We start from the raw sequence: 115,343 nt of genomic DNA on the forward strand, positions 1-115,343 counted from the left end.
CCACCGGGTCGTGAACAGCGCCGTCAGGTCGTTCACGAATCCCGGCAGCGGGACACGTTCCAGGCTGGGTGCGGGCAGCTTGGCGAGCGCCCGGTAGCTCTCGCCGAAACGGTGCAGGCTCGCGGCACGGCGCGCGACCGTCTCGATCGCATCGCGCACCTGCGGCAGGGCAGGGTCCGGATCGTCGAGCATCGCCACCGCGGTCTCGGCGAGCGACGCGATCGGCGTGAGCGCGTTGACGATCTCGTGGCTCAGCACCTGGACGAGATCGCGCAAGGCGGCGGCCTCGGCAGCCTTCAGTTCGGCATCGATGTCGATCAGTGCACCGATCCGCGTCATCCGGCCGGCCAGGGCGAGGTCGCCGGTCGCCAGCGCGAAGCTTCGGACGTCGGTTTCGTGGCCGATGTCTATCGTGGCGGTGCGACCGGGACGGGTATCGGCGAGCGCCGCAACGAGCCCGTCGGGCGGATCGGATACGAGATCGCTTACTCCGAGCAAACGCCGCGCGGCGCGGTTGACGACCCGCAGGCGGCCGTCGTCGAGCGCGACCAGCGGCGCGGGCGACAGATCGAGATACGCGTTCAGGCGGCGGCGTTCCTCCTCTCCGGCAGGGACAGGCGCGGGTGGCGGCGGCAATGGCGGGCGCTGGCCGGGATCGACCAGGTTGACCGCGGCGATCCAGACGACGAGCAGCGCGGCGAGAACTGCGGAGGCGTACAGGCCGCGCGTTGCGGCGACCGCGCCGGCGGCGCCGGCCGCGGCGATCACCAGCGCGCGCAGCATCGCGCGAACCCGGTCAGAGGCCATAGCGCGCCATCCGCCGATACAGCGCCGCGCGGGTCAGCCCGAGCTGGGCGGCAGCGCGGCTGACGTTGAAGGCGTGGCGTTCGAGGGCTGCGGTGATCAGCGCTTCCTCGTTGCGCGCCAGCGACAGGTCGGGCGCCAGCGCTTGCGGCTCGGTCGTCTCGGAGGACAGCCTGAAGTCGCCGACCGTGTAGGCGTCGCCGCTACCGAGCAATACCGCGCGCTCCATCGTCTGGCGCAGGCCGCGGACGTTGTCGGGCCAGCGTTCCGTCGCGATGGCATGTGCGGCATCGTCGCCCAGCGGCCGACCCGGTTTGCCATGGCGGTAGGCGAACAGCGCGAGGAAATGGCGAGCGAGCAGCAGCGCGTCGCCCGTCCGGTCCAGGAGCGGCGGGAGGGCAATCTCGATCGTGCCGACCCGGTCGAGCAGGTCTTCGCCGATCGCCGTGCGAATGCTGGCGCGATCCAGTCGGGTCGTCGCGACGATCCGTATGCCATCGAGCGCGGACAGGAGAACGCCGTGGAGCGCGCGGGGCAGGCGGTCGATATGATCGATCACGAGCATGCCACCGGCGGCGGCCGTCGTTCGCGCGGCGATGACGGCCGCGTCGGCAGCCTCGGCGTCCAGCGTGACGAGCGATAGATGGGCGTGGGGCGAGGCCTGATGGATCAGCCGCGCGACCAGCGTCTTGCCGGTGCCCGCCGCGCCGTGAACGAGGATCGGTGCCGCGGTCGGCGCGATGCGCGCGATCAGGTCGCGCGCGCGCGCGACGCCGGCGCTTTCCCCGAGCAGGATGCCGTCGGCGACGGGCGGTGTCGCGGCCGTCTCCAGCTTGGCACGACGCAGCGCCAGACCGCGTTCGACGGTGGTCAGCAGGCGTTCGTTGTTCCAGGGCTTGATGACGAAATCGGCCGCGCCGCTGCGCATTGCGCGGACCGCGACCGCGATCCCGCTATGCCCGGTGACGACGATGACCACCGCGCGCGGATCCGCCGCGATCAGCCGGTCGAGCATCGCGAAGCCCTCCTCGCCGGTGGTTCGCCCGCGTGCGAAGTTGAGGTCGAGCAGGATGACGTCGATCGGCTCGCCCGCCAGCAACACCCACGCCGCCTCCGGACTGGCCGCGGTCGACACGCGCAGGCCGTGCCGCTCCAGCAACAAGCGCGCAGCCTTGGCGATGTCGGGATCGTCGTCGATCACCAGGATATGCGATTCGGTTGACATGGCCCACATAGTGTCCGGAAACGGACAGTTGGTACAGTATGAGCGCCGACCCGAGCGTACGATTACCAATATGATGATATACTACAGTGACTTAGGTCGTTTGTGCGGCATCCCGTACACTGTCCGCATGACGCAAACGACCCTGCCCGGAACGGGCGCCGCGATGGACCGGCGTATCGAGCGGCCGCACGCCCGACGGCGCAAGCTGATCGCGCGCGGTGCGATCGCGCTCGTGGTCGTGGCGTCAGCGGTTGCAGTGTGGCTGCTGATGCCCGGCGCGAACGCGCTGACGGTCGATGCCGCCGCAATCCGGACCGGCGCCGTCATCCGCGCACCGTTCCGTGATTTCGTACCGCTGCGCGCCGAGGTTGCGCCGCTCCGTACCGTGTTCGTCACCGCGATCTCGGGCGGGCAGGTCGCGGAACTGGCGGCAAGCGACGGCGCGATGGTCGTCGCCGGTACCCCGCTCGCGCGTCTGTCCAATCCATCCCTCGCGCTCGATGTCGCCAGCCGCTCCGCCGAGATCGTGGGGCAACTCAGCGCCATCAGCGGCCAGCGGCTGTCGGTGCAGAGCACGCGTCAGGACGGCGCGCGCGATCTGGCCGAGGCGCGCAACGCGCTGTCCAAGGCGCGTACGCTGCTCGCGCAGAAGCAGGTGCTGTTCGACAAGGGCATCATCACCCGCGCCGCGATCGATCCGGTGCGCGAGGATGTCGGTTATCAGCAGGCGCGCGTCACGGCACTGGATCGCGGCACGGCGGAAGCGGGCGCGACGCTGGCGGACCAGTCCTCCGGCATCGCCGCGACCGCGCGTCAGTTGCGCGAGAGCCTGGCGATGGTGCGCGCCAGCCTGTCCGCACTGGTGCTGCGCGCGCCCGTCGCGGGACGGCTTACCGCCTTCACGCTGCAACCCGGGCAGACGCTCAAGGCGGGTGATCCGGTCGGGCAGATCGATTCCGAGGGCCAGTGGAAGCTCACCGCCGATGTCGACCAATTCTATCTCGGCCGCGTCCGGGCGGGGCTTGGCGCGGCGGCGGATATCGACGGACGCAGCTATCCGATGGCGGTCATCAAGATCCTGCCGCAGGTCACCGAGGGGCGATTCCGCATCGAACTGGGCTTTCGCGGCGCGGTACCGGCGGGACTGAACCGCGGCCAGACGCTCGACGTGCGGCTCGTGCTCGGCGCGGATCGACCTGCGGTGGTCGCGCCCTCGGGCGGCTGGCTGGATGCGGGCGGGACCACCGCGTTCGTGCTGGACGGGAACGCAAAGGCCGTCAGGCGCGCGATCGTCAGCGGCCGACGCAATCCCGACCAGGTCGAGATCGTCTCCGGCCTCGCCCCTGGCGAGCGGATCGTGACCACCGCACTCACCACCTACACCCCCTTCCAGACTCTTCTCATCCGATAGGATTCGATCATGATCCAGCTCCAGGACCTCAGCCGCACCTATGCCTCCGACGAAATCGAGACAACCGCGCTCGGCGGCATCGACCTCACCGTCGAAGCGGGCGAATTCGTCGCGATCATGGGGCCGTCTGGTTGCGGCAAGTCGACGTTGCTCAACATCATCGGCACGATCGATCGACCGACCGGCGGGCACTATCTGTTCGAAGGCGGCGACATCGCCCATGCGCCGGAAGCGCAGCTCGCCCGGCTTCGCCGCGACCGGCTGGGGTTCGTGTTCCAGAGCTTCAACCTGATCGACGAACTGACGATCGCCGAGAACGTCGCGCTGGGCCTCGCCTATCGCACCATGCCGGCGCGGGAAAAGAAGGAGCGCGTGGCGGCGGCGATGGACCGTGTCGGCATCGCGCACCGCCAGCGCCATCACCCGCATCAATTGTCGGGCGGCCAGCAACAGCGCGCCGCGATCGCCCGCGCCATCGTCGGCGAGCCGCAGCTGATCCTGGCGGACGAGCCGACGGGCAACCTGGATACCGAGAACGGTGCGCAGGTGATGGACATCCTCGGCCAGTTGAACGCGGAGGGCGCGACGATCGTCATGGTCACGCACAGCCCGTCGCATGCCGATATCGCCAAGCGGACGGTCCACATGCTCGACGGTCGCATCCTGTCGTCGGCACGGCGGGCGGCATGATGCGCCGATCGCTCCAGACTCTCGTCCTGCTGCTCCTGGTGGTCGTGCTGGTTCGCCATCTCGCGGCGACCAAGCCCGCCCGCGACGCCTGAAGGAACCGCGATGTCCACGCTCACCAGCCTTTATCGGTCGCTGACCCGCCACCGATTGTTCGCGCTTCTCAACATCGGCGGCCTCGCGCTCGGGATTGCCGTGTTCCTCGTCTTGTTCCTCTTCGTCCGGTTCGAGACCGGGTATGACCGCGTGCTGCCGCTACAGGATCAACTGTGGGTGATCGAGGAGCGCTATGTGATGCCGGGCTATCCGCCCGACACCAGCCCGAACACGATGGGGAACGAACTGAAGATATTGCAGGCCGATTACCCGCAACTCGTCGGCACGCGCTACTCGAATAGCGCGGCAACGGTGCGGCAGGGTGGGCAGGCGACGGCCGAGGATCTGGGAACAGTCGATCCGAACTTCTTCGATCTCATGCGGTTTCCCGCGGTCGAGGGAAACCCTGCGGCGACGCTCGCTGATCCGAACGGCCTGATCGTCACGCAGAAAACCGCGCAAAAATATTTCGGGAGCCAGTCGGCAATCGGGCGGACGTTGCAGCTGTCGATCGACGGGACGACCTATCCCTACCGGGTCGGTGCCGTGCTGCGCGACATGCCCGAAAACGTGACGTTCAAGAGCGAGATGTTCGCGCAACTCGTGCCCACGCGGTTCGGCAACGAATGGTGGGATCATTGGGGCAGCGCGTCCCTTACTACGCTGCTGCGGTTTCCGGACCCGGCGGCGGCGAGGGCGTTCGAGGCGCAACTACCGGCCTTTCTCGACCGTCATGCCTATGCGGGCGATAATCTGAAGAAGGGCGAGTATTTCCAGTCCTTACGCCCACTGGGCGCGATGCATCTCTATAGTCCCGGGGACCGCGCAATCGTCACGACGCTGGGCGCGGTCGGGCTGTTGACGCTGCTGATCGCGATCGTGAACTACGTCAATCTGGCCACCGCGCGTGCCGGGTTGCGCGCGCGCGAAGTGGCGATGCGCAAGGTGCTGGGCGGGACGCGAGCCTCGCTCGTTCGTCAGTTCATGGGCGAGGCGCTGGCGACCGTGGCGGTGGCGGCGCTGATCGGACTCGCGTTTGCCGAGATCGCGCTGCCGTTCGTCAACGCACTCGGCGGAACGTCTCTGGCGATCCGCTATGTCGGATGGGACGGCGTCGTCCTGCCGCTGATCCTGCTCGTCTTGGGCGTTGCGTTCATCGCGGGGGTGCATCCCGCGTTCGTGCTGTCGGGGTTTCGGCCCGCCGCAGTGCTCGCCTCGACGCGCGCGCCCGGCGGTGGGCGGAGTGGCACTAGGCTGCGGAGTGCGCTGGTCGTCGTCCAGTTCGCGATTGCCATCGCCTTTGCGATAGCGACCGGCGTCATGCTCAGTCAGACCGCGCATATGCGCGATGCCGACCTCGGTTTTCGCCGCGATGGACTTATGATCGTGCGCTCGCTGATGACCGGCGGGATCGATTCTGCGCAGCGCGCGGCTATCCTGCGTAGTCTCGCGGCGGCTCCCGGCGTAACCGGCGTCACGGTCGCCAACAACGCGCCTGGCGACCAGAGTACGACGAATTTCTCGAGTTATAGTCGTGTAGGGGCACCCGGCAGCAAGGTGTCGGTGATGGATGTCGGCACCGGTCGCGATTATTTTCGCGTATACGGCGCTCGTCTCGCCGCCGGTCGTCTGTTCGATGCCGCGCATGCGGATGACCGCGGCTTGTTGACGCCTGCCGAACGTCAGCGGTCAGGACCCAACGTGGTGATCAACCGGACCGCGGCGACCGCACTCGGCTTTGCGTCGCCGACGGCGGCACTCGGGCAGACGATCAATGACGGAGAGCGAAGCGCGACGATCATTGGCGTAGTCGACGACCTGCGCTTCAGAAGTCCGCGCGATCGGGTCGATCCGGTTGCCTATACCTACAACACGGTCGACGTGATCTCGCCGTTCGCGGCGGTACGCTATGCCGGCCGCGACGCGAAGACCATGATGGCGGCGCTCGAGGCGGCGTGGAAGCGCGTTGTGCCGGGTGTCCCGTTCGAGGCGCGCTCGGTCGAGGACAATCTGTACCAGCGGTATTACAAGGCCGACGCACAGCGATCGCGGCTGTTCACGATTGGGGCGGCGCTGGCCATCCTGATCGGCTGCATCGGGCTATACGGGCTCGCTGCGTTCGACACGTCGCGGCGCGTGAAGGAGATCGGTATCCGCAAGACGCTCGGCGCCTCGACCGCCGAAGTGTTGCGGCTGTTGATCGGGCAGTTCCTGCGACCGGTGGTCCTCGCGAACCTCGTCGCGTGGCCGCTTGCCTATGTGGCGATGCAGCGGTGGCTCGGCGGGTTCGACGATCGCATTGCGTTGTCGCCGCTATACTTCGCCGCCGCCACCTTGGCTGCGATCGGCATCGCGAGTGCCACCGTCTTCGGTCAGGCCTGGCGCGTCGCCCGCGCGGAGCCCGCCCGCGCGCTGCGTCACGAATAGGGAGGGCGACCGATGACTTCCGCCCTCCTGACCCTGTACCGCTCGTTTACCCGGCATCGCCTGTACGCGATCCTCAACATCGGCGGGCTCGCGCTCGGCATCGCGGTGTTCCTGGTGCTGTTCCTCTTCGTGAGGTTCGAGACCAGTTACGACCGTGTGCTGCCGGGATGGGAGCGGGCCTGGACGATCGAGCGCACGCTTCAGTTTCCGGGAAACCCGGAAGTGCAGATCCCGTCCTCGCCCACGCTCGCCGCGCAATTGGCAGACGCATTCCCCGACCTCGTTGCGGCGCGCATGACGCCCTACGATACCGCGACCGTGTTGACCGGAAACACCAGCACCGCGCGCAAGCTGGCATTGGTCGACCCTGCGTATTTCCGGATTTTCCCGTTCCCCGTCGTCGAAGGCGATATCGCGACGACGATCGCGCGGCCGGATGGGCTCATTGTCACGCACAGTGTCGCGGAGAGCTATTTCGGCAAGACGAGCGCACTGGGCCGGACACTCACCGTCGCGATCGACGGCAAGCCCAAAATCTACCGGGTGGGGGCGGTGATCGCCGACCTGCCGAAGAACCAGACCTATGCCAGCGACCTGTTCGCGGCGATCCCGGCCGAACCCGCGGACGACACGCTTTCCGCCAGCTACGGCGTCGCGACCTTCCTGAGGGTTGCCGATGCCGCGACCGCGGACCGGGTCGGCGCCTTCCTACGGCGCCATCCCGATCCCCAGTTCAATGCCGAGGCGCGTCAGTTCCTGAAAGAAGGACTGAAGCCGGTTGCCAGCCTCCACCTCGCCGACAAGGGCGTCAGCACGGTCGTCGCCGTGCTGGGGACGGTGGGGATCGTCGCGCTGCTCCTGGCGGTGGTCAACTACATCAACCTTGCGACGGCGCGCGCCGGTCTTCGCGCGCGCGAGATCGCGATACGCAAGGTCGTTGGTGCAACCCGGCGCACCCTGGTCGGGCAGTTGCTCGGGGAAGCGCTGATCGCCGTGACGCTCGCGGCATTGATCGGGCTCGCGCTCGCCGAAATCGCGCTTCCCTTCGTCAACACGATCGGAGGCATCGACCTGTCGATCGCCTATCGGGGGACCTGGTCGATCCTGCCGCCGCTATTGGTCATGATCGCAATGGTGGCATTGCTCGCGGGGTTTTACCCGGCCTTCGTCATCGCAAGCTTCCAGCCCGCGGGCGTGCTTGCCGCAGCACGCACCCCGGGCGGCGATCGAGCAGGCGCGCGGCTGCGCAAGGCGCTGGTCGTGATCCAGTTCGGGATCGCCATCGCGCTGATGATCGGTACGGCCATATTGTACGCCCAGACCCGGCACGTCCGGCAGGCCGACATAGGCTTTGGTCGCGACGGTCTCATCCTGGTGACCGGTTACGGGGATCGCGCGCTCGATACGGAACAGCGTGCCCGGTTGATCGCCGCGATCCGGGAAATCCGCGGCGTCACGGGCATCACGACGAGCGGTGCCGTGCCCGGTGGAGGTACGTTCGCGATCGCCAAGATGAAGCGCGCAGGCGCAACTGGCGAACCGCCGATGATCGTGCAGTCCACGGTCGGCGATCGCTTCTTCGAGGTCTACCGCGCCCGGTTGCTCGCGGGTCGCGTCTTCGAACCGAAACGTTTTGCGCTCGATGTCGATAAGGATGGCGCTGGCGAAACCGACCGCAAGGACAGGCGGAGGATGACGAACATCATCGTCAACCGCACCGCCGCCCAGCGCCTGGGCTTCGCCCGTGTCGCCGATGCGGTCGGCCAGATCGTTTCGCGCGACGACGACGTGGTCAGGATCGTCGGGGTCATCGCCGATATGCGCTTCGGCACGCCGCGTCAGCCGGTCGAGGCGTTCGCCTATCGCTATCAAACCGGGGGCGGGACCCGCTCCCTGCTGGTGGTCCGCACGTCGGAGGATCCCGGACTCGTCCTGGCGCGCCTCGAAGGCACGTGGCACCGAGTGGCACCGGCGGTGCCGCCGGTCGCGACGACGGTCGACCAGACGCTGTACGAATCCTATTATCGCCAGGACGTCCAGCGGTCGCGGTTGTTCACGGCCGGCGCGGTCCTCGCGGCGTTGATCGGGTGTATCGGGCTCTACGGCCTTGCCGCGTTCGACACCTCGCGGCGGATCAAGGAGATCGGTATCCGCAAGGTGCTCGGTGCCTCGACTGCCGACGTGATGCGGCTGCTTCTCGGCCAGTTCCTGAAACCGGTCGTTGTTGCGAACATGATCGCGTGGCCGATCGCGTGGGTCGCGATGGCGGACTGGTTGAACGGATTCGACGATAGAATTGCCTTGTCGCCATTCTATTTTCTCGCCGCGAGCGTGCTTGCGCTGATCATCGCAACGGGAACGGTGGCCAGCCACGCATGGCGCGTCGCGCGCGCCGAACCAGCACGCGCTCTGCGGCAATCTTAGCGCGGTGGAGCCGGCGCATGGTTGAGCCCATGACCGCTGCCGTCTCTTGGATCATCATCCGGTCGCGCCCAGGCGCGCGCAGGCTGCTGCGAGTTCACGCGCCATAGTACCGCGGTCGCCTATGACGACCTCAGCGAGCCCCAACCAGGTCGCCATCAATCGAAGCTCGTGCGCAAGCCGGTCGACGGTTTGGTCGGGCGTGTCGTTCTCACGGTGCGCATTGAGAACGAGCAGGCGCGCGTCTCGGCGATCGGCCTTGAGGTCGACGCGAGCCACGATCTGGTCGCCAACAAGGAAGGGTAGAACGTAATAGCCGTGCACCCGCTTTTCGATCGGCGTGTAGATTTCGAGACGATAGCGGATCCCGAACAGCCGCTCGGTGCGGGCGCGTTCCCAGATCAAGGGGTCGAATGGCGCAAGCAGTGCCTGTCCGGCAATACGGCGGGGGAGGCGCGCTTTATGATGGCGATATGCCTGCTGGCCCCAACCCGCGACCCGCACGGGCAGCAGGATTCCGTCCTCGACCAGTTCGACGATCCGCCCCTCGATATCCGCCGGTTTCAGCCGAAAATACGCGCGCAGGTCGGCGGCGGTGGCGATGCCGAGGGCGGCAGCCGAACGCTCGATCAGCATGCGATGCGCGTCCGGCGCTTCTGGTGTCGGCAGCGCCAGTACCGATTCCGGCAATACGCGTTCGGGAATATCATACACGCGCTCAAAGTTGCCGCGCCGGGTCGCTGTGGTGATCCGTCCTGCCCAGAACAGCCATTCGAGAGCGCACTTGGTGTCGCTCCAGCCCCACCAGCCGCCTGTGCCCCGACTTCCTGCGATATCGGAGGCGGCTAACGACCCCTCGGTTTCGATCCGCCTGAGCAGGGCTTCGGCTTCGTGACGCTTTTCGTGCGCGAAAGGTTCGAGGCCCTTCCAGATCCGTTCGCCTCGCTCGGCCTGCGCCATTCGCCAGCGTAGGAGCGGATGCAGGTCAAGCGGTAGCAACGATGCCTCGTGCGCCCAATACTCGAACAGCTTGCGCGGTTTACCCCAGGCATTCCGGTCGAGCAGTTCGCGCGGATAGGTGCCGAGCCGGGAAAAGATCGGCAGATAATGTGCCCGGGCAAGTATATTGACGCTGTCGATCTGATGAAGCTGAACGCGTGAGATCACCCGGTCCAGATGCGAGGCTCGGATCTCGACCGCAGGCCGCTCGCTACCCAGACCTTGGGCCGCGAGCGCTATACGACGCGCCTCGGCGACCGAAAGGGTCTCTTTGATCGGCATAGTGCTCGATATCCAAAAACGTGCTCGATATCCAAAACGGATTTTTGCGCTCGGCATGTTGCAGTTCGGAGGAGTTGTCTTTCGATCGGGGCAAGTTACGTGAGGCTAAATCGAGCTCATTCGATAAACCAATTTAGGCGCAAACACAAAATTATCAGTGAGATGGTGTGGTTGTTCCGCGGTAGTAATCGAAATCAGGAAATATCGAAAACGGACATATTAATTAGTATATGCGATCGAAATGGATAATTTTGACATGCAAAACTTCTTTACCGTAGGGCGAATGCTAGAGTAGGTTGGGCAATATTCAATATTGGACTTGGTGGTTTGAGTGGGTAGCAAAGCCCATTTAACGCTTTGGGTGTTGTCATTGAAATACTGATTTTGCGTGTGGTCGTTGTCCGGATGTGACGATCGAACTCAAGGGAGGGAGCGATGGCCGCGATTCAATTGCTGGGGCAATGCGCGGTCGGTGGTATGAGCCAGGACGGCGCGCCGCTCCGGATTGAGCGACAGGAGCAGGCCCTGCTGACCTATTTGCTGCTCCATGAAAAAGCGCCGGTACACCGCGAACGCCTGATCGAAACCCTTTGGCCGGAGCGTCCGCCCGAAAATGGCTGCCGTTGCCTCAGTACGGCAATCTGGCGTCTCCACAAAACCATGACGCCCGACGCGGGCATCCGGATCGAAACCTCGCGCGCGGGATGGCTGAGGCTGCGGATCGAGGACAGCGTGACGGTCGATCTGTGGGAGTTCCGACGATGTTCCGCCGAGGCCTTGCATGCTCAACCCACGCTTGGAATGCGTGCCGTCGGCTTGTGCGCGCGGCTCGAGCGGGCGGTCGAACTCTATCATGGCGCGCTCTGCCCGCATCTCGATCATTCGTGGCTTGTCGAGGCGCGGCTGGCGCTCGAGGAACAATATCTCGACTGCCTTGCGGTGCTTGCGGGCATTCACGACGAAGTGGGCGATCACAACCGGGCGCTGGTTGGGTATCGGCAGATGCTTGCGGTCAATCGCGCCCGCGAAGATGCCCACACCAGGATGATGGAGATTTACTGGAAACTGGGATGGCGCGAGCGCGCTATCCGGCAATATGAACAGTGCGCGGCCGCGCTTCTCGCCGATCTCGACGTCACCCCCATGCCCGAGACGGAAGCGCTCTTCCGCACGATCCTCGACGGCTCTCGACGCTCCGAGTGCAAGGCGCAGGCACGGTGGGATGCTCGGGTCGACCGCCCCGCGCTGCTTGCCCGGATTGTCGCCATCCAGGCACGCATGGAACATGCTCAGACGGATCTCGTGCAGTTGTTGCAATTCGTGCATACGTGCGACGAGCCCCCGCTGCTCCCGTTCATGAGTGGACCAGATGCAGACGAGCGAGGCCTCGATTGTTGAAATGCTCCCGCCAGCGATACCCGTCGCTACCGAGCCTGAAGGTCGGCATGGCCCGGAGCACGGCATGGACGGCGGTGGCTATTTCCAACCGTGCAAGCCTGCTGCCAAGACAGGAATGGATGCCGTGTCCGAACGCGACATGGTGGTTGTCGCGCCGATCGAGGACCAGCCGGTCGGGGGCGTGAAAGCGAGCCGGATCGCGGTTGGCTGCCCCTAGCACGAGGACGACCCGGTCGCCGCGCCGGATGTTACGACCGCGCAGTTCGAAATCGGCAGCGGCTACGCGGTCCTGGCGCATGAACGGCCCATCGTACCGCAGGAACTCCTCTACCGCCGGCTTCATGAGTTCGGGAGCTTCGCGCAACCGCTGCGCCTCGCGCGGCTCCAGCGCGAGCGCGAGGAGCGCGTTGCCGATCATCGCACGACTGGATTCGTGTCCGCTGAACAAGAGCAATAGCAGGGTCGAACGGACGCCGCGGGCATCAAGTCCGGCGACCTTTTGCGCAGCGAGTGCGCTGACGATGTCTTCTCTTGGCTGGCGCACGCGGAGGTCGAGCAGTCGCTTTGCCCAATCGTCGAACTGGGCGATCGCCTCCGCTGCGTTCCCGATCGCGTCGGTACTGGCGGTGCCGCGCTCGAAGAACGCCGAGAGTCGCGCGAACCAGTCGAGCAGCAGCGCATGATCCTCGCGGGGAACGCCAACGATCTCGGCGATGATGCGGACCGGGAAGGGGTGGGCAAAGTCGCCGATCAGGTCGCCACCGCCGCCCGCCGCGAAGGTTTCGGCAAGCGATGTGGCGAGCGTTTCGATTCCGGCGGCGTGTCGGCGGACTAGCGCAGGAGTAAACCACTGGTTCAGCGCATGACGTACCGCCGTATGGGCCGGCGGATCGAGGTCGAGAGACCACGCGCATAGATAGGCGTCGATCGGTTGCAGGGCGTCGCGCAGCGCTGTGTCCAGTCGCGCGCGCGCAGCAGGACGCCGGGCGGCAGAGGACAGCAGGTCGGGTCGGTTGAGCAGCGCGTGAACCTCCTTGTACCCGGTCAGCAGCCAGCTTTTGGTAGGGTCGTGCCAGTGTATCGGGTCGGCGTATCGAAGCAGATGATAGGTTTCGTGCGGCGCGTGAAAAATGCTCGACTGCAACAGGCCGAACACGTCCGGCTCGATCGGGCCGGTCGACCCGGCGTGCTGCGGCCGCGTCACAAATACCCCAGCTTGTGCATGCGCTGCATGGCGATTGCGGCGAGGTCCGGCGAGTCCGCGGTGCAGACGCCAGGTGTGTAGGTCAACGTCGCCAGGGCCTCCGGTGAAACGCCTTCGAGCAGAAGCGACCATTCGGCAGCTACCTCGGGCTCGACATCGGCGCGTGTGGCCGTGACGAGGCGCGCGATGCCGGCGATCGAGCATTGTTCGCGGAGCGTCGCACCGCCCGGATCGAGCAGCGTAACCTCGGTGCGTCCGCGCAGCCACGCGAGATCGGGATCTAGGGTTCCTTGGCGGGGCACGAGCACGGATAGCGCCGTGCCGGGCCGCCATGCCCGGGCAAGGACCGCAGCGAAGGCCGGTGCGCAACTCGTGGTCGGCCAGTAGACGACGGTTTGCTTGAGCGTCTCGTCTTTGGCGAGAAGGACCGCGCGCGCGATCTCTTGTCGTTGCGATTCTTCCACGTCATCACCTCACCCTGGGTTCAAACCTTCTACGAGAAACACTTCGAGGACTTTGGGATGGACGACCGGGCCGTGGCCGAGCCAGCCGTCCTCGCCGAAGAGTTCGCCGTGATCGGAGGTAACGATCACCCACGTATCGCGCGGGATCCGCGTCAGCGCCTCGCCGAGCCGCGCGTCGACATTCTCGATGCAGCGCACTTGCTTGTGCCACAACGGGCGTAGCAATTTTGGATCAAGCGGAGGCTCGGCAGCGTGGCCGCCGCTGTGGAACAGGTCCATCGTTCGCCAGACGCCATGTACGCCGGGAATCAGCGGCAGGTCGTCGTCGGTCTCTCCGGGCAGGAGGTACGGGTAGTGGGTTTCGCCGGTATTGATGAAATGGAAGACCGGACGGTCGTCGAAGTGCAAGGCGTCGAGCGCCGCGCCAATGTCGTTATGCGCGGGCAGGAGCTCGTAATGGTCGAACCCCGACGCGAGCAATGTCGCGGGGTTGAGGACCGGCATCGAGACCCGCGCTTCGCAGCGATAGCCCTTGCGCGCGAGAAATCCCGGAAGCGACAAGGAGGGGGCAAAGCAGGAAAACCCGCCGCTATCGTCCATCGCCAGTCGCTCGGGCCATTTGGCGAATTCCTGCCGATACTCGATCGAAGCGGCTGCGCCCGGTTGGCCGCGATGCGGCAAGAGGCCCATGAAGAAGCTGAGATGGCTCGGCGCCGTCCAACTCGCATAACTCCAACGGCGTTCCATCTGGCCGATCCGGTCCATATTGGGCGTCGCGGCGGTGATCGCGGCATCCCAGCGCGCGCTGTCGAGGACGATCCACAACAGGTTACGCATGACAGGCCTCCGCCGCATAGGCAGCCGTCAGCGCCGGCAGTTCGTCGAGCACGGCAGCGCCCGCGCGGATTTCGTCGCGGGCGTATCGCTCGATATACGGGGATGGCCGGACGCACTGCTTGACCAGCAGGTCGCGGGCATGGCCGATCCGGTCGATCGCAATGGTATAGCGCGCCGCATAGTCGGCGAGGAGCGGATCGGCCAGGAAGCGCGCGGCGGAGCGGAGCAATATGCTGGTGTAGACGCGGGGCGAAAGCTCTGCGCGCAATACGAGGCTTGCCCACCGACAGGCATCCGGCCCGGCGGCCGCGCTGTCCGCCAACGCGGCGATGGCCGCCGCGCTGCCCCCTTCGGTCCGCTCGTCGCGGTGCAGCCAGGCTAATGCCGCCCGGACCCATGCCCGGTCGGTCGCGGGAGGCGCGGCGGAGAGCGACCACCAGCGCATGTCGAGCGGAACACCGGCGAACACGGGCTCGAGGCGCGGTACCAACGGCACCGTCGAACGCCGTGCCTGGCCGAGCTGTTCGATGTCCAGGCTCCCCTCCCAGGCAGGCGGCCAGCAATCGGTCACTGCGACCTTGCAGGGATCGTCGGTGGCGCGCGCGATGAGCGTTCGGCCGCTGTGCACGCGGTTGTAGGCGGGCCGATACGGAAGATAGAAGCTGTCGACTGCGACAATTGCGCTGCCGCCGCGGTGGAACGCGGCCCGCAGACCCAGCTGCGCCGGTTCGTCGTCATGCTCGACCAGATCAATAGCGGACCGTTCGAAGAGGCGCCTGGCGACATGGGGTGACGGCAGCGCGAATTCGGCGATGGGCCCGGGATAATATCGTCCGGCGCCTCCACAGACGCCGAGCAGTACCGCGATAGGTGCCGCCGGAAACTGCCGCCGCAGCAGCATCTCGATGTTGAACCACAAGCTGTTTACGCCGGGCATCGTATCGTCACGCATCCTCGATCTCCCGCAACATCGAGATGGCGAGGATGTGCACCAGCGGGCTACCGGATATGTACAGCTGTCGTGCCCGGATCGGTGCCACATGGCGGGCGATGGCCCAGGCGGTGGGCAGCAACTGCCTCAATTCGTAGCCGGCCGGGTCGTCGCCGGGATAATGGAGGTGCGTCGCCACAAAACGCCGTTCCTCGGGGAGCGCCTGACCCGCGATCATCCATCCCGGCGCGATAAGATCCAGCGTGCGGGTCTCGCCGTCTCCATCGATGCGAACGGTGAAGCGCCGCGGACCCATTTCCGCGAAGCACAGCAAGGCGATCCCGGTCGCGGTCATGTGAGGCAATCGAAGCGACTGGTCGCGCAGCTCGACATGGTCGATGCCCGCTGCGTCGGGTTGGGCGATCTCGAAACGAAGGTCTCCGACCCACAGCGGACGGCCATAGGGCATGTCCTCGGCGGGGAAGCTGTTGCCCCAGGCGTTCACCGCTCCCGCTGCTCGTTCGAAATCCCATGTCGCCGCACGCGCATTGCGGATCGGCCGCAAGTCTATCGGCGCGAAACGGGTCATCTCAGGTCTCCAAGCCGGACGACCGTGCGAAGCGGTGGGGCCCAGCCCCAGCAGGCGCCTTGGATAGGGTCGGCCGAATGCGCGGCCTGCGGCTCGGCGACCGCGATGGAGCGGTGCAGCAGTCGTTTGACGTCGATCGTGGCGCGGGCCGGCTGGGCGCCCGCGCTAAGGGTTTCATCGTCGCCCAGCAAAGACCATTCGAAACGGCAGGACGGACATTGCGCACCCGGCGGCGCGCCGATTTCGATGGATTCGATCAGCATCGCGGGGGACTTGCGGAAACTGCCGACGCTGCGGGTCGCCACATGTAGATTGCCGGCCAGATCGGTAAAGCTGTCGATCGGCGGCGTCGCAAACTGATCGAGGCGCGAGAGAAAGTGGCCCATTTCCTCGACATCGTCGGCGCGGGCCGAAAACAGGGCGAGGTCGCGCATTGGATGAGGGGATGCGGCGGTATGCCGGATTTGCAGCCCTGACCCGTCGAGCAGGGCCCGCCCATGATCGGGTCCTCCAGCCAGATAGAGTGCGAGGTCGTGCACCGCGGACGGCGCGAGGAGGATGCGAAGATCGCGCAAATGCGCCGGCATCTGGTCCCAGTCTGCTTCGCCCGTCCAGGTTGCACGCGGCCAGCGCAGCGGGCTTCCCGTGCAGTGGATCGCGCCACCACCGGCGATGACGGTGAGGATGGGCCGACGAACATCCGGAGCCGTTTCGATGACCCCGTAATCCAGTTCCAATGTGCGCGCCCGCGCTGCCGGGAGCCGGCGCCGGAGTCGTCGTGCGAGGGCAACAGCGCGCTCGGTCAATCTTGGCGGAGCGCGGTTCCAGCGCGAAACCTCTATGTCCGTGCCCGACCAGCCGGCCTGCAGCGTCAGCGATTCCGATTCACCCGACGCGTGTATCCGCGCAAGGGCGATGCGGCGCGTCATCGCGGTCACGCGACAAGCTCGAGCGAGGATAGTGCGATTTCCGGCGCGGTGGTCCCGACATCGAACAGGATCTGACCCGCCTTGCCGCACAGTCCGTTCGGATTGGTCTCGGCGCGGTCGCCGAAGCCGATCGCTCTCGTGAACACGTCGTTGCACGTCCTTACGCGCAGTCCCGTCACGTAGCGGCCGGTGCGGCGCCCGCATTCGATATGCTCGGCCAGCAAGACGTGGGCGCTGACATCCCGCCCGATGCCGTGGCCGTAGGAGAGGTGATGGACGAGCAGGCCGCGCCAAAGTCTGTCGGCCAGGACCGCGGACGAGTCCTTGCCTGCCGCGCAGACGAGATTGGACATGCGGGGCAGGGGGCGACACCAGAGTGCAGCGCGGGCATTGGCGGTCGGAAGGGTCCGCGCCTCGCTTGCCGAAGCGCGCGAATGAAGCTGTGCGATCAACACTCCGTCGCGCACGAGGTCGGTCGCGCCAATCGCATCGACGGCCTCGTCGTCGGTGGCGTACCGGGCGCATCCCGTCTCGCCGCCGGGATCGTCGGTCACCGTCAGCATGTCGCTGCCAAGCCGCGCGCCGAGCCGATGCGAGAGTCCGCCGGGTATGTCGGCCGAGGCTTCGGCGAAATGCCCGACCGCCTCATGCAGCAGCACTGCCGCAGCCTGGGTCGAAAGCAGCACCGGCGGAGCGCCAGGCGTCGCGGGTTCCGCACGCGCAAGTGCGTCCGCCAACCTTGCGATGCGACCGTGAAACAGCTCGGACTCGAGCGGATCTGGTCCACGTCCGCTCCAGCCGATCGGCAGTTCGCGACCATTTTCGGTCGTTATGCTGCCGGTCAACGCCCAGACATCGGTCTCGCCGTGCCGTGGCGGTTCGCCATCGTATGATGTCGTTCGGCTATAACGCAGTCGCTCGTAACGCAGCGCGATCCGGTTATCGTGCGCGTGTCCTAGACGGTCCAGCGCGGCCAGCGTGCGCCGTTCGGCCGCGGCATCCGCTGTCGCACCGCGGAACGGGATCCCGCCGCGCCGATCGAGGTGGCCCGAGGTTCGAACGAGCTCGAGCGAGAAGGAGCAGGTAAATGCGGAATGGTTTGCGCCGTGCCGCGCAATCACGGTCCGCTGTCCGCGATCCCTGATTTCGAGCCCAGCGTTCATGGCGGTTCAGGAAACCAGCCGCAACGGAACGCCCGCGCGGACCAGTGCCAGTTCGCTGTGAACCCCGCTCCATAGATCGAGCCGTGCGGCGAGCGCATCGCGGGCGGCCGTCGATGCCTCATGCCAGCGCGTGTCCTCGTCGCCGCACAGGTTCACCACCATGCGCACCGCGAGGGGCGTATGGTGATCCTCGTCGAGAGCGATGTGGCGTTCGAGATAAAGTCGCAGCAACTGCGTCTCGTCGGCGCAATCGGTGTTCAGCGCTGCCAGGATGCGGCGAAACATGTGCGGGATCGGATCTTCGCGGCCGAAGGCGAAGGCGGCGGCGATCCCGTGAACGTCGGATGCTTCGAGCAGCCGGAAGGTGCTGCCGACGAACACCTGGGCGGAAAGCGGTGCGCCGGCTAAGACGAGCGCGGATTCAACCGGTTCGCCCGTGGCGATCAGCGCCAGGAACGAGTCGATTGCCGTGCAATCGGCGCCCGTCTGCACCATCGCCCGGCGATAGAGTTCAAAATGGCTGAGATAGCCGAGTTCGCCGCAATCGTCGCTCTCCTCCTCGAGCACGATCTCGTTGATGAGGCGTGCGGCATTGGCGTCGGCCGCCGGTAGCCACGGCGTCTCGACGCATGTGATCGATCGTTGCAGCTGCTTGAGAAGGCTCATGAAATCCCAGACCGCGAAGACGTGGCTTTCCATGAACTGGCGTAGGTCGTCGATGCTGCCGACCTGGGCATAGAGCGGGTGGTTGGCGAGCTCGCGTCGCGCCGGCTCGATCGCCTGGAGCAGTGCATGCATTCCCATCGCGCCTGACATGATGACTTCCTTTATGATGCCGAAAGCACGGCGGTGGCGTCGTTTGGCAATTGAGCGGCCGCAACGAGGGCGGCATCGAGCACGATCTCGACCGGGCGATCCTTCCCGAGGAACTCGGTCAGCATCGAACGACCATAGGCGCCTGCATTGTGGAACACGACCAGGTCGCCTTCGACCGGTGCCGGGCTCCGGCAGGCGCGGGCCAGAAAATCACGCGAGTATGTGGAGTTGCCGCAGAGCCAGACCGGCTGGGCATGGGGCGGATCGCGTTCCCGGCCGACGATGTGCCACGGGTGCTGGGCGGTATCGGGGTGCAACAGCAGGCGTGGCAACTGGACGGCAGACGCCGACAACCCCACCATAAGCCGGTCGGCGCGCGGCTTCGCACCGATCGCGCGTGCGAAAAACCAGCCGCAGGGGGCGGAGACATAGCGGCCCGGCTCCAGATAAAGGACGAGCGAGCGGCCGAGCGCGCGTTCGGCGTCGCCAAGGATCGCGGCAGCGCCCTCGCCATAGGCTGCCAAGTCGAATTCCTCGCCGTCGAGCGTGTCGGGGATGCCGAAGCCGCCGCCGCCATCGACATATTCGATGTCGGGTAGCGCCGCCCCCGCCGCCAGCAGCCGCCGCAACCCTTCCAGCAGGATGTCGGGGTCGCGTATGTCGGTCCCGAAATAGGAATGGACCCCCACGAGGCGCAGCCCGGAGGCGGCCGCAGTGGCGACGGCCTCGCCCAGTTCGGCGGGCAGGAGCCCGAAGCGATAATCGGGGTCGTCGCGAAGCGCTTTCCCATCAAGCGCGCTGCCGACATTGACGCGTATGCCGGCTCTCGTGCCGTCCGGCGCGCGTGCGGCGAAGTGGGCGACCTGATCGAGCGAGTCCAGCACCACATGGACGCCGAGCTGCAGGCATTCGTCCATTTCCGTAACGCTCATGTAGCTGGCGGCATAGATGAGGTCGGCCGGCGCGAAGCCGAGGTTGATCGCCAGGCGCAGATGGCGCGGAGAGTTGATGAACACGCCGGCGCCCTGGCGGCGAACCTCGCCCAGGAATGCCGGGTGATCATTGGCCATGGTCGCGAAGAAGATGCGTTTCGCGCACGGCACTAGCTGCTCGACCCGCGCGAGCCGTTCGCGGAGCACGGCAAGGTCGTAGATATAGGTCGGGGGCTCGCCGATGGTCTGCGCGATATCCGCGACATGCTTGGGTAGCATCAGGTGGTCCTCACGATAGCCAACAGGTTGTGCTTGAGCAGGCCCTGCGCGGTACGCAGGCATTCCTCGCGATCGAAATCGTCGGCCGCCGGTCGCCTCAGCAGCGCCGCCTCGATCAATGCGCCGATCGCGCTGGGCTTTGCCGCCAGCTCGATCAGCCGGCGACCCGTGCCGGTGACGCGGATCGTGTTGAGATCACCTTCGGGGGACTTGGCGAAAACGACCCAATAGGGATGTGTGAGCGAGGGAGGGCCTGCCGCACCGGCGTCTGCGACGAGATGGCGTGGATCGTGGCGGAAGGCGGCCACCAGGAGCTTGCCGCTGCGCGCGACGATATCCCCGAACTCGAGCGCGGCGTGTGACTCGGGATGGTTGTCGGGCGTGTCCAGCGCAGCGGCGGCGCCGTATTTGATCGTCTCGTATCGAATGGCGCTCGCCAGTGCACTGCCGCGCAGTCGCAACCGCACGACCTCCTCGCCGATGAACCCCAGCAGGTCGTTGATGTCGCCGTTATGCTGCAGGCGCGACGTCGCACGGGTGACCCGATTGGTGTCGCCGATCCACGCGACCCAGCGCTCGTACATGTCGAGCGGCGACGTGTAATGCGGCAGCAGCATTGGCCAGATGCGCCGAAGCAGCACCAGATGCGCCGAGATCTCCTCCGAGGCATTGATCCAGGCGGCGGGCACGTCGGGAGTGGCGAAGCGGAACTGGCTTGAGAACATCGCGTGGTCCGAGCGCAACCGTGCTCGCGCAGCCTCGCCCGCCTCGCCCGCCAGCGGTAGATCGTGATACTCCGCCTCACGCTCCAGCGTGTCGGCATGACTGTCGAACATCGGCGCCTGGGGGAAGGGGCACAGGGTAAACAAGTGCGCGCGGTAGCCGCCGTCCTGAAGCAGGTCGAAAAACAACCGCATCGTTCGTCCGATCGTCTCGCGTGTCTCGAACGGATAGCCGATGATCAGTCCTGTGACCGGGCGGATTCCCACGTCGCGCGTCGCCGCGACGATCCGCCGACATTGGTCGAGGTCGAGATTCTTATCGATCCGGTGCTGGATCTCGGGTGCGCCGCTTTCGATGCCATAGTAGATTTCGTCGCAGCCCGCCGATGCCATGCGTTCCAGCAGCTTTGGGCTGATCGTGTCGGTGCGACTGCTGCAACTCCAGGTCATGCCGAGTTGCGCTGCTTCGAGCGCGTCGCAGAACTGTGCGGTGAGTTTCTGGTTCGCGGTAAACAGATCATGCGAGAAATTGACGTGATCGCGCCCGTATCGATCCCGCAGCAGCCGCATTTCGGCTATGATCCGCTCGCTGCTCTTCATCCGGAATTGACGGTTCCAGAAGGGCGCGGTCGAGCAGAAGCTGCACTTGAACGGGCAGCCCCGGCCGACATCGAGGTAGAGCGCGGCGCTGCCCGTCTCGGCATAGGCGTCGAAGGACGGGATCGGGATATCGTCCAGGTCATCGATCAGCGGGCGGTCGCGATTGTGATGGACGTCCGTGGGACCACGCCAGGTCAGCCCGGCGACTGCCTGCAAGTCCCCGTCGGTGGCGAGCGCCCCGGCCAGCTCGGTGAAGGTTCGCTCGCCTTCGCCGCGCACGACGAAATCGAAGGTGTCGAACCGTTCGAGGAATCGCTTCGCCACCGGCGAGGTGGTTGGTCCTCCGGCGCAGATCAGTAGCTTGGGCGCGCGGGCGCGCAGTGCGTCGGCGATCAAGGTCGTATGATGGAGTGAGTCCGCATCGGTCATCAGTCCGACGAAATCGGGACTGTCGGCCAGTAAGCGGGCGGCGATGCGATCGTGAAAGCCGGCGTCATTGGCGATCTCGCCGCGCGCGATCGCGGTGTTGAGTTCGTCGACGCGGATCGAGACCGCGTTGCCCAATGCCTGGTCGGCGGCTGCCTTCAGCGAGAGCAAACCGACCGGGACGAAGCACTGCACCGGGATCGCCATCCCCTCGGGCGCGCCGGGCGGCATGCCGCCATGGTCGAGATGAAGGCTGGAGGCGAGCGTCAGCTTCATGACGCGGTCTCCGTGGCGGTGACGGCAGCCTCGTGTTCGGGGCGTATATAGACTGCGGGGTTTGCCATGACCCGCTCTCGGAACAATTCCTCCCGGCGCAGGGTGCTGCGCTTCTGGAATTCGGTGGCGCCGCAACCGTCGAGCTTGCGGTTGAGGATGCTGGAACTGCCGGGACAGCGCGATGTGCAGAAGTATTTATCGGCGTTGAGCGAGCATCCCTGGCAGGCGGTGCGGAAATTGTCCCACGTGATGTCGCGGATATCCCACGCGCCGTTCCATATCTCGGCGAACGACGACATGTGCAGGTTCCCTGCGCAGAGCACCTTGTTTCCCGCGCACGTGCTGCAGGGAAAAACGTCGCCGTTCGAGGTGACGTAGGTAAGCCCGCGGCCACTCATGCAGCGGCGGGTGGCGTAGACCATGGTGAGAAGGAAATTGAACGCACGGCTGGCCGAAAGCCCGAGCACGGAGTCATGCTCGCGCTCCCATAATTCCTCCTCGATCCAGAAGCTGGCGGCCAACTCCACGTCCTCGGTCCGAGCGGCGAGATCGACGTTGTTGGCGCCGCGCCCCATCTCGACGAAGGGGACGCTGCGCAGCGCAACGCCGTTCTCGCGCGCCCAGGCGATGATACGATGCTGCTCGCTCACATTGCCGTGATGCGTGGTGGTCATGATGCTGGTGTTGAACCCTGCCTCCTGGATTTCGCGGATCCGCCGGGTCGCGAAGTCGAAGTCGGACATGCCCCGCGCCGCGCCCTGGCCGTGCAGGCCGTCGATGCTGACGCTGATCACCATGTCGGTGCGCGGTAGCCGGTCGAGCAACTTGCGGGTCAGCGGCATGGCGTTGGTCGCCACCCCGACCACGAAACCGAGCGCATGTGCGTGATTGACGATCCGGACGAAGTCGCGGTGGATGCTCGGCTCGCCCCCGGTAATGATCACGGAGAAGACGCCCATGTCCGCCCACCCGTCGAGCAGGGCCAGGATTTCGGCGGTGGAAAGCTCGCCGTTGCGCGCGACGCCGCCTTCGACGAAGCAGTGGGGGCAGCGCAGGTTGCAGCGTCGCGTGATCTCGAGCCACGCCATCACCGGCGCCGCGAAATGGAAGTCGGTGGTTACGTCGATCCGGTCGAGCAGATAGGGCGTGACCGCGGCGAACGGGGCACCCTGGGCGAGCAGCGGGCCCGCCTCGTCCCGAAACAGCGCGATCCGACCGTCGGGATAAGCCGCCAGCCAGCCAAAGGCTTCGCGCCGGTAGCGCAGGATCCGGCGGCTGCGCACCGGGATTTCCGGAAAGGCTTCGGGCTGGATGGGTACCTGGTGCCGCACCATCGTCATCGCTCCCCTATTAGTTCGGACACGCGAACCGCGATATCCTCGGCGCTGAGCTCTGCGACCCGCGCCTGCCATGCCGGCGAGCCCGCCGGCAGAAAGCGATCGGGCAGCGCGAGCCGGCCTATCCGTATGCCGAGAGGACCGAGCGCATCCGCGACGATACTGCCGAAGCCGCTGCTGGCGACGTGGTTTTCGATCACGGCGACCACCCCGGTGCGGCGCGCGGAGTCGATCAACGCATCGGCGTCGAGCGGTTTGAGCACTGCGACATGCAGCAGGTCGCTCGCTATCCCGTGATCGTCGAGCATGACTGCCGCCTCGATCGCTGTCTCCAGCATCGTTCCGCACGCGATCAGCGACACGGCCGGCATGTCGCCCCGGCGAATCCACCGCGTGCCTTCAGCGGGATCCGATTGCGGCGCGAGGTCCGGTGCCGCCCCAAACCGCCGCAGCCTGAAATAGGCGGGCCCGGGAGCGGCGAGCATGGCGCGGAATAACGCCGCCGCCTGGCACGCGTCGCTGGGTTCGATCACCGTCATGTTGGGCAGCGACGCCATCGCGCCGAGATCGTCGATTGCCATGTGCGACGGGCCGTTGCGCCCGTCGAAGAGTCCGCAGGAACCGCCTACGAGCTTCACGTTGCACCCCGGCCATGCGACCGAAATGGCGATCTGGTCGTGGGCGCGGCGCGCGAGGAAGTTCGAGAAGCTGTGCACGACCGGGATCATGCCTGCCCGCGCCAATCCGGAGGCCAAGCCCACGGCGTGCTGCTCGGCGATCCCGATGTTGAAATACCGATCGGGGAAACGCGCGGCGAACACCTCGGTCTGCATCGAGGTGGCGAGACCGGCATCGATCACGACCAACTCCGGCGTGGCCTCGCCGGCCTCGCCAAGGAGGCGGGCATAGGGTGCCGCCAGGCCGTGCTTCAGGCTCTGCGGGGTCATGCCAGGGTTTCCAGCAGCCCGGCGCCGATTGGTATATGGCCGGCGAGCGCGATGTCGTCGACGGACACGGGATCCGGAAAGTGGCTCTCGGCTTTTCCTTCCAGATGCGCGACGCCCGCCCCCTTCACCGTCCGGGCGACGAGCAGCTTCGGGCGATCGTCACCGGGCGCCATGAGCAGGTTCATCTGCTCCACCAGGGCCGTCACATCGTGTCCGTCGCACTGTGCGGTCTTCCAGCCAAAGGCACCCCATGTGACCGCCAGGTCGGGGCAGGGGAGGATGTCGCGCATCGCCCCGTCCTGTTGCATGTCGTTGCGGTCGACGACGACCAGCAGCGTTCCGAGCCGCAACTGCGCGGCGGACATCGCCGCTTCCCAGATTTGACCTTCGTTCACCTCGCCATCGCCGATGATCACGGCAGTGCGCGCGGCGCTACCGCGCATCCTGGCGGCAAGCGCAAAGCCACAGCCGATCGACAGGCCCTGACCCAGCGATCCCGAGCAGGCGCCGACACCGGGCACGAGCCGCTCGTTCGGATGGGGTTCCAGATCGGCGCCGTCGGTGGCGAAGTTGGCCAAGCTCGCAAGGGGGACGCGGTCCTCGAGCGCCAGCTGGCAATAGAAAGCGAGTGCGGCATGCCCCTTCGACAGGATCAGGTGATGGCCGGTCGCACCGTCATTGTAGCGGCCATGGCCCAGCCGGTCGGCCAATACGGTCAGGATCTCGACGATCGACAGCGATGCGCCGAGATGGCCGCCGCGGCGATGGTGCGTTTCCAGGATCAGCCGGCGCAGCGCGCGCGCCCGGCAGCCGAGGAGCTTGGCGGGGGTGACGCGGACCATCAGAACAGGCGCGCCGGCTCGGCCCAGGGCGGGGCGGCGACGAGGCCGGCGGCGAAGCGCTCGAAACCGCGGCGATCGGCCTCCATTTTGGCGAAGACGCGGTCATACGCGTCCACCGCTTCGGGGTTGGCAAGCGCCCCCTGCGAGGGATAGCCGACGATCAGCGAGCGGCGGATCGCCGTGAGTGCGCCGGGGTACTCCGCGATATCGTAGCGCATCTCGCTGCGGCCATGGCAGGTCCAGGGGCAGCCGCGCCCGTAACCCAGGCGCCGCTGGAGCAGATCGTGCCCCGCCAACGGCTGGTTCTGGAACTCCACCAGCGGCAGGCCCTCCTCCCAAAAGGCCTTTTTCAGCCCCTCGCGCATCTGGTCGAGGCTGATCCGGAGCCCGGCCTCCTCCGGGTCGAAGCTGAAGCGGTACATATGGTAGCAGCTCGAGCTATCCGCAGGCGCCAGCGGGGGATGGAAGCCGGGAAGGCGGGCAAGACGCGCATCGAGTTGAGCCGCGCCCGCGCGCCGCGCCTCGGTGAATTCATCGAGCCGAAAGAGCTGCTGGCTCACCAGCGCAGCCGAGAGAAGGTTTATGCGGTAGTTATAGCCGAGCGTACCGTGCTGGAGGGTATAGCCGCCCTGCGGATCCAGCAGTTCGCCGAAGCATTTCACCTGCGAGGCTCGGTTCCGGACGGCGAGATCGTTGGTCACGAGGATTCCGGCCTCACCCGCGGAGGCGAGGTTCTTGCCCGCCATCAGGCTGGCGACGCCGACCGTGCCGAGGCCGCCGGCTGGACGATCCCGGTAGGAAGCCCCGACCGCCTGCGAGAAATCCTCGATCACGGGCACCCCGTGGCGCTCGGCGAGCGCCATGATGTCGGCCATGTCCGCCGGGAGCCCGTGGAGGTGGACGACGATGATCGCCCGGGTTTTGGCGGTCATCGCACGCTCGATCGTCTCGGCGGTCACATTGTAGGTCGCCGGATCGATGTCGGCGAGGACCGGGATTGCGTTCTGATGGATGACCGCGGCGGCGCATGCGATGTACGTGAGGGCGGGCAGGACAACGTCGTCCCCCGCCTCGACGCCGACGCCCGCCAGCGCGCAATGCAGCGCGGCGGTTCCGCTGTTGAACGCGACGGCGTAGCGGGTGTGGGTGAAAATGGCGAGTTCGCTCTCGAACTCGTGCAGCTGCGCGCGACAGGACATTTCAGTCAGCAGGCCGGACCGCAGCTGCGCCACCATCCGGTCGACATCCTCGGCGCCGATCCGGGGCCAGCGAGACATCAGCGTATAGCCGGCGGGGATCACCGGCGTGCCGCCATTGACGGCAAGCCGGTCTTCCGGCCGCGTGCGCGTAAGCGGCCTGGCTAGAGACATGCGACCTCCTCTGGGTGCGACGTCCGGTCATCCGCCGGATGCGACGCGGCAAGGATCGCCTCGATCGGTTTGCCCTCGCATTCGAAGGCCGGCTCGATCCCGAGCACCGTGCACAGCGTCGGATTGACGTCGATGATGCTATGGCGATCGCCAAGCGCCCCGCGCGCGAAGTGCGGGCCGGCGGCGTACATGCGCGTTTCGATCCGCGGATCGCGCGGATGGAAATGATCGTGCCCGCTGGTGAACTCGCGGCCGGGTACGGTAAGCTGAAAGAGCGCACCCCGGTCGTTCCGCGCCTGGTATCCGCTGGCGAGACAGAAGATTATATCGCCGCTGGTGTCACCGCCCACGCCAAGACTTGCGAAGTCGTGACGGGGCCCGACGACCAGGGCGGGGGCGTCTCCGGTGCGGGGATCGCGCAGGTCGCGAAGGACCTGGCAGACGTCCTTTGAGAAGGCGTCGCACGCTTCGGGCGGAAGGATGCCGGCCGGATCGCGCCCGACGACGTTGAGATACAGATAGTTGCCGGCTGCATGGACGCGGGTTCTGTCCCAATCGATTACGGTGTCCGCGTCGTTGCTCCAGGCGAGCCAGCCGTGCTCGGCGAACAGCTCGTTCAGGCGAATGGTGGTATGATGGAGGTCTTGGCCGTGATCGCCGAGCACCACGACGTCGTCGGTCGGTTCAAGTCGATCCGTGACCGCGCCCACCAGGTCGTCGGCGAGCGTGTAGTGCGCCCGAAGCCGTGCGATCGCGGCGTCTCGTTCTTCGGGGACATGAAGCGGATGTCGCGGATCCACCGCGCCGTGCAGGACGTGATGGCCCCAGTCGACGATGTGGACGTGAACCATCAGCAGGTCCCACGCGTCGTCGTCCAGGATGCTTACGCAGATCCGCTCCAGCCATTTCGTGTTCAATTCGCAGCGTTCGAGATAGGTGTCGAAGTCGATCACCCCCTCGAGCAGCAGGTCTGGTTCTGTCTCTTCCTCGATCGGACCGGCGCGCGACAAATGGTGTTGCGCCAGCGCTTCGGGATGGGAATGAGCTTCCATCTCGTGCACCGGGGAATGGAACAGTCGCACCCTTGGTGCATCCGGGCCGGGGGTGCATTCGATAAGCTTGAATCGAACGGCGCAACGCTGTTCGCCGATACGCGCACACGCCAGCAGTTCTACCGGTTCGCTCCATTCGCCTGGGTTGAGCCGGATTGGATCCGGCACGCCGGGAAGCGCGATCTCGACCAGCTGCGTGTCGGGATGCAGGGTGCATGCGAGGCGCACCGGCGCTCCCCCCCATAAGGTCGCGATTTCAAGCTGGGCGCGCCAGATTTTTCCGTCCTGGTCCCGAGCGAGATCGGTGAAACAGCTCGTCGCGCCGGGATCGCATCGGGCGGTATCGGCCACGCCGCTCGCGCACGCCTGATGGAGGCAGATGATGCCGCCCCATCCCGCAGCGCCGTCGATCCGCAGCGTCGCGACATCGGACGGGTAGGCGAGGGGGAATTTTACGACATAGGCCCGCTTGCCCCAAAGTGCCGCGGTTTCCCACAACGGCTCTCGTCGGCATCGCGTGGCGTAGGTGCCGCTGACCCGGCTGTCGAAAGACTGTCCCGGGACGTGGAGCAGGAAGCCGTCTATGCCATGGCTGGACGGGTGGCAGCCGGTGGCGATCGTTGCCCAGGCGACCGGCGTCGTTGCCGGCAGGCTGGATACGAGCGGCACCACGCCGCCCGTGCGCCGGATCCGGTCGAGGTTCGGCATCGCACCCTCGGCGAGGAATCGCTCGATCCATTCCGGCGCGAAACCGTCTATGCCGATCATTGCAATGCGTGGGCGACCGGATCCGGACAGCATGGGCATTGTGTGCCTCCCTCCAGAGCGGTTATTTGGGTGTACCGACCGCAGCCGCGGCGGTGGCGACCCGTTCTTCGAGCAGGGATACGCTCTCGCTCCCCACGCCACTCGGAGCGACTCTTGCGACCGCGCTCAAAGGGGACTGGTGGAGATGGACGATTTTCAGATCGCCGCCCGAGTCGCCCGACAGGACGAGCGTGGTGCGTAGATTGCTGACATGCCCATCGATGCTGACGCGATTGTGGAAGGTCGCGACCGCGGTGGAGCCCTCGATGCGAATCTCGGGAGACAGTATCTGCGAGCGACGATTGCCCTTGCCGAAATGGTCTTCGAAGCCGCGTTTATATTCTTCGAGACCATCGATGCGCGTCGGTGCCGAGACCGAAAACACACTCGTATCCTTGGCAAAGGCATTGAAGAAGGTTTCGTCGCCCGCATCATAGGCGCGCGCCCATTTCGTCAGGAAGCCCTTTACGTCTTCAGTCGACAAATTGCTGGTAGCCATCGCCATTCTCCTCAAGACGACCGCTGCGGACGAGCGGTATGCGTCGCCGACGAATCGGTCGAGAAGGACGCTAGAGTGGCGAGCTCACGCGGGGATCACGCAGGCATCACCATCCGGTCACGAAAGGGCACCTGACGACCGTGAGTGAGACATCGTGCCGGGGCACGCTGGGCGATCCTCGGCGCTCGCCGACGTGACAGGGCGCGCCAGCGGGCGAACCGCCGGTCAGCCGACCGTCGCTGCGTCTATCGCTTAATTACAGCTTGGAAAAATGGTGGACGCACTTGGGCTCGAACCAAGGACCCGCTGATTAAGAGTCAGCTGCTCTACCAACTGAGCTATGCGTCCATTCCGGAGCGGTTTTGAGTGGCGCCCTGGTGTGGCGCCCCGCTGCTGGAGGCGCGCTGTTAGCAGACTCGTCGGGGGCCGCAACCCCCTTTCGTCGATCCGAGTCCCTTTTCGCGAAATACGGCGTCTTTTTGCCGTTTATCCCGATTTTCGCTTCACCAGCCGACCGTCTTGCGGTTCTGGCGATCGATCGACATCAGGATGCCGAGGCACAGCAGCACCGTCATCTGCGCCGAACTGCCGAAGCTCACCAGCGGCAGCGGGATGCCGACGACCGGCGCTAGGCCCATCACCATCATCAGGTTGATCGCGACGTAGAAGAAGATCGTCGTCGCGAGGCCCGCCGCGGTCAGCCTGGCGAAGCGGCTGTTGGCGCGCTGCCCGACCTCGATCCCCCAGCGGATCACCAGCAGGAAGGCGAGGATCAGCAGGCAGCCACCGACCAGCCCCCATTCCTCCGCCATCGTCGCGAAGACGAAGTCGGTATGGCCTTCGGGGAGGTAGTCGAGATGGCTCTGCGTGCCCTGGAGGAATCCCTTGCCCCAGATCCCGCCCGAGCCGATCGCGATCTTCGACTGGCTGATGTGATAGCCGGTGCCGAGCGGGTCGCTCTCGGGATCGAGGAAGATCAGGATGCGGTTGCGCTGATAGTCGTGGAGCGCGAAGTTGATCGCCAGCGGGATCGCCACCGCGGCCGCGATCGCGCCGCCGACGAACAGCCGCAGGGGCACGCCCGCGAGGAACATGACCGTCGCGCCGCCCGAGGAGATCATCAGCGCGGTGCCGAGATCGGGCTGTTTCATCACGATCGCCGCGGGGATGGCGATCAGCAGCGCGGCGGGCCAGACGCCGCCGAACCGGCGTGTCTCACCGGGCGGGAGCATGTCGTAGAATTTCGCGACGGCCAGCACGATCGCGGGCTTCATGAACTCCGACGGCTGGAGGCGGATGAAACCGAAGTCGAGCCAGCGCTGCGATCCGCCCGAGACCTTGCCGAGGATCTCGACCGCGATCAGCGACAGCACGATCAGCGCATAGGCGGGCAGGGCGACCGCCTTCCAGGTGCGCTCGGGGATGTAGGACAGCCCCATCGCGCCTGCGAGCAGCACGAAGAAGCGGATACCCTGCGACAGCGCCCATGGCCGGAGCGATCCGCCCGCCGCCGAATACAGCACGATCTGCCCGAAACAGCCGATCGCGATCACCAGGATGATCACCAGCCAGGGAAGCTTGGCGAGCGGTTCGGGGACGATACGGTTCATCGTGGGCGCCTGTTGGGGGTCATTGCTGGCGGTCCCGCGTATCGTCCTCGGCGACCGTGCTGCCGGGCGTGGTGAGCGCTTCCTGCGTCGCGTTGGCCATGTCGGTGGCGTTGACGACCGCAGGGGCGTCGCTGGGCACGATCGCGTCGGTCTTGGTGGCGATCGCCGCGGGGGGGGCGGACTGCGCCTTGCGGTACGCCTCCGCGGTCGCCGCCATGCGGGTGCGGATGTCGCCGCCCCAGGTCGGTTCCACCTCGGCGAGCGATTTCAGCGCGCGCTCGCGGTCGAGCATATAGGTCATGATGTCGCGGCCGATCATCGGCGTGTCCAGGTTGCGCACGGTGTGGCCGTTATGCTCCAGTACGACCGCCAGCGCATAGCGCGGATTGTCGGCGGGCGCGAAACCGATGAACAGCGCATGGTCGCGCATCTTGAACGGGAGCTGGCCGTTCTTGAGCACGCCCGAGCGGCGCTCCGCCATCGTGATGCGGCGAACCTGCGCGGTGCCGGTCTTGCCCGCGATCGCGACGCCGGGGATGAGCAATTTGGCCGCGCCGCCAGTGCCGCCCTGGTTGATTACGCCGAACATCGCATCGCGAACGCGCGCGAGATGTTCGGAATCGATCGCGAGGGCAGGGGAGTCGCGGTGGACGTGGCTCGCCAATATGCTCGGCTGCAACGCTCGGCCCGACGCGAGCCGCGCCGCCATCACCGCGAGCTGCAACGGGTTGGCGAGCACATAGCCCTGGCCGATCGACGCGTTGAGCGAATCCGCGACGGTCCAGTCATGCTTGTATTTCTTCAGCTTCCACGCCGGATCGGGCACCGTGCCGTAACGCTGCGTCGAGAAGGGCAGGTCGAACTTCTGGCCGAGCCCCAGCACGCGCGCGACCGGCGCGATCGCGTTGTAGCCGACCCGGCGCGCCATCTCGTAGAAATAGATGTCGCAGCTCTGCATGATCGCGTTCTTGAGATCGAGCGGGCCATGGCCGCTCTTCTTGTGGCAATGGAACACGCTGGTCCCGAGCCGCATCGCGCCCGAGCAATTCACGCGGGTCGACGGATCGACGCCGGCGTTCATCAGCGCGAGGCCGTTCATCGGCTTGACGGTCGAGCCCGGCGGATACAGCCCCTGCGTCACCTTGTTCATCAGCGGCACGTGATCGTCGTCGCTCAGCATCTGCCACTCGAGATGGCTGATTCCGTCCGAAAAGCTGTTCGGATCGTACGCGGGCATCGAAACCATCGCGAGCATCTCGCCGGTGCGACAGTCGATGACGACGACCGACCCGGAGTTGGTGCCGAGGCGGCGCGCGGCATATTCCTGCAAGCCCACGTCGATCGTCAGCCGCGCGGTCTTGCCGGGCACGTCGGGTTTGGTGGCGAGTTCGGCGACCAGCTTGCCGCGCGCGGTCACCTCGACGCGCTTGGCCCCGGCGACACCGCGCAGTTCGTCCTCCAGCATCTTTTCCAGCCCGTCCTTGCCGAGCTTGAACCCGGGCGTCACGAGCAGCGGGTCGCGCGTCTTCTTGTACTGCTCGGCATTGGGCACGCCGACATAGCCGGTCAGATGCGCGACCGCGGCGCCCGCCGGATAGCTGCGCGCGAACCCGCGGGTGGGTGCGACGCCGGGCAGTTCGGGCAGGCGGACGCTGACCGCGGCGAACCGCTCCCAGTCGAGATTCTCCGCCACCTGGACCGGCTGGAACCCTGCGGCGTGCTCCAGGTCGATCGCGATCCGCTCGACTTCCTCGGGCGGCAGCTGGAGGATGCGGCCGAGCAAAGGCAGCACGCGCTCCTTGTCGCGAAGGCGATCGGGAATGATGTCGACGCGGAAATCGGTGCGGTTGTTGGCGATCGGCACGCCGTGGCGGTCGACGATCCAGCCGCGCCGCGGGGGCAGCAGCGTCATGTTCACGCGGTTGCTCTCGGACAGCATCGTGTAGCGCTCGTTCTGCGCGACCGACAGCCACGCCATCCGCCCGGCGAGCATGAGCCCGACCGCGCCTTGCGCGGCACCCAGCATCCAGGCGCGCCGCGAGAAGGTGTACGCCTGCGACATTTCGGTGACGATCCGCGGGGTATTCCTCACTCGGCGCCCCGCTTGTTCTGGATGAACGCGACGATCCGCGCGGCGAGCGGGAAGCACAGCATCGTCACGACGATCTGCGCGATCAGCACGGTATCGACATGCGCGCCGACCGGCACCGCGATGAACCGGCCGCCCAGGATGCACGCCGCGATCAGGCCGCTCGCGATCAGCCAGTCCTGCCAATAATCGCGGAACGCCAGCCGCTGTTCGAGCATGTCGATCCCGACGAACGCGAGCGACCACATCAGCACCGCGCTGCCGAGCGGCTGGCCGCTGACCAGATCGTCGAAGAAGCCGAGCGGTGCCGCCGCCCAGGGTCGGAACGCGAACCGCGCCAGCAGCCGCCACGCCAGTAGCATGACGAACCCGAACGGCGGCAGCAGCGGGATCGTCGCGACCACCGGGACGATCGTGACCAGCGACCCGGCCATGACGGTCGCCCAGGGGATCGCGCGGGCGCGACTGGCCGGGAGCTTGGTCTCGAACGGCTTGTAGTCGACGCTGTCGACGACGCGGGGGCGGCTCATCGCGGCACGCTCACTGCGGGGCGATCGGGCGCGGCGGCGGGACCGGCATGAACACCTTCTCGACCAGCGCGAAATCGAGCGTGTCGGGATCGGCGAAGGTGCGCGCCATCACCGAATCCGAGCCGGCCTTGGTGACGCGCGCGACCGGCACGCCGGGGCCGTAGATGCCGCCGGTGCCGGTCGTCACGAAGATGTCGCCCGCGTTGAAGCGGACGTTGGTCGCGTTGACCGAGCGGATGTCGACCATCCCGTCGCCGCGACCCGCCGCGATCGCGGGCAGGCCGTCGCGGGTACGGCGAACCGGCACGATGCTGTCGCCGTCGCTGAGCAACAGCACGCGCGCCGCGTTCGGCCCGGTCTCGACCACGCGCCCGATAAGGCCGTCTGGGCCGCGCACCGGCATGCCGGGTTTCACGCCACTCCACCGGCCGGCGTTGAGCAGGGCATAGCGCCGCCCGCTCGACGCGCTCGAACTCACCAGGCGCGCGGTGACCACCGGCTCCGGCGAACGTTCGCGGATTGCCAGCAACGATCGTAGCCGCCGGTTGTCATAGGCGATCGTACGCGCCCGCATCAGCAGCGCCCGTGTCCGCTCGCGATCCGCCCTGAGCGCGACGTTCTCCTGCTTCACGAAGAAGTAATTGCCGATCGCGTCGGGAATGCCCGAGATCGACGACCCGACCGCAGCGAAGCCCGTCGAGACCGGCGTGGTCACGCCTGCAATGCCCATCCGGAGTGCCGAAAACGCAGGTGGATTGAACGTGGACGCGACGAGCAGCACCAGGCCCACCACCGCTCCGGCGACGGCAAGCACATAGCCCAGGAACACACTATATTGCCGACGCCGGGAAAACCCCGTGCGCCGGTCGCGGGCTGGCGCCATGCGCCTGTCCCCCTGTCCTCTGGCGTCGCCGAGGCGTGGGGGGCGGTCCCCACGACTCGAACGGCGCGATTTCGTGTCCGCGTCTCTTACAACAAAACCAATCGGTTAGCCGCTCATCAGGACACCGCGGAACAGCGGGTCCTCCAACGCACGGCCGGTACCAAGCGCAACACAGGTCAGCGGGTCCTCGGCGACCGTCACCGGCAGGCCGGTCTCGTCGCGCAGCACCTCGTCGAGTCCCTGCAGCAGCGCGCCGCCACCCGTCAGCACAATGCCCTGATCGACGATATCGGCGGCGAGCTCGGGCGCGGTGTTCTCGAGCGCGACGCGGACACCCTCGACGATCGTCGCGACCGGCTCGCTGAGCGCTTCGGCGATCTGGCCCTGATTGATCTGGATCTCTTTCGGCACGCCGTTGACGAGGTCGCGGCCCTTGATCTGGATCATCATGCCGATGCCATCGGCGGGCGGCTTGGCGATGCCGACTTCCTTCTTGATCCGCTCCGCCGTCGCTTCGCCGATCAGCAGATTATGGTTGCGACGGACGTACGAGACGATCGCCTCGTCCATCTTGTCGCCGCCGACGCGCACCGACGTCGTGTAGGCGAGACCGCGCAGCGACAGCACCGCGACTTCGGTCGTGCCGCCGCCGATGTCGACGACCATCGACCCGATCGGCTCGGTGACGGGCATGTCCGCGCCGATCGCCGCCGCCATCGGCTCCTCGATCAGCCACACCTGCGATGCGCCCGCGTTCGACGCGGCATCGCGGATCGCGCGGCGCTCGACCTTGGTGGAGCCCGACGGCACGCAGATCACGATCTCGGGCCAGCGCGCGAACTTGCGGGGCCCATGCACTTTCTGGATGAAATATTTGATCATCTGCTCGGCGACGTCGATGTCCGCGATCACGCCGTCGCGAAGCGGGCGGATCGCCTCGATGTTGCCCGGCGTCTTGCCCATCATCATCTTGGCGTCGTCGCCGACCGCCTTGACGCGCTTGATGCCGTTGATCGTCTCGACCGCGACCACCGACGGCTCGTTCAAAACGATGCCGCGGCCACGGACGTAGACGACGGTGTTCGCGGTGCCGAGGTCGATCGCCATGTCGTGCGACATGAACTTGAAGAAACGCGAGTAGAAGGCCATTCAATCAGGGTCCCGTAATCCTGGCCGCCGGACAGGCGAACCACCACCAAAAGCACGTGCACACACACATCATCTCGCGTGACCCGCCGGTGATGTCGAACACCGGGTGCCTGTATTACGTGGCGTTTGCGGGTCGCGGGATGCCGTCGCTTGGTCTAGACGCAAACCCATGTCAATACGGCGTCTCCCCGAGCATCTCGTCAATCGCATCGCCGCCGGTGAAGTGGTGGAAAGACCCGCCAGCGCGTTGAAGGAGTTAGTCGAAAACGCGATCGACGCCGGCGCCGGACGCGTCGCGATTCTCCTTGTCGAAGGAGGCACTTTGCGGATCGAGGTGGCCGATGACGGCTGCGGGATGACCCCTGCCGACATGGCGCTGGCGCTCGAACGCCACGCGACCTCCAAGCTGCCCGACGAGTATATCGAATCGGTCGTGACGCTCGGTTTTCGCGGCGAGGCGTTGCCCTCGATCGCAAGCGTCGCGCGGCTCACGATCGAGAGCCGGATTCGCGGGAGCGAAGGCTGGGCGCGCACCGTCGACAATGGCCGCGTCGAGCGCGAAGGCCCCGCGGCCCTCCCGCCCGGCACGCGCGTGGTGGTCGAGGATCTGTTCGCCCGCGTTCCCGCCCGCCGCAAGTTCCTCCGCTCCCCCCGCGCGGAATACGCCGCCTGCCTAGACGTCGTCCGCCGCCTGGCGATGGCGCGACCGGACATCGGCTTCACGCTGGAGCATGACGGCCGCCGCGCGCTATCGGCGACGCAGGTCGAGGACCGGCCGGGCAGGGTGGCCACGCTCACCGACCGCGCGCTCGCCGACAATTCGGTGGCGATCGACCTGGAGCGCGAAGGTCTCGTGCTCGGCGGTGTCGCCAGCCTGCCGACCTATAATCGCGGCATCGCCGACCACCAGTATCTCTTCGTCAACGGACGGCCCGTGAAGGATCGCCTGCTGATGGGCGCGATCCGCGGCGCCTATGCCGAGATGCTCCCGCGCGACCGCCACGCGGTGGTGGCGCTCTTCCTCGACATCCCCACCGACCAGGTCGACGTCAACGTCCACCCCGCCAAGACCGAAGTCCGCTTCCGCGACCCTGCGATGGTAAGAGGCCTCATAGTCTCCGGCCTCCGCCGCGCGCTCGACGCGGCCGGCCACCGCAGCCAACGCGCCTCCGACTCCGCCCTATCGATGTGGCAACCAGAGCAAATCTCCTCTCCCCTCGGGGGAGAGGAAGGGGCCGGTCCGCAAAGCGGATGGGAAGGTGAGGGCACGCCCCAAAGACTAGCGTTGGAAGCGCGAAGCTACGGCTCGGTAAACGACGCGCGCCCAACCTTCTTCGCTGCCCCCCCACAGGCGCGCGCAGAACCCGCCTGGGCGCCCCCACCGCAAACCTCGGCCTTCCCGATGGGCGTAGCCCGAGGCCAGGTCGCAAAAACCTACATCGTCGCCGAAGCCGAAGACGGCCTGGTCCTCGTCGACCAGCACGCCGCGCACGAACGCCTGGTCCTCGAACGCATGCGCGCGGCCTTGAACGGCGGTACGGTCGCGAGCCAGGCGCTCCTGATCCCAGAAGTCGTCGAACTCGACGAATCCGCCTGCGACCGCCTCGAAGCCCGCGCCGAGGAATTGTCGGAATTCGGCCTCGACCTCGAACGCTTCGGCCCCCACGCGATGCTCGTCCGCGCCACCCCCGCGCTGCTCGGCCAAAGCGACCCCAAAGGCCTCGTCACCGACCTCGCCGACGAACTCGCCGCCTTCGACGAAGCGCTGTCGCTGAAAGAACGTCTAGACGCAGTCGCCGGCACGATGGCCTGCCACGGCTCCGTCCGCGCCGGCCGCATCCTGTCGGTCCCCGAGATGAACGCGCTCCTCCGCGAAATGGAAGTCACCCCCCATTCCGGCCAATGCAACCACGGCCGCCCGACCTGGGTAAAGCTCGCACACGGCGACATCGAGAAGCTTTTCGGGCGGAAGTAGCCGATGAAAATAGCGCCTATGGTTTGCGCCGAGCGCGAACGAGCGACGGCTTACGCCCAGTTGCGGGCGGACGCTGCGGTGCTAACATCCAGGAATGGACGATGTCGCTTCCTCGCGTTTCGCCAGCCTTCATTTCAGCGTCGGCGGGGCGAAATCGAGTATTGTGCGCGTGTATGTTTCGACCACTTCGCTGAATGGCGTTCCCGTCGGCGTTACGAGTAGCGCGCGGTTCTCTATGACGTGTTCAGGGATCTCCAGCGTCGGAGTCGCGCCCACGATCGGCGTGCCGTGATCCCAGCCGATCGGCAGGGGCGACCACAATAGCCGCGCCGACAGCGTCTGGCGGCGAAAGTGCAGCGGCTGCACGACGCGTCCGAAGGCGATGTCGCTATGGTCGAGCGCGGCGTTCATTGCCGGGGTCAGCCGCGACGGCACGTACCAATTGTCGGCTTCCGACAGGATATGGCTGCCGCATCGCAGGCGGACCCGCCGATACCGGATCGGCTCCCGGTCGCTCACGCGCAATTGTCGTCGCTGATCGGCGGTCGGGGCCTTGGTGACCGAAGAGTCGCGATCGGCGACGATCTTGCTCCCCTGCGCATCGATCCGGTGGGCCGCGCACCAGTCGTCGAGCGCCAGCGTGGCGCTGTCGCGGGTGAGCAAGTCGATCTCGAGGGCTTGGAGCGCTGCAAGGCTTTCGACCCGTCCGAGGGCGTCGCCCGGCCATGCGTGGCGCAGCGCGGGGATGGCTGAGGGCGGGGTAGCGGAGGGCGGGGTAGCGGAGGGCGGGGTCGCGGTGGAAGGCGCCGCGGACAGCAAGGCGGCGAGGATGCCGAAGCGGACGATCATGCATACTCCGATGTCTGTTAGGAGTCCCGATCGGACCGCCCGTCGGGACCGGACGCGCGTACGGCCCCGAACGTTGGTAGCGCTTGGTAGCTGCCCCCGCCAGACGGTGCCGGAAACGCGTGCGCTCTTACGAGCCCTTTGGCCGATCATCTGTTTTCGACTGCTGTGGGCACCATGATCCTTGCCCCATGATGCTGGCGTTTGTGCGCGAAGATTACGGTGCCGGGGTAGCGCCTTCGCGACGCGCAGGGCATGGCCTCCCTATGGACTCCCTATCCCTATTCGGCCTGGCCGCGGTCTCCTTTACGCTGCTATGCTATGCCAAGGAAGCTGGCTCCCATTGGTGGACGCTCGGTTTCGCGTTCGGGTGCGTGCTCGGCTCGATCTACGGGTTCCTCCAGGGGGCGTGGCCGTTCGGGGTGGTCGAGGTGATCTGGACCATCGTGTCGTTCCGGCGTTGGCTGAAGATGCGCCACACGCCTGCCTCCGGAGCGGAACCGCTCGCTTGACAGCGCGTTGGCGCGGGCTTATTCGAACTCTCCCCGACACGACGGTTCCGGCGGCGCTTGTTTGCGTTCGTCGCTATCGTGCGTTTCGGTTCATCGCTAAGAGATGGGGTCTGTGCAGCCATGCCGGACCTCGTGGAGCAGGAGAACCAAGTTCATGGCACGTATCGCGGGTGTTAATATCCCGACCAACAAGCGCGTGGTGATCGCGCTGACGTATATCCACGGCATCGGTTCGACCAAGGCCAAGCAGATCGTCACGAAGCTCGGCATCGCCGACACGGCTCGCGTCCAGGACCTGACCGACCAGGAAGTCCTGCACATTCGCGAGACGATCGACGCCGATCATACCGTCGAGGGCGATCTGCGCCGCCAGACCTCGATGAACATCAAGCGCCTGATGGATCTCGCCTGCTATCGCGGCCTGCGTCATCGCAAGGGCCTCCCGGTCCGCGGCCAGCGCACGCATACCAATGCGCGCACCCGCAAGGGCAAGGCCAAGCCGATCGCCGGCAAGAAGAAGTAATCCGCTTTTTAAACGGATTACTCCGCCGGCGCTGGTCCCAACGGACCGCCCGGCGTCACGCAGATACAGGTCAGGAAATACACCATGGCACGCGAACCTCAGCGCATTAAGCGGCGCGAGCGCAAGAACATCACCTCTGGCGTCGCTCACGTGAATGCCAGCTTCAACAACACGATGATCACGATCACCGATGCCCAGGGCAACGCGATCTCGTGGTCGTCGGCCGGCGCAATGGGCTTCAAGGGCTCGCGCAAGTCGACTCCGTATGCGGCCCAGGTCGCAGCGGAAGATGCCGGCAAGAAGGCCGCCGAGCACGGCGTCCGCACGATCGAAGTCGAGGTCAAGGGCCCCGGCTCGGGTCGCGAATCGGCATTGCGGGCACTTCAGGCAGTCGGTTTCCAGATCACGTCGATCCGCGACGTGACCTCGATCCCGCACAACGGCGTGCGCCCTTCGAAGCGTCGTCGCGTCTGATTCTCCGCCTCCCGTGCGCGGTTGATCGCGCCGCACGGGTGTATTTTATTGGTCGGCGGACACACCCGTTCGCCGGCCCCCAAATTAGGGGAAGCATGTGTCTGTCAACGCAAAGAACTGGCAGGAACTCAAGAAGCCCAGCGGCCTGGAGAAAAAGGCCGGTGGCGACACCAAGCGCAAGGCGACCTTCATCGCCGAGCCGCTCGAGCGGGGCTTCGGCCTGACGCTCGGCAACGCGCTGCGTCGCGTGTTGCTGTCGTCGCTGCAGGGTGCCGCCGTCACCTCGATCAAGATCGAGAACGTGCTGCATGAGTTCTCGAGCCTGGCCGGCGTCCGCGAGGACGTGACCGACATCGTCCTCAACGTGAAGCAGATCGCGATCCGCATGCAGGGCGAGGGGCCCAAGCGCCTCCAGCTTTCGGCAACGGGTCCGGGTGAAGTCAAGGCCGGCGACATCGCCGTCTCGGGCGACATCGAGATCATGAACAAGGATCTCGTGATCTGCCACCTCGATGAGGGTGCGACGCTCAACATGGAGCTGACCGCCGACATCGGTAAGGGTTATGTGCCCGCGACTGCAAACCGCCCGGCCGACGCGCCGATCGGTCTGATCCCGGTCGATGCGCTGTACTCGCCGGTACGGCAGGTTTCGTACAAGGTCGACCCGACTCGCGTTGGGCAGGACCTGGATTACGACAAGCTGACGCTGACGATCGAAACCGACGGCACGATCACCCCGGAAGACGCAGTCGGCTATGCCGGTCGCATCCTCCAGGACCAGCTCGCGCTGTTCGTCCACTTCGACGATTCGTCGGTCACCCGTTCGTCCGCGCCGATCGGCCACGCAGCACCCGCTGCCGGTGGTGCGGAGCCCGCAGGCGACACGCAGCAGATCAACCGTTACCTTCTCAAGAAGGTCGACGAGTTGGAGCTGTCGGTGCGTTCGGCGAACTGCCTCAAGAACGACAACATCATCTATATCGGCGATCTGGTCGGCAAGACCGAAGCCGAGATGCTGCGTACGCCTAACTTCGGCCGTAAGTCCTTGAACGAGATCAAGGAAGTGCTGTCGTCGATGGGTCTTCGCCTGGGGATGGAAATCCCCGGCTGGCCGCCTGAGAACATCGAAGAGATGGCCAAGAAGCTCGAGCAGGAAATCATGGGGTAAGCGACATCGGGCCCATGCCGTCGCTCCAGCGAAAGCTGGGGTCTCGCGGTACGGGTCCGGTCCGCCCTCATGGAGATCCCAGCGTTCGCTGGGATGACGGATATTCGGGTGGGCCGCCGTCCCCACCAGCTCCCGGGTACCTCATACGGCCCCTGAACGAACCAGAAGGTATTAAACATGCGCCATCGCGTAGGCGGCCGTAAGCTTCAGCGGACCTCGGCCCACCGTCTTGCTCTGTTCCGCAACATGAGCGCCGCGCTCATCAAGCACGAGCAGATCACCACCACCGTCGCCAAGGCAAAGGAACTGCGTCCCTACGTCGAAAAGCTGATCACGCTCGCGAAGAAGGGTGGCCTGTCCAACCGTCGTCTCGCGCACGGCAAGCTGCTCGACGATGCGCAGCTGATCAAGCTGTTCGACACGCTCGCGACCCGCTATGCGGACCGCAACGGTGGCTACACCCGCGTCATCAAGGCCGGTATCCGCATGTCGGACGCCTCGCCGATGGCCGTCATCGAGTTCGTCGACCGCGACGTCTCGGCAAAGGGCCAGGATTCGGGTCCGGTGATGTCGGACGAGGATTACAACGAAGCGGCATAATCCCCGCCTTCGTCTGATCGATTTGAGGCCGCGTTTCCCATCCGGGAGGCGCGGCCTCTTTCGTTCAGGCCTCCATCCGGCTATGCGCCCGACATGGAGCACCCAGACAGCATTCTCATCGTCGATTTCGGCAGCCAGGTAACCCAGCTGATCGCGCGCCGCGTCCGCGAGGCTGGCGTCTATAGCGAGATCGCCCCCTTCCAGTTGGCCGAAGCCGCGTTCGACCGGATGCAGCCCAAGGGCATCATCCTCTCCGGCGGCCCCGCCTCGGTCACCACCGAGAACTCTCCGCGCGTGCCCCAGCACTTCTTCGAGGCCGGTATCCCGATCCTCGGCATCTGCTACGGCCAACAGGTCATGTCCGCGCAGCTCGGCGGCAACGTGATCGTCTCCGGCGATGGCGGCGAGTTCGGCAGCGCGTTCATCGAGGTGAAGAGCGCGTGTTCGCTGTTCGACGGCCTGTGGGCCGAAGGCGAGCGCCATCAGGTCTGGATGAGCCACGGCGACAAGGTCGATGCGATCCCGCCCGGCTTCACCCCCGTCGCGGTCTCGACCGGCGCGCCCTATGCGATCGTCGCCGACGAGGCGCGGCGTTTCTACGGCGTTCAGTTCCATCCCGAGGTCGTCCACACGCCCGATGGCGGCAAGCTGATCGCCAACTTCGCGCGCCACGTCTGCGGGCTCAGCGGCGACTGGACGATGGCCGAGTTCCGCGACAACAAGATCGCGGAGATCCGCGCCCAGGTCGGCAAGGGCCGCGTCATCTGCGGCCTGTCGGGCGGCGTCGACTCCGCGGTCGCAGCCGTGCTGATCCACGAGGCGATCGGCGAGCAGCTCACCTGCGTCTATGTCGACCACGGCCTGATGCGCGCGGGCGAGAGCGAGCAGGTCGTCAGCCTGTTCCGCGGCGCGTACAACATCCCGCTGATCCATGTGAACGTCGAGGAGCTGTTCCTCAGCGGCCTCGCGGGGATCACCGATCCCGAGCTGAAGCGCAAGTTCATCGGCAAGACCTTCATCGACGTGTTCGATACCGAGGCGAAGAAGCTCGGCGGCGCTGAGTTTCTCGCGCAGGGGACGCTGTATCCCGACGTGATCGAGAGCGTCAGCTTTACCGGCGGCCCGTCGGTGACGATCAAGAGCCATCACAATGTCGGCGGCCTGCCCGAGCGCATGAACATGAAGCTGGTCGAGCCGTTGCGCGAGCTGTTCAAGGACGAGGTCCGCGTGCTCGGGCGCGAGCTCGGCCTGCCCGAGATCTTCGTCGGTCGTCATCCGTTCCCCGGGCCCGGCCTCGCGATCCGCATTCCCGGCGAAGTCACCAAGGAACGCTGCGACATCCTGCGCAAGGCCGACGCGATCTATCTCGAGGAAATCCGCGCGGCGGGGCTCTACGACACGATCTGGCAGGCGTTTGCGGTGCTGTTGCCGGTCCGCAGCGTCGGCGTGATGGGCGACGGCCGCACCTACGACAACGTGCTTGCCCTGCGTGCGGTCACCTCGACCGACGGCATGACCGCGCAGGCGTTCCAGTTCCCCGGTGACTTCCTGCCTCGCGTCGCGACCCGGATCATCAACGAGGTCAAGGGCATCAACCGCGTGACCTACGATTATACGAGCAAGCCGCCCGGCACGATCGAGTGGGAATAAGCTAGACGCATATTTGCAATCCTCCGCCGCAAGGAGGAGGTGGCTGGCACTTGCCAGACGGAGGGGGAGGACACGAAACAGATGGCATCGCGTACCGCCCCCTCCGTCAGGCTATACCTGCCACCTCCCCCTGGCGGGGGAGGATCGCTGGGTTTTCGCACCAGATCACTGGTCGGCGCACTTGCAATCGTCGCGGGCGCGCCGTTGCTAATCGGCGCGGCTGATCCGCCTGCGTGGACGCGGCCACAGGCGCCGTTCCCGATCGCCGGCCCGATTACCTATGTGGGTAGCGAAGGCATTGCCGCGTACCTGATCAGGACCAGCGCTGGCGCGATCCTGATCGACGGTACGCTTGCCGAAAATGCCGAGATGGTCGAGCGCAACATCGTCGCTGCGGGCGTGCCGCTCCGCGACGTCAAGCTGATCCTCGTCACCCACGCGCACTTCGATCATGCCGCCGGTATCTCCGCGATCAGGCGCGCAACTGGCGCGCGCGTCGTCGGTGGCGCCCGCGATGTCCGCGCGCTCGAGACCGGCGTGCCACCGGGCGAGACCAACTACGGCGTGATCCGCTTTCCCGCGGTCGACGTCGATCGCGGTGTTCGTGATCGCCAGACGGTTACCTTAGGCAACGTCGCGCTGACGGCGCGCGCGACACCGGGGCACACCCCCGGCTGCACCACTTGGACGATGCGGATCCCCGCCAAGCCGCGCCCGCTTGACGTCGTTTTCCCTTGCAGCGTCAGCGTCGCGGGCAATCGCCTGATCGGCAACCGGGCCTATCCCGGCATCGTCGCCGATTACCGTCGCAGCATCGCCATGCTTGGCACGTTGCACGCCGATATAGTCCTGCCGTCGCACCCCGAACTCGCGGACGTGCTCGCCCGCGGTAAACGGCGCAAGGCGGGCGACAAGACCGCGTTCGTCGATCCGACGCTGCTGCCAAGGATCGTCACAAAGGCCAAGGCGGCGTTCGACGCGGACCTCGCGAAGCAGGCACGATAGACGGCGTGTTGGTCCTGTGTGGCATCGCGGTGATCGTCGCCGGCTTCCTGCTCCGGTTCAATCCGCTGCTGGTCGTCGCCGTCTCGGCGCTCGTCACCGGCCTCGCTGCGGGCATCGCCCCGCTCGCGATCCTCGCCGCGTTCGGCAAGGCGTTCAACGAGAACCGCTACGTCACGGTGATCTACATCGTCCTGCCGGTGATCGGCCTGCTCGAACGCCACGGCCTCCAGGAGCGCGCGCGGCTCGCCATCGCCAAGCTGAGAGGCGCGACCGTTGGGCGCCTGCTGATCGGTTATCTGCTGTTTCGGCAGCTTACTGCAGCGCTCGGCCTGACGTCGATCGCCGGCCCGGCGCAGAGCGTCCGCCCGCTGGTCGCGCCGATGGCCGAAGCCGCTGCCGAAGCGCAAGGGTTGCCGCCCGGCGGCGACCGCATCCCGGCGATGGCCGCCGCGACCGACAACATCGGACTGTTCTTCGGCGAGGATATCTTCATCGCGATCGGATCGATCCTGCTGATGAAGGGCGTGCTGGAGGGATACGGCATCGTCATCCAGCCGCTCCACCTGTCGATGTGGGCGATCCCGACCGCGATCGCCGCGTTCGTGATCCACGGTTTCCGCCTGTGGCTGCTCGATCGTCGACTGGCGCGGGCACGGTGGTCGACCAAGTGATCGGCACGGGCTTCATCTACGGCGTCGCGGGCGCAATGTTCGCGGCCTTTGCGATCCTGAGCGCGATTGACCGCACCAACCCGAAGCGCTTGGGCAACGCGGCGTTCTACGCGGTGCTGGCGATCAGCTTTCTGCTCGGCGGGCGGCTGGGCGATATCGGCAACGGCGTGCTGGTCCTGGCGCTCGTCGCAATCGCCGGATCGGGCGCAATGGGGCGGGGCGGGCGTGCGACTACCTCGCTTGACGAACGACGCGCCGAAGCCGCGCGGCTCGGCAACCGGATATTCCTGCCTGCGCTGATCATCCCCGCCGCAGCACTCGGCGGCACCGTTCTCTTCCGCGCGGTCCCAAGCCTCGTCGATCCGAAACAGGCAACGCTCGTTGCGCTCACCTGTGGCGTGCTCATCGCACTGGTCGCCATGCACCTCTGGTTCCGACCCCGCCCGACGACGCCGCTTGCGGAAGGCGTGAGGCTGATGGACGCGATAGGTTGGGCAGCAGTGCTCCCGCAAATGCTGGCGAGCCTCGGCGCGGTCTTCGCGCTCGCCGGTGTCGGCGACGTGGTGGGTGGTCTGGCCGGGCATGCGATTCCGGAGGGCAGCCTGATCGGCGCAGTGCTCGCCTACACGCTCGGCATGGCGTTGTTCACGATGGTGATGGGTAACGCGTTCGCGGCGTTCCCGGTGATGGCCGCGGCGATCGGCATCCCGCTGCTCGTGCGGCAGTACGGTGGCGACCCCGCCGTCGTCGCGGCGATCGGTATGCTCAGCGGGTTCTGCGGCACGCTGATGACGCCGATGGCCGCGAACTTCAATCTCGTCCCCGCCGCGCTGCTGGAGTTGAAGGACAAGAACGCCGTCATCCGCGCGCAGGTGCCGACCGCGCTGCCGCTGCTCGCGGTCAACATAGGCCTGCTCTACTGGTTGGGTTTCCGCTGACCTGACGTCCTGATCTTGGTTCCGAGCATGACCAGATGACCGTCGATGCCGAACCAGTGCGGCACCCCCGCCGGGATCAGGAACACGTCGCCGACCGCGAGCTTGCGCGTCGTCCCCCCTTCGATCCGGTCGCCTTCGACAAGCCCGGGAAAGCGCAGCTTCGGCGCGACCAGCGTGCCGCCCGACACCAGCGTCCCAGACCCTGCCATTACGGTCGCATATTCGGCTTCGTCCGGGTGCACCGCAGGCTTGCCCGGCGCCTTCCAATATTCGAGCGCTGCAGTCGTCCCGCCCGCCAGCACCAGCGGCGCGTAGGCGAATCCTTGCCCCGGCTTCATCGTCTTCTCCAACGCAACGATCCCCGCGCGAACGTCGGCCGATGCAGCGAAGCTCGTCGGATCACGTGTGGTCTGGGCGGGCAGCGCGGAGGTCGCGACGAGCGCGACGGCGGCGGCGAGCAGCGGCCGCATCACAGCTTCACCGTCCGGCCTTCGCGTGCGGAGCGATAGATCGCCTCGACGATCCGGATGTCGCGCAGGCCTTCCTCGCCGGAGACGATCGGCTCGCGCCCGTCGAGGATGCATTCTGCGAGATGATCGAGCTGCCCCGCGAACTGCGTCTTGCCGGGGCCGGGCGGGGGGCTGGTGATCGCGCGCTCGCGACCGTCGCGGCCGGTCCATAACTGATTGCCGTCATAGCGTGTCGCCGGTTCCAGCTCGACGCGGCCCTTGTCGCCCATCAGCAGGATGTGGTTCTGGTTGGCGCTGTACATCGACTGGCAGCCGGCAATCGCGCCGGAGGGAAATTCCAGCGTCCATTCGATCATGTCCTCGACCTCGCGGAAACGCGGATCGCGACGGTCGGTGGATTCGCGCGCGGTCACCGCGATCGGCTCCTCGCCCGTCATGTAGCGCGCGGCCTGGAGGCTGTAGATGCCCATGTCCATCAGCGAACCGCCGCCCGCCATCGCGCGCTTCAATCGCCATTTGCTCGGATCGCCCTGGACGAAGCCGTGCTCGGAACGGACGTAGCGGATCTTGCCCGCCGCGCCGGACTTCGCCAGCCGCATCGCCTCCAGGTTGAACGGCTCGAAGTGGCAGCGATAGCCGATCATGAGCTTCTTGCCGGCCGTCTTGCACGCGCGGATCATCGCCTCGCACTCTGCGACCGAGATCGCCATCGGCTTCTCGCACATCACGTGCTTGCCGGCCTTGGCGGCGCGCATGGTGTATTCGGCGTGCATCGAGTTCGGCAGGCAGACATAGACGATGTCGACGTCTGGATTGTCACGGATGCGATCGAAGTCGACGTAGGAGTAGATCGACCGCTCGGGAACGTCGTATTTGGTTGCGGTCGCGAGCGCCTTGGTTCGGTCTCCGCTGACCAGCGCGGTTACGCGCGAATGCTCGCAATTGACGAACTGCGGCAGGATCGTCTCGAGCCCGTAATAGCCGAGCCCGACGATCGCATAGCCGAGCTTGCGCGGTGGCGTCGCGCAGCCAGCGCTCGACGTCGCTGCAAGCGTGGCGGCGGCAACGAGCAGATCACGTCTTCCGAGTTCCATTACACAGCCCTCCCGAGGCGTTCTTGGTCGTGAACCGGTTTCTCGCGCAGGATCCAATCGAGCGCGACATCGCAGGCACGATCGGGCGACAGCCCGGCGGAGAGGGTGAGGGCGCGCTCGTCGGGCTGGGGCTTTTCCAGCGTGTCGAGTTGGCTCGTGATGAGGCTGGTCGGCATGTAGTGGCCCGAACGATGAGCCAGCCGCCGTGACAGTTCATGCTGGTCGGTCGTGTCGAGGAACACGAATAGCAGCGGAATGCCGGCCATCCGGGACAGCCGTTCGCGGTAGATACGCTTCAACGCCGAGCAGGCGGCGATCGCGACGCCCTCGGTCCCGGACGCATCGCGCAGGCTGGCGGCGACGCGGTCGAGCCACGGCCAGCGATCCTGATCGTCGAGCGGCTGGCCCGCCCGCATCTTCGCAACGCTGTGCGGCGTATGGAAAGCGTCTCCCTCGAGGAATTGGCAGCCGAGGCGGGAGGCCAGCGCCGCGCCGATGGTCGATTTGCCACTGCCGCTCACCCCCATGACGACGATCGCATAGCGGGCGGCAGCGGGTGGCATTTGTACGCGTTGGTCGGGGGAAGACACGGGTTCTCCATGGCAGGACGGGATCGGTCGTATCATCAGGCGCGAGCCGCGGGTCCCTCTATCCGGGAAATGCGGTGCGGCGCCTATTACGACCTTGGTCGTGATCGTCCGCGGTAGACGGATGCACTATTCGAAACGACCGATGCAGGAGTCCGTTTCATGATCCACGCCCCGCGAGCGAATACGTGCGGTTTCGCGGTCCTTGCCGCCGCTCTCGCGATGACATGGGCGCCGGCGTCTGCCGCATCGCGCTCGGCGTTCCTGAGCGCCCCCGCCGACCGCCGCGCGGTGACGGTGCGTGGGCAAGGCGACGGGGTGGCAGACGATACCGTGGCGCTTCAGCTTGCGATCGATACCGCGGCGAGGGCGACGGGCGGCGAGGGCATCGTCTTCCTGCCCGCAGGCCGCTACCGCATTTCGAGGACGGTCTTTATCTGGCCGGGCGTCCGCCTGTTCGGGATCGGCAAGACCCGGCCGGTGATCATGCTCGGGGCGGCGACCCCCGGTTTCCAGACCGGCGTGGCGACCATGCTGTTCTTCACCGGCTCGCGTGCCGATAGTCGCGCTGCGCCGCCGAAGGTCCCGGTACCGCCGCCCACCAGCGTGCCGTTCGACCCGACGATCGGCGATGCGAATTCCGGCACTTTCTATTCGGCGATGAGCAACGTCGATTTCGAGATCGGCGACGGCAATCCCGCCGCGACCGCGGTGCGCTTCCACCTGGCGCAGCACGCGTATCTCAGCCATATCGACTTCCATATCGGATCGGGGCTCGCCGGCATCTATCAGGTCGGCAATATCGGCCAGGACCTGCGATTTTTCGGCGGTCGCTACGGGATACTCACCGAGAAGACGTCGCCCGCGTGGCAATATACTTTGCTCGATTCGACGTTCGAGGGGCAGCGCGACGCGGCGATCCGCGAGCATGAGGCCGGGCTGACGCTGGTCAACACCAGCATCCGCAACGTGCCGGTCGGGATCGAGATCGACCGCGGCTATGGCGACTGGCTGTGGGGCAGGGACGTGCGGTTCGAGAACGTCTCCGACGCGGCGGTCGTGATCAGCAACGAAGACAATGTCTACACGCAGATCGGCTTCGAGAATGCGACCGCCAGCGGCGTACCCGTGTTCGCCCGCTTCCGCGACAGCGGGAAGACGGTGGCGGGGCGGGGCGCGAGATACCGGGTCAAGGCGTTCTCCTACGGTCTGACGCTGCCTGGGCTGGGCGCGCCGGGCGCTTACGAGACGCGTGTCGATGCTGCACCGATCGCGGCCATGCCGAAGCGCGTGGAGCCGGCGATCCGATCGCTGCCGCCGGTGGCGGAGTGGTTCGACGTGCGCAGCCAAGGCGCGAAGGGCGACAACGCCAGCGACGATACGGCGGCGATCCAGCGCGCGATCGATAGGCACCGCGTCGTGTATTTCCCCAGCGGCTTCTACCGCGTCTCCGACACGCTCAAATTGCGGTCGGACAGCGTGCTGATCGGCCTTCACCCCGATCTGACGCAGATCGTGCTTGCCGACGATACGCCGGCGTTTCGTGGCATCGGTCCGGCCAAGGGGCTGGTCGAGAGCGCGAAGGGCGGCGCCGCGATCGTCTCGGGTATCGGCCTGTTCACCGGCGGCGTGAACCCGCGCGCGACCGCGCTGGTGTGGAAGGCGGGGGCCGAATCGCTGGTCGACGACGTCCGGTTCCACGGCGGCCATGGTTCCAACGGTCCCGATGGCGTGCGTATCGATCCCTACAACGCAAACCACACCGCCGATGCCGATCCGCGCAAACGCTGGGACGGGCAATATGCGAGCCTGTCGGTTACCGATGGCGGTGGCGGGACCTTCAGCAATCTGTGGACGCCCAACACATTCGCCGCGGCCGGGCTGTACGTCTCGAATACGAGCACGCCGGGCCATGTGTACGAGTTGTCCGCCGAGCATCACGCACGGGCCGAGATCGTGCTGGACGGTGTGAAGAACTGGGAGTTCCTCGCGCCGCAGACCGAGGAGGAAGCCGGCGAGAGCCGCGACGCCGTGTCGATCGAAGTTCGCAATTCGAGCAATATCCTGTTCGCCAACTACCACGCCTATCGCGTCACCCGGTCGCTCCAGCCTGCGTCGAGCGCGGTCAGGCTCTACAATTCCGACGATATCCGCTTTCGCAACGTCCATGTGAATGCGGAAAGCGGACTGCCGTTCTGCGACCGCGACGGTTGCAGCACGGACCTGCGCGCGAGCAAATTCCCCTACGAGAATGCGGTTCACGACATGACCACCGGCCTTGAGGTGCGAGAGCGCGAGTTCGCGGTACTCGACGTGAAGCGCGGCGCCGCGCCAATCGCCAGCGTGGGCGGCCCCGTCGTGCGGAAACTGGAGGACGGTTTCTACGCAATCGCGGGGGCGGCGGTGGATGCGAAGGGCAAGCTCTACTTTGTCGAGCATAATACACATCGCATCTATGGCTGGTCGGCCGGCGAGGGGCTGTCGGTCGCGGCCGACGCACCGCTCGATCCGGTCAACCTTGCGGTCGATCGTTCGGGCAATTTGATGGTGCTGTCGTCGGATGGCGCGGCGGGCACGGTCTACAGCGTCAAGCCCGGCCACTCCGACAGCCTTGCGGTGATCGCACCGACCCCGGTCGCGACCCACCCCAATGCGAGCGTCGCGGTGCCGGGGAATTACTGGGTGAATGGCGAGTTCAAGGACCAGATCGATCCGACGACCTACCAGTTCACCACCCTCGGCCAGATGTTCGCGCGCGACATGGCCGCACCCAAGGCGCGCGAATATGTGTCGCCCGACGGTTCGCTCGTGCTGCCCGCCTATCGCACGGTCCAGCAGGGGCCACCGAACCAACTCGGCTGGCGCTTCTCGGACGCGCTCGACACCTATGGGTTCGTCAAGGCCAGGCCCGGCGAGCGCGTGTTCGTCAGCAACGGGTCCGAGGCGAAGACCTATAGCGGATTGCTGGGTGCGGGCGGCAGCGTTACCGACCTGAAGCCGTTCGCCAATCGTGGCGGCGAGAGCGTCGCGGTCGGACCGGACGGACGCGTGTATCTCGCCAACGGCCAGGTGTTCGTCCATGCCGCCGACGGCCGCGAGACGGCGCGGATCGACGTGCCCGAACGTCCGCTGCAACTGATCTTCGGCGGTGTCGACGGACGGACGCTGTTCATCCTGACGCACCACGCGCTCTATGCCGTCGAGCCCTGACCGCATGACCATGCAGAGCCGCGCTTCGGCGCACGCTGCGTTGCCTCCGCGCGAGGCATGACGCATGAACCACCATCGATGCCGCTGTTAGCCAAGGACCGACGATGACCGACTGGACGACGACACGACGGTCCGCCCTGGCCGGGATGGCGGCGACGATGGCCTTTCCGGCAGTCGCCAAGCGGCCTGCATCGGGCACGATCACGCTGATCGCGGGGACCTATGCGCGGGAGGGTGGCAAGGGCCTTTACCCGATCAGCTTCGATCCGCGGCAGGACCAGTGGCAGGTCGGAGCGCCGATCGCCGGGATCGTGGATGCCTCGTTCGGCGCCGGTGGCGGCCCGGGCGGTGCCTATTACCTCGTTCGCGAAAATGCGGCAGGCCAGATTGCAGCCTATGCGCCGGGCTGGACGCGGCGAGGCGTCGCGCCGACCGCTGGCGCCGATCCCTGCTATGTCGCGATCGACCGAGCCAGCGCGAGCCTGGCGATCGCCAATTATTCGAGTGGCAGCGTGGCCTTCTATCCGCTCGACCAGCGGACCGGCGTGCCCGGCCAGCCGACGCTGTTCCGCCATACCGGCAGCGGCCCGAACCATGATCGGCAGGACGGACCGCATGCGCATTGGGTAGGGTTCAGCCCGGACCGGCACTGGCTGCATTCGGTCGATCTCGGCGCGGACGCGATCTTCGCCTATCGCTTCGATCCGCGCGCGCGGACGCTGGCACAGCCGGTGGTCGCATGGCGCGCGCCGGCGGGTGCCGGGCCACGGCATCTCGCGCGCCATCCGACAAGGCCGATCGCCTATGTCGTCTGCGAGATGTCGAACAGCTTGATCATGCTCGATGCCGGTGCGGACGGTCGGTTCGTTACGCGACATATCGTCTCGACGTTGCCGGTCGGGCACCGCGGTGCGTCGCAGGCGGCGCATATTGCCATCGATCGTACGGGGCGACGACTCTACGTCTCCAACCGCGGGCATGACAGCATCGCGGTGTTCGCGCTCGATGCCGCGGGCATGCCGAGCCCGCTCCAGCACATCGCGAGCGGCGGCAACTGGCCGCGCGCGTTCCTGCTCCTCGACGCCCAGCGGCGCGTGGTGGTCGCCAACGAACGTTCCGGCACGGTCGCGATCTTCCGGGTCGAGGCTGATGGACGGCTGACCCCCACCAAGCAGACGTTGGCGGTGCCCGGCGCGGTGTTCCTCGACCAGATCTGACGCGACCCGGGTCCGGCCGTCAGGGCAGACGCTGCTCCAGGCGTGGGACCGCCGCCTCGTAGCGCGCCTGATCGGTAAACGGCTCGGCGCGCGTCTGCACGTCGACGGTCTGGCGCATGATCGCGCCATCGCCCGACGACGCGACGGGCCAGGTCGGCAAGCCGGTCGCGTTGGGGTTGCCGGTCTTGATGAACGCCGCGAAGTACCCCCCGAACGCCGCGGATATCCGCCGATCGTCCGCGGTCCATGCGTAGGCCGGGTTGGTGTCGAGATTGCCGAGCGCGTATTCGATCTCGGCGCTGTGCACCGCGCCTATCGGCGGAACCTCGGGATTGGTTAGCGGTGGCAGCGCCGGGGGCCGGGGATGCGCGAAATAATAGTAATAGGTCGGCTGTCGGGTCCGACGGTGGAGGTCGAACCACTTCCAGGTCGACGCGCCGAGGAAAGCATCGCTGGCCAGCGCGGTCGCAGCGGCCGGCACATCCGCATCGGTGCGCGCCGGGTATAGCGCGAACAGGGCATCGGCATCGGAGTAGAGCCGGGCGATGCCGGCGCGGTAATTGGCGACCGTCGGTGGCTGGCCGTTCAGGACGCTGGTCCAACTGCCTTCCTGCGAATTCGAGCCCACCAGCAACGGTACGCGCGCTGCTCGTCCCGCCGCATAGGTGTCGATCGGCGCCTCTGTGAGGAACTGGCCGTCGACGATGAACTCCGCGCGGAGCCGCTGGGCACCCTGCGCGGCGAGGAGGGCGTCGGCGGGCATCGCGCGGAGTGCTGCGATCGCGTTCGCGCCGGCGGTTCGTACGAACGCGTCGCCGTCCGCGGTGGCCTGCGCAAGCGATTTGGGGCGGAAGCTCGGCGGCATCACCCCGCCGCTCTCGCCGATCGCGCCCGCGAACTGCGCGCGGGTCAGCGGCGAGGTCATCAGCACGCTGACCGACATCGACCCGGCGCTCTCCCCACCGATCGTGATTCGCCCCGGATCGCCTCCGAAGGCGGCGGCGTTGCGGCGGACCCAGGCGAGCGCGGCGGCCTGATCGAGCAGTCCGTAATTGCCTGCGGTGTGCTTCGGCGATTCTGCCGCAAGGTCGCTGGTCGCGAGGAACCCGAATGCGCCGAGCCGATAGTTGATCGTCACGACGACGATGCCCTGGCGCGCCAAGGCCGCACCGTCATAACGGAGTTCGGACCCGTCGCCCGCGATCGCGCCGCCGCCGTGGATGTAGAACAGCACCGGAAGTTTCGCGCCGGGCTTCGTACCGGCCGGCGTCCACACGTTGAGCGTCAGGCAATCCTCGGCGATGCCGGGCGAACGAAACTTCATGTCGGCGAACAAGGCTTGCTGCATGCAGCGCGCACCGAACCGGTCCGCCTTCCGCACGCCGCTCCACCGCGCGGCAGGCTTGGGTGGCTGCCACCTGAGCGCACCGATCGGCGGCGTGGCGTAAGGGATGCCGAGATAGGTATCGACCGGCGCTTCCGACGTCGTCAGGCGGACGCCTTCGAGCGTGCCGCCGTCCACGCGTACGCTCTGCGCCGCTGCCGGGGCTGCGCACAGCCCGATCGCCAGCATCCATCCTGTCCGTCGCATATCGTATCTCTCCGCGATCACATGAGCCGACGGTCGCAGTTCGGCAGGCGTTTGCCAAGTCGGCGTTCGGGCCGCACCCCCGGTCAAATGCCGGGTTGCGAGCCTTTGGCGATCTTGCCGCGGTGCATGACGAAGTCGACATGCTCGAGCCGGGTGACGTCTTCGAGTGGCGAGCCCTGCACGGCGATGATGTCTGCGGTCTTGCCGACGGCGAGCGTGCCGATGTCGTCGCGGCCGAGCAGGTCGGCGGCTCCGGTCGTCGCGGCTGCGATCGCCTGGGTCGGGGTGAGGCCGTTCCTCACCATCAGCGCGAACTCGGTAGCATTGTCGCCATGCTTCGATACGCCGGTGTCGGTGCCGAACGCGACCTTTACGCCGGCGGCATAGGCCCGGCGATGGCTGGCGGCCATCGCCGCGGCGGCGGCCTCGGCCTTGACGATCGTTGCGGGCGGCAGGGCGCCACCACGCGCCTGCGCGAGCGCCGCGACGGGTGCGATCTCGGTCGGCACGAGATAGGCGCCCTTGGTCTTGAACAATCGGATCGTGTCATCGTCGAGGAAGGTGCCGTGTTCGATCGAGTCCACGCCGGCCTCCAGCGCCGCCCTGGTGCCCTCCGCCGCGTGGCTGTGCGCGGCGACCTTGCGGCCCAGCACATGTGCGGTCTCGATGATCGCGCGCATCTCCTCCGGCGTCATCGCGCGGCCGAGCCCGCCGCTCACGTTCGAGAGGACACCGCCGGTCGCGGCGAATTTGATGACGCGCGCGCCCAGCGCCACCTGCGCCCGCACTGCGCGTCGGCAATCGTCGGGGCCGTCGCACAGATTGACCTCCTTGCCATGGACCATGTCGGCAAATTCTTCGGCAAGCCCGTTGCCGCCGTCGCCATGCCCGCCGGTCACCGAGATCATCTCGCCCGCATTGGTGATGCTCGGGCCCTCGACCGTCCCGGCGTCGATCGCGTCGCGCAACGCACGAATGCCGCGCGGGTCGCCGCCGAGATCGCGGACCCAGGTGAACCCGGCGATCAACGTCGTGCGGGCGTTCGCCACGGCGGTCATCTCGTCGTCGAACCGGTCGCGGTTGAGCGCCTCCAGCCGCGCCCGCATCGGATCGCCGCCGATACCCCAGAGATGGACGTGCATGTCGACGAGCCCTGGCAGGACGAACGCGGTCCGCAGGTCGACCAGCGTCGCGCCCTGCTCCGGCGCGACGAAGCCGTCGCGCAGTTCGGCGACCTTGCCGTCGCGAACGATGATCGTGGTGTTGCCGCGCGGCGGCTGGCCCGGGCGATCGAGCAGCGTGCCGGCCTGGATATACGTGGCGGCTGCCGGCCGGGTTGGCGGCGCGACCGTCGTCTGCGCGTAGAGCGGTAGCGCGACGGTGGCGGCCAGGCCGATCATGAGTGCCTTGAGCATCTGGTTTCTCCCCTTTGCACCATGCTTGCCCAACCGGTGCGTTTCGGCAAGCGCTCGCCGCCTGTTTTCCCGGCAGAGGTGTCGCAGGAAAACGCGAGGCGCGGGCGGTGCAGTGGCATTCCGAAGGGGCGTTGCAGCGCGTGCATCCACCCGCGCGATCTTTTCACTTATCGGCCGCGCACGCGGGACCTATCGGGGCCGCTGAATGCGTTCGTTCGTTCATCACGCATCGAGATCGTCGCAGAACGATCCACTATCAGGGATTATCGCATGACTGCTTATCGAATCGCGTTGACGCTCGCCGCCTCGACCCTCGCCCTCGCCAGCGCGCACGCCCAGGACGCGCCGGCGCCCGCGCTTGCCGATACCGCCGCCCCGGATCCGGCTGCGGCGCTTCCCGACACGCAGGACGACATCATCGTCACCGGCACGCGGTCGGTCGGTCGCTCGCGGCTCGACAGCGCATCGCCGGTCGACGTGCTGAGTTCGGCAGCGCTTCAGCGGCAGGGGACTACCGAACTCGGTGCGGCATTGTCGGCGATCGCGCCCTCGATCGACTTCCCGCGGCCGTCGGCGGTCGACGGTACCGATGCGATCCGGCCGGCGACGCTGCGTGGCCTGTCGCCCGATCAGACGCTGGTGCTGATCAACGGCGTGCGTGGGCATACGGCGGCGTTGCTCAACGTCGGCGGCTCGGTGGGGCGTGGCTCGGCGGCGGTCGATCTGAACACGATCCCGACCGTCGCGCTCGACCGGATCGAAGTGCTGCGCGACGGCGCGTCGGCGCAGTACGGCTCGGATGCGATCGCTGGCGTCGTCAACCTGCGGCTGCGCGAGGCGCGCTCGGGCGGCGGCGCGACGGTCAATTACGGTTTCTACAACACCGACATCGATACCGCGCGCGGCAGTCGCAGCACGAACGGCGAGCATGCCGTGACCGTGTCGGGCTGGCAGGGCGTCGGCTTCGGCGAGGACGGGTTCCTGACCGTGTCGGGCGAGTATCTGAATCGCCAGGCGACCAACCGCGCCGATTTCGACCAGCGTGTCACGCCGCTACGCGTGACCGGTCGGTTCGGTGATCCCGCTGTCGAGCAATACAGCATCTTCGCCAACGCGGGCACGACGCTGACCGGTTCGTGGAAGGTGTACGGCTGGCTTGGTTATCAAGATCGCGACACACGCAGCGCCGCGTTCCCCCGTCTCGCCAGCGCCACGACGGCGCTCGCCGGCTACCCCGATGGCTTCCTGCCGCTCATCAATACCAAGTCGCGCGACCTCAATTCGGCGGTCGGCATCAAGGGCGAGGTCGCCGACTGGTCGGTCGACTTGAATGTCAGCTATGGTCGCAACAAGATCGGCTTCCGCACGCTGAACTCGGCAAACTACGCCTATGGCAGCGCGACCCCCAGGGACTTCTCGGACGGCGCGCTCGTATATGACCAGCTCGTCGCCGGTCTCGACGTCAGCCGCAAGCTCGACATCTTGCAGGGCCTCAACGTCGCGTTCGGCCTCGAAGGCCGCCGCGAGGGCTTCCAGATTCAGGCCGGCGAACGCGCGTCCTACGACTATCCGGTTGCTGATACGATCACCGGCGCGGCGGCGAATGCTGCGCCCGGCGCACAGGGGTTCGGCGGGTTCTCGCCCGCCAACGAAGTCGATCGCCATCGCCGCAATGGCAGCGTCTACCTCGATCTCGAAGCGCAGGTGACTGACAAGCTGCTCGTCGGACTCGCCGGCCGTGGCGAGGATTATTCGGATTTCGGCACGACCGGGACCGGCAAGATTTCCGCACGCTATGACTTCGCGCCCTGGTTCGCATTGCGCGGAACGGCCTCGACCGGGTTCCGCGCGCCTGCGCTCCAGCAGCAATATTACACCTCGATCGCGACAGTGATCCAGAACGGCAATCCGATCCAGACCGGCACCTTCCCGTCGGTCAGCCCGGTCGCGACGCGGCTCGGTGGCCTGCCGCTCGAGCCCGAGAAGTCGACTAACCTGTCGGTCGGCACGGTGTTTCGCTTTGGTCGGTTCGACCTGACCGTCGACGCCTACCGGATCCGGATTCGCAACCAGGTCGGCCTGTCGGAGAACATCACGACGTCGGCGACCCAGTCGAACGAGGTGAATGCGCAGATCGCCAATCTGCTCGCTGGTTCGGGCGCGACCGCCGCGCGATTCTTCATCAACGGTCTTGCCTCCACCACCAAGGGGATCGACGCGGTCGCGCATTACCGCCTGCCGACCGATGCGGCCGGGACGTTCGATTTCACGATCGCGGGCAACATCAACGACAGCGACGTGACGCGCGTGCCGACCTCGACATCGACGCTCAACCCCGCGCCCGTGCTGTTCGCACGCAGCCGCATCCTGACGCTCGAGGACGGTACCCCTGGCGAGAAGGTGACGGGGTCGATCGACTGGTCGCTCGACCGATTGGGCGCGCTTGCCCGCGTCACCTATTACGGCGACGTCAACCAGCCCGGTACGACCGAAGCCGCCGACGTGCACAGCGGCAAGCACCTCATCACCGATGTCGAGCTTCGCTACCAGGCGACCAAGGGCGCACAGCTCGGACTGGGCGTCAGCAACCTGTTCGACGTGTACCCCGATGCGACCGTCGTCGCGAACAACGTGACCGGCGTGATCGGCTTTCCGTATTATTCGCCGTTCGGGTTCAACGGTCGCTATCTCTACGCGCGGGCGGGGTTGAGCTGGTAGTCGACGCCAAGCGCGCCGTCCCGGTCCGCGCGGGTCGCCGGGACTGGCGGTTCGCGATCGATGACGGTGTTGGTCCGGCCCACATCCCGCCGGACCAGCACCGCCGCCAGTGCGCGACGCAAGCGTTCTCTTGAAACCGCGGTCGGAAATCGGCATCGCACGCCGATGGCCGCTTCCGTGAACATCCTGCATCTTCATTCCACGTTCGACCTTGGCGGCAAGGAGGCGCGGGCGGTTCGGTTGATGAATGCGTTCGGGGATCGTGCCAGGCACACCATCGTATCCGGGGTGCCCGACGCACTGAGTGCGCGGGATTCGATCGCCAAGGGCATTCGGTATGAAATCGCGCAGAACCCGCCGCCGTTGACGGGCAAGCCTTCGGTCAAGCGGTACGAGGCGATCGCGCAGTATATGCGACGATTCGATCTGGTGCTGAGCTATAATTGGGGCGCGATCGATGGCGCGATGGCGCGGCGGGCGTTCAGCAAGGGAGCGCCGCCGCTCGTCCATCACGAGGACGGTTTCAACGCAGACGAAGCGAGCGGGCTCAAGATCGAGCGCAACATCTATCGGCGACTTGCGCTCGGCGCGGCGCATGCGCTGGCGGTGCCGTCCGAGGTGCTGGAGGGGATCGCCATCAACACCTGGAAGCAGCCGCGCGAACGCGTGCACCGGATCGTCAACGGGATCGGCACCGCCTATTACGCGCAAAAGCCCGAGCCCAAGGCGATTCCGGGGTTCACGCGCAACGCCAAGGACGTCGTGATCGGCGCGCTTGCCGGGCTGCGTGAGGTGAAGGACCTGACCGCGCTCGTGCGGGCGGTCGGTGGTGTTTCCGGGCGGGTGCGGCTGGTGATCGTCGGGGAGGGGCCCGAGCGCGCGAACATCCTGCAAGCGGCCGCCGCGATGGGGATGGCGGACAAGCTTGTTCTGCCCGGATTCCTCGATCGACCTTACCGATACATCGGCCATTTCGATATGCTGGCGGTTTCGTCACGGAGCGAGCAGTTTCCGATCTCGGTGGTCGAGGCGATGGCGGCGGGGCTGCCGATCGCGAGCTATCCGGTCGGCGACGTCAGGCGGATGGTCTCGTCCGAGAACCTTCCGTTCGTGACCGACATCGCCAACGAGGTGCGGCTGCGCGATGCGTTGCAGGCGCTGGTTGCAGATCCGGGGTTGCGCGCCTCGGTCGGAGCCGCGAACCAGGCCAAGGCACGCGCTGAATTTGACGAGGCGGTCATGATCGCTCGCTATCGGGCGCTGTATGAAGAGCCCCTCGGGCGGCCTGGTGCGCTGGGTGGTATACTAACCTAGGTCTTAATATTGCTCGCGCGCTGCGTCCTTGCGATATAGGGGGCCGTATTTTCCGGGAGAGGTGACGTCGTGTTCAAGGGCCTGAAGCCTATCGTCTATAACGGTCGGGAAGTCTGGCCTCTGGTTGAAGGCGGCAAGGGCGTCGCCGCGACCAACCACGCATCCGCCGGCGCCTGGGCCGCGGCGGGCGGCATCGGCACGGTATCGGCGGTCAACGCCGACAGCTACGATCCCGACGGCAAGATCATCCCGCAGGTCTATGCGGCACTCACCCGGCGTGACCGGCACGAGGAACTCGTCCAGTACGCGATCGAGGGCGCCGTCCAGCAGGTCGAGCGCGCCTATGACATCGCCGACGGCAAGGGTGCGATCAACATCAACGTGTTGTGGGAAATGGGCGGCGCGCAGCGGATCCTGCACGGCGTTCTCGAACGCACGCGTGGCAAGGTCGCCGGTGTCACCTGCGGTGCCGGCATGCCGTACAAGCTGTCCGAGATCACCGCGTCCTACGGTGTCAGCTACCTGCCGATCGTCAGCTCCGGTCGCGCTTTCCGCGCACTGTGGAAGCGGGCCTATTCGAAGGCGGCCGAGTGGCTGGCCGCGGTGGTGTACGAGGATCCATGGCTCGCGGGCGGGCATAACGGTCTGTCGAACGCCGAGGACCCGTTGAAGCCGCAGGACCCGTATCCCCGCGTGAAGGAGTTGCGCGACGTGATGCGCGAAGGCGGCATCAGCGACGACGTGCCGATCGTGATGGCGGGCGGCGTCTGGTATCTGCGCGACTGGAACGACTGGATCGACAATCCGGAACTCGGCACGATCGCGTTCCAGTTCGGTACGCGGCCGCTGCTGACGCGCGAAAGCCCGATCCCGCAGGGATGGAAGGATGCGCTGACGCAGATCGAGGAAGGCGACGTGCTGCTGCACAAATTCTCGCCGACCGGCTTCTATTCGTCCGCGGTGCGCAATCCGTTCCTGCGCTCCCTGGAGGCACGATCGGAGCGCCAGATCGCGTTCTCGACGCAGGAGGCCGGCGATCACGTGTTCCAGCTCGATGTCGGCGTGAAGGGCAAGAACTTCTGGGTCACCCGCAACGACCTGCTGCGCGCGCGCCAGTGGTTCGGCGAGGGTTATACCGACGCGCTGAAGACGCCCGACAACACGCTGGTGTTCGTCAGCCCGACCGAGAAGGGCATGATCCGCAAGGACCAGTCGGACTGCATGGGCTGTCTGTCGCAATGCTCGTTCTCGAGCTGGGCGGATACCGAGACCAATTCGACCGGGCGTCTGGCCGACCCGCGCAGCTTCTGCATCCAGAAGACGCTGCAGGACATCGCGCATGGTGGCGACATCGACCAGAACCTGATGTTCGCGGGCCACGCGGCGTATAATTTCAAGAAGGACCCGTTCTATTCGAACGGCTTCGTGCCGAGTGTCGGGCAGCTGGTCGATCGGATCCTTACGGGGGATTGAGGCTGGAGGCCGTAACGAACCGCAGATCAGCGGCGGCGCTGATATCCCAATACGCCACTTTCTTCGTCATGCCGGGCTTGTCCCGGCATCCACGGTGCCGCATTCTCTAAGGTGTGAGTTTGCCGCACCGTGGACTCCGGAGCAGATCCGGGGTGACGGACCGGTTTTGGCAAGGTTTCGAGCAGGTGGCGGGCACCGGGAGGTAGCCAGTTTCTCCGTATCCGCAAGAAGGGGCAGGGGGCAGACATGACACTCCACGCATGGTGGCTGTTCGTCATCGCGATAGTCCTGCTGTGCGGGACGCCCGGACCCAATATGCTCCACGTCATGACGCGAAGCGCGACGTTCGGCGCGCGCCGCAGCATCGCGGCGATGGCGGGGTGTCTGACCGCGCTGATCCTCGTGCTGGCGGCGTCGGCGGCGGGCGTGTCCGCCTTGCTCGCGGCATGGCCTCGGGTATTCGACGCGGTGCGTTATGCGGGCGTCGCGTATCTCGTGTTTCTCGGCATCAAGGCGTGGCGGGGCGCCGGGTCTCCGATCGACGTCGGGGCGGACACGCTGCCCGTGACGATCTCCGCTCGCAGGCTGTTTCGTGGCGGGTTCGTGATCGGCATCAGCAATCCCAAGCTGCTGTTGTTCGCCGCTGCCTTCCTGCCGCAATTCGTCGATCGCGCATCGCCACAGGCACCGCAGTTCGCGATCCTGGTGGCGACCTTCGCGGTGGTCGAGAGCATCTGGTACGCAATCTATGCGGCAGGCGGCCGAACGCTTGCCAGATACCTGACACGGCCGGCGCTGCGGCGTGCGTTCGACCGGGTTACAGGTATCGTTTTCATCGGGTTCGGACTAGCGTTGCTGCGAGTGCGAGCGTAGCCCGGGCATTGCCGTTTCGGCGCATTGCGCGCATAGCGAATGTATTGCAGCGCTTCGTACGGGCAGGCTGCGACTGAGAGATGCGTTGCGCTCCCGCTCCGAGCCGGGAATGTTGCATGACGATCTACTCCTATATCGCAATCATGGCGTTCCTGTCATGACCACGGGCGCAGACAAGCCGGCTCTCCAAAAGCAAGTCGCGGAAACCGTCGTGCCGATCTCGCGGGCGGTAAACGTCAGCGTCGAGCAGCCTCAGGTCGTTGCGATGTGCAAGAAGCATGCTGCTATCATCAGCGCGATCGAAACGCTGCCGTCGGGGGGCACGCGAGTCGTGCTGATGAACAGTGCCGATGCTGCCAAGATCATCAAGGCATTCGGGTCGAAGGTGATGACGGGTACCGTCGCACGGACGCATTGGATGCGCGCGGTCTAGGAGCGTTGGATATATCCTCCCCCGCCAGGGGGGGGGCTGGCGCTTGCCAGATGGAGGGGGAGGAGCGGGAAACCTCTGTTCCGCGTCCTCCGCCGCCGTCACCTTCGGTGCCACCTCCCCCTGGCGGGGGGAGGATTAATGGCTCATCAAACTGTTGGACGCCGCAGTTTAGCGGGACAGGGGCGATATTCCCGCATGTCCCTCCAAGTGCTCGATCAGTCGGCGACGGTGCCGACCACGGCACCACCGGCACCACCAACCGCAGCGCCCTTCTCGACGCTACCACCAGTTGCGGCCGCGACGCCTGCACCACCGGCAGCGCCAATACCGGCGCCCTTGAGCGTCGAGCAGGCACTCATCGATACGGCGGATGCGAGCAGCAGGGCGGAAACAGCAAACTTCTTCATCGGGAACACTCCATTCTCTCCGGGGGTGTTCAACAAATGCTGCATTGCAAGATCGGTTCCGCAACACCGTTCTGGATCATCCTCGCGCCGTCAGGCCCAGCCGTCGAGAACCTGATCCGGCGGTCGATGCCCATCTGCCCACATGCGGATATTCTGGATCACGCGCTCGCCCGACGCCATCCGGCCCTCGAGCGTCGCCGAGCCCATGTGCGGCAACATCACGACATTGGGCAGCGCGAGCAGGCGTGGATCGATCACCGGCTCATGCGCCCAGACGTCCAGACCCGCGCCGGCCAGCCGCCCGTTCTCCAGCGCCTCGACCAGCGCCACCTCATCGACGATCCCGCCGCGCGCCGCGTTGATCAAATAGACGTGCGGCCGCATCAGTCCGATCCGCCGCGCGTCGAGCAGGTTGCGGCTGTCCGGGTTGAGCGGGGTGTGGATCGTGACGATGTCGACCGCGGCGAGCATGTCGTCGAGTGTCTCGTGGAACGTAGCCGCGAGCTGCGCTTCGCGCACTGCGGGCAGGCGCTGGCGATTATGGTAATGGATGGTCAGCCCGAACGCGCGCGCCCGCAGCGCGACCGCCTGGCCGATCCGCCCCATCCCGACGATGCCGAGCGCCTTGCCGCCGATCCGGTGACCGAGCATGCCTCCCGGACTCCAGCCCTTCCACTGGCCCGACCGCACCAGCTTTTCGCCCTCGGCAAGCCGTCGCGGTACCGACAGGATCAGCGCCATCGTCATGTCGGCAGTGTCCTCGGTGAGGACGCCCGGCGTGTTGGTGACGATAATGCCGCGCGCGCGCGCCGCCCTTAGGTCGATATGGTTCACGCCGGCGCCGTAGTTCGCGATCAGTTTCAGACGATCGCCCGCACCCGCGATCAGTGCGGCATCGATGTCGTCGGTCACGGTCGGTACCAGCACATCGCAGTCCGCCATCGCCGCCGCAAGCTGGTCGTGGTCGAACTTGGTATCGGCCCGGTTGTTGTGCGTGTCGAACAGCGCGTCCATCCGGTCCATCAGCGCGTCGGCCAGCTCGCGGGTGACGACGACCTTGGGGTTCGGACAGCGGCGTGTGTCGATCATGGAGATGGCTTGGCGAAGGCGCTGGCGCGCGTCAACGTGGAGGCTTCAACTTCGGTTGAGGAAAGCGGTTCGTCGCTATAGGACGTCGTCTCGCCAGTTAGGACATGATCATGCGCATTCTCGCCGCCGCGCTTTCCGCTTTCGTTATCGTGGCGCTGGTGCCGGACCCCGCGATCGCCGCCGATGCGAAGCGGAGCGTGCCCTATTACGCGTCGATCTCGGCTAGCCGGGCCCGCATGCGGACCGGGCCAGCACGGACGTATCCCGCGAGCTGGATGTATCAACGGCAGGATCTGCCGATCAAGGTCGTCGCGATCTTCAAAGAGTGGCGCAAGATCGCCGATCCCGACGGCACCGAGGGCTGGATGCAGGCGAACCTGCTCAGCGGCACGCGCACTGCGATCGTGCATGGCTCGGGACCGGTGGAACTGCGCGAGAAGCCGAACGCGGGGAGCCAGTTGCTCTGGCGCGCGGCGCCGGGCGTCGTCGGGCGATTGAGCCAGTGCGGTAACGGATGGTGCCGACTGGACGTGAAGGGGCAGGCGGGGTTCGTACAGATCGGTGGGCTGTGGGGGGTGGAAGCTGGTGAAGTGTTGCCCTGAGGTCGGGGCTGCGGGCTGAGTAGCGTTCTGGGGTGGCGGCGCGTGATGCGGAAGCCGACCCATCCCCCGCCCCTCCCTTCCAGGGAGGGGGGAAGAGTCAGCGGATTAGTTCATTAATTCCACCGCCATCGCGGTGGCTTCGCCGCCGCCGATGCAGAGCGAGGCCAGCCCGCGCTTCTGCCCGGTGGTTTCCAGCGCCGATAGCAACGTCGCGAGGATGCGCGCGCCGCTAGCCCCGATCGGATGGCCGAGCGCGCACGCCCCACCGTGGATGTTCACCTTGTCATGCGGCAGGCCGAGGTCGCGCATCGCGATCATCGCGACGACGGCGAACGCCTCGTTGACCTCGAACAGGTCGATGTCGGACGCGGACCAGCCGGCCTTCTCCATCGCCTTCCGCATCGCGAACACCGGTGCGGTCGTGAACAGCGACGGCGCGTGCGCGTGCGCCGCGTGCGCCACGACGCGCGCGATCGGCGCGATGCCGAGCCGTTCGGCGACGCTCATCCGCGTCATCACCAGCGCGGCGGCGCCGTCGGAGATCGACGAGGCGTTGGCGGCAGTGATCGTGCCGTCCTTCGAAAAGGCGGGTTTCAGCGTCGGGATCTTGGCGACGTCGCCCTTGGCCGGCTGTTCGTCGAGCGACACCGTCGTCGTGCCCTTGCGACCGGCGATCTCGACCGCCACGATCTCGCGGTCGAACGCACCGGACTTCTGCGCGGCCTGCGCCCGGTGGAGCGACTCGATCGCGTAGTCGTCCATCTGCTTGCGCGTGAACTGGTATTGATGCGCGGTGTCCTCGGCAAAATTGCCCATCAACTTGCCGGGTTCGTAGGCATCCTCGAGCCCATCGAGATACATGTGGTCGTACATCCGGTCATGGCCGATCCGCGCACCGCCACGGTGGCTCTTCGAGAGGTACGGCGCATTGGTCATGCTCTCCATCCCGCCCGCGACGAGCAGGTCGACCGACCCGGCCGCCAGCGCATCCGCCGCGAGGATCGCTGCCTGCATGCCCGATCCGCACATCTTGTTGACGGTCGTGGCCTCGACGTGATCGCCGAGCCCGGCGTTGATCGCCGCCTGTCGCGCGGGCGCCTGGCCGAGCCCGGCCGGCAGCACGCAGCCCATGTAGATCCGCTCGATCTCGGCGGCGGACACGCCCGACCGCTCGACCGCACCGCGCACCGCATCGGCGCCAAGCTGCGTCGCAGTCGCGCCCGACAGCGCGCCTTGGAACGACCCCATCGGCGTGCGGGCGTATGACAGGATGACGATGGGATCTCGATCGACGGCCACTTCAGCTCTCCATGTATTTTTCTGCCCCGTATCTGGGGTTGATGTGCGGCAATACAAAGCACGGGCGGACGCGCCTAGACCCGTCGGCATGGAAACCCTCATCACGACGCTCAAATGGGGTGCCGCCGCATCCGGGGTCATCGCCGCGTTCATGGTGTCGCTCGATTTCGGGCGGCGGGTGACGGGGTGGGGGTTCGTGCTGTTCGTCGGCTCGTCGATCGCGTGGCTGAGCGGTGCGGCCTTGACCGGGGACTGGGCGCTGGGCACGCAGAACATCGTGTTGTTCGGGATCAACCTCCTCGGCGTGTATCGCTATCTGGTCCGTAAAACGGGTGTCTGAGGCGGCATTCTGGGCGGGCTCGTTGGGCGTGCTCGGCGTGATCGTCGGCAGCTTCGTCGCCGCGCTGGTGACGCGCTGGCCCGACGGGCGATCGGTGCTGCAGGGGCGATCGGCGTGCGATGCGTGCGGGCGAACGCTCCACCCGATCGACCTCGTGCCGCTGCTCAGTGCACTTGTCCTACGAGGACGCTGTCGATCGTGCGGTGCGCCGATCAGCGCCGTCCATTGGCGAATCGAGCTGGCTGGGTTGGCGATCGGCATCGCGGCGGGCCTCGTCGTGCCGGGGCCGATCGGGATCGCGGGCGCGGTCTTCGGATGGTTGCTCCTCGCGCTTGCCAGCCTCGATCTCGTCGCGTTCTGGCTGCCCGACCGACTGACCCTTCTGCTTGCCGCCGCCGGACTCGCGAGCCCGGCGTTTGGCATCAATCCGCCGTTGGCAGAGCGATTGATCGGCGGCGTCGCCGGGTTCGGTACGCTGTGGCTGGTCGCGTTCGGCTATCGACATTTGCGTGGTCGCGACGGGATGGGTGGCGGCGATCCGAAGCTGTTCGGCGCGATCGGACTGTGGCTCGGATGGCAGATGTTGCCCGCAGTCTTGCTGATCGCGAGCATGATCGGGCTCGGGGTCGTCCTTGCTGCGAATCTGAAGGGACGCAGCATGACGGCGGACACCGCGCTTCCGTTCGGCGCGCTGCTGGCGATCGCGGGTTATCCCGCGTGGCTGTTCATGATAGGCCTGACGTCATGATATTGCTCGCTCTTATGCTCGCGCTGCAGACTGCGGTCCCTGCGCCTGCCACGAATCCGGGACCGAATCCGGGGCCGGGGCCGCTCGGCGCTATTGGCAAGCAGAAGCTCCCCGCCAAAGGGTGCGCCGCGTATCTGTGGAGCATGGACGCCGGCCGGCAGCTCGTCGCGATGGCCACCGCCGACCCCGCGCAGATCCGGCTGGCAATCGACGGTAAGACGACCGACTATGCGATGGCGACGCAGTCGGCCGCGATCGGTTTCGGCTTTGGCGGCGTCACCGTGTATCGTGGCGGCGACGTCACCGCGACGCTCGACATGACCGTCGCCGTCCGCGCCGACATCTCGGCCGGCGCAACCGTGACGTCCGCGACGCTACGGATCGACCGTCCCGGGCGCGATACCGTCGTCATGCCGGTCGGTGGCCTTATCGGCTGTGTTTGACGCAGATTTAGGTGAAACCAAGCCGTCCTCCGTGCGTTACGTGGGCGAAGATGGGGGTGAATCGTACACGATTGCCGTCCGTAAAGGGGATCGTGTGACAGCTTCGAATAGCCGGCATCATTGGCTCGCTCTGGCGTTGGTAGCGTCGACAACGGGATTTGCGGGCGCAGGTGCTGCGCAGCTTGTGAAGCCGGGTACCGCCCCGGCCAAGGGCCCTGACGCGCCCAAGCCGAGCGACCAGCCGCCGTCGAACGATCCACGTGCCGACGCGCCGATCGTCCCGGATACCGAGTTCGACAGCGCGCTGCCGCCGCTCAGCGGTGACCTGAACGCGCCGTTGGAGGCGATGGCACCACTGCCCGCTCCGTCGACCCAGGCACCTGCCCAAGCACCGCGAACGCCCGCGACCGCGACGTCGCCCGCTACCATGGTGGCGGGCGACGTATTGCCGCCGATCGGCCCCAGTGATCCGCAACTCGCGCAACCGCTGACCCCGCTGTCGAGCTTCGACACGACCCCGCTCCAGACCGCCGCGGACATCAAGGACAAGGACGCGCCGGAAATCCGCTACGAGACCGCGACGAAGGGTCTCGACGAGGCGGGCGACGGACTCGAGGGTGAATACAAGGCGCTGTCGGCACTCGCCGAGGGCGACGGCAAGGCGGCGAACGCCACGCAGGTCGCGGCACGTGCGCGCGAGGACGAGGCTCTGGCGGTCCGGCTGCTGAAGTCGCTCGGCTATTACGACGCCACCGCGATCTCGACGATCGAGACGATCCCCGACGCCGACACGACCAAGCCTGCGCGGCTCAAGGCGACGGTCAGCGCGCAACCCGGCCGGCTGTATTCGCTGTCGTCGATCACCGTGCAGGCGGATCCGACGACGCCTCCCGATCTGGTGCGGACGCAATTGCCACTGAAGGTCGGCGACCCGATCGAGGCGGCGCGGATCCAAGGCGCGGAGGCGAATGTAAGCCTGACGCTGCCGCAGCAGGGCTATCCGTTCGTCAAGGTCGGCGAGCGCGACATCCTGCTCGACGACCAGACCCCGACCGGCGCGTACACGCTGCCAGTCGACACGGGTCCGCGCTCGTCGTTCGGACAGCTGCGTACCGAGGGCGATCCGGTGTTCAATCTCGAGCATCTCGGGCTGTTTCCGCGGTTCAAGGCGGGCGAGCTGTACGACAACCGGATGACCGACGACCTGCGCGATGCGCTGGTCGCGACGTCGCAGTTCTCGACCGTGTCGGTGGAGCCGGTTCGCACCGGCACGATGAACCCCGACGGCACCGAGCAGGTCGACCTACTGGTCCGCCAGAGCGCTGGCAAACCGCGCTCACTCGGCGGCAATGTCGGCTTCTCGACTGGTCAGGGCTTCCGCGCCGAGGGCACGTGGCAGCACCGCAACCTGTTCCCGTACGAGGGTGCGCTGATCGGATCGGTAATCGCGGGTACGCAGGAGCAGGGCGTGTCGGGCACGTTCCGCCGCGCGACCGCCGGCAGGCGCGACAGGACGTTCAGCCTGACCGCGGGCGCGAACCATTCGAATTACGACGCTTATGACGCGTTCACGACCAGCGTCGGCGTCCGCTGGAGCTACGATTCCACGCCGATCTGGCAGAAGCCGCTGACCTATTACTATGGCGGCGAACTCGTCGGCACGAACGAAAGCGTCTACGACTTCGCGCAGGGCAGGGACGTTCGCCGCACCTACGGCATCGTCGCGCTGCCGGGCCAGGTCAGGTTCGATCGCTCGGACAGCCTGCTCAACCCGACCAAGGGCTATCGCCTGACGCTCAATCTCAGCCCCGAAACCTCGGTGCAGGGATCGGTGAAGCCGTACATCCGCACAATGATCGAGGGGACGTTCTACTACCCCGTCTCCGGCAGCATCGTGATCGCCGGCCGTGCCAAGGCCGGCTCGATCCAGGGCGCCTCACGCGACGACCTTGCGCCATCGCGGCGTTATTACGGCGGCGGCGGCGGATCGGTGCGCGGCTATGGCTATCAGCGACTTGGGCCGTTCGATCCCAATGGCAACCCGGTCGGTGGCCGCTCGCTCAACGAATTCGCACTCGAAGCTCGCTACCGGTTCGGCGATTTCGGCATCGTGCCGTTCATCGACGCCGGCAACAGCTACGAGAGCAGCACGCCGAACATGTCGTCGCTGCGCTACGGCGCGGGCATCGGCGGGCGTTTCTACACCAGCTTCGGCCCGATGCGGTTCGACGTCGCGACTCCGCTAAACCCCCGCGAGGGTGACGGCAAGATCGCCCTCTACATCTCGATCGGGCAGGCATTCTAATGGCCGAAAACGGCACTCCGCACGTCGAGACGACGCACGAAACGATCGTCGTCGAACGACGCCCGCTGTGGCAGCGCATCCTGAAGTGGCTCGCGATCCTGGTTGTGAGCCTGTTCGCGCTCGTGCTGATCGTGCTGTTCGGGATCAACACCGATCCAGGGCGTCGCCTCGTCGCGGACCAGATCGGCGGCTACACCACCGCGTCGGGGCTGAACATCAAGGTCGGCCGGATCGACGGTTCGATCTACGGCGCGATGACTTTGAGCGACGTGCGCGTGTCGGATCCCAAGGGCGTCTTCCTGACCAGCCCGAAGCTTGCCGTCGACTGGCGTCCGTTCGCGTTCGCCAAGAACCATGTCGACGTGCGCTCGCTGACCACGCCGCTCGTCACGCTGCAGCGCCGCCCGGTGCTGAACGCGACGCCGACCGATCCGAACGCGCCGTTGCTGCCCGATCTCGACATCGACGTGAACCGGCTGGTGATCGATCGCTTCCTGATCGCCAAGCCGGTAACCGGCCAGACGCATATCGTGAAGATCGATGGCGCGGTGCACATCGCCGACAAGCGCGCGCAATTGACGACCAACGCGACCGCCTTGACAGGTCCGGGTATCGCTGGCGGCGACCGCCTCGTCCTGAAGCTCGACGCCGTGCCGGAGCAGAACAAGCTCGACGTGAACGTGAAGCTGACCGCACCGGTCGGCGGTCTCGTATCGACGATGGGGTCGTTCAAGGCACCGTTGACTGCGAGCGTCGATGGCCGCGGCAGCTGGGCCGCATGGCAGGGTCGCGCGATCGCGACGCTTGGTGGCGGGCAACTCGCCAACCTCGCGCTGACCGCGAAGAACGGCCACATCGAAGTGCGCGGTTCCACGCGTCCTGGCCTGTATCTCGAAGGACCGGTCGAGCGCCTGACCGCGCCGCAGCTCGACGTCGCGATCGACACCACGCTGAACGACCGCAAGGCCGACACGCGGGTGACGCTGAAGTCGGACGCGCTCGCGGTCGATGCCGGCGGCCTGATCGATCTTGCCAACAGTCGCTTCGGCAATTTCGCGGTGAACGCGAAGCTGCTGACGCCCGGCGCGATCCTGCCGAACCTGCGCGGTCGCGATGTCACGGCACGTGTCGTGCTCGACGGCGCGTTCGCGACCCCGACGGTCGACTACAAGGTGCGCGCGGCAACGATCGCGTTCGGCGACATGGGCGTCGAGAACCTCTACGCCGAGGGCCTCGCGCGCGTGAACTCTGACCGCATCCTAGTGCCGGTGAAGGCGCGCGCGCGTCGCGTGACGGGGCTCAACGCCGCGGTTGGCGGGCTCGCGACCAACGTCGCGATCGACGGCGATTTTGCGATCTCCGGCGTCAACGTCCTTTCCAACAACCTCAAGATCCGCTCGGACAAGATCGATGCCACCGCGGTGGTCGTCGCGAACATGTCCACCGGTCGCTACACCGGCGCGCTGAAGGGGCGGGTCAACAACTACCGCGTCGACGGGATCGGCATCGTCAACCTGACCACCGACGCCAAGCTCGTGCCGGGGCCCAATGGCGGCTTCGGGATCACCGGTCGCGTCGTCGCGCAGACGTCGCAGATCTTCAATGAAGGCGCGCGCAGCTTCCTCGGCGGCAACGCGATCGTCCGTTCGGACATCGGCTACAGCCCCGAGGGCATCGTCACCTTCCGCAATCTTCGCATGAACGCGCCGCAGTTCCGCGTCACGCGCGGCGAAGGCCGGTTCGATCCCGCCACCGGCGCGGTGCTGGTCAATGCAGACGCGTATTCCACCGTCTATGGCCCGCTGACCGCGCGCGTCACGGGTAGCGCCACCGCGCCGGTCGTCGTGCTGCGTGCGCCGCGTCCGGGTGTCGGCGTCGGCCTCGTCAACCTCAACGCGCGGATTGTCGGTCGCGGCGGCGCCTATGCCGTCACCGCGAGCGGCGGCACCGATTACGGGCCGTTCACCGCCGACGTTCTCGTTACGCCGGGCACGCAGCTCGCGGTCGACGTGCGCCGCGTCGTGTTCGCCGGGATCACCGGTCGCGGCCGGATCGTGCAGACCGCCCCGGGCCCGTTCGCGGGCGCGCTCCAGTTCGCCGGGCAGGGCCTGTCGGGCAATGTCCGTCTCGCCAATCAGGGCGGCTACCAGCGCGCCGACGTCGCGGCACGCGCCAATGGGGCCAAGATCCCCGGCATGGTCGACTTCACGATCGGCCGGGCGATCGTCAACGCTACTGCGGTCATGACGCCGACGCCGCAGATCGTCGCCGACGCGCAGATCGCCGACATGCGCTATGGCGCGATCGTCCTCTCGGCGGCACGGGCGAAGGTGAATTACGTCGGGGGCAACGGCACTGCGCAGGCGGTGCTGACGGGCTCGAACGGCGTCCCCTTCCGCCTCGCGGTCAACGCCAAGCTCAGCCCCAATAATTACCTCGTCGCGGCCCAAGGCCAGGCTAACGGCATCGACTTCCGCACCGTCAACCCGGCACGCATCCAGGCGGTGAAGGGCGTGTATCGCCTGTCGCCGACCCGGATCGACTTCGGTGGCACAGGCGGTGGCTCGGCGCGTCTGGCTGGCAGCTATGGCCGCGGCACGAACGCGCAGGTCCGGCTCGACCGCCTCGATCTGTCGACGCTGTCCGCGCTCGTTCCGAACCTCGGCATCGGCGGCAAGGCAACCGGCAGCCTCGACTTCTCGCAGGCGAACTCGGCCGCGTTGCCGACCGCGGATGCTCGCGTGACGGTCAGCAACTTCACGCGGTCCGGCCTTGCCGCCGTCTCCGACCCCGTCGACATTGTGTTCGCGGGCACGCTCGGTGGCGAAGGTGCGACCGGTCGTGCGCTGGTCCGTCGCGGGACGTCGGTGATCGGCCGGATGGTCGCCAACCTGCGGCCGCTGCCGGCTGGCAACGGCTCGTGGAGCACGCGCCTGATGGCCGCGCCGCTGTCGGGCGGGATCCGCTATAACGGCCCGTCCGCGGTGCTGTTCAGCTTTGCCGCGATCCCGAACCAGCAGCTGTCGGGGCCGATCGCCGTCGCCGCCGATTTCTCGGGGCGTCTGCAGGCACCGCAGCTCAACGGCGTCGTCCGCGCCGACAATCTGACCTACGACAACGAGACTTATGGCACGCGCCTGTCACAGATGCGGATCGCCGGCCGGTTCTCGAACACCGAACTGCAACTGACTCAGCTCAACGCGAAGGCCGGCGACGGCACCGTCCAGGCGCAGGGCAGGATCGGTTTTGCGGCGGACAGCGGCTTCCCGATCGACATCCGCGCGACGCTGAACAATGCGCAGCTCGCCAAGAGCGATGCGATCAGCGCCACCACGACGGGTACGGTCCGCCTCACGCACGATCGCAATGGCGGGCTGATCCAGGGCGATCTTCAGATCCCCGAGGCCCGCTACCAGATCATCCGCCAGGGCCAGGCCGAAGTGCCCGAACTGACCGGGGTCCGGCGCAAGGGCGACGTGCGTACGCCGCTGTCGACCGACCGGTCGGAGGTGCCGAATGCCGGCTCGTTCAAGCTCGACCTCCGCGTACGCGCGCCGAACCAGCTGTTCGTGTCGGGCATGGGCCTCGAATCCGAATGGGAGATGGACATGCGGATCGGCGGCACGTCCGCCGCACCGATCGTCACCGGCGGGCTGGATATCGTTCGCGGGACCTATTCGTTCTCGGGCAAGCGATTCGAGGTCACCAAGGGCCAGATCCGCTTCCGTGGTGGTGCGCTGACCGATCCGGACATCAATATCCAGGCGTCCACCACGACCAGCGACATCACCGTCATCATCAACGTGACGGGTACCGGCCAGCGTCCGCAGATCGCGTTCACCTCGACGCCGGTCTTGCCGCAGGACGAGGTGCTCAGCCGCCTGCTGTTCGGGTCCAGCCCGGCCAATCTGTCGGCGACAGAGGCGATCCAGCTGGCGTCCGCGCTGAACTCGCTGCGCGGGTCGGGCGGCGGCGGTCTCAACCCACTCGGCAAGCTGCGCTCGGCGACCGGGTTCGACCGGTTGCGCGTGCTCGGCGCCGACGAGGCGACCGGTCGCGGCACCAGCCTCGCGGCGGGTAAGTACATCACGAAGAACATTTATGTGGAGATCGTGACCGACGCGAAGGGCTTTACCTCGACCCAGCTGGAGATCGCGCTGACCAAGGCCTTGAGCCTGTTGTCGGCTGCGGGATCGAGCGGCGGCCAGAGCGCAAGCGTCAAATATACGAAGGACTATTGAGTAAAGATCACAACAGGATAGGTTCGGTTATGAAACCTACGGCGTAACGCCGGGGGATGAGGATGCAGCATGACCGAACATGTCGACGTGATCGTGGTAGGCGCCGGCATTTCCGGGATCGGCACCGGCTACCATCTTCAGACGCGCTGCCCTGATCGTAGCTACATGATTCTCGAGGGCCGGCAGTCGATGGGCGGGACGTGGGACCTGTTCCGCTATCCAGGCATCCGCTCCGACTCGGACATGCACACGCTCGGGTTCGCCTTCCATCCCTGGACCGCGGCGAAGTCGATCGCCGACGGTCCCTCGATCCGCGCCTATGTCGTGGACACCGCGCGCGAGTACGGCATCGATCGGAAGATCCGCTACGGCCATCACGTCAAGTCGGCGGCATGGTCGACCGCGGACGCGCGCTGGACGGTCGAAGCCATCGGCCCCGATGGTCCGGTGACGCTGACGTGCAACTTCCTGTCGATGTGCGCGGGCTATTACAATTACGCCAAGGCCTATTCGCCCGACTTCGAAGGCGCGGACAGCTTTGCCGGGCAGATCGTCCACCCGCAATTCTGGCCCGAGGACCTCGACTATAGCGGCAAGCGAGTTGTCGTGATCGGCAGCGGCGCGACCGCGGTGACGCTGGTGCCGACGATGGCGCAGACCGCCGCGCACGTGACGATGCTCCAGCGCTCGCCGACCTACATCGTCGCGCGACCCGGCGAGGACGGCGTGGCGAACTGGCTGCGCGGCACGCTGCCGGCCAAGGCCGCCTACGGAATTACCCGGTGGAAGAACGTGCTGATGGGGATGGTGTTCTACCGCCTCGCGCGGAAGAAGCCGGCCAAGATGAAGGAGCGGATGATCGGCATGGTCCGCGATCAGCTCGGCCCCGACTATGACGTCGCGACCCATTTCACGCCGCGCTACAATCCGTGGGACCAGCGCGTGTGCCTGGTGCCCGACGGCGACCTGTTCACCGCGATCAACGCGGGCAAGGCATCGATCGTCACCGACACGATCGCGCGGATAACGCCCGCGGGCATCCACCTCGATTCGGGGCGCGATCTGCCCGCCGACGTGATCGTCACCGCCACCGGGCTCGAACTGCAGCTGATGAGCGGCGTCGCGTTCAGCCTCGACGGCAAGCCGATCGAGCTCGCCGGGCGGCTCCAGTATAAGGGGATGATGTTCGACGGCGTGCCGAACCTGTCCTCGACCTTCGGCTACACCAACGCATCGTGGACGCTGAAGGCGGACCTCACCGCGGTCTATGTCTGCCGCCTGCTCAACACGATGAAGAAGCGCGGCCTGCGCCAGGCGACCCCGCACAACGACGACCCGACGATGAAGACCGAGGCGTTCCTCGACTTCACCTCCGGCTACGTCCAGCGCGCCGCCGCCTCGCTCCCCGCGCAAGGCGAGCGCAAACCCTGGAAGCTCAACCAGAATTACGCGCTGGACCTGATGGCGCTGAAGTTCGGCTCGGTCGACGACGCGATGGTGTTTTCGAACCCGATGCGCGCCGAGCCTCTGCTCAAGGCTCAAGCGGACCATCGCTGACGCAACACCGTCCGTTCTGACGGGCCGGAACCGTGCTCGGGGGAGGCGGAAGTAAGCGCTATCCGGGGCCTATCGAGGTTCCCTTCAAGAGCAGCGTCAGGCTGAGTTGGCGCATCTGCGAATCGAGAGCGCCGTCCCGCAAATGCGAGTATCGGTATATCAAGATGAACAGGCCGACCGACTGGCCTTCGTTCGATCGTGTTCTGCTTAAACGCGCGCACGCGGGGACATCGCGATTCGCGTCCTGACTATCGCAGTCAGTGGACCAGGAATTACCAGTCAATACCGTGATTTAAGTGTCGGCCCGACCACCGAAGCGCATCTAAATTCAATACGTTCACGATATTCGGGCCGACCGACACATTCACCAGGGGCGAATGCTCTCGCCGTAGATGAGTGCGATGAGGAACTTCAGCATTTTTATGCTCCCTTGTTGACACCTTCAAGGTGTCCGGCCGGCATAGTGGTTAACAAGTCGTTAAACAATAACATTGTGAGTTGTTAACCATCTTCTCGGCGCGTCTATGCTGCATGCTTAAGGGTATGTTTATGCGAGGCCGGTATTCCGCGTGGCATGAGGGACATTCCGCATGCGCAGTTCGAGACCAGCACGCCGCTCACCGATGCACAGCTGATCGACCCCGATTCGTCGATCGGCCGCGCCCACGACGCCTTTTCGAAAACGTCCCAAGCGGCATGGCAGTTTCTCATACTCGCTGAGATCGCCAATTTCAGCGTGCTCCGTCGTCATCTCGGGAGGCTGAGAGCCGACACGGTGGTCGTCGACGTGGCTACCCGGATCGGCGAGGCGCTGCCCGATGCCCGGGTCGTGATCGCCGGACGCGAGGTGGCCGAAATCGCGTTCGAAAGTAACGCCAGGCTGGCGCTGGATGTCGCGATGGCAGCGTTGGAAGTCGCGTTCGAACGGCCATTAGACATAGACGGCGAATCATACGTGATCCATGTCCAGATGGGTGCGGCTGCGGCTGCCGTGGCCGACCACCGTGACGATGTTCACCTCATCGAAGAGGCGGAGAATGCACTGGTCGAGTCGCGCGCAGAACGTAGCGCGATCGCCCGAGATGTAACCGGCAATTCCGTGGCGATCGATCGCGCCGCGCTGGCTAGAGATCTTGCTCTGGCGATCGAGCGCGAAGAGTTGTTCCTTCAATACCAACCGAAGGTGCACCTGCGCCGGCAACAGATCACCAGTGTCGAGGCGCTGGTTCGCTGGAACCACCCGACGCGCGGATTGGTGTTGCCCAACGACTTCATCCCGCTCGCCGAGGAATCGCGGGATATCGTCGCGCTGACCTTGTGGACGATCCGCCGCTCGATCGCCGACCAGAAGACGCTGGCGGCGAACGGGCATGACCTGCGGATCTTCATCAACATCGCCGGCGCCTTGCTGGCGGACAAGCGGTTCGTTCGGCGGGCGTGCGCGCTGGTCGAGGCGTCCGGCGCGCAACTGGGGTTCGAGATCACCGAAACCTCGGTCATTCGCGATCCGGAAAGCGCGATCGCCAACCTGAAGGTGTTCGCCGAGATCGGGATCGTCATCGCGATCGACGATTATGGCGCAGGGCTGTCCTCGCTTGCGTATCTGAAGCAGCTGCCCGCGCGCGAGCTCAAGATCGACAAGCTGTTCGTCACGCAGCTGACGAGTTCCAATCGCGATCCGCTGATCGTGCGTTCGACGATCGACCTCGCGCATGCGCTGGAGATGGAAGTGGTCGCGGAGGGCGTCGAGACGCAGGCGGCAATGGCGCTCCTGTCGGTGATGGGCTGCGACATGATCCAGGGTTTCCTGATCAGTCGACCCATCAACCTCGAGGCGCTGATGCATTTCCTGGAGGATGGGAAATACCAGGCGATGACGGCCGACATCAGGGCGCCGTTCAATCGGCTCGCGACCGTCTGGAAGCGCGGCTGACGCGCGTGATCCGCATACTCACCGCCGCAGTGGTCGCAGTGTTAATCATGGCCGCCGGCCTGCCTCCGGCGGACGACGTGCAGTCCACTAGGGTTGCAGCGAGCAAATACGAAGCGTCGGCTGCCGATGCGAAGGCAACCATGTTGATCAATCCGGCAAAGGCGCTGCCAAAGGCGACCGCGGCCGAGCGTCTTGGCGGTCAGATAGCCGACGAACGCACTCGCGGGATAGCGGTGGCAACCGCGCAATGGCTCCAGGGCGAGGCGTATCTGCGGATCAATGAGCCGACCAAGGCCGACGCGCCCTTGCGGAGCGCGATCGCTACGGTCAATCGGTTCCAGCCTCGATCCAAGCTTCATGCGGACCTGCTCATCTCGCTCGGGTGGTTGGATAGCTATCAAGGCCGGGTCGCGAACGCTCTGACCGATTATCAGCAGGCGTTCCGGATATACCGGATGTTACGCGATCCGCGCGGCCAGTCGCGTACACTCGTCTTCATTGCGGTGCTGTATGTTCAGGCAAAGGACAACGAAACCGCAGAGAAATATTATAAGCAAGCGCTCGATATCTATCCGTCAGACGTCAACATTTCCGTATCCATACATAACAACAGGGCACTGGGGTTCGGCGAGAGCCGGCAATATGCCGAGGCACAGAAGCAGTTCGACAAGGCGCTCGTGCTGGCCAAGCAGCTCGGAAGCCGAAACTTGCTCGAACAAATCTATATGAACATCGCCCGCGTCAATCTGGACATGGGCAACCTGCCACGCGCGGATCGCGCGATCGCCAATGGCCGGGCGGTCGCTGATCCCTCCGATGCCAGCCTTTTTGGGCGTCTGATGGCGACCGCCGCGCAAGCCGCGCTCCAGCACGGCGACCTGCCCAGGGCCAAGCAGCTGATCGCCAAGGCGCTGGTCGGTGTCGATCCAAAGACCACCGGCACGTCCTACCGCGATTTTCATCAGACCGCGTACAATGTATTCCTCGCGACGGGCGATACGAAATCGGCCTTGGTGCATCTTCAGGCGCTCAAGCGGCTTGACGACGATGCGACTAAACTGGCGACCAGTACCAAGACCGCGCTGATGGCGGCGCGGTTCGATTTCGCGAACCAGGAGCTGAAGATCAGCCAGCTGAAGGCAAGCGAACTGCAGCGCAGTATAGCGTTCGAGCGCACGCGCGCGCAGATACAGCGCTATGTGTTCTTAGGGGCTTCCGCCGCCGTGGCGATCGTCATCGCGTTGCTTGCGTTCGGTATCGTCACGCTCCGTCGCAGCCGTGACCAGGTCCGCGCGGCCAATGACGATCTTGCGGTGACCAACGATGCGCTGGGCAAGGCGCTGGCAGCCAAGACCGAGTTCCTTGCCACGACCAGCCACGAGATCCGGACGCCGCTGAACGGCATCCTGGGCATGAGCGAGGTCATGCTTGCCGATACGCGGATCGAGCCCGCGCTGCGCGAACGGATCGGCGTGGTGCATGACGCTGGGGTGCGCATGCGTACGCTGGTCGACGATATCCTGGACGTTGCCAAGATGGAGACGGGAAACCTGGCGATCGAGTCCGCGCCGTTCGACATATGCGCGACGATCACGGACGCCGCTCGCATGTGGGAGGATCAGGCCAGGGCTAAAGGATTGTCGTTTGCGATCGAACTGGACGGGTGCCCGGCGATGATCGTGGGTGACGCGGCACGTGTGCGACAGATCGTGTTCAACCTCCTGTCCAACGCGTTGAAATTCACCAAGTCCGGCCGCGTGACGTTGCGTGTCGATGTCGCCAAGGACGATCGCCTCCAGGTTGCGGTAACCGATTCCGGCATCGGTATTCCCGCCGACAAGCTGGAGGATATCTTCGAGTCATTCCGTCAGGCCGATGCCGGAACCACGCGACAGTTCGGCGGAACCGGGCTGGGGTTGGCGATATGCCGCAATCTGGCGCGCGCGATGGGCGGCGACGTCTCGGTAAAAAGTGTGATTGGGGAGGGGGCGACGTTCACGCTTGTCTTGCCGGTGGTTCGGGCATTGGACACCGTTAGCGAGCCGGTCGGGACGACCGACGACGCGGTGACGCTGGTCGTCGACCGTAATCCGATCACCCGCAGCATGTTCAAGACCCTGCTGGCACCCGATTGTGGCGTCGTTGCCTTCGCAGCGTCCGTCGAGGACGCGGTCGCGCGGCTGGAAGCCGGCGACGTGGTCCGCGTGTTGATCGACGACCTGACGATTCGAGCCTGTGCGGACCCCCATGCGGCACTGTCGCGGATCGCCGCGGCGGCATCTGCGTCGGGCGTGCAAACGTCGCTGCTATGGCCCGTTTCGGCCGATGCGGAACGGCAGGAACTGCTCGCGACCGGGATCACGCAGGTGATCTCCAGACCGGTGAGCGGCGGTGAACTCGTGACGCATTTATTACATGGATCAGTTTCAATTAAAAACGCAAATCCGAACCTTGTATCGCACGCTGCTTGACGCGTAGATGCTGCGATATGACGCCGTCCTTCTCTCCGCCGACTGATCCTGCGCGGGGCCGGAAATGAACGTCCTCTTCATGGAAGACGACCGGATGAACCGACGTGTCGTCAAGGACATGCTGGACGTCGCAGGCGTGACGATGATCGAGGCGGAAAGCGCCGAGCGTGGCCTCGAGATCCTCGAAGAGCAGGATTTCATGATGGTCCTGGTCGACCTGCGGATGCCCGGCATGGATGGCATCACCGCGATCGAGCATATCCGCGCGCGAACCGACGCCAAGGCCAGGGTTCCGATCATCGTCGTGACCGCCGACATCGCCCCCGACCTTCGCGAACGGTGCCTGCTCGCCGGTGCCGACGACGTGATCTTCAAACCGGTCGCGATGGACGCATTGTTCGACGCGATGGGAGCCATCCTCGCCCGCGATGCCGCCGGCGACGGGATGATCGGCTAGCCCCTCAAGTGCGGGGCTTGAGCGCCTCGCCAAGTGAGGCGGTCGCGCTGCCACGCCGTGCCGGCTTGGGCTGCGAGGGGTCGGGCGACCAGCCGGTCAGGAAGACGATCCGGAATGTCTCCTGGGTCCGCCCGCGCGCATCAGCGGCCTCAGCGAATGCGCCAATCGTGCGTCCGACCACGGCCGAGGTCAGCGGCTGGCGCTGCGCCAGGATGTTGCCGGCCGCCATGCCGCGCAGGTCGCCGAACAGCCGGCCCAGGTCGCGATAGCCGACATCGAGCGTCTCGACGTCGGCGACCGGCAACGCAAAGCCCGCGCGCATGAGCAGATCACCGGCGGATCGCACGTCGATCTGTGGGTGAAGTCGCGCGACGGGCCGATCGCCCTCGGCGGTGCGAAGCGCAGTGCGCAACGCCCGCAAGCTCCCGGCGCCCACGAACGCGCCGAGGAACAGCCCGTCGGGACGCAGCACGCGGCGGATCAGCGCCAGCGCACCCGGCAAGTCGGCGACCTGGTCCAGTACGCCCGCGCTCACCACCAGATCGAACGAGGCGTCGGCAAAGGGCAGCCGGTCCTCGTCCGCCTGCACACCGCCCGACCGGGCGGCAAAGGCGTATCCCGCATCGCAGCGTGCGACGCGAGCGCCCGGCGGGGCGACGAAGCCGCCATCGAAACAGCCGAGATCGAGAACGTCTGTGAAGTCGCGCGTCACGGCATCCAGACGTTCGGCAATGCCGTCGAGCATCGTCGCGCGCAGGAAGTCGTGCTCGGCATAGTCGGGTGCTGCGCGGTCGCGGCGCAGGCGGCGGGCGGCACGATCGAAGATTTCGGGTGCGGCATTTTCTGAAACGATATCGGACACGTCTGTGCTTGTGCCGTGGCCGCGCCTCGCCGACAAGGTCTGCAGTCGCGTGGCGGGAGATCTGCATGAGGATACGCGACTCTGTCCGCCACGTTATCGGGTTTGCCCTGCCGCCGCGATGCCCCGGCTGCGGCGTGCCGCTCGCCGAGGATCACCGGTTCTGCGCGCTGTGCTGGACTGCGCTGCGGTTTCTCGGTCCGCCTTGGTGCGCCGGCTGCAACCGACCCTTCGCGTTCGACCGTGGCGACGACGCGCGGTGCGCCGCCTGCCTCGCCGCACCGCCGCGCCACGCCGGCGTTCGCGCCGCCGTCGCCTATGGACCGATCGCGCGTACGCTGGCGCTGCGACTGAAATATGGCGGCCGGATCGCCTTTGCCGAAACGATGGCGCGACAGATGCGACGCTTGCTGCCCCCCGACACCGACCTGCTGGTCCCCGTGCCGTTGCACCGCTGGCGGATCTGGTCGCGCGGCTTCAACCAGGCGGCGCTGATCGCCGATGCGGTCGCGCTGTTATCGGGGGTGCGTCATGACCGCGACGTCCTGATCCGCACGCGCCGCACGATCCTGTTGCGCGGCCTGGGCGGTCGGCAGCGCGCAAAGGCGGTGGCCGGCGCGTTCGGGGTGGCTGCGCCCGATCGCGTACGGGGCAGGGCGATCGCGCTGGTCGACGACGTCTACACCAGCGGCGCGACCGCCGACGCGTGCACCCGCGCGCTGTTGAAGGCGGGCGCGCGTTCGGTGACCATTCTATGCTGGGCCCGCGTCCTCTCGTCGCCGGACGATTGACAAGCGCAGGGCGAAACCACACCTCCGCTTGCATGGCTAAAGTCGAAATCTACACCAAAGCGTTCTGCCCGTATTGCACGCGCGCGCTGAAACTCCTCGCATCGAAGGGCGTCGAGCCCGAGCAGTTCGACGTCACCATGGGTGGCCCGAAAAAGGCCGAGATGGTCGAGCGGTCGGGCGGCCGCATGACCATGCCGCAGGTCTTCATCGACGGGAAGCATATCGGCGGTTCCGACGATCTCGCCGCGCTCGACGCCAAGGGTGGTCTCGACCCGCTGCTCGCCTGATGACCAAGATCGGCGTTCTCCAGATGACGAGCGGGATCGATCCCGCCGTCAACGCCGCGATATTGGTCGATGCGATCGGTGAGGCTGGAGCGGGAGGTGCAGCGATGCTGTTCACCCCGGAGATGTCGGGGCTGATCGACCGCGATCGTGCGCGGGGATCGGCGTCGATCGTCGCCGAAGACGCAGACCCGGTGCTGGCGGCGGTACGCGCCGCCGCGGCGAATGCCGGTATGTGGGTGCATCTCGGCTCGCTGGCGGTCCGCCGTCCGGACGGCAAGTTCGCCAATCGCGGATTCGTCATCGATCCGACCGGCACGATCCGTGCCCGCTACGACAAGCTGCACCTGTTCGATGTCGACCTTCCCTCCGGGGAAAGCTGGCGAGAGTCGGCCGCCTATGTCGGCGGCGAGACGGCGGTCGTGGTCGATACGCCGGTGGGCCGGTTGGGCGCGTCGATCTGCTACGACCTGCGCTTTGCCGACCTCTACCGGGCGCTGAGCAACGCCGGTGCGACGATGCTCGCCGTCCCCGCGGCCTTTACCCGCCCGACCGGTGCGGCGCACTGGCACATCCTGCTGCGCGCGCGGGCGATCGAAGCCGGTGCGTTCGTCGTCGCGGCGGCTCAGACCGGCGTGCATGAGGACGGCCGCGAGACATACGGACATTCGCTGGTCGTCGATCCATGGGGCGACGTGATCCTCGACATGGGTGACGCGGCCGGACTGGGGTTCGCGGACATCGACCTGGCGCGGGTCGACCAGGTCCGCGCGCGCATCCCCGCGGTCGCGCATCGTCGGGCCATTCCCCCCGTCACGACCGTCGCATGATCGTCTTCGACCTCAAATGCGGCGGCGAGCACGTGTTCGAGGCATGGTTCGCGTCAAGCGATGCGTATGAAGGGCAGCGCGCCGCCGGTCAGGTCCGCTGCCCGCTCTGCGACGACGGTGACGTCATCAAGGCACCGATGGCGCCCTCGATACCGGCCAAGGGCAACACCAAGCCGCCGCCGCCAAGTCCGGATGTGGTAAAGGCCGCGATGACGCTGATCGCCAAGCAGCAGGCGAAGGCGCTGGAGTCCTCGGAATGGGTCGGCACCGCGTTTGCCGACCGCGCCCGCGCGATGCATCTCGGCGAGGAGAAACACGCCACCATCCACGGTCAGGCGAGCCTCGCCGAAGCCAAGGCGCTCGTCGAGGAAGGCGTACCCGTCGCCCCGTTACCGATGCCGGTCATCCCGCCGCACAAGGCGAACTGACTCGCAAGCGACGGGTTCGGGTGGAAGCGATGTCCTACCAATGAATTGCAGCATGATGCTGTTATCATTCGGTTATCCTTAGCGTGAATGTTAACGATACCCGCGAGATCACCCCCACAAGCCGGCATCATGGGCGCCTTGCCGCGGAAACATGCGCGATAAGCCACGATCTCTGCATCAACCCACCCCGGGCAGTTGGTGCTCAACCGGCTGGCCCTGGAAACGCGCGCTACTATATGGTGCGACGGATATTGGCACCACTCAGCCCCGTGCGCTGCTTGACTGATCGCAATCGCAGGATCAGCGTTGCGGGCCGATGCCGGTCCTGGCCGATCAACGATGTCGAGGGGCTGTGGGTCGGTAAAAACCGTCAGCAGCGCTACCTTGCGATTTTTATATCAAACCACTCCCTCATTTCAACATGGCGAAGAGTCGGAATGCATATTCCGTCTCGGTTCGAGCCAATGCTGCTGAAATCAACACGTGCCCCGGACCGTTGAAGACCTAGCGGACGCAGCTCACGGATGAGTTCGATCAAAAGCTTCAGGCCGGTCGGCACTTGGCGACGGCTGGAATAATAGACGTGGTAGGCCGGGCCCATCGTGGCCCAGTCCTCGAGAACCAGCCGCAGGTCCCCGCGCGCGATATAAGGGGCGAAGGTTGCCTCCATGCCGTACATCAGTCCGGTACCGGCGAGCGCCATGGCCAGCATCGCTCGCCCCCCGTTGACGAGGATCTTGCTTGCCACGGGTACCGAGAATTCACCCTCGGGACCCTCGAACTCCCAACGATAGATATGCGCATTGCCGGGGCGGACGCCGAGACAATGGTGGTGCTCCAGGTGACGGCGCTATATCCCGATGTCGGGATGGGCGTCGCGTTGCAGGTCGGCGCGAAGGTCGCGACCGGCGAAATGACGTGGGGCTGAGCGCATGAGCGGCAACATCGCCATCATTCGCGCCACCTATGCGGGCAGTTCGGCGCAGAACGGGGCGAATCTGAAGATCGACTATAAGGCGACGCGGCATCGCTATCTCGGCGACCGCGATCATGTCGCGGCATTCGGCGATCGAGGGCGAAGCGCGATCTTCCACCTGGGAAAAGCTCAGTAATTCTAGGGAATGTGCGGGGTTGTAAGGCAGGCCTGAGGGGCGACATGGTGGCGATGCGGTTTATCGTTCCTCTACTCATCCTCCTTGCCGGCTGCGAGGGACCGACCTCGTTGGCGGGGGCGGCTGTCCCTGACGCGGTCGCCGGATCGGACACGAAGGGACTTGATGCCGCAGCGATGCGCGACATGCAGGCAAGAGCCTCCGCGCTCCCGCGGCTTCGTTCGCTCCTCGTCCTTCGAGACGGACAGACGCTGACGGCACAGGTGTTCAATGGCGGTGCCCCGCTGGACCGGCCGGTCAACATCAAGTCGGCGTCGAAGTCGGTCATGTCGGCACTGGTCGGCATTGCCCTTCAACGCGGTGTCCTCGACAGCGTCGACCAGCCGGTGCTGCCGCTGCTCCAGCGTGACGCGCCCGCCGATCCCGACCCACGGCTCGCCAGAGTGACCATCGGCAACCTCCTGTCGATGCAGGCCGGGCTCGAGCGCACCTCCGGCGAGAACTACGGCCGTTGGGTATCCAGCCCCAATTGGATACGGTTCGCGCTGGCCCGACCATTCGTCGCCGATCCCGGGACGGCAATGCTCTACTCGACCGGCTCCACCCACCTGCTCTCGGCGGCACTCACACGGGCGTCCGGGCGGAGCACGCTCGCCAACGCGCGCGCCTGGCTCGGCGAGCCGCTCGGAATTACAATCCCGTCCTGGCCGGCCGACCCGCAAGGCATCTACTTTGGCGGCAACGAGATGAGGCTCTCGCCGCGCGCCCTCGCTCGTTTCGGCGAGCTTTATCGGCTCGGTGGCATCGTCGATGGTCGCCGCATCATCTCGGCCAAATGGATCGAGCAAAGCTGGACACCGCGCGCCGTCTCGCCGTGGAGTGGGAATGAGTACGGCTTCGGCTGGTTCCTGACCGAAATGAAGGGCCATCCCGTGCGGTTCGCCTGGGGCTATGGTGGACAGATGGTCTACGTCATCCCCGATCTGCGGGTGACGGTCGTCATGACGTCGGACCCGAACGGCTCGCGGGACACAGGGCACATCGATGCGCTGCATGACATCGTCGAGAACGCGGTCGTGCCTGCGGCCGAGCGGGGGGTGTCGTAAGTTTTGCGTAGCCGATAGCCGGTAGCCGCCGAAAGCGGGAACGGCACAGGGGAAGCGTGATCAACTCGTCGGCATGGCGGAGTGAAACACGCCCACGATCAGCAGAACGAGGACAAGGGATACCGCGCTCGACAGCGCGACGAGGATCGCTGCCGCCTTGCGGTTCGTATCGAGGAGGGTCGCGAACAGGGTCACGTTGCTGGCGATCGGGAACAGGGCGACGAGCCCGACGATCACGCGGTCGCGCGGGTTCAATACACCGATGAATGCCGCTTCGAGCGCGAGCGCTGCGCCGAGCAGTACGAGGCTGGCGACCTGCCTCACCGCGAGGATGCGCGTCATCAGCCTTGGCCGCCAGTCGTCGCGGCCGGTTTCGGCAAGGTTGAGGCCGATCACCGCCATGCCAAGCACCGACACCAACGTGCTGGTGATCGAGACGATAGGCGTTGCCGCTTCGGGCATCGTGACGCCGCCCCACTTGGCGATGAGCGAGCCGATGACCACGTAGACGAGCGGCACCCGCAATGCCTTGGTTGCAGCCTTGCGCGCACCCTCCTTGGTACGGGCGATGAGGAAATACCCGATCGTATTGCCGTACAGCGCGCTGCCGATATATGCGCAGATCACCGTTGATACGCCGATTTCGCCGAACAAGGCCTGGCTGACGGGCACCCCGAAGAACGCAACGTTGAAGAACGAGAAGGACGCCGACAGCAGTTTGGGATCGAAGTCGTTGCCGAGCCGCTTGGCCAACCGGTATGCAGGGATGCTCATCAGTGCCGAGACCACGAACATCAGCGGCGGGATCACCATCAACTGCTGCGCTTCCGCGCCAAGCACCTTGTCGATGACCAGCAACGGGATGAGGCCGAAGACGAGTATCGTCGAACACAGTTTCGCCGCCCAGGGAACGCGGGAGCCGAAAGTCCATGCCAGCAGGATCACGCCGTAGAGCGGCAGGAGTGCCGCCGCGATGTTACCGATCGCGCTCATCGTTGGCGCAGGATATCGTCGATCGCACGACCGGCGCATTCGACATTGAACCAGACCGCGTTGGTGTCGCGCAGCTCGCCATTCAGCAACTGACCAAGCGCGTAGAGCCGCGGCGCATCGCGCGTGGCGGATATTATCCGACACGTCGCCCGGTGCGCGATGGCCCCACCGACCGGATGCGGCTGCAGCCAGTCCTTCGCGAGCAGATCCTTGACCAGCGTCTCCTTCATCTCGTCCAGTGTCGTGGCCTGACCCGTGGCGTTGACGACGATCGGTGCCTCGAGCGTATCGCCATCCTCGAACCGGACCGTGAAGCCCGTATTGTGCTCGCTGGCGACGGTTTCATCGATCCGCCCGCGCACGCTGAGCAATCCGCGCGCCATCGCATCCGCCAATCGCCGCGCGTTTACCATCGGCGTGACGAAGCGCGCCGCGGCGAAATGCGGCGCCAGCCACTGCCCGAACCGTTTCTGGTCGGCGGGGCGCAACAGGTTCCATATCGCCGTCGACTCATGGCGAGCGGCGGTGAGGATGCGCTGGAACGGTTCGTCTCCGGAGTCCGCTGCAGCAATGTCGTGCAGCAAAGCAGCCTCGGCATCACCGCCATAGCGGTCCTCTGCCTGCCAATCGATCGCACGTCCCGCGGCAGTTTCTGCTTCGAGGCGAAAGAGGCGAAACAGATCCACTACCGAGAAAGCGCTGCCCCGCTCGCGAATGAGCCGGTGGACGTTTTCCAGCGTAAAGTGCTGACGGTCATAGCCTGTCTCGGGCGCGGGGATCTCGACGCGCGGCAACATCCCCTCTTTCGATACGAGGTGGATGTGGCCGCGGTGGTCATTGTCCAACAATGTCATCACCGCGTCGATGGCACTGAGGCCGCTGCCGAGGACGACGACGGGCCGATCCCGCGCGATCTCCTCGGTCATGCGGTGGGCGGGATAGGGGGAGTCGATGTAGCCGGGTATACCGGTCAAGTTGCCGAACCGATTTGGATCAGGTGTGCCGATCGTCAGAAGGACGACGTCGGTAGCGATCGTCGTCCCGTTCGCGAACCGAACCGTCGCCGCGGCATGATCGCCGTCGATGGCAACAGCTTCCTCGCGGTGGACCTGGACGTCGATGCCGGCGGTGCTCGCCTGCTCGAGCGCTTTGTCGAGAACCTCCCGCATGTAGACGCGGTATTCACGGCGCTGCGGGTATTCGACCCCATCGGGATCGAGCGGCGTGCCCGATGCCGCGCGTCGCGCCTCCAGCCAGGTTCGGAAATGACCCGGCTCCCGGTCGTAGAGCCCCATGAGCCGCGATTCCGTGTTCAGAAGATGGCCGGGTTGCTCCGTGCCGAACGCCAACCCGCGTGCGAGTTCATCGTCGCGCTCGACCAGATGGACGTTCCACCCGTCGCCTGGATCCCCGTCGCCCGGATCCCCATCGCCCGGATCCCCATCGCCCGGTTCATAGCATAACCGGGTAACAGCTTCGGCAAATGCAGCGACGCCGCAGGCACCCATGCCGATAATAGTCAATGTTTTCGGCATGATATTCCGTTCGATGAAGAACGGCGACAACGCGCGGGTGCTGTTTCGTGCCACGGCGAACGTGAAAATTTTGTCATTCTTATCCTTCGCCCAGTTCGACAGCCTTGGCCCGTTGCCAGGGATGAGATCACTGAAATCCAGGAATTAATCGTCCGCGAAGTTCATCTCGCGGATATCCATGGTTGTCAGGGGGTTACACTCTCGATCATAATCCGGGAGACATTATGAAGACGATCCTTGCTGCTGCCAGTGTATTGACCCTGGCAAGCGGTGCCGCGGCACAGAAAACACCGTCGGTGGTGGGCTTGAAGGCCCAGGCAGAGCCGTATGCTACCGCATCCGTGGTCAACCACCCCAAGACGATCGGCTGGCCGGAAGGGCGCAAACCGAAGGCGCCGCAAGGGTTTGAGGTCGTCAAATTCGCAGGTGGCCTGGACTATCCTCGCCAGGCGCTGCTGCTGCCCAATGGCGACGTGCTGGTCGCGGAGGCGCGGACGAAGCCAAAGCTGGATGCCGAGCCGGACGTCCAGCGTGGACAAGCCCTGTCGAAGACGACCGGCTTCAGCGCCAACCGTATCACCCTGCTGCGCGACGCGAACCGCGACGGTGTCGCCGAACAGCGTTTCGTCCTGATCGAGGGGCTCAACCAGCCGTTCGGGATGCAGTACGGCAATGGTCGCCTGTATGTCGCGAATACCGACGGCGTCGTCAGCGTCCCGTTCTCGCCCGGTCAGACGCGCGTGACCGCAACGCCGCAGCAAATCGTGTCGCTGCCCGCGGGTGGCTACAACAATCATTGGACGCGCAATCTGTTGCTCAGTCCAGATGCGCGAACGCTGTACGTATCGGTCGGCTCCGCATCCAATGTCGGCGAACATGGCATGGACGAGGAGACTCGAAGAGCGGCAATTCTCGCGGTCGATCTTCGTACCGGGCGCGAGCGTCTCTATGCATCGGGGCTTCGCAACCCGGTCGGCATGGCCTGGGCGCCGGGATCGACGGTGTTGTGGACTGCCGTCAACGAACGCGACCAGATCGGCGACGATATCGCCCCGGACTATCTCGTCGGCGTGCGTGACGGCGGTTTTTATGGATGGCCCTACAGCTATTACGGGAAGCAGGATCCGCGTCATGCGAACGACAAGCGCGAGTTGCTGGCGACCACGTTGATGCCCGACGTTGCCGTCGGTCCTCATGCCGCGGCGCTGGGCGTGGCGTTCGCAAAGGGAACGCCGGCCGGCCAGCAGGTTGCTTATGTCGCGCGGCATGGATCGTGGAACCGGTCCGCGTTCATCGGGTATGACGTGCTCGCGGTACCATTTGCAAACGGAAGGCCGACGGCCGCGCCGCAGCCGTTCCTGACCGGGTTCGTCGCGGACGAGAAGAAGAATGAAGTCTATGGTCGACCGGTGAGCGTGCAGACGCGCGACGATGGGGCGATCTTCGTCGTCGACGATGCCGGGGATACCGTGTGGATGGTGCGACGCACCTCGTGACCACGGCGGCATTGATGGTTCTCGCAGCGACGCTCGCCTGCGTCGCTGCGCCCCGCGCGACGGCGCAGACTGTGCCGTTCATCGACACCGAGGATGCGACGCTATCCGATGTCGACGTCGGAGACGGGGCCGTTCATCCGATCGTCTCGTTCGACGTCCGCAACGGCGACTACGCGCGCGGAGCGTATGACGACGATGACGCCGGCCTCGGCAGGGTTCCGGTCCATGTCGCGGTCGGCGGCGCCGCGGTGCTGACGCGCCGCGCGGATGGGGAGGGGGTCCTGTTCCTGGTAGGGCAAAGCTCGAACGGCTTTCACGCGCCGCGGTCCGACGAACGAACCCGACCGCGCAGTTGGTATGAAAGCAACACGATCGTCGGTCTTGCATGGCGGCCGGTCGATGGGCTGTCGGCAGCGGGAGCGTATGCCATCAAGGCCAGTCCCAACGGCGTGGCGGGCACGACCCATGAAGCCAGCCTGACGTTCCTTTACACCGGCAAGGACACGGTGGGATTTCTTGCTCCCCGCTTTGCCGTGACGACGCGGACGAAGGGGCAGGGGGGCTTCTACACGATCGTCGGCATAGCCCCCACGTTACCGCTCACGCGCGTAGAGGACGGCCCCACGATCACGGTGCCGGTCTCGGTCGGCGCCGGTTGGCGCAGCTTCTATGCAGCGGACAGCGGAGACAGGGTTTACGGCAGCGCCGGGATGAGTATCGCCCAGCCGCTGAAGATCGCTGGCGCAAAGGCGTCGTTGCAGGGCGAAATCCTTGCTCTCTTTCGTGACGGTCAGCTTAGACGGCTCGACGCTCCCGGCGGCACGACCGCGTCTATCGTGCCGTTGGCAACGATATCGATTGCAATGGCTTGGTAACGTACGCCCGCACGTTCGGGCCAACGACAGCCGAGCGTGGGCGAGAGGGGGCAAGCCCTGCCAGGCGTTGCCGACCAGATACCCAGATACCCAGATACCCAGATACCCAGATACATGGAGTGGACGGACGCTCGCAGAATTCTCGAAGACGACGGCAATGCAGCTATTCGTTCGCCCAGGCATTCGACGTAGCTGCGCATATCTGAAAGAACGTCCGAAATGGGGGGGCGATGCAAAGTCGACTGGGCGTCCGCTAGGGGTCCTCCGGACTCTCGGTCTTCGTTTCCGAACGAACATCTCGGTAAAAGTACAATCGGGAACCCGGATGGCCTCGACCGTCGATTGGCACTAAAGATGATCTTCGAACGATGATCACTGCAACGTTAATGATTCCCGGTTAGCCCATCTAAATGCGCCAAACTTTTAAACGGTTGGGAGAGTCTCCGCTCGGTCCTGCGGTTCTCGGCATTGCCTATTTCACCATCGCAATGCTGTCGTTGGTCATGATGCGAGGGACGCATGGCATCGCCGCGATCTGGCCGCCGAGTGGCATACTTCTTGCCACCCTACTCATCGTACCCCGGCAGGCCGTCTGGCGGTTCGCAGTGGCGGCGATAATCGCAAGTCTTGCGGCAAACCTGTTCGCCGGATCGAGTTTCCGTGTCTCCGCCGGTTTTACCGCGGCCAACGGGATCGAGGCGATGGTCGCCACGCTCCTGCTTCGGCGGCGATCGGGGGGGCGGGTCTCGTTTATCAATCCATCGGGCCTCTCCGCATTCCTCGTCGCATCGTCGATCGCCGCGATGGTGAGTGCCGGAGTGGCGACCTGTATTTTGCCCCAGTCGGGCGGCGCATTCATTCTCTCCTGGTTTAGCACCGTGTGGCTGGGAATGCTGCTGGTGACGCCGTTGCTGATCGCGGTATTCGAGATTTCGCTTTCCGCGCGGCGGCCCGTGTCCCGGCGCGAGGCGATCAACCTGATCGGCATCGTCCTGCTGACAGGCTTCGCCACCGGTTTGACCTTCTACCAGACCCAATACCCGATGCTGTTCGTGCCCATGATGGTCATCGTGATCGCCGTCCTGCGCGGCGGTATGCTCGGCGGCATCATCAGCATGATGATCGTTACGATCTTCGGATCTCTGGCGCTCTGGTTGGGCTCGGGCCCGATCTTCCTGATCCGTACGTCACACGAATCGCGCCTGTTGTTCTTTCAGTTCTATTTGTTGTCGCTGTTCGTCTCGGCGCTACCGATGGCGACGCTCCTCGCCGCGCGTGATCGCCTGAGGATCAATCTTTCGGAGCGCATCCGTCTTCTCGATCAAGCGGAGGCAGCGGCACATGTTGGGCATTGGCGTGTCAATTCTACGGACCAGGCGATCTTCTGGTCACCAGAGGTCTTCCGCGTTCACGGCCTTCCCGCGGGAAAACCACCTGCCTTGGCGCAGGCTATTGATCTGTATCATCAAGGCGATCGACAGCGGGTCTCCGAGACCGTTGCTAACGCACTTGTCGACGGCAAGCCCTTCGCATTCGAAGCTCGGATCATTCGCCCCGACGACTCCATCCGCCATGTCGAAACCCAAGGCGAGCGTGATTATTCGTCGAGAGAGAACGCTATCGGGCTTTTCGGTTTGATCCGTGACGTCACCGAGCAAATCGAAGCACGACAGGTGCTGCAAGATTCCCGTGACGCCGCCAACCGTAGCGCGGCGGCGGCAATGCTGCTGGCCTCGACCGATGTCTTGACCGGTCTGGCGAACCGTCGAGGGATCATCGAGTATCTTGACGTCGCCGTGGCGGACACGGAGACCGGACAAGCAGCGCTTTCGGTCGTGCTGTTCGACATCGATCATTTTAAAACCGTCAATGATCGATACGGCCACGATGTCGGCGACGAAGTCATAAAGCGTGTGGCATCATCCGCAAATGAGTGTTTGCGAACCACTGACCTGATCGGCCGCTATGGCGGCGAGGAATTTGTCATCATCCTGCCTGGAACCGACGCGGAGGTGGCGCTGCAGATCGCCGAACGCGTCCGGGCCGGGATCGAAGCATCCTCCTATGATCGACAGCCGAACGTTACCGTCAGCCTGGGCATTGCATCGACCCGTGGCGAGGATACGGGCGACGGCATTCTCAAGCGCGCGGATATTGCGCTCTACGAGGCAAAAGGCGCTGGTCGAAACCGGTTGCGCTTGGCGTCATGATACTGAGATGCCAGTATATATCGCGGCAACAACCGGTAAGCCCAAAAACTTAACCGCCCGATCCCTGCCCGCGGGTCGGACCAGGCGCTATGTCACAGACCCTGTCGGCGGTGTAATTCCCTCAGCACTCGATACCCCCAGAACATGCCCAGCGTACCCTCCAGAATACCCCAACCAGCTTGCGCTGGGCCGGGACACGATGGGAGGGCGCGAGACTGCCGCACGAGGGAAAGCGCGGCAAACCTGCCGCTTGCGGGACGGTATGAGACCGGTTGATATCGGAAATTGGCGGAAGAGGTGGGATTCGAACCCACGGAGGGCTTGCACCCTCGCTGGTTTTCAAGACCAGTTCCTTAAACCACTCGGACACTCTTCCGTACCGGCGCTCAAGGGAGCCGGACGACGGCGTCTAAGCGGAGAGCGGCGGGATCGCAACCGTTGCGATGCGCCTGCATCGTGTCGCAGCCGATTGCGCCGGGGGCGGCCGGTCCGCTAGGTTGCCCGCATGGACCTAGACGCGATTTCGCATCATTTCTTCGGCACGACCGAGATCGACACGCTCAGCCCCGAGGCGCTGGAGGCGGGACGCGATCGCGTGTCGCTTGCGTTTGGAACCGAGCGCGAGTCCGGCCGGCGATTTGCGTTATGGGCGGTGCTGCGCGCGACCGGCGATGCGCCCGATCCGGTGCGTGCGTTCAAGGATCCACGGGAACAACGCGCGGCGCAGATGTATGCGTCGGCGATCGGCATGGCCGGCGCAGACGACTAGACGCGGGCGACTAGACGTTCGGGCTGCACGTTAAGGCCGCACGTTCAGGCTGCGCGGCGTTCCAACAGCGCTCGGTCGATCTGCCGGATCAGGTCCGCGATCCGTGGCACGTCATAATCGACGGCCCGATTGCCATGCCGCGGCGCTGCGCACATCCGCTTGCCGACCAGCGCGAAGATATCCTGTGTCTGTGCCATCGATCCGGTCCCTTCCGATCGCGCCACTATGCCGGCCAAGCGTTAACCAAAGGTTCGGGACGGATTTGGATACGGTTAACCGTCGCCGGCACCAAAACACGCAACGCTCGCGGCGTTCCGGCGTTCTAATCGCACAGCGGCCGTATCGCATGGTTCGCAGCGCGCGGGGATTGATCCACTGGCCATGACATCACCGGCACGATCGCTCGCTCATCCACAGGGCTGGACGACGTTGGAGGCCGTTCGCACGCTGGCGGCAGACTGGGATCGCGCCAACGGGGAAGAGGCGTTTCCCGCCGCGCGCGTCGCCGCACTGCACGAGGCGGGAGCGCTTGCCGCTTTCGTCGACGTCTCGACCCCCGAACGGACCGACGCGCTGGTCGACGTGTTGCGCGCGATCGGCGGGGCCGACCTCAGCCTTGGTCGCGTGTTCGAAGGCCATGTGAACGCAGCGCAACTGGTTTCCGCCTATGGCGACGATGCCCAGCGCCGGACGCTGGCCGGCGATCTGGAAGCAGGCCGTGTGTTCGGGGTCTGGAACACCGAGCCTGAGCTCGGCCTGTCGATCGGGCAGGAGGGTGACGATCGGTGGCGGCTCCAGGGGCGCAAGAGTTTCGCGACCGGCGCCGGCCACCTCGATCGCATCCTGGTGACCGCACGCGATGCAACCGGCGGCAAGCAGCTCGTCCTCGTTCCGATCGCAGGCGAAACCGCACGCGCGGACAATAGCGGATGGCAGGTTCGTGGCATGCGCGGAACGTGCAGCGGTCTGTTCGATTTCTCCGACATGCCGGTCGGTCCGGAGGCGCTGATCGGTGCCCCCGACGTGTACGAGACCGAGCCGCGGTTCAGCGCCGGCGCGTGGCGGTTTACCGCGGTCCAGCTCGGCGCGGTCGAGGCGCTGGTGCGGCATCTGCGCGATCACCTCGTGGCGACCGGCAAGGGGGACGACGCGATCCAGCGCGCTCGGTTCGCCGCCTGCCTGACCGAGACGCGGAGCGCCGGACTATGGGTTCGCCGCGCCGCGCACCTGGCGGAGACTCAGGCGAGCGAGGCGATTCCGTTCGTGCTGATGACCCGCGGCCTAGTCGAGGAGGCGGGGCTGAAGACGATGGAGGCGGCGGCGCGCTCGGTGGGTACGGCGTCGTTCTTCGCGGGCAGCCGGATAGACCGGATCACGCGCGATCTCGGGCTGTATCTGCGGCAGCCGGTGCCGGATCAGGCACGCGACCGCGCGGCGGCGGCGTGGCTGGAGGAGGATTGCTGGGGCGACGATCGGTGGTGGTAGCGCCGTCGGCGGTGGTGGCACCGGGCCATCGCGCCTGGAGTACGCTGTTCCGTCGCTCACGGCCCATGTCGAGCAAAGCGGCGGCGGCGGGAGGGCCGTGGCTGATCCTCGCGCCGCATCCCGACGACGAGACGCTTGGCTGTGGTGCGCTGATCGCCGCGATCGTGAGTAACGGCGGGCGCGCCTATACCGCGTTCGTGACTGATGGCGCCGGATCGCACCCCGACGCGCCGGGCTGGGGCCGCCGACGCATCGCCGCACTGCGTCGCACCGAAGCCGCGGCCGCGCTCCGCCTATTGGGTGGCGGGGCTGCCCTGCACCTCGACTGGCCCGACGCGACGCCGCCGCAGCCCGGCGACCCGGTCTTCGAGCGCACCGCAGATCGTGTGGCGGCCTGGTGTAGGGCGCGGGGTATCCGCCGGATCGCCGTGACATGGGACGGCGAACCGCACTGCGATCACGAGGCCGCCGCGGCGCTGGCCGATGCCGTCGCCGCGCGGATCGCCGTTCGCGTCTATCAGTATCTCGTCTGGGGCTGGACCGTCGACGACTTGGCGCGGCGTGTTCGCGGCCATCGCGTCGTGTCGATCGATACGGCCACCGGCAAGCCACGGCAGCGCCGTGCGATGGCATGTCATCGCAGCCAGCGCGGCGGGCGGATCTTCGGTGCGGCCGAGAACTTCCGGCTGCCGGACGCGATGCTGCGGCTGCTCGACCGGCCGACCACCCTTTTGCTGGAGATTTCCCGTGCGCCGTGAACACTCGATAGACCCCGACTATTTCGAGGCGCTGTACAAGGAGAAGGGCGATCCCTGGGCGTTCGAGACCAGTCCGTACGAAGCCGCGAAATACGCCGAGACGCTCGCCGCCTTGCCCCGGCCGCGGTTCGGGAATGCGCTGGAAGTCGGGTGTGCGAACGGTGTGCTGACCGCGCAACTGGGCCCGCGGTGCGATGCGTTGCTGTCGGTCGACGTGTCGCCGACCGCGCTGGCTTCGGCGCGTGTGCGGTGCGCGGACCAGCCGAACGTGACGATCGAGCAGCGCCGCCTGCCGGGCGAGGCGCCGGAGGGAGCGTTCGATCTCGTGATGCTGTCGGAGGTCGTCTATTATTGGGATAGCGCCGACATCGTCCGGCTCGCGGCGTATCTGCGCGGGGCGGTGACGTCAGGCGGGTATGTGATGTTGGTCCACTGGATCGGCGAGACCGATTATCCCAAAAGCGGGGACGAGGCCGTTGCCGAACTGCACGTCGCGCTGGGCGAGCGCGTGACTATCGTCCGCAGCGATCGGCACGACGCGTACCGGCTCGATCTCTGGCGGCTGGAAGGCGCGGGTTAGGCGGATCAGCGACTGGGCTTCGCGGATCGCCGCGGGCAGCGTGGCGAAGCTCAGCTGGTCGGCAGTGCGCGCGGCGGCGGGACTGAGCGCCGCGACCACGGTGTAGGTCTCGTGGAGCGGGGCGTCGACCGGCTGATCGATCCACCGCGCTACCGCGTCGGCCATGCCGCCCGGCGCGCGACCGGAGACCCGGCAGGACGTGAACACGCGCACGTTCAACGGGTGACGCACCTGGCCGCCATGGTCGCGGATACGATCGAACAGCGCGCGATCCTCGGCCACGGACGGCGTGGGCGCACCGCCGATCCGCCGGTACATCGCCTGCGTGACGGCAATGCTCGCCCCGCCTTCGTAGAAATGGCGTGGCCATCGATCGTGCGCGTCGGTGGCGGCATGGGCGCGAAGATACTCAAGCGCGGTATAATAGCGACCGAGCTGGTCGAGCCGATGCCGTGCCGTAGCACCAAGCGATGCTCGATCCGCCTTGAGCGTCAGCGCGCGACCGGCCACGGCGTCGTTGCCCGCATCGATATGCGCGACGGTCCGCACGATCCAGTCGACGGCGACGTTGGTGTCCGCGTCGGTCGACAGCAACAGGTCGGTATCCTGCGTCAGAAGGTCCGCGCCGGCGTCCAGCGCAAGCCGCCGCGCCCAACCGGCGTGCCGCGCACCCGGCAAAAGCGAAACGGCTGACCATGCGAGCGATGCATGGGTCGGCCGCCAGTTTTGCAGAAACGCGATCGTGCCATCGGTACAATCGTTCGCCATCGCGACGATGACGACCTTGCCGCCGAAGCGACCCGCCGCGCGATCCAGTGCGTCCAGGCATCCGCCGAGATACTGGTCTTCGTTCTTGACGGGAATGGCCACCGCCACCGCACGCTGGGCGTGCGGTGGCGACGACTCAGGGTTTATCGAAGCGATCAAGCCGCCTCGGGGTCTTCGAACGCGGGCGCGTCGAGATCGACGTTCAGTTCGCGATCCCAGATCCGTAGCTTGCCGAGCGTCTTGAGGAACGCGTCGACGTCGCCCTTGCCGGCGAGCGCGATCACGCCGTCGTCCATGTCCTCGTCCTCGATACCGGCCTTTTCGAGGAACGGCTTGGCTTCGGCGTTGAAGCCGATGAACTTGGCATGCCCGAACGCGTCGCTGACGAAGTCCTTGGCGGTCTTGTCCTTGCCGAGCTTCTTGGCCCCGTCTGCCGACACGATGATCGCGACAGCATCATAGAGTACCGACGGCGCGCCATCGATCTTCTGCTTGCCCTCGGCCAACGTGCCGTCGTCGAGCGTTGCGCCAGCCACCTTCGGCGCGATGATCTCGTACGTGGCCTTCGCCGCGACGATGCCGTCGACCAGTGCCTGGACGATCGCCGCCGGTGCCCCGTCGGTGACGAGGATACCCAGCTTGCGACCTTCGAAGCTGCCGGTGGTGTTCTTCAGGATGCTGAGGGCATCCGAAGCCGGAAGATCGGTGCGGGGCTCGACCGCAGCCTTGGCCTTGGGGGGCATCGCCTTGAGGCCCAGGCCGGTCGCCACGGTCTTGGCGAGCTTCTCGTCGATGTTGAGCAGATGCCCGACCATCAGTTCGCGGATATCGACCCGCTCGACCTTCGACAGCTCGAACGTCAGCGCATCGCCGATGTGCTTCTGCTCGATCTCGGTCTGGCTGATGAAGAACTGCCGCGCCTGGCTGTAGTGATCGGCGAACGTCGCCGAACGCACTTGCGCCTTGCGCCCCGTCTCCTGCGACGGGAAGTGCTTGTAGCCCTTCGACGGGCTCTCGCGAGGCGTGCCTTCCCAGCTGTTCGGCTCATAGTTCGCACGGCCCTTGCGGGCATGCATCGCCATGTGGCCGTCCTGCTGGTAATTATTCACCGGGATCTTCGGTGCATTGATCGGGATATGCGTGAAGTTCGGGCTGCCGAGCCGCTTCAGCTGCGTATCGAGATACGAGAAGTTACGGCCCTGCAGCAGCGGATCGTTGGTGAAGCCGATCCCCGGTACGATGTTCTGCGTGCAGAACGCGACCTGCTCGGTCTCGGCGAAGAAATTGTCGACGAGGCGGTCGAGCTTGAAGCTGCCGATCATGCGGACCGGGATCTGCTCCTCGGGAATGACCTTGGTCGCATCGAGCACGTCGAACTCGAAATTGTCGGCGAACTCATCGTCGAACAACTGGACGCCCATATCCCATTCGGGGAAATTGCCCTGGTCGATCGCGTCCCACAGGTCGCGGCGATGGAAATCGGGATCGGCACCGTTGATCTTGACGGCCTCGTTCCAAGCGACCGACTGCAGTCCCAGCTTCGGCTTGAAGTGGAACTTGACATAGGTGCCCTTGCCCTCGGCGTTCACGAGCCGGAACGTGTGCACGCCAAAACCTTCCACGAAGCGGAAGCCGCGCGGAATGGTGCGATCGGACATGATCCACATGACCATGTGCATCGATTCCGGAGTCAGGCTGATGAAGTCCCAAAAATTGTCGTGCGCGGTCTGCGCCTGCGGGAAACCGCGATCCGGCTCCTGCTTGGCGGCGTGGATAAGATCGGGGAACTTGATCGCGTCCTGGATGAAGAACACCGGGATGTTGTTCCCGACGACGTCCCAGTTACCTTCCTTGGTGTAGAACTTGACCGCGAAACCGCGCACGTCGCGCGCAAGATCGGCCGAGCCCTTGTTGCCGGCCACGGTCGAGAAGCGAAGGAACATCGGCGTCTGCTCACCGACTTCGGTCAAGATGCCGGCGCTGGTAAACTCTTCCAGACTTTCGGTCAGCGTGAACGTGCCGTGCGCGCCATATCCGCGTGCATGAACGACGCGCTCGGGGATGCGCTCGTGATCGAAGTGAAAGATCTTCTCGCGGAAGTGGAAGTCCTCCAGCAACGTCGGTCCGCGATCTCCGACTTTCAGGGAGTTCTGGTCGTCGGCGACCGCGATGCCCTGCTGGGTCGTCAGTATCGCGCCGTCGCCGCCCGCAATCTGATGCAGTTCGCCGCCTTCGCCGACCTGCGTTTCAAACATGGCGCCTTTCGGGGGCGTGCCGGTATCCTTGGCGATGGTCTTGGTCATGTGCCGTCCTAGTAGCTACTCAGGCCCCACAGCGCGTGGCGGGCCGTATGAGTTGCACCGAAATCAGAAGGCTTGATGCAAATCAGCGCGATTGCCGAACGGTTTGCGGGTGTGGGGATAAACTTGCGGCGGGGCGCGTTGACCCGGCGATATCCTCCCCGAAATTCCAAGCGAAAGACCAGCCATGAACATTGACCTGACAGGCCAGGCCGCGATCGTTACCGGCGCGAGTTCCGGGCTCGGCCGGGCCTCCGCGATCGCCTTTGCCAAGGCGGGCGCCAAGGTCGCGATCAATTACAACAGCAGCGCGGACAAGGCGCGCGAGGTGGTCGAGGCGATCGAGCAGGCGGGCGGCGAGGCCTTTGCGTGTAAGGCGGATACGTCCGACGAGGCGGCGGTGCTCAGGCTGTTCGACGAGACGGTCGAGCGGTTCGGCGGCGTCGACATCGTCTTCGCCAACGCGGGCATGCAGAAGGACGCCGCCTATGCCGACCTGACGCTGGAGGACTGGAAGCGCGTCATCGACGTCAACCTGACCGGGCAGTTCCTCGTCTCGCGCGAAGCCGTGCGCCGCTTCCGAAAGCAGGGCGACCGTGGTTTCAGCCGGGCGATCGGGAAAATCCTGTTTATGAGTTCGGTGCACGAAGTCATCCCTTGGGCAGGCCATGCCAATTACGCCGCGTCAAAGGGTGGCAGCGGCATGCTGATGCGGACACTCGCGCAGGAAATCGCTGGCGCCCGGATCCGCGTGAACGGCATCGCCCCCGGCGCGATCGCGACCGAGATCAACGCGGATGCGACGGCCGATCAGGACAAATTGCTCGAACTGATCCCCTATGGCCGGATCGGCGACCCCGAGGACGTGGCGCGCGCTGCGCTGTTCCTGGTTTCCGATGCGGCGGACTATATCGTCGGGTCCACGCTCACCATCGATGGCGGAATGTCGCTTTACCCCGGCTTCCGCGACAATGGATAAGCTTCGGGACAAGCACGCCATTCCGATCGCCAACCACGGCGCGATCGGCAATCTGGAGACGATCGCGCTCGTCGATACGGCGGGGACGATCGACTATCTGTGCTGGCCGTGTCTAGACAGCGCCTCGGTGTTCGCGCGGCTGCTCGACCGCGAGAAGGGCGGGCATTTTGCGGTCGAACCCGACCTGCCCGATGCGAACATCGTCCAGATGTACCTGCCGGAGACCAACATCCTGCTGACCCGCTGGATGGCGGCTTCGGCGAGTATCGATCTGCTCGACCTGATGCCGGTCGGCAACGACGTGGACGATGCGCCGCCGCGTCTGGTCCGGCGGCTGACCTGTACGCGCGGTGCAGCGACGATCCATGTGCGTTGTGCGCCGCGGTTCGATTACGGGGCTGCGGGCCGCAGGGCATTCGTCACTACCACTGGCGCTGACGTTTCGCGCGGGCGGTTCGATCATGAGAGCGGGCTGGCGCTTGCCTTGCACGGCGAGGCGTCGCTCGTTGCAGACGATTGCGACCTCACTGCCGAGATCCGTCTGCGCGAAGGCGACACCGTCTCGCTGATCCTCAGCAATCCCGACGACGTCTCGCTGGACACAGGGGCGCTGGAGGCGATCGTCGAGAAGGATATCGACTATTGGCGCACGTGGAGCCGCCAGTCGCGCTATCGCGGGCGCTGGCGCGAAACCGTCGAGCGCTCGGCGATGGTGCTGAAACTGCTCACCTCGCGCAAGCATGGCTCGATCGCGGCGGCGGCCACCTTCGGCCTCCCCGAGGCGCCGGGCGGGGTCCGCAACTGGGATTACCGCGCCACCTGGATCCGGGATTCGTCGTTCACCGTCTACGCACTGCTGCGGCTCGGCTTCCAGAGCGAGGCGGTCGGCTTCCTTCACTGGACCATGGACCGCGCGCAGGCGTGTTCGAAGGGGCATCTCGGCGTGATGTATGCGCTCGACGGCGGCGAGATCGCCGACGAACGCGCGCTCGATCTTGCCGGGTTCGAGGGGGCGTCGCCGATCGTCGTCGGCAACGAAGCCAAGGACCAGACGCAGCACGACATCTACGGCGCGCTGCTCGACGCGACCTACCTCGGCACCAAATACGGCGAGCCGATCGCGCATGATTCCTGGATGGCGATCTGCCGTATCGTCGACCAGGTATGCGAGACCTGGGCGACGCCGGATTCGGGGATCTGGGAGGTTCGCGGGCCGAAGAAGCACTATCTCCACTCCCGGCTGATGAGCTGGGTCGCGGTCGACCGGGCGGTGCGGCTGGCGCAGAAGCGCTCGCTGCCTGCGCCGCTGGTGCGCTGGTCCGAGGTCCGGACGGCGATCAACGAGGATATCTGGGCGAATTTCTGGAACGACGACCTGGGCCGCTTCGTCCGCGCGATCGGCGATGCGCCCGAGGACAAGGCAGTCGATGGCGCGTTGCTGATGATGCCGCTGGTACGCTTCATCGGCCCGACCGACCCCAAATGGCTCGCGACGCTGGAGGCGATCGGCGAGGACCTGTCCGACGACGGGCAGGTGTATCGCTACACGATCGACGACGGCTTGCCGGGGCGCGAGGGCACGTTCGTCGCGTGCTCGTTCTGGTATGTCGAATGCTTGGCGCGGGCAGGGCGGCTGAACGAGGCCCGCTGGAATTTCGAGAAGCTGCTCGCGCACGGCAATCACCTCGGGCTGTTCGCCGAGGAAATCGCCCAGGACGGCAGCTTCCTTGGCAATTTCCCGCAAGGGTTCAGCCACCTCGCGCTGATCAGCGCCGCCTTCTACCTCGACCGCGCGCTCGACGATGGCGGGCCCAAGGCCTGGGCATGACCTTCACCCCGACAAGGATACGACCATGAATCTCGATATCGCAGGCAAGATCGCGCTCGTCACCGGCGCCGACAGCGGCATGGGCAAGGAAACCGCCCGGATGCTGTTGCAGGAGGGCGCGCGCGTCGCGATCACCGACCAGCCGGGCGGCGATCTCGATGCGAGCGCCGCCGAGTTGAAGGCGCATGGCGAGGTGATCGCGATCGGGGCGGATCTGACCAAGCTCGACGATGTGAAGGCGCTGTTCGCCAAGGTCCGCGACCAGCTCGGCGAGCCGGATATCCTGGTCAATTGCGCTGGCGTGACCGGGGCGACCGGCGACTTCCTGGACGTCGACGATGCGGGCTGGCAGTCGACGCTCGATATCAACCTGATGGGCGCGGTGCGGGTTTGCCGCGAGGCGATCCCCTCGATGCGCGCCGCGAAGTGGGGCCGGATCGTGCTGATGAGCTCGGAGGATGCGGTGCAGCCCTATGTCGACGAACTCGCCTATTGCGCATCGAAGGCCGGGATTTCGAGCCTCTCAAAGGGGCTGTCGAAGGCCTATGGTTGCGACAATGTCCTCGTGAACACCGTGTCGCCGGCGTTTATCGCGACGCCGATGACCGACAAGATGATGCAGAAGCGCGCCGACGAGAAGGGCGTGAGCTTCGACGAGGCGATCGAGACGTTCCTCGAAGAAGAACGCCCCGGCATGACGCTCAAGCGCCGTGGCGCGGCAGAAGAGGTCGCGTCGGCGATCGTGTTCCTGTGTTCGGAGCGGGCGAGCTTCATCAACGGCGCGGACATCCGCGTGGATTCTGGCTCGGTGATGACGGTCGCGGGTTGACCTGCCACCAAGGGAAACTGTTCTCCGCGGAGGCGGGGGGCCAGGATCGCAAGCGCAATCGCTCGTAACCCTGGACCCCCGCTTCCGCGGGGGAACGGGAAAGCAGGGGGGGGGCGTTACCCCTCGAACAGATCCTTAAACTGCCGCGGTTGCGAGCGCAGATACTGGTTTGGGGCCTTCACCGTGCCGCCGAGATGCGCCGCCGCGTGCCACGGCCAGCGCGGGTCGTACAGGATCGTCCGGGCGAGCGCGATCATGTCCGCGTCGCCCGTCCCGACGATCGCCTCGGCCTGCTCGTAATCGGTGATCAGCCCGACCGCGACGACCGGGATCGACACCGCCTGCTTCACCGCACGCGCCAGCGGCACTTGATAGCTCGGCCCGACGGGGATCTGCTGCGCCGGCGTCGTCCCGCCGCTCGACACGTGGATCGCACTGCACCCACGCGCTTCGAGCGCCTTGGCGAACGCGACGGTCTGCTCCGAATCCCAGCCACCCTCGGCCCAGTCGGTCCCCGATACGCGCATCGTCACCGCCCGCTCGGCCGGGAACGCAGCCCGTACCGCGTCGAACACCTCGAGCGGGAAACGCATCCGGTTTTCGAGACTGCCGCCATACGCGTCCTCGCGACGATTGGAGAGCGGCGACAGGAACTCGTGCAGCAGATAGCCATGCGCCGCATGCAACTGGATCGCGTCGATCCCGAGCCGCGCCGCACGCACTGCCGCCGCTGCAAACGCATCGCGGACGCGGTCCAGCCCGTCACGATCGAGCGCGACCGGCGCGTTCTCGGTTGGCAAGAACGGCACCGTCGAGGGACCCTCGGTCTGCCAGCCGTTGGGCGCGCCCGGCGCGATCTGGAGCCCGCCCTTCCACGGCACCTCGCACGAGGCCTTGCGCCCGGCATGCGACAACTGGATCGCGATCGGCATGTCGGACCAGCGCCGCACGCTCTCGATCACGCCGGCCATCGCCGCTTCGGTGGCGTCGTCGTACAGACCGACGTCGCCATGCGTGATCCGCCCCTCGGGCAGCACCGCGCTCGCCTCGATCGTCAGCAACGCCGCGCCTGACAGCGCGAGCTGCCCCAGATGGATCTGGTGCCAGTCGTTCATGCAGCCGTTTTCCGCCGAATACTGGCACATCGGCGCGATCACGATCCGGTTGGCGAGGGTCAGATTGCCAATTTTGAGCGGCTCGAATAGCTTCGGCCCGCTCATGCGATGATCGATCGTAGGGTATAAGGCGTGCGCATGGTCGTCCCTTGGTACGTGAGAGGATGTGGCGAAAACTCGTTGCGTGGTGCGGAACATAGGAAGCGACGGGCGGGTTTCACGCCAAGGAATGCTGCACCGCGATAAAGTCGCGCCCGCAGCGAAACTATAAGACGACACGATAGGGGTTACGCATTGCATCTTCTGCCCGACACACTCGACGCCGGTTCGCCCTATCCGCTCGGCTCGACCTTCGATGGCCTCGGCGTCAACTTCGCGGTCTATTCCGCCAACGCCGAGAAGATCGAACTTTGCGTCTATGACGAGACCGGCCGCCGCGAGCTGAAGCGCTATGCGCTGCCCGAATGGACCGACGAAGTCTGGCACGGCTATCTCCCCGACGCGCAGCCGGGGCTCGTCTACGGCTACCGCGCGCATGGCCGCTATGCCCCCGAGGAGGGCCACCGCTTCAATCCGAACAAGCTGCTGCTCGATCCGTACGCCAAGCAGATGATCGGCGAGCTGCGCTGGACCGACGCGATGTACGGCTATCAGGTGAAGTCGCCGCGCGCGGACCTGAGCTTCGATCGCCGCGACAGCGCGCTGACGATGCCCAAGGGTGTCGTCAGCGACAACCATTTCGACTGGTCGCGCGACGTGCGTCCAAACACGCCCTGGTCCGAGACGGTGATCTACGAGGCGCATACCAAGGGCCTGACCAAGCTGTTCGAGGAGGTTCAGCCCTCCGAACGCGGCACCTTCGCGGCACTCGGCAATCCCAAGGTCATCGATCACCTCAAGCGCCTGGGCGTCACCGCGATCGAGCTGCTGCCGATCCACACCTATATCCAGGACCGCTTTCTCCAGGAAAAGGGCCTGCGGAATTACTGGGGCTACAACACCCTCAATTTCTTCACGCCCGAACGCTCGTTCTTCGCGACCGACAGCCACAACGAACTTCGCCGCTCGATCCGCCGTCTGCATGCCGCCGGGATCGAGGTCATCCTCGACGTCGTCTACAATCACACCTGCGAAGGCTCGGAGCAGGGCCCGACGCTATCGTGGCGCGGGCTCGACAACGCGAGCTACTACCGCTTGGTCAAGGATCAGCCGCGGTTTGCGATCAACGACACCGGCACCGGCAACACCTTGAACCTGACCAAGGCGCGCGTGCTTCAGATGGTGGCGGATTCGCTGCGCTATTGGGCGACGAGCTTTGGGATCGACGGCTTTCGCTTCGATCTCGGACTGACGCTGGGGCGGACGGACACCGGCTTCGATCCCGGTGCGGGGTTCTTCGACGTGATCCGGCAGGATCCGGTGCTCGGGCGCCTGAAGCTGATCACCGAGCCGTGGGATATCGGCCCCGGCGGCTATCAGCTCGGCAACTTCCCCCCCGGTTTCGCCGAGTGGAACGACAAATACCGCGACACTGTCCGGAAATTCTGGCGCGGCGATCATGCGCAGCGTGCCGATCTCGCCGCCCGCCTCACCGGCTCGGCCGATCTGTTCGATCGCCGCGCGCGTCGCCCTTGGGCCAGCGTCAACCTGCTCGGCGCGCATGACGGCTACACGCTTGCCGACACGGTTGCGTACGAGGAACGCCACAATGACGCGAACGGCGAAGACAATCGGGACGGCCATTCGAACAACTGCTCGCGCAACTGGGGCGTCGAGGGACCGACCGATAACCCGGACATCCTGGAAACCCGCTCGCGCGTGATGCGCTCGATGCTGACCACGTTGTTCGCGTCGCTCGGCACGCCGATGCTGGTCGCGGGCGACGAGTTCGGGCGGACGCAGAACGGCAACAACAACGCCTATTGCCAGGATAACGAGATCAGCTGGCTCGACTGGGACAAGGCCAAATCCCCCGAGGGCGAGGCGCTGATCGACTTCACCGCGCGCCTCATCGCGCTGCGCCGCGAATACGGCATGCTGCGCGCCGGCAATTTCCTTTACGGCGACGACACGCCGGCAGAGGGTCTGAAGGACATCGAATGGTGGGACGAGCGCGGCCAGCAACTTACGGCGGAAGATTGGGACAACACCAACGGCCGTGCCCTTGTGATGCGCCGCGCGTGCGAGATGGAATCGGGTGAAATCCAGGTGATCTCGCTCTTCCTCAATGCCTCTGAAGGTCCGTTGACCTTCCACATGCCACCCCCCGAAGAGGTGGAGCGCACCGTCCTGATCGACAGCAGCAAGCCCGAGCAAGGTCGCCTCCCGATCAAGGACAGCTACGAGCTTCCCCCACAGGGTGCGGCTTTGCTCTCGTGGACGGTCGCAGCGGCATGAACTGGGGACCGACGCTCGCCAGGGAAGGCGCGACCTTCCGCCTCTGGGCGCCCGACCGCGACGACGTGACCCTGGAGATCGCCGATGGCGGCGCGGTTCCGATGACGTCCGACGCCGACGGCTGGTTCAGCGCCTCGGCGTCCGTCGGTTCGGGCACCCGGTACCGGTTCCGGCTGGCGGACGATCTGACGGTGCCGGACCCGGCCTCACGGGCACAGTCGGGCGGCGTCCATGGGTGGAGCGTTCTGGTCGACCACGCCGCCTATGACTGGCGCGCTACCGACTGGCGCGGGCGTCCGTGGGAAGAAATGATTATCCAGGAGGTCCATGTCGGCGCGCTCGGCGGGTTTGCGGGCGTGGCCGATCACCTCCCGGCTATCGCAGCGCTGGGTGTGACGGCCATCGAACTCATGCCCGTAAACGCCTTTGGCGGCACCAGAAACTGGGGCTATGATGGCGTGCTGCCGTACGCTCCCGCCGAGAGCTACGGAACGCCCGACGAACTGAAGGCGCTGGTCGACCGCGCCCACGAACTCGGCTTGGCCGTGTTCCTCGACGTCGTCTACAATCACTTCGGCCCCGACGGGAATTACCTCGGCGCCTATGCGCAGGGCTTCTTCAACGCCGACGTCGATACCCCCTGGGGCGGCGCAGTCGCGGTCGATCAGGCACCGGTCCACCGCTTCTTCGTCGACAACGCGTTGATGTGGCTCAACGACTACCGCTTCGACGGCCTCCGCTTTGACGCGGTCCACGCGATCGCAAACGACGACTTCCTTGACGCGATGGCCGCTGAACTCCGCGAAAAGACTGCAGGCCGCCACGTTCATCTCGTCCTCGAGAACGAGGGGAACGACGCCGAGCGTCTTCACGTCGCCGCGTTCGACGCGCAGTGGAACGACGACTTCCACAACGTCCTCCACGTCCTCCTCACCGGCGAAACCAGCGCCTATTATGCTGATTTTTCAGACCGTCCGGCCGAACGCCTCGCACGCTGCCTCAGCGAAGGCTTTATCTACCAGGGGGAGGGCTCGCCCAACCACGACGGCAAGCCCCGCGGCAAGCCGAGCGCGCATTTGTCGCCGACCGCGTTCGTCGCCTTCCTCCAGAATCACGACCAGATCGGCAACCGCGCGATGGGCGAACGGCTGACGCTGCTCGCCGACCGCCAGAAGTTGCGCGCGGCGACCGCCTTGCTCCTGCTCGGCCCGCAGATCCCGCTGCTGTTCATGGGCGACGAACACGGCAGCGAGAGCCCGTTCCTGTTCTTCACCGACTTCCACGACGACCTCGCTGATGCGGTACGCGAAGGCCGCCGCAAGGAGTTCGCCAAGTTCGCCGCCTTCGCCGATCCCGAGGCGCGGAAGGCGATCCCAGACCCGAACGCTCACGAAACCTTCCATCGATCCCGCGCGCAACCAGGCGCTGCCGCTGCGGAGTGGCAGGACCTGTATCGCTCGCTGTTGGCACTTCGCCACGAGGCGATCATTCCCCGACTAGCTGGCACGGAGTCGATTGGCGCCGAGGCGATCGGGGAGGGGGCCGTCATCGCTCGTTGGCGGATGGGCGATGGCGCGGTTCTGACAATCGCAATGAACCTCGGTAGCGAAGCCGTGGTATTTCCAGAGATATCGAGCGCGCCGATCTTTGCAGATGGTGAATCCGGCCAGCCCGGCAGCGCCACGGTTTGGCTTGAACGATGAGCGATTTCCAAAAGCTCGTCGTGGCCGCCGGCTTGCAACCTGAATGGCAGGACGCGGCCGGCCGTCGCCAGACGGTGTCGGACGACGCGCTGCGGACGATCCTGGATCGCCTCGGCCACCCGTCCACCAGCGTAAAACAGATCGCCGAAAGCCTCGCTGCGATTGCGGTCAGAATGGGGCGGGCGCCTCGCTTCCTGTCCGTCGACGTCGGCGACCCGATCCAGCTTTCGACGACGCTATCGGGCAACGCCGAACTTACCCTCGAAAACGGTACCCGCACAACGGTTGCGCTCGACCGAGGCGCGCTCAGGCCCATCGATCACACCGGCTATCACCGTCTCGAAATCGGCGACGACGTGATCGACCTGCTCGTCGCGCCGCGCCGCTGCTTCACGATCGCCGACGCCCTGCCGGGACGCAAACTCTGGGCGCCCGCGGTCCAGATTCCGAGCCTTCGCGGCGAGCCCACCAAGGCGTTCGGCGACTTCGGCACACTCGCCGAAGCCGCTCGTGCGTTCGGTGAGCGCGGCGCCGACGCCCTCGCCATCAGCCCCACGCACGCGCTGTTCCCGGCAGACGCCAGCCGGTACAGCCCCTATGCGCCCTCCAGCCGGCAATTCCTCAACGGCCTCTACGGAAATTCGTCCGCATTCGCCGGCGCGTCGGAAGAGCCGGCTTCGGACCTGATCGACTGGCAGCGAGCGATACCCGAGAAGCTCGCTCAACTTCGCAAGACCTTTGACCAAGATGCTAAAGGACTTGGCAAAACTCTCGATGCGTTCAGGCGGGGAGGCGGGGACGACCTCGAACGTCACGCCGAGTTCGACGCGCTCCACGCGCATTTCTTCGCGCGCGACGGCGCACGTGGCTGGCAGCAATGGCCGGCCGCGTATCACGATCCCGGCAGCCCAGCCGTCCGCCGCTTCGTCACCGAGCATGCCGATGACGTCCTGTTCTACGTGTTCCTCCAATGGCTGGCCCGTCGCGATCTCAACGCCGCACAGACCGCTGCCAAGGACGCCGGCATGGCGATCGGCCTAATCGCCGACCTCGCCGTCGGCATCGACCCGGGTGGCAGCCATGGCTGGAGCCGTCGCGGTGACCTGCTGACCGGCCTGTCGATCGGCGCGCCCCCCGATCCGCTCGGCCCGGACGGTCAAAGCTGGGGCATCACCGGCTTCGACCCGTACGCGCTCCGCGAAACCGGGTTCGCCCCGTTCATTGCGACGATCCGCGCCGCTCTCGCGCACGCCGGCGGCATCCGCATCGACCACGCATTCGGCCTGCGCCGTCTCTGGGTCGTCCCCGAGGGCGCGTCGGCGGCGGAGGGCGCGTATCTCGACATGCCGTTCGACGACCTCATGCGGATCATCGCGATGGAATCGCAGCGGGCGAAGGCGATCGTCATCGGCGAAGACCTCGGCACCGTCCCTGACGGTTTCCGCGAGGCGATGGATGCGCGCGCCATGCTCGGCATGCGCGTGCTCTGGTTCGAGCGCGACGCGGACGGTTTCGTGCCCCCGGCGAAATGGTCGCCCGACGCGGTGGCGATGACCGGCACGCACGACCTCGCGACGATCGCCGGCTGGTGGAGCGGCCGCGATATCGACTGGACCTGGGACCTCGGCCGCAAATCGGAGGCAGTCGACCAACCGGCAGACCGCACCGCCCGCGCCGACGACCGCGGCTCACTCTGGTCCGCCTTCGACACAGGCGCCAAGCAGCCCGCCGCCGACGACACCGACCCGGTCGTCGACGCCGCGATCGCGCATGTCGCCAGCACACCGTGCGCGCTCGCGATCGTCCCCGTCGAGGATCTGGCGGGGCTGGTCGAGCAACCGAACCTGCCCGGCACGATCGACGAACATCCCAATTGGCGCCGCCGGATGCCCGACACGACGGAGGCGCTGCTCCAACGCCCCGATGTCGCCGCCCGCATCGCCACGCTCAACGCCACGAGACCCGCATGACCGCCCCCACAACCCCCCGCGCGACCTACCGCTTCCAGTTCCACAAGGGCTTCACCTTCGCCGATGCCGAGGCGCTCGTGCCGTATCTCGATATACTCGGGATCAGCCACCTCTACGCCTCGCCGATCACCACCGCCCGGAGCGGATCCACCCACGGCTACGATGTCGTGGACCCGACCCGCATTAACCCAGAACTCGGCGGGGAGGAGGCCTTTCGCAGCCTCGTCGCCGCACTTCGAGCCCGCGACATGGGCGTCATCATCGACATCGTCCCCAACCATATGGGCGTCGCTGGTGGTGAGAACGCGTGGTGGAATGATGTCCTAACAAACGGTAAAAATAGCGAATTCGCGCGCTATTTCGACATCGACTGGCGCGAGAAACTCGTCCTTCCGATTCTCGGCGACCCGCTCGCCCAAACGCTTGCCAGCGGTGCGCTGAAGGTCGAGCATACCGACGGCCGCTACGTCCTCGAAGCCTATGGCGAACACCGCCTGCCGATCCGCGACGAGGATCAGCCGACCGCCGCATCGGATGACATCGCCGCGCTGGTCGAGCGCCAGCACTATCGTCTCGCGTCCTGGCGCGTCGCCAACGACGAGCTCAACTGGCGTCGGTTCTTCACGATCAACGACCTCGCCGGCCTCCGCGCCGAAGACCCGGTCGTGTTCGAAGCCACGCACGCGCTCTATTTCCGCCTGTACGCCGAGGGCCTGATCGACGGCTTCCGCGTCGATCACGTCGACGGCCTGACGGACACCGCCGGCTATTGCCGCACCTTGCGCGCAAGGCTCGACGCGATCGACCGCCCTGCCGACGCGCCACCCGGCCCGGCGTACATCGTCATCGAGAAGATCCTCGCCGACGGCGAACCGCTCAGCACCGACTGGGGCGTCGACGGCACCAGCGGGTACGACTTCATGGAGCAGGTGACGGCCTTGCTCCACGCGCCCGCCGGTGCCGAACCGCTCGCCGAACTCTGGGCGGACATTAGTGGCCGCTCCCCCGACTTTGCCCCCGAGGAATTGCGGGCCCGTCAGGAATTGCTCGCGTGGCAGTTCGATGGCCAGCACCGTCGCTGCGTCGAGGCATTCGTGGCGCTAGCCCGGTCCACGCCGGAACGCGACGGCATGACAAAGGGCATGCTCCACCGCGCGATCGAGCGCCTGCTCTGGGTCTTCCCGGTCTATCGCACCTACGGGACGGGTGACGCCGCACCGGCGGCAGACTCCGCGATCCGCGAAACCGTCCGCCAGCGCGTCGAGCAGTTCGTGCCGCCAGGGGAAGGCTTTGTCGTTGATGCGGTGCTCGCGTGGTTGGCAAGCGAAGGGCCTGGCGATCCTGAATTGGCGGCCGAGGCAGTCCGGAAGTTCCAGCAACTCTCCGCACCGATCGCGGCCAAGGCTGTCGAGGACACCGCCTTCTACCGCTACGGCCGGCTGCTCTCGCGCAACGACGTCGGCTTCGATGCGGCCCGCATGTCGTTGGATATCGACTTCTTTCATGCCGAAATGGTCGAGCGCGCGCGCCATTGGCCGGCGGCTATGCTCGCGACCGCGACACACGATCACAAGCGTGGCGAAGATGTGCGGGCGCGGCTCGCGGTGTTGAGCGAGGTGCCCGACCTGTGGCGGGCGCACGTGGAACGCTGGCGCGAACTCGCGGCGCCGTTTGCCGATGGGGTCGATCCCGCCGACGCCTACATGCTGCTCCAGACGCTCTTCGGCGCATGGCCGGAAGAACTGACCGCTTCGGATAGGAAGGGACTGTCGGACTTTGCCGAGCGGATCGTCGCGTGGCAGGAAAAGGCATTGCGCGAGGCCAAGTTGCGCTCGTCCTGGGAAGCGCCGGACGAGGCTTACGAAACCCGCTGCCACGATCTGGCGCGCGCGCTGCTCGATCCCGTGCGGTCGGCGACGTTCCTCGACGATATGACCGCGTTCGTCGCGCAGATCGAGAACGCGGCGGCGGCGAACAGCCTTGCACAGGTCGCGCTGCGCTACACCGTGCCGGGCGTCCCCGATCTGTATCAGGGCACGGAGACCGCCGACCTGAGCCTGGTCGATCCAGACAATCGCCGCCCGGTGGAGTATGCGCGCCTCCAGGTCTGGCTGGACGGCGAGACGCCGGCGAAGATGGCGCTTATCCGGCAGCTTCTCGCCCTCCGACGGGATCATCCGGTCTTGTTTGCGGAGGGCCGCTACGAGCCTGTCGCCGTCACCGGCATCCGCGCGGATCGGGTCATCGCGTTTCGGCGCGTCAGCAAGGAAGCAAGCCTGCGCTGCATCGTTCCGCTACGTTGCGCCGAGCGCCATCTCGACCGGATCGCCGCCCGCGATTGGTGGGGCGACACGGCGCTCGCATCTGGTGAACTGCTCGCCGATCTGCTCGGCGAGCGTCCGGTTTCAGTCGAGATACTGCCCGCGAGGGGCTGAACGATCACTGGCCTGCGAGGTGGCGCGCGAGCGGATCGATCATGTCTTCGGGGATACGGCGCGCGATGACGGGCATCGTCGCCTGCGATTTGCGGGCGTCGACCACCGTCTCGTCACCGCGCCAGTTGCGAAGGCGTTGCGCGATGTAGCTGGCGCGCTGGCCGGCTAGCACAGGGTAGGGCTTGCCGGGCGCGTGGCAGCTTGCGCAGGCGGGAAGCTGGACCTTCGGCAGTCCCTCCCGGTCGATCTTCGCGGCCTCGCTCAAGCCCGGCGGGGTGGCGCCGCCAATGCCCGGCATCGCCGCGAAATGGTCCGCAAGCCGCGTCATCTCCGCGGGTGGCAGCGTCGCGGCGGCGTTCGCCATCACCGCGCTCTGGCGTGTGCCGGTCGCATAGGCCTCCAGCGCAGCCCGGAGATAGGCCGGGCTCTGGCCGCCGAGCACGGGCATGTCGGGTTGGCCGCGGCCCCGTCCGTCCGCACCGTGACAGCCTGCGCAGGTCGCGATCCTTGCATCGGAAACGCCCGGTGCTTCGGTCAGCGAGCGATAGGTCGCAGGCGACATGTCGGGCAGCAGGCGGACGAAGGCGACCATGCGGCGGACTTCGTCGTCGCGGTCCTTCGCCGCCCAGCCGGGCATGCCGGTGTATTTGACGCCGTGCTTGAGGATCCAGAAGATCTGCTTGTCGGTCCATTCGCGCGCGTTGATCGACAGGTCCGGGGCAGGGGGCGTCGCCGCCTGCATCACGGGCAGCGGACGCACGCCGGGCGCGCCGTGGCACGACGCGCAGCTCGCCTTGAACAGGCCGGCGGCACTGACCAGACCATCCTTTGCCTTGGGATCGTCGGGCGCGGTAACGGCGGCATAGGTGCGAACCGAGTTGCGCATCGTCCAATGGAGGAACCAGTCGGTGATCTTCCAATGGCCCGACGACGCGGCGATGTTGAACACCCCCGACCACGCGAACAGCAGCCCGGCGAGCGCCAGCGCGACGAAGGTGGCGACTGCGCGCGCCCAGGTGATCCGGATCGTCATGCCGTCGCGCTCCGTGTCTTCAATAATCCGCCGAGCATCGCCAGCCCGCCGATGAAATAGCTCGCCGCGCCGACCATCAGCATGACGACGCCGCCGAGCTGCTGGTCCTCGAGTGCGTCGAGGCCGTGGATGGCCGGGTGCCCCGCCATCATAGGGTCCATCATCGCGTAGAGCGGTCGGGGCGCGAGCCCGATCAGTGCGCCGAGCAATGTCATGTGCATCGACGTCAGCAGCAGCGCGGCAACGCCTGACGCCCGTCGATCGCTCGCGCCGCCGATGCGGGTGCCGAGCACCGCGGTCCACAGCAACAGGCCCGCCGCGAGGAAACTCGCCTGCTCGATCAGCAACGCCAATGGCTGCATGTCGACCCGCAGCCGCAGCGCGGGCAGGTGCCACAGCCACACCACGACGAGTTCGACCAGCGACATCGCCAGCGGCGTCACGATCGCGGGCCAGCGCTCGGCAGGATCCCAGCGCGATCCGGCCATCCCGTAGGCGAGGAACGGGGCCGCGACCGCGACCGCGATCATGTGCCCGGTCATGTGGCCGACCATGCCCAGCGGCGCGGCGGCGAACGCCCAGCCGATCGGGACCAGCGCAACGCCCAGGATGAGGCTCGCGCGCCTCATCGGCAATCGCCGAACATGATCACCGGCAGCGCGGTGAAGATCACCGCGACGAAGCTCAGCCCCGCCAGCAACCGCGTCGACAGCGCGAGGAAGCGCAGCCGGTCGATCGCGGTGCCCTGCTCATGCGGGGGTGGATCGCCTGGCGTCTGCGACTGGACGCGGGCGACATAGCCCGCCGTGACGATCCCGAGCAGTGCCACGATCGTCGCGATCAGCGTCGCCAGCGGAAACCCGGTCAACGCTGTCCCCGGCGTAGGCGATTTCGCGCACGTCACCGCGACCCACAGATAGCAGAACAGGAAATGCACGGCCCAGATCGTCGGCGGGACGATCAGCGTCCACAACGTCACCTTCAGGTCGCGCGCCCAGTGCTTCCGGTCGGACTTGGGCTCCGTCATGCGACCCCCGGGAACAGGCCGATCGTGCAGAACGTCACGATGCCGGTCAGCGCGAGGAAATGGTGGTACACGGTGATGTTGCGCAGGTCCGCGTCATAAACCGGCGTCATCTTCCCCGCGAGGCTGCGTGCGAGTGTGTAGGCCTGCATGATGACCCCGATCGCGGCATGCACCGCCGTCCAGATCGCCAGCGTCCAGACGATCGCGGGATAGACGTGCAGCTCGGGGTCGAGCCCCGAATACCAGGGCCCGGCGAGCCCGGCGAAGAGGCTTGCGAGCGTCGCGACGATCCCGACCACCAGCAGCGCGCGGCCTGCGCCGACATTGCCCCGTCGATGCACCTCGCGCGCACCGACGGTTGCGGCCCAGCCGGCGAGCGTCAGCGCCAGCGCGACCATCGGCCAGAACACGCCCGGCCCGTTCAGCCCCGTGCCGCTCGGCGGGAAGTCGTTGTGGATCGTCCAGAAGAAGAAATAGCCGAAGACGAGCCCCGAAAACGCGGTCGCGTCCGCCATCATCGTGATGAACATCGCCCACCAGCCCGGCGCCGAGGGCCCCGAGGTGTAGAGCGGCACCTCGATGCCGTGGCCGATATGCTTGCTCGGCTTTTCGGGGATTTCGGCGGTGCCGGTCCACAGCCACCAGAGTACGCAGGCGAGCGTCGCCACGCCGCTGACCGCCGACCAGATATAGAGGTGGTAGGTCGTCAGGATGAATACGCCCGCCAGCGCGACCGCGGTCATCATCGGCTTCACGCTCGGCGTACCGAGGCGGATCACCTGCACCGGGCGGGCGTCGAGCACCGAGGTGACGATCGACTCGCGCCGCATCTCCTCTGCATCGGGCAGGAAGAAGCGGCCCTCGTCGACCTTCTGGACGAAGTTCTTCTGGTCCCAGATCGGATAGCGACTCTCGATCAGCGGCACCGATCGGATGCCCCAATCCTCGTCGTCAGGATGCGCAAGCCATTCGAGCGTGCCCGCATTCCACGGATTGCGCGGGGCCTTGGCACGGCGCGGCGACAGCGCGAGGTCGATGCAGACGATCGCGACGCCGGCCGCGAACATGTACGAACCGATCGTCGAGGCGAGGTTGAGCCCGCCGATCCCGAGTTCCTCGGGATAGGTGAACACGCGGCGCGGCATGCCGAGCAGCCCCGACAGGTG

Annotated in this window: 97 protein-coding genes, 2 tRNA genes and 1 pseudogene (2 of these 100 only partly in view); 53 read left to right on the top strand and 47 right to left on the bottom strand. The window is 66.0% G+C overall.

The genetic code is table 11. From position 1 onward, the window contains the following. On the bottom strand, window positions 1-807 hold the 5' portion of the coding sequence (locus tag EQZ23_RS11790; protein ID WP_128454558.1) for an ATP-binding protein. 387 nt of this gene lie to the left of the window's left edge; only the first 807 of its 1,194 coding nucleotides appear in the window; its start codon is at window positions 805-807; its stop codon lies off the left edge, out of view. Further along, window positions 797-2,029, bottom strand: coding sequence for a response regulator (locus EQZ23_RS11795; protein ID WP_128454559.1), 1,233 nt, complete (start codon window positions 2,027-2,029; stop codon window positions 797-799). The genes EQZ23_RS11790 and EQZ23_RS11795 overlap by 11 nt, the downstream gene beginning before the upstream one ends. Before the next feature lie 127 nt (window positions 2,030-2,156). On the opposite strand from EQZ23_RS11795, the gene EQZ23_RS11800 reads away from it, so the two are divergent. The 4 genes from EQZ23_RS11800 to EQZ23_RS11815 all read left to right on the top strand — a co-directional run bounded on the left by EQZ23_RS11800 (window position 2,157) and on the right by EQZ23_RS11815 (window position 9,074). Then, entirely contained in the window at window positions 2,157-3,440 is a 1,284-nt protein-coding gene (locus tag EQZ23_RS11800) for an HlyD family efflux transporter periplasmic adaptor subunit (protein ID WP_240663527.1), read from the top strand. A gap of 9 nt (window positions 3,441-3,449) precedes the next feature. Further along, the gene (locus tag EQZ23_RS11805) at window positions 3,450-4,130 is read left to right on the top strand and encodes an ABC transporter ATP-binding protein (RefSeq protein WP_128454560.1); all 681 of its coding nucleotides are present in this window, start codon (window positions 3,450-3,452) and stop codon (window positions 4,128-4,130) included. A 102-nt stretch (window positions 4,131-4,232) separates the two neighbouring features. Next, the gene (locus tag EQZ23_RS11810) at window positions 4,233-6,650 is read left to right on the top strand and encodes an ABC transporter permease (RefSeq protein WP_128454561.1); all 2,418 of its coding nucleotides are present in this window, start codon (window positions 4,233-4,235) and stop codon (window positions 6,648-6,650) included. A gap of 12 nt (window positions 6,651-6,662) precedes the next feature. Next, on the top strand, window positions 6,663-9,074 hold the full coding sequence (locus EQZ23_RS11815; protein ID WP_128454562.1) for an ABC transporter permease: 2,412 nt from the start codon (window positions 6,663-6,665) through the stop codon (window positions 9,072-9,074). Between the two features lie 54 nt (window positions 9,075-9,128). Here the strand turns inward: EQZ23_RS11815 and EQZ23_RS11820 are convergent, their stop codons facing one another. Then, window positions 9,129-10,352, bottom strand: coding sequence for a crosslink repair DNA glycosylase YcaQ family protein (locus tag EQZ23_RS11820; RefSeq protein WP_128454563.1), 1,224 nt, complete (start codon window positions 10,350-10,352; stop codon window positions 9,129-9,131). A 435-nt stretch (window positions 10,353-10,787) separates the two neighbouring features. Here EQZ23_RS11820 and EQZ23_RS11825 point away from each other — a divergent pair, with 435 nt between their 5' ends. Further along, window positions 10,788-11,750, top strand: a complete 963-nt coding sequence (locus EQZ23_RS11825; RefSeq protein WP_128454564.1) for a BTAD domain-containing putative transcriptional regulator — start codon at window positions 10,788-10,790, stop codon at window positions 11,748-11,750. On the opposite strand, the gene EQZ23_RS11830 is transcribed toward EQZ23_RS11825, so the two are convergent. The 22 genes from EQZ23_RS11830 to EQZ23_RS11930 all read right to left on the bottom strand — a co-directional run bounded on the left by EQZ23_RS11830 (window position 11,707) and on the right by EQZ23_RS11930 (window position 35,033). Further along, a complete protein-coding gene (locus tag EQZ23_RS11830) occupies window positions 11,707-12,954 on the bottom strand; it encodes a cytochrome P450 (protein WP_164913431.1) in 1,248 nt (415 codons plus the stop codon). The two genes, EQZ23_RS11825 and EQZ23_RS11830, sit on opposite strands and share 44 nt — an antisense overlap. Next, window positions 12,951-13,418, bottom strand: a complete 468-nt coding sequence (locus tag EQZ23_RS19825; RefSeq protein WP_164913432.1) for a hypothetical protein — start codon at window positions 13,416-13,418, stop codon at window positions 12,951-12,953. Before EQZ23_RS19825 ends, EQZ23_RS11830 begins: the two co-directional genes overlap by 4 nt. Before the next feature lie 9 nt (window positions 13,419-13,427). Further along, window positions 13,428-14,255 carry a metalloenzyme gene (locus EQZ23_RS11835; protein ID WP_128454566.1) on the bottom strand — a complete coding sequence of 276 codons (828 nt, stop codon included), beginning with the start codon at window positions 14,253-14,255 and terminating at the stop codon, window positions 13,428-13,430. Then, entirely contained in the window at window positions 14,248-15,207 is a 960-nt protein-coding gene (locus EQZ23_RS11840; RefSeq protein WP_128454567.1) for a hypothetical protein, read from the bottom strand. Before EQZ23_RS11840 ends, EQZ23_RS11835 begins: the two co-directional genes overlap by 8 nt. Next, window positions 15,200-15,775 carry a hypothetical protein gene (locus EQZ23_RS11845; protein WP_128454568.1) on the bottom strand — a complete coding sequence of 192 codons (576 nt, stop codon included), beginning with the start codon at window positions 15,773-15,775 and terminating at the stop codon, window positions 15,200-15,202. The genes EQZ23_RS11840 and EQZ23_RS11845 overlap by 8 nt, the downstream gene beginning before the upstream one ends. Next, window positions 15,772-16,713 (bottom strand): hypothetical protein, encoded by a 942-nt coding sequence (locus tag EQZ23_RS11850; RefSeq protein ID WP_128454569.1) that lies wholly within the window; start codon window positions 16,711-16,713, stop codon window positions 15,772-15,774. Before EQZ23_RS11850 ends, EQZ23_RS11845 begins: the two co-directional genes overlap by 4 nt. Further along, window positions 16,710-17,825, bottom strand: a complete 1,116-nt coding sequence (locus tag EQZ23_RS11855) for a metallopeptidase TldD-related protein (RefSeq protein ID WP_164913433.1) — start codon at window positions 17,823-17,825, stop codon at window positions 16,710-16,712. The genes EQZ23_RS11850 and EQZ23_RS11855 overlap by 4 nt, the downstream gene beginning before the upstream one ends. A gap of 48 nt (window positions 17,826-17,873) precedes the next feature. Beyond that, window positions 17,874-18,665 carry a DUF3050 domain-containing protein gene (locus EQZ23_RS11860; RefSeq protein ID WP_206364224.1) on the bottom strand — a complete coding sequence of 264 codons (792 nt, stop codon included), beginning with the start codon at window positions 18,663-18,665 and terminating at the stop codon, window positions 17,874-17,876. Between the two features lie 29 nt (window positions 18,666-18,694). Next, a complete protein-coding gene (locus EQZ23_RS11865) occupies window positions 18,695-19,894 on the bottom strand; it encodes an alanine racemase (RefSeq protein ID WP_164913434.1) in 1,200 nt (399 codons plus the stop codon). After that, entirely contained in the window at window positions 19,894-21,918 is a 2,025-nt protein-coding gene (locus tag EQZ23_RS11870; RefSeq protein ID WP_128454573.1) for a radical SAM protein, read from the bottom strand. Before EQZ23_RS11870 ends, EQZ23_RS11865 begins: the two co-directional genes overlap by 1 nt. Next, window positions 21,915-23,252: a radical SAM protein gene (locus EQZ23_RS11875; protein ID WP_164913435.1), complete on the bottom strand. Its 1,338-nt coding sequence runs from the start codon at window positions 23,250-23,252 to the stop codon at window positions 21,915-21,917. Before EQZ23_RS11875 ends, EQZ23_RS11870 begins: the two co-directional genes overlap by 4 nt. 2 nt (window positions 23,253-23,254) lie before the next feature. Continuing rightward, entirely contained in the window at window positions 23,255-24,202 is a 948-nt protein-coding gene (locus tag EQZ23_RS11880) for a transketolase C-terminal domain-containing protein (RefSeq protein ID WP_128454575.1), read from the bottom strand. Further along, window positions 24,199-25,044, bottom strand: coding sequence for a 1-deoxy-D-xylulose-5-phosphate synthase N-terminal domain-containing protein (locus tag EQZ23_RS11885; protein ID WP_128454576.1), 846 nt, complete (start codon window positions 25,042-25,044; stop codon window positions 24,199-24,201). Before EQZ23_RS11885 ends, EQZ23_RS11880 begins: the two co-directional genes overlap by 4 nt. Then, window positions 25,044-26,414 carry a DegT/DnrJ/EryC1/StrS family aminotransferase gene (locus EQZ23_RS11890; RefSeq protein ID WP_128454577.1) on the bottom strand — a complete coding sequence of 457 codons (1,371 nt, stop codon included), beginning with the start codon at window positions 26,412-26,414 and terminating at the stop codon, window positions 25,044-25,046. Before EQZ23_RS11890 ends, EQZ23_RS11885 begins: the two co-directional genes overlap by 1 nt. Continuing rightward, complete coding sequence (locus EQZ23_RS11895; protein ID WP_164913436.1) at window positions 26,405-28,234, bottom strand: alkaline phosphatase family protein; 1,830 nt, start codon at window positions 28,232-28,234, stop codon at window positions 26,405-26,407. Before EQZ23_RS11895 ends, EQZ23_RS11890 begins: the two co-directional genes overlap by 10 nt. A 61-nt stretch (window positions 28,235-28,295) precedes the next feature. After that, window positions 28,296-28,772, bottom strand: coding sequence for a nuclear transport factor 2 family protein (locus EQZ23_RS11900; RefSeq protein WP_164913437.1), 477 nt, complete (start codon window positions 28,770-28,772; stop codon window positions 28,296-28,298). Between the two features lie 272 nt (window positions 28,773-29,044). Continuing rightward, window positions 29,045-29,120 (bottom strand) — tRNA-Lys (locus EQZ23_RS11905). Window positions 29,121-29,275: 155 nt separating this feature from the next. After that, on the bottom strand, window positions 29,276-30,382 hold the full coding sequence (gene rodA, locus EQZ23_RS11910; protein WP_128454580.1) for a rod shape-determining protein RodA: 1,107 nt from the start codon (window positions 30,380-30,382) through the stop codon (window positions 29,276-29,278). 19 nt (window positions 30,383-30,401) lie between these two features. Next, the gene (mrdA, locus tag EQZ23_RS11915) at window positions 30,402-32,444 is read right to left on the bottom strand and encodes a penicillin-binding protein 2 (protein WP_206364250.1); all 2,043 of its coding nucleotides are present in this window, start codon (window positions 32,442-32,444) and stop codon (window positions 30,402-30,404) included. 26 nt (window positions 32,445-32,470) lie between these two features. Continuing rightward, complete coding sequence (locus EQZ23_RS11920; RefSeq protein ID WP_128454582.1) at window positions 32,471-33,001, bottom strand: rod shape-determining protein MreD; 531 nt, start codon at window positions 32,999-33,001, stop codon at window positions 32,471-32,473. Window positions 33,002-33,011: 10 nt separating this feature from the next. Next, a complete protein-coding gene (mreC, locus tag EQZ23_RS11925; RefSeq protein ID WP_128454583.1) occupies window positions 33,012-33,884 on the bottom strand; it encodes a rod shape-determining protein MreC in 873 nt (290 codons plus the stop codon). 105 nt (window positions 33,885-33,989) lie between these two features. Further along, window positions 33,990-35,033, bottom strand: a complete 1,044-nt coding sequence (locus EQZ23_RS11930) for a rod shape-determining protein (RefSeq protein WP_128454584.1) — start codon at window positions 35,031-35,033, stop codon at window positions 33,990-33,992. Window positions 35,034-35,202: 169 nt separating this feature from the next. On the opposite strand from EQZ23_RS11930, the gene mutL reads away from it, so the two are divergent. Further along, complete coding sequence (mutL, locus tag EQZ23_RS11935) at window positions 35,203-37,008, top strand: DNA mismatch repair endonuclease MutL (protein WP_128454585.1); 1,806 nt, start codon at window positions 35,203-35,205, stop codon at window positions 37,006-37,008. A 129-nt stretch (window positions 37,009-37,137) separates the two neighbouring features. On the opposite strand, the gene EQZ23_RS11940 is transcribed toward mutL, so the two are convergent. After that, on the bottom strand, window positions 37,138-37,857 hold the full coding sequence (locus EQZ23_RS11940; RefSeq protein ID WP_128454586.1) for a hypothetical protein: 720 nt from the start codon (window positions 37,855-37,857) through the stop codon (window positions 37,138-37,140). A 263-nt stretch (window positions 37,858-38,120) separates the two neighbouring features. Here EQZ23_RS11940 and EQZ23_RS11945 point away from each other — a divergent pair, with 263 nt between their 5' ends. From EQZ23_RS11945 to EQZ23_RS11985, 9 genes are all read left to right on the top strand, one after another. After that, window positions 38,121-38,366, top strand: coding sequence for a hypothetical protein (locus EQZ23_RS11945; protein WP_128454587.1), 246 nt, complete (start codon window positions 38,121-38,123; stop codon window positions 38,364-38,366). Between the two features lie 154 nt (window positions 38,367-38,520). Then, window positions 38,521-38,889 carry a 30S ribosomal protein S13 gene (rpsM, locus tag EQZ23_RS11950; RefSeq protein ID WP_128454588.1) on the top strand — a complete coding sequence of 123 codons (369 nt, stop codon included), beginning with the start codon at window positions 38,521-38,523 and terminating at the stop codon, window positions 38,887-38,889. Window positions 38,890-38,973: 84 nt separating this feature from the next. Next, entirely contained in the window at window positions 38,974-39,363 is a 390-nt protein-coding gene (gene rpsK / locus EQZ23_RS11955; protein ID WP_031395237.1) for a 30S ribosomal protein S11, read from the top strand. Between the two features lie 97 nt (window positions 39,364-39,460). Further along, on the top strand, window positions 39,461-40,531 hold the full coding sequence (locus EQZ23_RS11960; protein WP_128454589.1) for a DNA-directed RNA polymerase subunit alpha: 1,071 nt from the start codon (window positions 39,461-39,463) through the stop codon (window positions 40,529-40,531). Window positions 40,532-40,708: 177 nt separating this feature from the next. Further along, window positions 40,709-41,131 carry a 50S ribosomal protein L17 gene (gene rplQ / locus EQZ23_RS11965; protein WP_056047937.1) on the top strand — a complete coding sequence of 141 codons (423 nt, stop codon included), beginning with the start codon at window positions 40,709-40,711 and terminating at the stop codon, window positions 41,129-41,131. A 93-nt stretch (window positions 41,132-41,224) separates the two neighbouring features. Further along, window positions 41,225-42,781 carry a glutamine-hydrolyzing GMP synthase gene (guaA, locus tag EQZ23_RS11970; RefSeq protein WP_128454590.1) on the top strand — a complete coding sequence of 519 codons (1,557 nt, stop codon included), beginning with the start codon at window positions 41,225-41,227 and terminating at the stop codon, window positions 42,779-42,781. 81 nt (window positions 42,782-42,862) lie between these two features. Further along, window positions 42,863-43,786, top strand: coding sequence for a subclass B3 metallo-beta-lactamase (gene bla / locus EQZ23_RS11975; RefSeq protein ID WP_128454591.1), 924 nt, complete (start codon window positions 42,863-42,865; stop codon window positions 43,784-43,786). A gap of 5 nt (window positions 43,787-43,791) precedes the next feature. Continuing rightward, a complete protein-coding gene (locus EQZ23_RS11980) occupies window positions 43,792-44,457 on the top strand; it encodes a DUF969 domain-containing protein (RefSeq protein ID WP_128454592.1) in 666 nt (221 codons plus the stop codon). Then, complete coding sequence (locus tag EQZ23_RS11985) at window positions 44,454-45,395, top strand: DUF979 domain-containing protein (RefSeq protein WP_128454764.1); 942 nt, start codon at window positions 44,454-44,456, stop codon at window positions 45,393-45,395. Before EQZ23_RS11980 ends, EQZ23_RS11985 begins: the two co-directional genes overlap by 4 nt. Here the strand turns inward: EQZ23_RS11985 and EQZ23_RS11990 are convergent. The 3 genes from EQZ23_RS11990 to EQZ23_RS12000 are packed head-to-tail and all read right to left on the bottom strand — an operon-like array spanning window position 45,374 to window position 47,522. Then, the gene (locus EQZ23_RS11990; RefSeq protein WP_128454593.1) at window positions 45,374-45,865 is read right to left on the bottom strand and encodes a cupin domain-containing protein; all 492 of its coding nucleotides are present in this window, start codon (window positions 45,863-45,865) and stop codon (window positions 45,374-45,376) included. The two genes, EQZ23_RS11985 and EQZ23_RS11990, sit on opposite strands and share 22 nt — an antisense overlap. Further along, window positions 45,865-46,959: a Gfo/Idh/MocA family oxidoreductase gene (locus EQZ23_RS11995; RefSeq protein WP_128454594.1), complete on the bottom strand. Its 1,095-nt coding sequence runs from the start codon at window positions 46,957-46,959 to the stop codon at window positions 45,865-45,867. Before EQZ23_RS11995 ends, EQZ23_RS11990 begins: the two co-directional genes overlap by 1 nt. Next, the gene (locus EQZ23_RS12000) at window positions 46,959-47,522 is read right to left on the bottom strand and encodes a gluconokinase (RefSeq protein WP_240663528.1); all 564 of its coding nucleotides are present in this window, start codon (window positions 47,520-47,522) and stop codon (window positions 46,959-46,961) included. The genes EQZ23_RS11995 and EQZ23_RS12000 overlap by 1 nt, the downstream gene beginning before the upstream one ends. A gap of 246 nt (window positions 47,523-47,768) precedes the next feature. Between EQZ23_RS12000 and EQZ23_RS12005 the strand changes: the two genes are divergently transcribed. Continuing rightward, on the top strand, window positions 47,769-50,756 hold the full coding sequence (locus EQZ23_RS12005) for a glycosyl hydrolase family 28-related protein (protein ID WP_128454766.1): 2,988 nt from the start codon (window positions 47,769-47,771) through the stop codon (window positions 50,754-50,756). Window positions 50,757-50,860: 104 nt separating this feature from the next. Further along, the gene (locus EQZ23_RS12010; RefSeq protein WP_128454595.1) at window positions 50,861-51,973 is read left to right on the top strand and encodes a lactonase family protein; all 1,113 of its coding nucleotides are present in this window, start codon (window positions 50,861-50,863) and stop codon (window positions 51,971-51,973) included. A gap of 19 nt (window positions 51,974-51,992) precedes the next feature. On the opposite strand, the gene EQZ23_RS12015 is transcribed toward EQZ23_RS12010, so the two are convergent. Both EQZ23_RS12015 and EQZ23_RS12020 read right to left on the bottom strand, forming a co-directional pair. Then, window positions 51,993-53,564 carry a carboxylesterase family protein gene (locus EQZ23_RS12015; protein WP_206364225.1) on the bottom strand — a complete coding sequence of 524 codons (1,572 nt, stop codon included), beginning with the start codon at window positions 53,562-53,564 and terminating at the stop codon, window positions 51,993-51,995. A gap of 83 nt (window positions 53,565-53,647) precedes the next feature. Continuing rightward, window positions 53,648-54,979, bottom strand: a complete 1,332-nt coding sequence (locus EQZ23_RS12020; protein ID WP_128454596.1) for an amidohydrolase family protein — start codon at window positions 54,977-54,979, stop codon at window positions 53,648-53,650. Window positions 54,980-55,249: 270 nt separating this feature from the next. On the opposite strand from EQZ23_RS12020, the gene EQZ23_RS12025 reads away from it, so the two are divergent. From EQZ23_RS12025 to EQZ23_RS12045, 5 genes are all read left to right on the top strand, one after another. Then, entirely contained in the window at window positions 55,250-57,697 is a 2,448-nt protein-coding gene (locus EQZ23_RS12025; protein WP_128454597.1) for a TonB-dependent receptor, read from the top strand. Between the two features lie 165 nt (window positions 57,698-57,862). Then, the gene (locus EQZ23_RS12030; protein ID WP_128454598.1) at window positions 57,863-59,011 is read left to right on the top strand and encodes a glycosyltransferase; all 1,149 of its coding nucleotides are present in this window, start codon (window positions 57,863-57,865) and stop codon (window positions 59,009-59,011) included. 69 nt (window positions 59,012-59,080) lie between these two features. After that, window positions 59,081-60,484 carry a nitronate monooxygenase gene (locus tag EQZ23_RS12035; protein ID WP_128454599.1) on the top strand — a complete coding sequence of 468 codons (1,404 nt, stop codon included), beginning with the start codon at window positions 59,081-59,083 and terminating at the stop codon, window positions 60,482-60,484. 246 nt (window positions 60,485-60,730) lie between these two features. Continuing rightward, a complete protein-coding gene (locus tag EQZ23_RS12040; RefSeq protein WP_128454600.1) occupies window positions 60,731-61,357 on the top strand; it encodes a LysE family translocator in 627 nt (208 codons plus the stop codon). A gap of 157 nt (window positions 61,358-61,514) precedes the next feature. Continuing rightward, window positions 61,515-61,790, top strand: a complete 276-nt coding sequence (locus tag EQZ23_RS12045) for a hypothetical protein (RefSeq protein ID WP_240663529.1) — start codon at window positions 61,515-61,517, stop codon at window positions 61,788-61,790. 215 nt (window positions 61,791-62,005) lie between these two features. Here EQZ23_RS12045 and EQZ23_RS12050 read toward each other — a convergent pair whose 3' ends face one another. Further along, entirely contained in the window at window positions 62,006-62,197 is a 192-nt protein-coding gene (locus tag EQZ23_RS12050; RefSeq protein WP_055879018.1) for a hypothetical protein, read from the bottom strand. Between the two features lie 90 nt (window positions 62,198-62,287). Continuing rightward, window positions 62,288-63,286 carry a D-glycerate dehydrogenase gene (locus EQZ23_RS12055; protein WP_128454601.1) on the bottom strand — a complete coding sequence of 333 codons (999 nt, stop codon included), beginning with the start codon at window positions 63,284-63,286 and terminating at the stop codon, window positions 62,288-62,290. A gap of 110 nt (window positions 63,287-63,396) precedes the next feature. On the opposite strand from EQZ23_RS12055, the gene EQZ23_RS12060 reads away from it, so the two are divergent. Further along, a complete protein-coding gene (locus tag EQZ23_RS12060) occupies window positions 63,397-63,888 on the top strand; it encodes an SH3 domain-containing protein (RefSeq protein ID WP_346427821.1) in 492 nt (163 codons plus the stop codon). A 105-nt stretch (window positions 63,889-63,993) separates the two neighbouring features. Here the strand turns inward: EQZ23_RS12060 and EQZ23_RS12065 are convergent, their stop codons facing one another. Then, window positions 63,994-65,187 carry an acetyl-CoA C-acyltransferase gene (locus tag EQZ23_RS12065; RefSeq protein ID WP_276318469.1) on the bottom strand — a complete coding sequence of 398 codons (1,194 nt, stop codon included), beginning with the start codon at window positions 65,185-65,187 and terminating at the stop codon, window positions 63,994-63,996. Window positions 65,188-65,275: 88 nt separating this feature from the next. On the opposite strand from EQZ23_RS12065, the gene EQZ23_RS12070 reads away from it, so the two are divergent. From EQZ23_RS12070 to EQZ23_RS12110, 9 genes are all read left to right on the top strand, one after another. Further along, window positions 65,276-65,527, top strand: coding sequence for a hypothetical protein (locus EQZ23_RS12070; RefSeq protein WP_128454604.1), 252 nt, complete (start codon window positions 65,276-65,278; stop codon window positions 65,525-65,527). Continuing rightward, entirely contained in the window at window positions 65,520-66,275 is a 756-nt protein-coding gene (locus EQZ23_RS12075) for an A24 family peptidase (RefSeq protein ID WP_206364226.1), read from the top strand. The genes EQZ23_RS12070 and EQZ23_RS12075 overlap by 8 nt, the downstream gene beginning before the upstream one ends. Then, on the top strand, window positions 66,272-66,718 hold the full coding sequence (locus tag EQZ23_RS12080) for a hypothetical protein (RefSeq protein WP_128454605.1): 447 nt from the start codon (window positions 66,272-66,274) through the stop codon (window positions 66,716-66,718). Before EQZ23_RS12075 ends, EQZ23_RS12080 begins: the two co-directional genes overlap by 4 nt. A 94-nt stretch (window positions 66,719-66,812) precedes the next feature. Further along, complete coding sequence (locus tag EQZ23_RS12085; RefSeq protein ID WP_240663530.1) at window positions 66,813-69,023, top strand: BamA/TamA family outer membrane protein; 2,211 nt, start codon at window positions 66,813-66,815, stop codon at window positions 69,021-69,023. Continuing rightward, window positions 69,023-73,264, top strand: a complete 4,242-nt coding sequence (locus tag EQZ23_RS12090) for a translocation/assembly module TamB domain-containing protein (RefSeq protein ID WP_128454606.1) — start codon at window positions 69,023-69,025, stop codon at window positions 73,262-73,264. The genes EQZ23_RS12085 and EQZ23_RS12090 overlap by 1 nt, the downstream gene beginning before the upstream one ends. Before the next feature lie 69 nt (window positions 73,265-73,333). Then, complete coding sequence (locus EQZ23_RS12095) at window positions 73,334-74,821, top strand: NAD(P)/FAD-dependent oxidoreductase (protein ID WP_128454607.1); 1,488 nt, start codon at window positions 73,334-73,336, stop codon at window positions 74,819-74,821. Between the two features lie 574 nt (window positions 74,822-75,395). After that, complete coding sequence (locus EQZ23_RS12100) at window positions 75,396-76,754, top strand: EAL domain-containing protein (protein ID WP_128454608.1); 1,359 nt, start codon at window positions 75,396-75,398, stop codon at window positions 76,752-76,754. A 5-nt stretch (window positions 76,755-76,759) separates the two neighbouring features. Beyond that, a complete protein-coding gene (locus EQZ23_RS12105) occupies window positions 76,760-79,225 on the top strand; it encodes an ATP-binding protein (protein WP_128454609.1) in 2,466 nt (821 codons plus the stop codon). A gap of 64 nt (window positions 79,226-79,289) precedes the next feature. Beyond that, window positions 79,290-79,682, top strand: a complete 393-nt coding sequence (locus EQZ23_RS12110) for a response regulator (RefSeq protein WP_128454610.1) — start codon at window positions 79,290-79,292, stop codon at window positions 79,680-79,682. Between the two features lie 4 nt (window positions 79,683-79,686). Here EQZ23_RS12110 and EQZ23_RS12115 read toward each other — a convergent pair whose 3' ends face one another. Continuing rightward, on the bottom strand, window positions 79,687-80,544 hold the full coding sequence (locus tag EQZ23_RS12115; RefSeq protein WP_240663531.1) for a class I SAM-dependent methyltransferase: 858 nt from the start codon (window positions 80,542-80,544) through the stop codon (window positions 79,687-79,689). 65 nt (window positions 80,545-80,609) lie between these two features. Between EQZ23_RS12115 and EQZ23_RS12120 the strand changes: the two genes are divergently transcribed. From EQZ23_RS12120 to EQZ23_RS12135, 4 genes are read left to right on the top strand one after another with little or no spacing between them, the layout of a single operon-like run. Continuing rightward, window positions 80,610-81,332 carry a ComF family protein gene (locus EQZ23_RS12120; RefSeq protein ID WP_128454612.1) on the top strand — a complete coding sequence of 241 codons (723 nt, stop codon included), beginning with the start codon at window positions 80,610-80,612 and terminating at the stop codon, window positions 81,330-81,332. Between the two features lie 32 nt (window positions 81,333-81,364). After that, on the top strand, window positions 81,365-81,619 hold the full coding sequence (gene grxC, locus EQZ23_RS12125; RefSeq protein WP_128454613.1) for a glutaredoxin 3: 255 nt from the start codon (window positions 81,365-81,367) through the stop codon (window positions 81,617-81,619). Further along, window positions 81,619-82,446: a carbon-nitrogen hydrolase family protein gene (locus EQZ23_RS12130; RefSeq protein ID WP_128454614.1), complete on the top strand. Its 828-nt coding sequence runs from the start codon at window positions 81,619-81,621 to the stop codon at window positions 82,444-82,446. Before grxC ends, EQZ23_RS12130 begins: the two co-directional genes overlap by 1 nt. Beyond that, entirely contained in the window at window positions 82,443-82,874 is a 432-nt protein-coding gene (locus tag EQZ23_RS12135) for a DUF1178 family protein (RefSeq protein ID WP_128454615.1), read from the top strand. The genes EQZ23_RS12130 and EQZ23_RS12135 overlap by 4 nt, the downstream gene beginning before the upstream one ends. A gap of 379 nt (window positions 82,875-83,253) precedes the next feature. Here EQZ23_RS12135 and EQZ23_RS12140 read toward each other — a convergent pair whose 3' ends face one another. Next, the gene (locus EQZ23_RS12140; protein ID WP_128454616.1) at window positions 83,254-83,715 is read right to left on the bottom strand and encodes a LysR substrate-binding domain-containing protein; all 462 of its coding nucleotides are present in this window, start codon (window positions 83,713-83,715) and stop codon (window positions 83,254-83,256) included. Here EQZ23_RS12140 and EQZ23_RS20470 point away from each other — a divergent pair. Genes EQZ23_RS20470 through EQZ23_RS12150 form a run of 3 tightly spaced genes read left to right on the top strand, consistent with a single transcriptional unit; the run spans window position 83,671 to window position 85,092 of the window. Next, window positions 83,671-83,802 (top strand): hypothetical protein, encoded by a 132-nt coding sequence (locus EQZ23_RS20470; protein ID WP_276318470.1) that lies wholly within the window; start codon window positions 83,671-83,673, stop codon window positions 83,800-83,802. The two genes, EQZ23_RS12140 and EQZ23_RS20470, sit on opposite strands and share 45 nt — an antisense overlap. Window positions 83,803-83,806: 4 nt before the next feature. Further along, the gene (locus EQZ23_RS12145; protein WP_128454617.1) at window positions 83,807-83,986 is read left to right on the top strand and encodes a hypothetical protein; all 180 of its coding nucleotides are present in this window, start codon (window positions 83,807-83,809) and stop codon (window positions 83,984-83,986) included. Between the two features lie 53 nt (window positions 83,987-84,039). Continuing rightward, window positions 84,040-85,092 carry a serine hydrolase gene (locus EQZ23_RS12150; protein WP_240663532.1) on the top strand — a complete coding sequence of 351 codons (1,053 nt, stop codon included), beginning with the start codon at window positions 84,040-84,042 and terminating at the stop codon, window positions 85,090-85,092. 60 nt (window positions 85,093-85,152) lie between these two features. On the opposite strand, the gene EQZ23_RS12155 is transcribed toward EQZ23_RS12150, so the two are convergent. Continuing rightward, the gene (locus tag EQZ23_RS12155) at window positions 85,153-86,085 is read right to left on the bottom strand and encodes a hypothetical protein (protein ID WP_128454619.1); all 933 of its coding nucleotides are present in this window, start codon (window positions 86,083-86,085) and stop codon (window positions 85,153-85,155) included. Continuing rightward, a complete protein-coding gene (locus EQZ23_RS12160) occupies window positions 86,082-87,650 on the bottom strand; it encodes an FAD/NAD(P)-binding protein (RefSeq protein WP_128454620.1) in 1,569 nt (522 codons plus the stop codon). Before EQZ23_RS12160 ends, EQZ23_RS12155 begins: the two co-directional genes overlap by 4 nt. Window positions 87,651-87,844: 194 nt before the next feature. On the opposite strand from EQZ23_RS12160, the gene EQZ23_RS12165 reads away from it, so the two are divergent. From EQZ23_RS12165 to EQZ23_RS12175, 3 genes are all read left to right on the top strand, one after another. Beyond that, a complete protein-coding gene (locus tag EQZ23_RS12165; protein ID WP_128454621.1) occupies window positions 87,845-89,116 on the top strand; it encodes a sorbosone dehydrogenase family protein in 1,272 nt (423 codons plus the stop codon). Between the two features lie 14 nt (window positions 89,117-89,130). Continuing rightward, window positions 89,131-89,991 carry a hypothetical protein gene (locus EQZ23_RS12170; RefSeq protein WP_128454622.1) on the top strand — a complete coding sequence of 287 codons (861 nt, stop codon included), beginning with the start codon at window positions 89,131-89,133 and terminating at the stop codon, window positions 89,989-89,991. A gap of 410 nt (window positions 89,992-90,401) precedes the next feature. Continuing rightward, window positions 90,402-92,201, top strand: a complete 1,800-nt coding sequence (locus EQZ23_RS12175) for a sensor domain-containing diguanylate cyclase (RefSeq protein ID WP_128454623.1) — start codon at window positions 90,402-90,404, stop codon at window positions 92,199-92,201. 286 nt (window positions 92,202-92,487) lie between these two features. Here EQZ23_RS12175 and EQZ23_RS12180 read toward each other — a convergent pair. Further along, a tRNA-Ser gene (locus EQZ23_RS12180) sits at window positions 92,488-92,577 on the bottom strand. A gap of 129 nt (window positions 92,578-92,706) precedes the next feature. Here EQZ23_RS12180 and EQZ23_RS12185 point away from each other — a divergent pair. Further along, the gene (locus EQZ23_RS12185) at window positions 92,707-92,970 is read left to right on the top strand and encodes a hypothetical protein (protein ID WP_128454624.1); all 264 of its coding nucleotides are present in this window, start codon (window positions 92,707-92,709) and stop codon (window positions 92,968-92,970) included. A gap of 44 nt (window positions 92,971-93,014) precedes the next feature. On the opposite strand, the gene EQZ23_RS19830 is transcribed toward EQZ23_RS12185, so the two are convergent. After that, window positions 93,015-93,167, bottom strand: coding sequence for a hypothetical protein (locus EQZ23_RS19830; RefSeq protein ID WP_164913438.1), 153 nt, complete (start codon window positions 93,165-93,167; stop codon window positions 93,015-93,017). 184 nt (window positions 93,168-93,351) lie between these two features. Here EQZ23_RS19830 and EQZ23_RS19835 point away from each other — a divergent pair, with 184 nt between their 5' ends. The 3 genes from EQZ23_RS19835 to EQZ23_RS12195 are packed head-to-tail and all read left to right on the top strand — an operon-like array spanning window position 93,352 to window position 95,793. Beyond that, window positions 93,352-94,455, top strand: a complete 1,104-nt coding sequence (locus EQZ23_RS19835; protein ID WP_164913439.1) for an acyl-CoA dehydrogenase — start codon at window positions 93,352-93,354, stop codon at window positions 94,453-94,455. Beyond that, window positions 94,446-95,213, top strand: a complete 768-nt coding sequence (locus EQZ23_RS20300; protein ID WP_164913440.1) for a PIG-L family deacetylase — start codon at window positions 94,446-94,448, stop codon at window positions 95,211-95,213. The genes EQZ23_RS19835 and EQZ23_RS20300 overlap by 10 nt, the downstream gene beginning before the upstream one ends. After that, entirely contained in the window at window positions 95,203-95,793 is a 591-nt protein-coding gene (locus tag EQZ23_RS12195) for an SAM-dependent methyltransferase (RefSeq protein ID WP_128454626.1), read from the top strand. Before EQZ23_RS20300 ends, EQZ23_RS12195 begins: the two co-directional genes overlap by 11 nt. Window positions 95,794-95,943: 150 nt before the next feature. Here EQZ23_RS12195 and EQZ23_RS20575 read toward each other — a convergent pair. Both EQZ23_RS20575 and EQZ23_RS12205 read right to left on the bottom strand, forming a co-directional pair. Continuing rightward, window positions 95,944-96,669 (bottom strand): annotated as a pseudogene (locus EQZ23_RS20575) (glycosyltransferase); the annotation flags it as partial. A 47-nt stretch (window positions 96,670-96,716) separates the two neighbouring features. Further along, window positions 96,717-98,864: a catalase gene (locus EQZ23_RS12205; RefSeq protein WP_128454628.1), complete on the bottom strand. Its 2,148-nt coding sequence runs from the start codon at window positions 98,862-98,864 to the stop codon at window positions 96,717-96,719. 184 nt (window positions 98,865-99,048) lie between these two features. Here EQZ23_RS12205 and EQZ23_RS12210 point away from each other — a divergent pair, with 184 nt between their 5' ends. The 3 genes from EQZ23_RS12210 to EQZ23_RS12220 are packed head-to-tail and all read left to right on the top strand — an operon-like array spanning window position 99,049 to window position 102,497. Beyond that, entirely contained in the window at window positions 99,049-99,840 is a 792-nt protein-coding gene (locus EQZ23_RS12210; protein ID WP_128454629.1) for a glucose 1-dehydrogenase, read from the top strand. Further along, window positions 99,833-101,668 carry a glycoside hydrolase family 15 protein gene (locus tag EQZ23_RS12215; protein ID WP_128454630.1) on the top strand — a complete coding sequence of 612 codons (1,836 nt, stop codon included), beginning with the start codon at window positions 99,833-99,835 and terminating at the stop codon, window positions 101,666-101,668. The genes EQZ23_RS12210 and EQZ23_RS12215 overlap by 8 nt, the downstream gene beginning before the upstream one ends. Window positions 101,669-101,693: 25 nt before the next feature. Next, window positions 101,694-102,497 (top strand): SDR family oxidoreductase, encoded by an 804-nt coding sequence (locus tag EQZ23_RS12220; RefSeq protein ID WP_128454631.1) that lies wholly within the window; start codon window positions 101,694-101,696, stop codon window positions 102,495-102,497. Window positions 102,498-102,613: 116 nt separating this feature from the next. Here EQZ23_RS12220 and EQZ23_RS12225 read toward each other — a convergent pair whose 3' ends face one another. Continuing rightward, window positions 102,614-103,717, bottom strand: a complete 1,104-nt coding sequence (locus EQZ23_RS12225; RefSeq protein ID WP_128454632.1) for an NADH:flavin oxidoreductase/NADH oxidase — start codon at window positions 103,715-103,717, stop codon at window positions 102,614-102,616. Between the two features lie 189 nt (window positions 103,718-103,906). Between EQZ23_RS12225 and glgX the strand changes: the two genes are divergently transcribed. The 4 genes from glgX to treY are packed head-to-tail and all read left to right on the top strand — an operon-like array spanning window position 103,907 to window position 112,117. Next, window positions 103,907-106,009 (top strand): glycogen debranching protein GlgX, encoded by a 2,103-nt coding sequence (gene glgX, locus EQZ23_RS12230; RefSeq protein ID WP_128454633.1) that lies wholly within the window; start codon window positions 103,907-103,909, stop codon window positions 106,007-106,009. Continuing rightward, window positions 106,006-107,712, top strand: a complete 1,707-nt coding sequence (treZ, locus tag EQZ23_RS12235; RefSeq protein WP_128454634.1) for a malto-oligosyltrehalose trehalohydrolase — start codon at window positions 106,006-106,008, stop codon at window positions 107,710-107,712. The genes glgX and treZ overlap by 4 nt, the downstream gene beginning before the upstream one ends. Beyond that, the gene (gene malQ, locus EQZ23_RS12240; protein ID WP_128454635.1) at window positions 107,709-109,682 is read left to right on the top strand and encodes a 4-alpha-glucanotransferase; all 1,974 of its coding nucleotides are present in this window, start codon (window positions 107,709-107,711) and stop codon (window positions 109,680-109,682) included. The genes treZ and malQ overlap by 4 nt, the downstream gene beginning before the upstream one ends. Continuing rightward, window positions 109,679-112,117 carry a malto-oligosyltrehalose synthase gene (gene treY, locus EQZ23_RS12245; RefSeq protein WP_128454636.1) on the top strand — a complete coding sequence of 813 codons (2,439 nt, stop codon included), beginning with the start codon at window positions 109,679-109,681 and terminating at the stop codon, window positions 112,115-112,117. The genes malQ and treY overlap by 4 nt, the downstream gene beginning before the upstream one ends. 4 nt (window positions 112,118-112,121) lie before the next feature. Here the strand turns inward: treY and EQZ23_RS12250 are convergent, their stop codons facing one another. The 4 genes in view from EQZ23_RS12250 to ctaD are tightly spaced (each overlapping or abutting the next) and all read right to left on the bottom strand, a layout consistent with a single transcriptional unit that may run on beyond the window. Further along, window positions 112,122-113,150 (bottom strand): c-type cytochrome, encoded by a 1,029-nt coding sequence (locus EQZ23_RS12250; protein WP_128454637.1) that lies wholly within the window; start codon window positions 113,148-113,150, stop codon window positions 112,122-112,124. Then, window positions 113,147-113,779, bottom strand: coding sequence for a cytochrome c oxidase assembly protein (locus tag EQZ23_RS12255; protein ID WP_128454638.1), 633 nt, complete (start codon window positions 113,777-113,779; stop codon window positions 113,147-113,149). Before EQZ23_RS12255 ends, EQZ23_RS12250 begins: the two co-directional genes overlap by 4 nt. Next, a complete protein-coding gene (locus EQZ23_RS12260; protein WP_128454639.1) occupies window positions 113,776-114,177 on the bottom strand; it encodes a hypothetical protein in 402 nt (133 codons plus the stop codon). The genes EQZ23_RS12255 and EQZ23_RS12260 overlap by 4 nt, the downstream gene beginning before the upstream one ends. Further along, window positions 114,174-115,343: the final stretch of a cytochrome c oxidase subunit I gene (ctaD, locus tag EQZ23_RS12265; protein WP_128454640.1), read on the bottom strand. 1,377 nt of this gene lie beyond the right edge of the window; the window shows 1,170 of its 2,547 coding nt (coding positions 1,378-2,547); its start codon lies off the right edge, out of view; the stop codon is at window positions 114,174-114,176. The genes EQZ23_RS12260 and ctaD overlap by 4 nt, the downstream gene beginning before the upstream one ends.

Source organism: Sphingomonas sp. UV9 (genome assembly GCF_004101245.1).
GTDB lineage: Bacteria > Pseudomonadota > Alphaproteobacteria > Sphingomonadales > Sphingomonadaceae > Sphingomonas.

Excerpts from the sequence above, each read along its gene's own strand:
- EQZ23_RS12060 (WP_346427821.1), top strand. The coding sequence starts at position 63,397 with ATGCGCATTCTCGCCGCCGCGCTTTCCGCTTTCGTTATCGTGGCGCTG.
- EQZ23_RS12100 (WP_128454608.1), top strand. The coding sequence starts at position 75,396 with ATGAGGGACATTCCGCATGCGCAGTTCGAGACCAGCACGCCGCTCACC.
- mreC (WP_128454583.1), bottom strand. The coding sequence starts at position 33,884 with ATGGCGCCAGCCCGCGACCGGCGCACGGGGTTTTCCCGGCGTCGGCAA.
- EQZ23_RS12255 (WP_128454638.1), bottom strand. The coding sequence starts at position 113,779 with ATGAGGCGCGCGAGCCTCATCCTGGGCGTTGCGCTGGTCCCGATCGGC.
- EQZ23_RS11940 (WP_128454586.1), bottom strand. The coding sequence starts at position 37,857 with ATGATCGTCCGCTTCGGCATCCTCGCCGCCTTGCTGTCCGCGGCGCCT.
- EQZ23_RS12045 (WP_240663529.1), top strand. The coding sequence starts at position 61,515 with ATGACCACGGGCGCAGACAAGCCGGCTCTCCAAAAGCAAGTCGCGGAA.
- bla (WP_128454591.1), top strand. The coding sequence starts at position 42,863 with ATGGCATCGCGTACCGCCCCCTCCGTCAGGCTATACCTGCCACCTCCC.
- EQZ23_RS12040 (WP_128454600.1), top strand. The coding sequence starts at position 60,731 with ATGACACTCCACGCATGGTGGCTGTTCGTCATCGCGATAGTCCTGCTG.
- EQZ23_RS12000 (WP_240663528.1), bottom strand. The coding sequence starts at position 47,522 with ATGCCACCCGCTGCCGCCCGCTATGCGATCGTCGTCATGGGGGTGAGC.
- EQZ23_RS12215 (WP_128454630.1), top strand. The coding sequence starts at position 99,833 with ATGGATAAGCTTCGGGACAAGCACGCCATTCCGATCGCCAACCACGGC.
- EQZ23_RS12145 (WP_128454617.1), top strand. The coding sequence starts at position 83,807 with ATGAGCGGCAACATCGCCATCATTCGCGCCACCTATGCGGGCAGTTCG.
- EQZ23_RS11825 (WP_128454564.1), top strand. The coding sequence starts at position 10,788 with ATGGCCGCGATTCAATTGCTGGGGCAATGCGCGGTCGGTGGTATGAGC.
- EQZ23_RS12165 (WP_128454621.1), top strand. The coding sequence starts at position 87,845 with ATGAAGACGATCCTTGCTGCTGCCAGTGTATTGACCCTGGCAAGCGGT.
- malQ (WP_128454635.1), top strand. The coding sequence starts at position 107,709 with ATGAGCGATTTCCAAAAGCTCGTCGTGGCCGCCGGCTTGCAACCTGAA.
- EQZ23_RS11820 (WP_128454563.1), bottom strand. The coding sequence starts at position 10,352 with ATGCCGATCAAAGAGACCCTTTCGGTCGCCGAGGCGCGTCGTATAGCG.
- mutL (WP_128454585.1), top strand. The coding sequence starts at position 35,203 with ATGTCAATACGGCGTCTCCCCGAGCATCTCGTCAATCGCATCGCCGCC.
- EQZ23_RS12020 (WP_128454596.1), bottom strand. The coding sequence starts at position 54,979 with ATGCTCAAGGCACTCATGATCGGCCTGGCCGCCACCGTCGCGCTACCG.
- EQZ23_RS12015 (WP_206364225.1), bottom strand. The coding sequence starts at position 53,564 with ATGCGACGGACAGGATGGATGCTGGCGATCGGGCTGTGCGCAGCCCCG.
- treY (WP_128454636.1), top strand. The coding sequence starts at position 109,679 with ATGACCGCCCCCACAACCCCCCGCGCGACCTACCGCTTCCAGTTCCAC.
- EQZ23_RS12080 (WP_128454605.1), top strand. The coding sequence starts at position 66,272 with ATGATATTGCTCGCTCTTATGCTCGCGCTGCAGACTGCGGTCCCTGCG.
- EQZ23_RS12175 (WP_128454623.1), top strand. The coding sequence starts at position 90,402 with ATGCGCCAAACTTTTAAACGGTTGGGAGAGTCTCCGCTCGGTCCTGCG.
- EQZ23_RS20470 (WP_276318470.1), top strand. The coding sequence starts at position 83,671 with ATGCGCATTGCCGGGGCGGACGCCGAGACAATGGTGGTGCTCCAGGTG.
- EQZ23_RS11800 (WP_240663527.1), top strand. The coding sequence starts at position 2,157 with ATGACGCAAACGACCCTGCCCGGAACGGGCGCCGCGATGGACCGGCGT.
- EQZ23_RS11895 (WP_164913436.1), bottom strand. The coding sequence starts at position 28,234 with ATGATCGGCATAGACGGTTTCGCGCCGGAATGGATCGAGCGATTCCTC.
- EQZ23_RS11805 (WP_128454560.1), top strand. The coding sequence starts at position 3,450 with ATGATCCAGCTCCAGGACCTCAGCCGCACCTATGCCTCCGACGAAATC.
- EQZ23_RS12185 (WP_128454624.1), top strand. The coding sequence starts at position 92,707 with ATGGACCTAGACGCGATTTCGCATCATTTCTTCGGCACGACCGAGATC.
- EQZ23_RS12250 (WP_128454637.1), bottom strand. The coding sequence starts at position 113,150 with ATGACGATCCGGATCACCTGGGCGCGCGCAGTCGCCACCTTCGTCGCG.
- EQZ23_RS12130 (WP_128454614.1), top strand. The coding sequence starts at position 81,619 with ATGACCAAGATCGGCGTTCTCCAGATGACGAGCGGGATCGATCCCGCC.
- EQZ23_RS11875 (WP_164913435.1), bottom strand. The coding sequence starts at position 23,252 with ATGGTGCGGCACCAGGTACCCATCCAGCCCGAAGCCTTTCCGGAAATC.
- EQZ23_RS11995 (WP_128454594.1), bottom strand. The coding sequence starts at position 46,959 with ATGGAACTCGGAAGACGTGATCTGCTCGTTGCCGCCGCCACGCTTGCA.
- EQZ23_RS11835 (WP_128454566.1), bottom strand. The coding sequence starts at position 14,255 with ATGCGTAACCTGTTGTGGATCGTCCTCGACAGCGCGCGCTGGGATGCC.
- EQZ23_RS11845 (WP_128454568.1), bottom strand. The coding sequence starts at position 15,775 with ATGACCCGTTTCGCGCCGATAGACTTGCGGCCGATCCGCAATGCGCGT.
- EQZ23_RS12155 (WP_128454619.1), bottom strand. The coding sequence starts at position 86,085 with ATGAGCGCGATCGGTAACATCGCGGCGGCACTCCTGCCGCTCTACGGC.
- grxC (WP_128454613.1), top strand. The coding sequence starts at position 81,365 with ATGGCTAAAGTCGAAATCTACACCAAAGCGTTCTGCCCGTATTGCACG.
- EQZ23_RS12055 (WP_128454601.1), bottom strand. The coding sequence starts at position 63,286 with ATGATCGACACACGCCGCTGTCCGAACCCCAAGGTCGTCGTCACCCGC.
- rpsK (WP_031395237.1), top strand. The coding sequence starts at position 38,974 with ATGGCACGCGAACCTCAGCGCATTAAGCGGCGCGAGCGCAAGAACATC.
- treZ (WP_128454634.1), top strand. The coding sequence starts at position 106,006 with ATGAACTGGGGACCGACGCTCGCCAGGGAAGGCGCGACCTTCCGCCTC.
- EQZ23_RS12205 (WP_128454628.1), bottom strand. The coding sequence starts at position 98,864 with ATGACCAAGACCATCGCCAAGGATACCGGCACGCCCCCGAAAGGCGCC.
- EQZ23_RS11870 (WP_128454573.1), bottom strand. The coding sequence starts at position 21,918 with ATGAAGCTGACGCTCGCCTCCAGCCTTCATCTCGACCATGGCGGCATG.
- EQZ23_RS11920 (WP_128454582.1), bottom strand. The coding sequence starts at position 33,001 with ATGAGCCGCCCCCGCGTCGTCGACAGCGTCGACTACAAGCCGTTCGAG.
- EQZ23_RS11990 (WP_128454593.1), bottom strand. The coding sequence starts at position 45,865 with ATGCGGCCGCTGCTCGCCGCCGCCGTCGCGCTCGTCGCGACCTCCGCG.
- EQZ23_RS11810 (WP_128454561.1), top strand. The coding sequence starts at position 4,233 with ATGTCCACGCTCACCAGCCTTTATCGGTCGCTGACCCGCCACCGATTG.
- EQZ23_RS11890 (WP_128454577.1), bottom strand. The coding sequence starts at position 26,414 with ATGTCTCTAGCCAGGCCGCTTACGCGCACGCGGCCGGAAGACCGGCTT.
- EQZ23_RS11885 (WP_128454576.1), bottom strand. The coding sequence starts at position 25,044 with ATGGTCCGCGTCACCCCCGCCAAGCTCCTCGGCTGCCGGGCGCGCGCG.
- EQZ23_RS12120 (WP_128454612.1), top strand. The coding sequence starts at position 80,610 with ATGAGGATACGCGACTCTGTCCGCCACGTTATCGGGTTTGCCCTGCCG.
- EQZ23_RS11840 (WP_128454567.1), bottom strand. The coding sequence starts at position 15,207 with ATGCGTGACGATACGATGCCCGGCGTAAACAGCTTGTGGTTCAACATC.
- EQZ23_RS12260 (WP_128454639.1), bottom strand. The coding sequence starts at position 114,177 with ATGACGGAGCCCAAGTCCGACCGGAAGCACTGGGCGCGCGACCTGAAG.
- EQZ23_RS11945 (WP_128454587.1), top strand. The coding sequence starts at position 38,121 with ATGGACTCCCTATCCCTATTCGGCCTGGCCGCGGTCTCCTTTACGCTG.
- EQZ23_RS11880 (WP_128454575.1), bottom strand. The coding sequence starts at position 24,202 with ATGACCCCGCAGAGCCTGAAGCACGGCCTGGCGGCACCCTATGCCCGC.
- EQZ23_RS12220 (WP_128454631.1), top strand. The coding sequence starts at position 101,694 with ATGAATCTCGATATCGCAGGCAAGATCGCGCTCGTCACCGGCGCCGAC.
- rodA (WP_128454580.1), bottom strand. The coding sequence starts at position 30,382 with ATGAACCGTATCGTCCCCGAACCGCTCGCCAAGCTTCCCTGGCTGGTG.
- EQZ23_RS12135 (WP_128454615.1), top strand. The coding sequence starts at position 82,443 with ATGATCGTCTTCGACCTCAAATGCGGCGGCGAGCACGTGTTCGAGGCA.
- EQZ23_RS11930 (WP_128454584.1), bottom strand. The coding sequence starts at position 35,033 with ATGGCCTTCTACTCGCGTTTCTTCAAGTTCATGTCGCACGACATGGCG.
- EQZ23_RS12110 (WP_128454610.1), top strand. The coding sequence starts at position 79,290 with ATGAACGTCCTCTTCATGGAAGACGACCGGATGAACCGACGTGTCGTC.
- EQZ23_RS19830 (WP_164913438.1), bottom strand. The coding sequence starts at position 93,167 with ATGGCACAGACACAGGATATCTTCGCGCTGGTCGGCAAGCGGATGTGC.
- EQZ23_RS12070 (WP_128454604.1), top strand. The coding sequence starts at position 65,276 with ATGGAAACCCTCATCACGACGCTCAAATGGGGTGCCGCCGCATCCGGG.
- EQZ23_RS12010 (WP_128454595.1), top strand. The coding sequence starts at position 50,861 with ATGACCGACTGGACGACGACACGACGGTCCGCCCTGGCCGGGATGGCG.
- EQZ23_RS11865 (WP_164913434.1), bottom strand. The coding sequence starts at position 19,894 with ATGCTACCCAAGCATGTCGCGGATATCGCGCAGACCATCGGCGAGCCC.
- EQZ23_RS12030 (WP_128454598.1), top strand. The coding sequence starts at position 57,863 with ATGGCCGCTTCCGTGAACATCCTGCATCTTCATTCCACGTTCGACCTT.
- guaA (WP_128454590.1), top strand. The coding sequence starts at position 41,225 with ATGGAGCACCCAGACAGCATTCTCATCGTCGATTTCGGCAGCCAGGTA.
- EQZ23_RS11815 (WP_128454562.1), top strand. The coding sequence starts at position 6,663 with ATGACTTCCGCCCTCCTGACCCTGTACCGCTCGTTTACCCGGCATCGC.
- rpsM (WP_128454588.1), top strand. The coding sequence starts at position 38,521 with ATGGCACGTATCGCGGGTGTTAATATCCCGACCAACAAGCGCGTGGTG.
- mrdA (WP_206364250.1), bottom strand. The coding sequence starts at position 32,444 with ATGTCGCAGGCGTACACCTTCTCGCGGCGCGCCTGGATGCTGGGTGCC.
- EQZ23_RS12095 (WP_128454607.1), top strand. The coding sequence starts at position 73,334 with ATGACCGAACATGTCGACGTGATCGTGGTAGGCGCCGGCATTTCCGGG.
- EQZ23_RS12025 (WP_128454597.1), top strand. The coding sequence starts at position 55,250 with ATGACTGCTTATCGAATCGCGTTGACGCTCGCCGCCTCGACCCTCGCC.
- EQZ23_RS11900 (WP_164913437.1), bottom strand. The coding sequence starts at position 28,772 with ATGGCTACCAGCAATTTGTCGACTGAAGACGTAAAGGGCTTCCTGACG.
- rplQ (WP_056047937.1), top strand. The coding sequence starts at position 40,709 with ATGCGCCATCGCGTAGGCGGCCGTAAGCTTCAGCGGACCTCGGCCCAC.
- EQZ23_RS11860 (WP_206364224.1), bottom strand. The coding sequence starts at position 18,665 with ATGCATGCACTGCTCCAGGCGATCGAGCCGGCGCGACGCGAGCTCGCC.
- EQZ23_RS12090 (WP_128454606.1), top strand. The coding sequence starts at position 69,023 with ATGGCCGAAAACGGCACTCCGCACGTCGAGACGACGCACGAAACGATC.
- EQZ23_RS12005 (WP_128454766.1), top strand. The coding sequence starts at position 47,769 with ATGACATGGGCGCCGGCGTCTGCCGCATCGCGCTCGGCGTTCCTGAGC.
- EQZ23_RS12050 (WP_055879018.1), bottom strand. The coding sequence starts at position 62,197 with ATGAAGAAGTTTGCTGTTTCCGCCCTGCTGCTCGCATCCGCCGTATCG.
- EQZ23_RS19835 (WP_164913439.1), top strand. The coding sequence starts at position 93,352 with ATGACATCACCGGCACGATCGCTCGCTCATCCACAGGGCTGGACGACG.
- EQZ23_RS12170 (WP_128454622.1), top strand. The coding sequence starts at position 89,131 with ATGGTTCTCGCAGCGACGCTCGCCTGCGTCGCTGCGCCCCGCGCGACG.
- EQZ23_RS12210 (WP_128454629.1), top strand. The coding sequence starts at position 99,049 with ATGAACATTGACCTGACAGGCCAGGCCGCGATCGTTACCGGCGCGAGT.
- EQZ23_RS11795 (WP_128454559.1), bottom strand. The coding sequence starts at position 2,029 with ATGTCAACCGAATCGCATATCCTGGTGATCGACGACGATCCCGACATC.
- EQZ23_RS12150 (WP_240663532.1), top strand. The coding sequence starts at position 84,040 with ATGCGGTTTATCGTTCCTCTACTCATCCTCCTTGCCGGCTGCGAGGGA.
- EQZ23_RS12225 (WP_128454632.1), bottom strand. The coding sequence starts at position 103,717 with ATGAGCGGGCCGAAGCTATTCGAGCCGCTCAAAATTGGCAATCTGACC.